Annotated in this window: 90 protein-coding genes and 1 pseudogene (2 of these 91 cut by a window edge); 30 read left to right on the forward strand and 61 right to left on the reverse strand. The window is 47.7% G+C overall.

All coding sequences use genetic code 11. The annotated features are described in order from the left end of the window. Both D0B88_RS13705 and D0B88_RS13710 read right to left on the reverse strand, forming a co-directional pair. Positions 1–495: the start of an alpha/beta fold hydrolase gene (locus D0B88_RS13705; protein ID WP_151057837.1), read on the reverse strand. 1,020 nt of this gene lie to the left of the window's left edge; 495 of the gene's 1,515 nt are visible here — the first part of the coding sequence; it begins with the start codon at positions 493–495; its stop codon lies beyond the left edge, outside the window. Next, positions 492–1,187 carry a TIGR01621 family pseudouridine synthase gene (locus D0B88_RS13710; RefSeq protein WP_151057839.1) on the reverse strand — a complete coding sequence of 232 codons (696 nt, stop codon included), beginning with the start codon at positions 1,185–1,187 and terminating at the stop codon, positions 492–494. Before D0B88_RS13710 ends, D0B88_RS13705 begins: the two co-directional genes overlap by 4 nt. Before the next feature lie 466 nt (positions 1,188–1,653). Between D0B88_RS13710 and D0B88_RS13715 the strand changes: the two genes are divergently transcribed. From D0B88_RS13715 to D0B88_RS13730, 4 genes are all read left to right on the forward strand, one after another. Next, positions 1,654–2,277: a DapH/DapD/GlmU-related protein gene (locus D0B88_RS13715; RefSeq protein WP_151057841.1), complete on the forward strand. Its 624-nt coding sequence runs from the start codon at positions 1,654–1,656 to the stop codon at positions 2,275–2,277. 85 nt (positions 2,278–2,362) lie between these two features. Then, the gene (locus D0B88_RS13720; protein WP_151057843.1) at positions 2,363–3,904 is read left to right on the forward strand and encodes an FMN-binding glutamate synthase family protein; all 1,542 of its coding nucleotides are present in this window, start codon (positions 2,363–2,365) and stop codon (positions 3,902–3,904) included. Positions 3,905–3,931: 27 nt separating this feature from the next. Then, entirely contained in the window at positions 3,932–4,519 is a 588-nt protein-coding gene (locus D0B88_RS13725; RefSeq protein ID WP_225318372.1) for a DUF3806 domain-containing protein, read from the forward strand. A 299-nt stretch (positions 4,520–4,818) separates the two neighbouring features. Continuing rightward, positions 4,819–5,388 (forward strand): TMEM165/GDT1 family protein, encoded by a 570-nt coding sequence (locus D0B88_RS13730; RefSeq protein ID WP_040391752.1) that lies wholly within the window; start codon positions 4,819–4,821, stop codon positions 5,386–5,388. 58 nt (positions 5,389–5,446) lie between these two features. Here D0B88_RS13730 and D0B88_RS13735 read toward each other — a convergent pair whose 3' ends face one another. Genes D0B88_RS13735 through D0B88_RS13745 form a run of 3 tightly spaced genes read right to left on the reverse strand, consistent with a single transcriptional unit; the run spans position 5,447 to position 7,480 of the window. Continuing rightward, positions 5,447–6,154, reverse strand: coding sequence for a hypothetical protein (locus D0B88_RS13735; RefSeq protein WP_151057847.1), 708 nt, complete (start codon positions 6,152–6,154; stop codon positions 5,447–5,449). Positions 6,155–6,173: 19 nt separating this feature from the next. Further along, on the reverse strand, positions 6,174–6,593 hold the full coding sequence (locus D0B88_RS13740; RefSeq protein ID WP_151057849.1) for an HIT family protein: 420 nt from the start codon (positions 6,591–6,593) through the stop codon (positions 6,174–6,176). Between the two features lie 44 nt (positions 6,594–6,637). Continuing rightward, on the reverse strand, positions 6,638–7,480 hold the full coding sequence (locus tag D0B88_RS13745; protein ID WP_151057851.1) for a 4-alpha-glucanotransferase: 843 nt from the start codon (positions 7,478–7,480) through the stop codon (positions 6,638–6,640). A 734-nt stretch (positions 7,481–8,214) separates the two neighbouring features. Between D0B88_RS13745 and D0B88_RS13750 the strand changes: the two genes are divergently transcribed. After that, the gene (locus D0B88_RS13750; protein ID WP_007641436.1) at positions 8,215–10,044 is read left to right on the forward strand and encodes a DEAD/DEAH box helicase; all 1,830 of its coding nucleotides are present in this window, start codon (positions 8,215–8,217) and stop codon (positions 10,042–10,044) included. A gap of 92 nt (positions 10,045–10,136) precedes the next feature. Here D0B88_RS13750 and D0B88_RS13755 read toward each other — a convergent pair whose 3' ends face one another. From D0B88_RS13755 to rapA, 3 genes are all read right to left on the reverse strand, one after another. Beyond that, on the reverse strand, positions 10,137–10,883 hold the full coding sequence (locus D0B88_RS13755; RefSeq protein ID WP_151057853.1) for a hypothetical protein: 747 nt from the start codon (positions 10,881–10,883) through the stop codon (positions 10,137–10,139). Between the two features lie 99 nt (positions 10,884–10,982). Next, positions 10,983–11,264, reverse strand: coding sequence for a hypothetical protein (locus D0B88_RS13760; RefSeq protein WP_151057855.1), 282 nt, complete (start codon positions 11,262–11,264; stop codon positions 10,983–10,985). Between the two features lie 24 nt (positions 11,265–11,288). After that, entirely contained in the window at positions 11,289–14,270 is a 2,982-nt protein-coding gene (gene rapA, locus D0B88_RS13765; protein ID WP_151057857.1) for an RNA polymerase-associated protein RapA, read from the reverse strand. A gap of 143 nt (positions 14,271–14,413) precedes the next feature. Between rapA and D0B88_RS13770 the strand changes: the two genes are divergently transcribed. Beyond that, positions 14,414–15,343 (forward strand): D-hexose-6-phosphate mutarotase, encoded by a 930-nt coding sequence (locus D0B88_RS13770; protein WP_225318373.1) that lies wholly within the window; start codon positions 14,414–14,416, stop codon positions 15,341–15,343. Between the two features lie 70 nt (positions 15,344–15,413). Here the strand turns inward: D0B88_RS13770 and D0B88_RS13775 are convergent, their stop codons facing one another. Both D0B88_RS13775 and D0B88_RS13780 read right to left on the reverse strand, forming a co-directional pair. Beyond that, positions 15,414–16,397 (reverse strand): malate dehydrogenase, encoded by a 984-nt coding sequence (locus tag D0B88_RS13775; RefSeq protein WP_007641441.1) that lies wholly within the window; start codon positions 16,395–16,397, stop codon positions 15,414–15,416. A 181-nt stretch (positions 16,398–16,578) separates the two neighbouring features. Then, positions 16,579–18,045, reverse strand: a complete 1,467-nt coding sequence (locus D0B88_RS13780) for a dihydrolipoyl dehydrogenase (protein ID WP_151057861.1) — start codon at positions 18,043–18,045, stop codon at positions 16,579–16,581. A 261-nt stretch (positions 18,046–18,306) separates the two neighbouring features. On the opposite strand from D0B88_RS13780, the gene D0B88_RS13785 reads away from it, so the two are divergent. Further along, positions 18,307–18,696 carry a YkgJ family cysteine cluster protein gene (locus tag D0B88_RS13785; protein WP_151057863.1) on the forward strand — a complete coding sequence of 130 codons (390 nt, stop codon included), beginning with the start codon at positions 18,307–18,309 and terminating at the stop codon, positions 18,694–18,696. On the opposite strand, the gene D0B88_RS13790 is transcribed toward D0B88_RS13785, so the two are convergent. The 4 genes from D0B88_RS13790 to D0B88_RS13805 form a co-directional block, all read right to left on the reverse strand. Continuing rightward, positions 18,650–19,267, reverse strand: a complete 618-nt coding sequence (locus D0B88_RS13790) for a dUTP diphosphatase (protein WP_151057865.1) — start codon at positions 19,265–19,267, stop codon at positions 18,650–18,652. The two genes, D0B88_RS13785 and D0B88_RS13790, sit on opposite strands and share 47 nt — an antisense overlap. A gap of 55 nt (positions 19,268–19,322) precedes the next feature. Next, complete coding sequence (locus tag D0B88_RS13795; protein WP_151057867.1) at positions 19,323–20,114, reverse strand: TatD family hydrolase; 792 nt, start codon at positions 20,112–20,114, stop codon at positions 19,323–19,325. Between the two features lie 80 nt (positions 20,115–20,194). Beyond that, positions 20,195–20,548 carry a PilZ domain-containing protein gene (locus D0B88_RS13800; protein ID WP_007641447.1) on the reverse strand — a complete coding sequence of 118 codons (354 nt, stop codon included), beginning with the start codon at positions 20,546–20,548 and terminating at the stop codon, positions 20,195–20,197. 70 nt (positions 20,549–20,618) lie between these two features. Beyond that, a complete protein-coding gene (locus tag D0B88_RS13805; protein WP_151057869.1) occupies positions 20,619–21,644 on the reverse strand; it encodes a DNA polymerase III subunit delta' in 1,026 nt (341 codons plus the stop codon). 96 nt (positions 21,645–21,740) lie between these two features. Here D0B88_RS13805 and D0B88_RS13810 point away from each other — a divergent pair, with 96 nt between their 5' ends. Continuing rightward, the gene (locus D0B88_RS13810) at positions 21,741–22,379 is read left to right on the forward strand and encodes a pseudouridine synthase (protein WP_151057871.1); all 639 of its coding nucleotides are present in this window, start codon (positions 21,741–21,743) and stop codon (positions 22,377–22,379) included. Positions 22,380–22,407: 28 nt separating this feature from the next. Here the strand turns inward: D0B88_RS13810 and tmk are convergent, their stop codons facing one another. Continuing rightward, entirely contained in the window at positions 22,408–23,031 is a 624-nt protein-coding gene (tmk, locus tag D0B88_RS13815; RefSeq protein ID WP_151057873.1) for a dTMP kinase, read from the reverse strand. 111 nt (positions 23,032–23,142) lie between these two features. On the opposite strand from tmk, the gene D0B88_RS13820 reads away from it, so the two are divergent. After that, positions 23,143–23,637, forward strand: coding sequence for a peptidylprolyl isomerase (locus tag D0B88_RS13820; protein ID WP_007641451.1), 495 nt, complete (start codon positions 23,143–23,145; stop codon positions 23,635–23,637). A 1-nt stretch (position 23,638) separates the two neighbouring features. Then, entirely contained in the window at positions 23,639–24,361 is a 723-nt protein-coding gene (gene lpxH, locus D0B88_RS13825) for a UDP-2,3-diacylglucosamine diphosphatase (protein ID WP_151057875.1), read from the forward strand. Between the two features lie 74 nt (positions 24,362–24,435). Here lpxH and D0B88_RS13830 read toward each other — a convergent pair whose 3' ends face one another. From D0B88_RS13830 to D0B88_RS13855, 6 genes are all read right to left on the reverse strand, one after another. Beyond that, positions 24,436–24,846 (reverse strand): hypothetical protein, encoded by a 411-nt coding sequence (locus D0B88_RS13830; protein WP_191966439.1) that lies wholly within the window; start codon positions 24,844–24,846, stop codon positions 24,436–24,438. A 17-nt stretch (positions 24,847–24,863) separates the two neighbouring features. After that, positions 24,864–26,477, reverse strand: a complete 1,614-nt coding sequence (locus tag D0B88_RS13835) for an ABC transporter ATP-binding protein (RefSeq protein WP_151057877.1) — start codon at positions 26,475–26,477, stop codon at positions 24,864–24,866. A gap of 3 nt (positions 26,478–26,480) precedes the next feature. Further along, positions 26,481–27,371 (reverse strand): ABC transporter permease, encoded by an 891-nt coding sequence (locus D0B88_RS13840; RefSeq protein WP_151057879.1) that lies wholly within the window; start codon positions 27,369–27,371, stop codon positions 26,481–26,483. After that, a complete protein-coding gene (locus D0B88_RS13845) occupies positions 27,371–28,306 on the reverse strand; it encodes an ABC transporter permease (protein WP_007641461.1) in 936 nt (311 codons plus the stop codon). Before D0B88_RS13845 ends, D0B88_RS13840 begins: the two co-directional genes overlap by 1 nt. Beyond that, positions 28,306–29,937 (reverse strand): peptide ABC transporter substrate-binding protein, encoded by a 1,632-nt coding sequence (locus D0B88_RS13850; RefSeq protein WP_151057881.1) that lies wholly within the window; start codon positions 29,935–29,937, stop codon positions 28,306–28,308. Before D0B88_RS13850 ends, D0B88_RS13845 begins: the two co-directional genes overlap by 1 nt. 68 nt (positions 29,938–30,005) lie before the next feature. After that, complete coding sequence (locus D0B88_RS13855; protein ID WP_151057883.1) at positions 30,006–32,072, reverse strand: M3 family metallopeptidase; 2,067 nt, start codon at positions 32,070–32,072, stop codon at positions 30,006–30,008. Positions 32,073–32,377: 305 nt separating this feature from the next. Between D0B88_RS13855 and D0B88_RS13860 the strand changes: the two genes are divergently transcribed. The 3 genes from D0B88_RS13860 to D0B88_RS13870 all read left to right on the forward strand — a co-directional run bounded on the left by D0B88_RS13860 (position 32,378) and on the right by D0B88_RS13870 (position 35,074). Next, positions 32,378–32,995 (forward strand): hypothetical protein, encoded by a 618-nt coding sequence (locus D0B88_RS13860; protein ID WP_007641469.1) that lies wholly within the window; start codon positions 32,378–32,380, stop codon positions 32,993–32,995. Between the two features lie 5 nt (positions 32,996–33,000). Continuing rightward, entirely contained in the window at positions 33,001–33,975 is a 975-nt protein-coding gene (locus D0B88_RS13865; protein ID WP_007641470.1) for a GGDEF domain-containing protein, read from the forward strand. A gap of 133 nt (positions 33,976–34,108) precedes the next feature. Further along, complete coding sequence (locus tag D0B88_RS13870) at positions 34,109–35,074, forward strand: sulfite exporter TauE/SafE family protein (protein WP_007641472.1); 966 nt, start codon at positions 34,109–34,111, stop codon at positions 35,072–35,074. A 27-nt stretch (positions 35,075–35,101) separates the two neighbouring features. On the opposite strand, the gene D0B88_RS13875 is transcribed toward D0B88_RS13870, so the two are convergent. Beyond that, positions 35,102–37,315 carry a TonB-dependent siderophore receptor gene (locus D0B88_RS13875; RefSeq protein WP_151057884.1) on the reverse strand — a complete coding sequence of 738 codons (2,214 nt, stop codon included), beginning with the start codon at positions 37,313–37,315 and terminating at the stop codon, positions 35,102–35,104. A 148-nt stretch (positions 37,316–37,463) separates the two neighbouring features. Here D0B88_RS13875 and D0B88_RS13880 point away from each other — a divergent pair, with 148 nt between their 5' ends. Next, entirely contained in the window at positions 37,464–39,674 is a 2,211-nt protein-coding gene (locus D0B88_RS13880) for a TonB-dependent siderophore receptor (RefSeq protein ID WP_225318374.1), read from the forward strand. 172 nt (positions 39,675–39,846) lie between these two features. Here D0B88_RS13880 and D0B88_RS13885 read toward each other — a convergent pair whose 3' ends face one another. From D0B88_RS13885 to D0B88_RS13895, 3 genes are read right to left on the reverse strand one after another with little or no spacing between them, the layout of a single operon-like run. Next, positions 39,847–40,161 (reverse strand): DUF3325 domain-containing protein, encoded by a 315-nt coding sequence (locus D0B88_RS13885; protein ID WP_151057886.1) that lies wholly within the window; start codon positions 40,159–40,161, stop codon positions 39,847–39,849. After that, the gene (locus tag D0B88_RS13890; RefSeq protein WP_151057888.1) at positions 40,154–41,860 is read right to left on the reverse strand and encodes a PepSY domain-containing protein; all 1,707 of its coding nucleotides are present in this window, start codon (positions 41,858–41,860) and stop codon (positions 40,154–40,156) included. Before D0B88_RS13890 ends, D0B88_RS13885 begins: the two co-directional genes overlap by 8 nt. 23 nt (positions 41,861–41,883) lie before the next feature. Continuing rightward, positions 41,884–42,171 carry a hypothetical protein gene (locus D0B88_RS13895; RefSeq protein ID WP_007641482.1) on the reverse strand — a complete coding sequence of 96 codons (288 nt, stop codon included), beginning with the start codon at positions 42,169–42,171 and terminating at the stop codon, positions 41,884–41,886. Positions 42,172–42,382: 211 nt separating this feature from the next. Between D0B88_RS13895 and D0B88_RS13900 the strand changes: the two genes are divergently transcribed. Together D0B88_RS13900 and D0B88_RS13905 are read left to right on the forward strand one after the other, a co-directional pair. Beyond that, positions 42,383–43,474, forward strand: a complete 1,092-nt coding sequence (locus tag D0B88_RS13900; protein WP_151057890.1) for an efflux RND transporter periplasmic adaptor subunit — start codon at positions 42,383–42,385, stop codon at positions 43,472–43,474. Further along, complete coding sequence (locus D0B88_RS13905; RefSeq protein ID WP_151057892.1) at positions 43,467–46,625, forward strand: efflux RND transporter permease subunit; 3,159 nt, start codon at positions 43,467–43,469, stop codon at positions 46,623–46,625. Before D0B88_RS13900 ends, D0B88_RS13905 begins: the two co-directional genes overlap by 8 nt. A gap of 94 nt (positions 46,626–46,719) precedes the next feature. Here D0B88_RS13905 and D0B88_RS13910 read toward each other — a convergent pair whose 3' ends face one another. The 11 genes from D0B88_RS13910 to D0B88_RS13960 form a co-directional block, all read right to left on the reverse strand. After that, complete coding sequence (locus tag D0B88_RS13910; RefSeq protein WP_151057894.1) at positions 46,720–47,478, reverse strand: HpcH/HpaI aldolase/citrate lyase family protein; 759 nt, start codon at positions 47,476–47,478, stop codon at positions 46,720–46,722. After that, complete coding sequence (locus tag D0B88_RS13915) at positions 47,471–49,279, reverse strand: IucA/IucC family siderophore biosynthesis protein (protein ID WP_191966440.1); 1,809 nt, start codon at positions 49,277–49,279, stop codon at positions 47,471–47,473. The genes D0B88_RS13910 and D0B88_RS13915 overlap by 8 nt, the downstream gene beginning before the upstream one ends. Next, complete coding sequence (locus tag D0B88_RS13920; RefSeq protein WP_151057898.1) at positions 49,272–51,152, reverse strand: IucA/IucC family siderophore biosynthesis protein; 1,881 nt, start codon at positions 51,150–51,152, stop codon at positions 49,272–49,274. Before D0B88_RS13920 ends, D0B88_RS13915 begins: the two co-directional genes overlap by 8 nt. After that, positions 51,152–53,023 carry an IucA/IucC family protein gene (locus D0B88_RS13925; protein WP_191966441.1) on the reverse strand — a complete coding sequence of 624 codons (1,872 nt, stop codon included), beginning with the start codon at positions 53,021–53,023 and terminating at the stop codon, positions 51,152–51,154. The genes D0B88_RS13920 and D0B88_RS13925 overlap by 1 nt, the downstream gene beginning before the upstream one ends. A gap of 17 nt (positions 53,024–53,040) precedes the next feature. Next, complete coding sequence (gene sbnA, locus D0B88_RS13930; protein WP_151057902.1) at positions 53,041–54,072, reverse strand: 2,3-diaminopropionate biosynthesis protein SbnA; 1,032 nt, start codon at positions 54,070–54,072, stop codon at positions 53,041–53,043. 169 nt (positions 54,073–54,241) lie between these two features. After that, a complete protein-coding gene (locus tag D0B88_RS13935; RefSeq protein WP_151057904.1) occupies positions 54,242–55,486 on the reverse strand; it encodes an MFS transporter in 1,245 nt (414 codons plus the stop codon). Positions 55,487–55,496: 10 nt separating this feature from the next. Then, the gene (gene sbnB / locus D0B88_RS13940; protein WP_151057906.1) at positions 55,497–56,549 is read right to left on the reverse strand and encodes a 2,3-diaminopropionate biosynthesis protein SbnB; all 1,053 of its coding nucleotides are present in this window, start codon (positions 56,547–56,549) and stop codon (positions 55,497–55,499) included. Between the two features lie 506 nt (positions 56,550–57,055). Further along, the gene (locus D0B88_RS13945) at positions 57,056–59,536 is read right to left on the reverse strand and encodes a TonB-dependent receptor (RefSeq protein WP_151057908.1); all 2,481 of its coding nucleotides are present in this window, start codon (positions 59,534–59,536) and stop codon (positions 57,056–57,058) included. Between the two features lie 97 nt (positions 59,537–59,633). Continuing rightward, entirely contained in the window at positions 59,634–60,608 is a 975-nt protein-coding gene (locus D0B88_RS13950; protein ID WP_151057909.1) for a FecR domain-containing protein, read from the reverse strand. Positions 60,609–60,611: 3 nt separating this feature from the next. After that, positions 60,612–61,133: a sigma-70 family RNA polymerase sigma factor gene (locus tag D0B88_RS13955; RefSeq protein WP_151057911.1), complete on the reverse strand. Its 522-nt coding sequence runs from the start codon at positions 61,131–61,133 to the stop codon at positions 60,612–60,614. Between the two features lie 203 nt (positions 61,134–61,336). Next, entirely contained in the window at positions 61,337–63,016 is a 1,680-nt protein-coding gene (locus tag D0B88_RS13960) for a tannase/feruloyl esterase family alpha/beta hydrolase (protein ID WP_151057913.1), read from the reverse strand. A gap of 168 nt (positions 63,017–63,184) precedes the next feature. On the opposite strand from D0B88_RS13960, the gene D0B88_RS13965 reads away from it, so the two are divergent. Continuing rightward, positions 63,185–63,481 (forward strand): Dabb family protein, encoded by a 297-nt coding sequence (locus D0B88_RS13965; RefSeq protein ID WP_007641522.1) that lies wholly within the window; start codon positions 63,185–63,187, stop codon positions 63,479–63,481. 71 nt (positions 63,482–63,552) lie between these two features. Here D0B88_RS13965 and D0B88_RS13970 read toward each other — a convergent pair whose 3' ends face one another. Genes D0B88_RS13970 through D0B88_RS13980 form a run of 3 tightly spaced genes read right to left on the reverse strand, consistent with a single transcriptional unit; the run spans position 63,553 to position 69,157 of the window. Beyond that, positions 63,553–67,077 carry a PVC-type heme-binding CxxCH protein gene (locus tag D0B88_RS13970; RefSeq protein WP_151057915.1) on the reverse strand — a complete coding sequence of 1,175 codons (3,525 nt, stop codon included), beginning with the start codon at positions 67,075–67,077 and terminating at the stop codon, positions 63,553–63,555. 35 nt (positions 67,078–67,112) lie between these two features. Next, entirely contained in the window at positions 67,113–68,258 is a 1,146-nt protein-coding gene (locus tag D0B88_RS13975; protein WP_151057917.1) for a Gfo/Idh/MocA family protein, read from the reverse strand. 47 nt (positions 68,259–68,305) lie between these two features. After that, positions 68,306–69,157, reverse strand: coding sequence for a sugar phosphate isomerase/epimerase (locus tag D0B88_RS13980; protein ID WP_151057920.1), 852 nt, complete (start codon positions 69,155–69,157; stop codon positions 68,306–68,308). 109 nt (positions 69,158–69,266) lie between these two features. Here D0B88_RS13980 and D0B88_RS13985 point away from each other — a divergent pair, with 109 nt between their 5' ends. The 6 genes and pseudogenes from D0B88_RS13985 to D0B88_RS14010 all read left to right on the forward strand — a co-directional run bounded on the left by D0B88_RS13985 (position 69,267) and on the right by D0B88_RS14010 (position 76,189). Beyond that, positions 69,267–70,001: an AraC family transcriptional regulator gene (locus D0B88_RS13985; RefSeq protein WP_151057922.1), complete on the forward strand. Its 735-nt coding sequence runs from the start codon at positions 69,267–69,269 to the stop codon at positions 69,999–70,001. Between the two features lie 756 nt (positions 70,002–70,757). After that, positions 70,758–71,382, forward strand: a pseudogene (gene istB / locus D0B88_RS13990) (IS21-like element helper ATPase IstB); the annotation flags it as partial. Positions 71,383–71,921: 539 nt separating this feature from the next. Continuing rightward, positions 71,922–72,701 (forward strand): hypothetical protein, encoded by a 780-nt coding sequence (locus D0B88_RS13995; RefSeq protein ID WP_151057924.1) that lies wholly within the window; start codon positions 71,922–71,924, stop codon positions 72,699–72,701. A 50-nt stretch (positions 72,702–72,751) separates the two neighbouring features. After that, on the forward strand, positions 72,752–73,930 hold the full coding sequence (locus D0B88_RS14000) for a metallohydrolase (protein WP_151057926.1): 1,179 nt from the start codon (positions 72,752–72,754) through the stop codon (positions 73,928–73,930). Continuing rightward, a complete protein-coding gene (locus D0B88_RS14005) occupies positions 73,923–75,710 on the forward strand; it encodes a ThiF family adenylyltransferase (protein ID WP_151057928.1) in 1,788 nt (595 codons plus the stop codon). The genes D0B88_RS14000 and D0B88_RS14005 overlap by 8 nt, the downstream gene beginning before the upstream one ends. Beyond that, positions 75,707–76,189 carry a Mov34/MPN/PAD-1 family protein gene (locus tag D0B88_RS14010; protein ID WP_225318375.1) on the forward strand — a complete coding sequence of 161 codons (483 nt, stop codon included), beginning with the start codon at positions 75,707–75,709 and terminating at the stop codon, positions 76,187–76,189. Before D0B88_RS14005 ends, D0B88_RS14010 begins: the two co-directional genes overlap by 4 nt. Before the next feature lie 316 nt (positions 76,190–76,505). On the opposite strand, the gene mobF is transcribed toward D0B88_RS14010, so the two are convergent. The 4 genes from mobF to D0B88_RS19290 all read right to left on the reverse strand — a co-directional run bounded on the left by mobF (position 76,506) and on the right by D0B88_RS19290 (position 81,972). After that, positions 76,506–79,280 carry a MobF family relaxase gene (gene mobF, locus D0B88_RS14015; protein WP_151057930.1) on the reverse strand — a complete coding sequence of 925 codons (2,775 nt, stop codon included), beginning with the start codon at positions 79,278–79,280 and terminating at the stop codon, positions 76,506–76,508. Next, on the reverse strand, positions 79,277–79,612 hold the full coding sequence (locus D0B88_RS14020) for a hypothetical protein (protein ID WP_151057932.1): 336 nt from the start codon (positions 79,610–79,612) through the stop codon (positions 79,277–79,279). Before D0B88_RS14020 ends, mobF begins: the two co-directional genes overlap by 4 nt. 441 nt (positions 79,613–80,053) lie before the next feature. After that, positions 80,054–81,712 (reverse strand): type IV secretion system DNA-binding domain-containing protein, encoded by a 1,659-nt coding sequence (locus tag D0B88_RS14025; RefSeq protein ID WP_151057934.1) that lies wholly within the window; start codon positions 81,710–81,712, stop codon positions 80,054–80,056. After that, entirely contained in the window at positions 81,709–81,972 is a 264-nt protein-coding gene (locus D0B88_RS19290; protein ID WP_151057936.1) for an AlpA family transcriptional regulator, read from the reverse strand. Before D0B88_RS19290 ends, D0B88_RS14025 begins: the two co-directional genes overlap by 4 nt. A 63-nt stretch (positions 81,973–82,035) precedes the next feature. Here D0B88_RS19290 and D0B88_RS14035 point away from each other — a divergent pair, with 63 nt between their 5' ends. Next, positions 82,036–83,676 carry a hypothetical protein gene (locus D0B88_RS14035; protein WP_151057938.1) on the forward strand — a complete coding sequence of 547 codons (1,641 nt, stop codon included), beginning with the start codon at positions 82,036–82,038 and terminating at the stop codon, positions 83,674–83,676. Here the strand turns inward: D0B88_RS14035 and D0B88_RS14040 are convergent. After that, on the reverse strand, positions 83,640–84,920 hold the full coding sequence (locus tag D0B88_RS14040; protein WP_151057940.1) for a site-specific integrase: 1,281 nt from the start codon (positions 84,918–84,920) through the stop codon (positions 83,640–83,642). The two genes, D0B88_RS14035 and D0B88_RS14040, sit on opposite strands and share 37 nt — an antisense overlap. Before the next feature lie 249 nt (positions 84,921–85,169). Between D0B88_RS14040 and mutS the strand changes: the two genes are divergently transcribed. The 3 genes from mutS (at position 85,170) to D0B88_RS14055 (ending at position 88,793) form a co-directional block, all read left to right on the forward strand. Next, entirely contained in the window at positions 85,170–87,815 is a 2,646-nt protein-coding gene (gene mutS, locus D0B88_RS14045; protein ID WP_370452448.1) for a DNA mismatch repair protein MutS, read from the forward strand. Positions 87,816–87,997: 182 nt separating this feature from the next. Then, positions 87,998–88,321, forward strand: a complete 324-nt coding sequence (gene fdxA, locus D0B88_RS14050; RefSeq protein WP_040391760.1) for a ferredoxin FdxA — start codon at positions 87,998–88,000, stop codon at positions 88,319–88,321. Positions 88,322–88,484: 163 nt separating this feature from the next. Next, positions 88,485–88,793, forward strand: coding sequence for a PilZ domain-containing protein (locus tag D0B88_RS14055; RefSeq protein ID WP_007641530.1), 309 nt, complete (start codon positions 88,485–88,487; stop codon positions 88,791–88,793). A gap of 96 nt (positions 88,794–88,889) precedes the next feature. On the opposite strand, the gene D0B88_RS14060 is transcribed toward D0B88_RS14055, so the two are convergent. After that, the gene (locus tag D0B88_RS14060; RefSeq protein WP_225318376.1) at positions 88,890–89,624 is read right to left on the reverse strand and encodes a VacJ family lipoprotein; all 735 of its coding nucleotides are present in this window, start codon (positions 89,622–89,624) and stop codon (positions 88,890–88,892) included. A gap of 430 nt (positions 89,625–90,054) precedes the next feature. On the opposite strand from D0B88_RS14060, the gene D0B88_RS14065 reads away from it, so the two are divergent. The 3 genes from D0B88_RS14065 (at position 90,055) to D0B88_RS14075 (ending at position 95,510) form a co-directional block, all read left to right on the forward strand. Further along, positions 90,055–91,734, forward strand: a complete 1,680-nt coding sequence (locus D0B88_RS14065) for a hypothetical protein (RefSeq protein WP_151057944.1) — start codon at positions 90,055–90,057, stop codon at positions 91,732–91,734. A gap of 128 nt (positions 91,735–91,862) precedes the next feature. Then, entirely contained in the window at positions 91,863–94,550 is a 2,688-nt protein-coding gene (locus D0B88_RS14070) for a TonB-dependent receptor domain-containing protein (protein ID WP_151057945.1), read from the forward strand. A 234-nt stretch (positions 94,551–94,784) separates the two neighbouring features. After that, positions 94,785–95,510: an energy transducer TonB gene (locus tag D0B88_RS14075; RefSeq protein ID WP_040391763.1), complete on the forward strand. Its 726-nt coding sequence runs from the start codon at positions 94,785–94,787 to the stop codon at positions 95,508–95,510. 89 nt (positions 95,511–95,599) lie between these two features. On the opposite strand, the gene D0B88_RS14080 is transcribed toward D0B88_RS14075, so the two are convergent. From D0B88_RS14080 to D0B88_RS14155, 16 genes are all read right to left on the reverse strand, one after another. Beyond that, positions 95,600–96,055 (reverse strand): hypothetical protein, encoded by a 456-nt coding sequence (locus D0B88_RS14080; RefSeq protein WP_151057947.1) that lies wholly within the window; start codon positions 96,053–96,055, stop codon positions 95,600–95,602. Positions 96,056–96,134: 79 nt separating this feature from the next. Next, the gene (locus D0B88_RS14085) at positions 96,135–97,067 is read right to left on the reverse strand and encodes a porin (protein ID WP_151057949.1); all 933 of its coding nucleotides are present in this window, start codon (positions 97,065–97,067) and stop codon (positions 96,135–96,137) included. Between the two features lie 139 nt (positions 97,068–97,206). Next, the gene (locus tag D0B88_RS14090; RefSeq protein WP_151057951.1) at positions 97,207–97,947 is read right to left on the reverse strand and encodes a DUF2063 domain-containing protein; all 741 of its coding nucleotides are present in this window, start codon (positions 97,945–97,947) and stop codon (positions 97,207–97,209) included. Position 97,948: 1 nt separating this feature from the next. Beyond that, positions 97,949–98,791 (reverse strand): DUF692 domain-containing protein, encoded by an 843-nt coding sequence (locus tag D0B88_RS14095; protein WP_151057954.1) that lies wholly within the window; start codon positions 98,789–98,791, stop codon positions 97,949–97,951. Beyond that, on the reverse strand, positions 98,791–99,174 hold the full coding sequence (locus D0B88_RS14100) for a hypothetical protein (protein WP_191966443.1): 384 nt from the start codon (positions 99,172–99,174) through the stop codon (positions 98,791–98,793). The genes D0B88_RS14095 and D0B88_RS14100 overlap by 1 nt, the downstream gene beginning before the upstream one ends. 166 nt (positions 99,175–99,340) lie before the next feature. Next, positions 99,341–103,303: an ATP-dependent RNA helicase HrpA gene (hrpA, locus tag D0B88_RS14105; RefSeq protein ID WP_151057956.1), complete on the reverse strand. Its 3,963-nt coding sequence runs from the start codon at positions 103,301–103,303 to the stop codon at positions 99,341–99,343. A 90-nt stretch (positions 103,304–103,393) separates the two neighbouring features. After that, a complete protein-coding gene (locus D0B88_RS14110; RefSeq protein ID WP_151057958.1) occupies positions 103,394–104,410 on the reverse strand; it encodes a cupin-like domain-containing protein in 1,017 nt (338 codons plus the stop codon). 156 nt (positions 104,411–104,566) lie between these two features. After that, the gene (locus D0B88_RS14115; RefSeq protein WP_151057960.1) at positions 104,567–105,277 is read right to left on the reverse strand and encodes a DUF6445 family protein; all 711 of its coding nucleotides are present in this window, start codon (positions 105,275–105,277) and stop codon (positions 104,567–104,569) included. Positions 105,278–105,301: 24 nt separating this feature from the next. Continuing rightward, positions 105,302–106,810, reverse strand: coding sequence for a tryptophan halogenase family protein (locus D0B88_RS14120; protein ID WP_191966444.1), 1,509 nt, complete (start codon positions 106,808–106,810; stop codon positions 105,302–105,304). 22 nt (positions 106,811–106,832) lie between these two features. Further along, positions 106,833–107,567 (reverse strand): SapC family protein, encoded by a 735-nt coding sequence (locus D0B88_RS14125; RefSeq protein ID WP_151057964.1) that lies wholly within the window; start codon positions 107,565–107,567, stop codon positions 106,833–106,835. A 100-nt stretch (positions 107,568–107,667) separates the two neighbouring features. Continuing rightward, positions 107,668–110,553 (reverse strand): TonB-dependent receptor, encoded by a 2,886-nt coding sequence (locus D0B88_RS14130; RefSeq protein ID WP_191966445.1) that lies wholly within the window; start codon positions 110,551–110,553, stop codon positions 107,668–107,670. A gap of 459 nt (positions 110,554–111,012) precedes the next feature. Further along, positions 111,013–111,480, reverse strand: a complete 468-nt coding sequence (locus D0B88_RS14135) for a Dps family protein (protein ID WP_151057968.1) — start codon at positions 111,478–111,480, stop codon at positions 111,013–111,015. Between the two features lie 143 nt (positions 111,481–111,623). Continuing rightward, positions 111,624–112,121, reverse strand: coding sequence for a GNAT family N-acetyltransferase (locus tag D0B88_RS14140; RefSeq protein WP_151057970.1), 498 nt, complete (start codon positions 112,119–112,121; stop codon positions 111,624–111,626). Further along, entirely contained in the window at positions 112,121–114,103 is a 1,983-nt protein-coding gene (locus tag D0B88_RS14145) for a vWA domain-containing protein (RefSeq protein WP_225318377.1), read from the reverse strand. The genes D0B88_RS14140 and D0B88_RS14145 overlap by 1 nt, the downstream gene beginning before the upstream one ends. Positions 114,104–114,337: 234 nt before the next feature. Continuing rightward, a complete protein-coding gene (locus tag D0B88_RS14150; RefSeq protein WP_225318646.1) occupies positions 114,338–114,859 on the reverse strand; it encodes a hypothetical protein in 522 nt (173 codons plus the stop codon). A gap of 51 nt (positions 114,860–114,910) precedes the next feature. Next, positions 114,911–115,343, reverse strand: the 3' portion of a protein-coding gene (locus tag D0B88_RS14155; protein ID WP_007641574.1) for a YcgN family cysteine cluster protein. It continues 11 nt past the right edge of the window; 433 of the gene's 444 nt are visible here — the last part of the coding sequence; its start codon lies off the right edge, out of view; it ends in the stop codon at positions 114,911–114,913.

Raw genomic sequence — 115,343 nt, forward strand, 5'->3', positions numbered from 1 at the left:
ACCCGACGCCAATTCCTCTGCCAATGAAGCATGTTCACGCAGCATTTGCTGATTACTGCGATTGTATTCAGCACATACCAGTGCAGGACTACTGCGCCCGGTACCGCGGGTATCGATAAGAATAATATCGCGTCCAAGGGCTGCATAGCGCATCCAGTTTAGCCAGCTTTTTATACCATCACTGTGCAAGCGCGCTCCTGCCCCCGGCCCTCCCTGCAAATAAACAATAGGGTCCTTACGTCGTGTGGCAGTCTCATCCTTCAGTATCACAACCGGCAAATGAAATGCGCCGGAGGCGCTTGGCGTATGCAACTCACCGCAGCGTATTTCCGCCGTCCAATCCGCATCAAACCAACAAGGTGTCGTGAGGAATTTATAAGCCTGCGGTGAAGTTGATAATTCGCTGGCACCCGCGCGAGTATAAAAATGATGCGCAACAAAAAGTAGCGCCGTTAAAGCCATACAGGCAGAAAACCAGTAGCGATGTTTGCTCATTTTTCTACAACCTTAGGCCAAGACAGTAACCAAGGATCACGCCACTCCATAATGGCTGCAGAAAAAAAATCATCACAGAAATACTCGCCCTCACGAGGTAATACGGTATAGCGGTATTGTTTTTCAGCCAATGCAAAGCCCAAGCTATAGGCGTGTAAATAGGTGCGATCTATGGCGCTATTTGATGCAGCATCCGCATAAAGCACATCACCCATAATCGGTGCGCCGATACTTTTTAAGGCAACACGAATCTGATGAGTTTTGCCGGTGTGAGGTTTGATCATAAATAACCGGCGCCCAGGTGCAACGCTCTTACTAAAAAATTGTGTGATAGCGGGGTTTTCTTGTGTCGCCAATAATTTAAATGCGCCGCGCCGTGCGGTAGTCATATCACCCTTAATCAAGCCTTGTTTTTTTGTAGGCTTTTTTGCACTGAGGGCGAGATAATATTTTTCTATGTGGCGTGCACGAAATGCCGCAGTAAGTTGGTTGTTAATTTCAGCGGTTTTTGCCATAAGCAATAAGCCAGAGGTAACCTTATCCAAACGATGCACAGGGTAAAGCTCAGATAGCCCTTGCTGCTGCTTACAATATTCAAATAATCCCATTTCACCGGAGTCACTGTGAAAACTGGTGTTCGGTTTTTTATAGATCACCAAAAAATCGGCATTCTCGTCGATCAACTCATACATTCAGTTATCTCTGTCAGATCAAACCACGACAAACTTTGTCGCAATAAAGTCATAGAATATTTCTGCTATAAAAGTAGAAACGTTGTGACTTAAAAAACTAAGCCAAGGCTAGCGTCATAAGTGCAGCTGACTATAATCAACACAGGTGTCCGCTCAGCTGTCGTAATGACGGGTTAACCCTAAGAGTGTCTATCTCGGCACTCCATGTTTCGAATTGTGTCCAGCTTGCTGCATTTGCAGTAGCGCCAGCGACCAAGCGAACAAACCAATCACCTACAGCTGGCGGGCACCTTTTTATATTTAACGTGTTAGCAACACTATTCGCCTCACTCTGGCTATTTTCCTTTATTCTGCGCTACTTTTGTTGTTTGAAGCGACGAACCTTGTGCTTATAATCCCAATCAACGCTTCTTGCCAATTAAATTGGCACCAGTTCACTCATTCCTCTCTATTTAACCAAGCCTCTATGATTACGGCTCCATCAACTACCGATCGTTATCGCACCCAGCATAAACTGCGCTTGAGCTATATGCCGTGGCTTTATGCGCGCCTGAAACCTGCCCAGCGCGAATGGGCGCAGCAATGGCAAGAAGAATGGCAGGCTTATCTCTGCGATATGGAAACAATTATGCTCGGCAAGAATTGTTTTATCGCCCCGGAAGCCAGACTTTTTGCTGAACCCGGACGTCCAATCATTATTGGTGATAACTCCTATATTGCCGCCGATTGTGTGATTCACGGCCCCGTAACGATTGGTCAAGGGGTATCTATCAATCACCACGTCAGTTTGGATGGCGGCAGCAAAGGTATCACCATTGGGGATAACTCGCGTATTGCAGCCTATACCTCTGCTTATGCGTTTAATCATGGCATGGCGCCAGAGAGGTTAATCAACGAGCAACCCGTCAACTCCAAAGGCATCAGTATTGGTTGTGATGTCTGGATTGGCGCCAATGTGGGCATAGTGGATGGCGTGCACATCGGCGATCATGCGGTGATTGGCATGGGCAGCCTGGTAACAAAATCGGTGGCAGACTACAGCAAAGTTGCTGGAAACCCCGCCCAAGTCATTGGGTCTCGCCAAAAATAACAAACTCATTACGTTAATTGACGCGATTAATCGTTTCGCACCCCTTAAACTAGGGGCATTCATTCAGCGCAGGACTCAATGACAAATGGTAGATATGCACTGGGCACTCAAGCTACTCACTTGGCTTGAAGTAACGTTTATCACAGTTATCGGTTTAATCTTGTTGTCACTGGCAATTATGTACATTGCCGATATCACACAAAATACACATACCATTCGCAAAAACTATCCACTTATTGGACGTTTTCGCTATTTTTTCGAGCATTTAGGCGAGTTTTTTCGTCAATATTTTTTTGCCCAAGATCGCGAGGAATTGCCATTTAATCGCGCAGACCGCTCCTGGGTTTATCGCGCCGCAAAAAATATTGACAGCAATGTGGGTTTTGGGTCCACCCTCAACCTGAACCAGCCCGGCACCCTGCTGTTTTTGAACTCTGCATTTCCCGTTCAGGAAGAGGAGGCTCTGATCGCCGCCCCAGTCACTCTCGGCCCCTTCTGCAAAACTCCCTACACCACCAATTCTATTTTTAATGTTTCCGGCATGAGTTACGGCGCCATTTCCCGTCCGGCAATTCTAGCCTTATCGCGCGGTGCGGCCAAAGCGGGCTGCTGGCTCAATACCGGTGAGGGTGGCTTGTCGCCCTATCACCTCGAAGGCAACTGCGATTTGGTTTTTCAAATAGGCACAGCGAAATACGGCGTGCGTGATTTACATGGCAACCTCAACGATGAGCGTTTGGCGGAACTTGCAACCCTCCCGCAAATCAAGATGTTCGAGATTAAATTGAGCCAAGGTGCCAAGCCCGGTAAAGGCGGCATATTGCCCGCGGAAAAAGTGTCGGCGGAGGTCGCTTATATCCGTGGAATTGCCCAAGGCCAAGCATCCATCAGCCCTAATGGCCACACTGACATTCACTCGGTGATTGATTTGTTGGCAATGGTCAACCATATTCGCAAAGTAACAGGCAAACCCGTCGGCTTTAAAGCGGTGCTCGGCGAAAAAACCTGGTTGGTTGACTTGATCAATGAAATACGCGTGCAAGGCATTGAATCCGCGCCGGATTTCATCACCCTGGATAGCGCCGATGGTGGCAGCGGCGCAGCACCACAACCATTGTTGGACCATGTCGGCTTGCCGATTAAAGAGAGCTTGCCGTGGCTGGCAGCACTTCTGGAGCAAGCAGGCTTGAAAGAGCGTATTAAAATCATTGTGGCGGGCAAGTTGATTACCCCCCATATGGTGGCTTGGGCGCTGGCCTGTGGTGCTGATTTCGTGAATAGCGCGCGTGGCTTTATGTTTGCGCTGGGCTGTATTCAGGCAATGCAATGCCATAAAAATACCTGCCCCACCGGGATTACCACCCACAACACCAAATTGCAAAAAGGCCTGGACCCAACTGATAAAGCCGAGCGAGTGGCTTCTTATCAGCGCAACCTGAGTAAAAGTGTTGCGATGATTGCTCATTCCTGCGGGCTCGCTGAGCCGCGACAATTAAAAATGCGTCACCTTCATATCATCACTAACAATGGCTTCTCAGCCCCTTGGGAAAGCGTAAATCCACAGCCCTTAATTTTTACTGCAGCAGAGAACCGCACCAGTAGCGATGAAGCATCGACCAAGCATTAAATATAGTTTTTCTTGCAAGAGGTATTTATGAAAAAAAGTAAACTTATTATTGCATTCGCAATACTTTTCACTGCAAATATTTGTGTTGCCCAGTACACACCATTAAATGTCGTTTCCGAAAACAATAAAAAACCACTTTCCGAAGAAAAAGAAATTAGCATCAAAGAATTGGGTTGGATGGATCACAACAAAATGGAACAGGAAATAACATCAGTCAATGAATTGGCCCAAACTAAAATAGGCAGCACCATCCGTCGCGATCTCTCTGATTTACAATTATTACAGCGCCTTGTAGATGGTGCCTGGGTGGCTCGCGATGATTATGCAACCCAGCAAGCAATGGGAGTTGTGCTCGGCAACGTGATGCTGGCTGATTTTCCAAATACTTTTGCATGGAAAGTGTACGAGGATGAAGTTGGTAGGAGCCGCGCGCTCTGCGTTAAAAATACCAATGAGTGTTTGTTTCCGGTCACTATGTTGTCACGCCGCATGGAAATTGGCTCAGCGCCAAACGTGAAAAAAATCTACGATAATGCAATTTTATTGATGGAAAAGCACCTACCCAAACTCCCCTATGATGGCGGGATAATGTACCGCTTACCTCGCACAAATTAGGTGCTTGCCGAGTGCGTAGCGCATCACTATAATTCGCAGCTCCTCTCGGGGGAGTAATCTGCTCCAGTAAATTTGATAATCATTATCAAAAAACCACTGAGCGCTTTTGTCAACAAACTTGCCGCACTCTTTATCAAAATTGTTTTCTTGATTAAGAGCGCACCTACGGCATGGCAAAAGCGTCCTTTGTAGTGCTGCACCAGCAGCACACTTCGGATTGATGAGACCTGAGATACAGCTACAGCCCCGGGCGGGATGTGGCCGTATCTCATGTATTTCATCCCGCCCTGGAAAATCTAATGGAAGCTTTTCTCAGCTCAACCCTCGCTGTCGCTATTGCAGAAATTGGCGATAAAACCCAGTTACTCGCACTTTTTCTTGCTGCCCGTTACGGCCGCCCTTATATCATTAGCTTGGGCGTATTAATTGCGACATTGATAAATCATGCACTTTCCGCTTGGCTTGGTACCGTGCTCGCCGATGTTATCCCCACCGAATGGATTCGCTGGATTATCGCCGGCAGTTTTTTTGTCATCGGCCTCTGGTTATTAATTCCCGACAAAGAAGATGACAATATGGGCCGCCTCGCCAACTACGGTCCATTTGTAGCAACACTGGTATTATTTTTTCTGGCAGAGATTGGCGATAAAACCCAAATTGCCACCGTGATATTGGCTGCAAAATTCAATGCAGATATGTGGATGACCTGCGCCGTTATTGCCGGTACAACCTTAGGCATGCTGTTAGCTAACGTGCCAGTCATTTTTGCAGGAAAATGGCTGATGGATAAATTGCCGCTCGGCTTTGCCCACAAAGCGGCTTGTGTGCTGTTTATTTTATTGGGAATTGCGACCTTGCTTGGAACTTGATTTGATTAAATTTTTGTTTATGAAGCTGTAATCTAGTTCGGCGCGCGATGACTGGGGATCAATCTTTCAGGTACCAGTCATCGCGATAGGTTTTAACCAAATCCGGATAAAGTACCGTCATCACGGTTGCAATTAATCCGTTAATAAAACCTTCAGGAAACATCATTAATAAAAAAACAAAAAAGTGTTCGCGTGTACTGTTCAAATGCACATCACTAGCGGCTAATGCAAACAATGTTAGTGCCGCCGCTCCCACTAGCAGGCAACTAAGCATGGCGCCAAAAAAGCCAACACCCCAGAAATAGGTAAATGGATTTTTAAACTTCCAGCGATCAACCAGCCATAACACACACCAGGCCCAACTCGCTGGCACTAGAACACTCAAACAAAAATCTACCGGCAATGCGCTTAAATCAAACTGGGCTAAAGCCACATCCCAATCCATATGTACTGCACGCAGCGGTAGTTGATAGCACTCCAATACCACCAGCGCACAAACACCAATAAGTAGTGCAAAGCTCCACCCAAATACCATTGCGGTAACTGTTATGAGTAAAGGGTGAATAGCCAGCGTTGCACGCACTTCCACTTGCAACAACCACAACAACGCCAGTGCCAATATAGTCGCGAATAAAATATGTTGTCGTGTCTGATTAATAAACAGTTGTGTCCATGGCGCATAGCGGACTGCCAGCAGCAGCGTCGGCAAACTGATCGCTGTAGCCAACCAAAACAATGCGCCATTAGGTGGTAAAAGTAAGTTCATGGTCGGCAACTACCAAGCCTTACACTTTGGATTCACTGTGCCCTTGCTTATGCAAAACCTCGCGAATTTTTTCCGCTGTTTGTTTTAGTGCTTCCCCATCCGCATTTTTTGCAAACGCAAAACTTAGATCATCCATTGAATCCATTGGCACCAAATGAATGTGAGTATGAGGAACTTCAAGACCGGCGATCATAAAACCCACACGCGTGGCAGGATAAGCGACCTTTAATGCATTGGCGATTTTGTGACTCACTTGCATCAAGTGCGCAGCGAGATCCAATGGCAGATCACTCCACTGATCAATTTCTTCCCGTGGAATTACCAGGACATGACCTTGGCGAATAGGTTGAATCGTCAAAATCGCAACGGCTTTGTCGTCCTTCCATACAAAATTGCCGGGGATTTTTCCTTCCATAATCAAACTAAATACACTGGCCATTAATAGTTCCTCTTTAAACTTTTACCATTAATTGAACGATAGGATTAATAAATAGCAACGCCGCGACGCAACATCTCGCGCGCTAGGATTTCATCGACTTGATGAATGTTTTCATCACGAAACTCTATATAAGCGACTTTATATTTTTTATAGAGCTGGTGTTTTTCCAATTCATCGCCAATAACCGCCGCGCGGTTTTGCTCTTGACCCAATTGATCGGCCCAACATTCGACGCACAACCCCAGCTCTGGAATATAAAAATCGGCGATCGCGTACTCCACACCCCACTGCAAACGGTAATCCCGTGCATGACTGGTGCGCGTTAGATACAACCAATTGTCAATGCGGCGCTGCATCGCATTGTTGACGCTGTGGCCATCCATGGTTGGATGAGTATCAACACGATCATCGCCCACAATTTGCAGCAGTGCAGCAATCAGCTCAGGATCATCCAGAATCGTTTCAGGCCAGGTTACAAACGGCACCCCCGAGTCGGCCTCATGTTGCTGCCCCCCCAGTTTTTTGCCGCGCTCAGTCAACTGCCAACCGCGCACGTAGCGCGAAATCAAACCCTTTTCCGCAAGCAGTAAATTCACCAGGCGTGCAGGAATATCCCACTTGTGCGCGAGATTGGTTGCGCTAAGCGGCGCTTCTGGCAACAGCGTTAATAAGTGGTGATGCTGAATAGCTTCAGGCCACGCAATGTACTCGCCGTATTTGGGGTGATTAACGTAAATCCCGCCCTCAAATTTGCCCTTCTCGGTCAATTGCCAGTGGTTATCAACTTTAACGATCCAACCACCGGTGGTGAGCAGCACAAATAGCTCCTTACTCTCTTTGCCGATGAGGCGCGCCAGTGCCGTCGTTGAAATATGCCGTTCAGCCATAATCTGTCCTGTAAAACGAGCCAACTTCTGTCATTTAAGGTCGCTGAGTGTAACGCCCGGTGCCGCGACAATACAGTCGGGCCCTCGCTATTTAGCGATTCCTGATTAGAACTACTCAGTAGTTTTTTGCGACGCGCATCAAATTTAACTGGCCTTGGGACGGCTAAGTCCCTATAATTCGCGCACTTTCAGTGACCCCCTTCCTTGATCGTGAATGTCTTGCCGGGGTAATGCTGATACAGACGGATGTCTGAGGGCTGCCGGTTTACCATCTTGGTAACTATTCACGCTGATCGATTCTGCTCCACAATCTATTCAGCCTGCCCCAAAGTATACAATCGGTTTTGCAATATGGATGTTGTGGATTGTAGCTGTGTCTGCTTGCAGACTACGCGGGAATTTGTTGATTAAATCGCTTTTTATGATTGCCCTTGTGCCCTGACTCACACGAGTTATTTTCACAGGCATTTTCACAGGCACTTAACGCCTGGTATGTAGTTCATACGCATAGCGATCCAATCATCGCTCCCACTTTATTGTGTTTGCCCATTCACTATCGCCTTACTTTTTGCGTTGCGCTTTTTATGTTATGTGCTCGTTAATTGGCGATGACTTTTGCAAACACCCTTTAGAACTTATAAGAATCAAACCGTAAATCGCTGGTACAGTTTTTGAGCTGTTTCGCTGGCATGGTTTGCGCTTGATTATCATGTTTACTCAAAACAGGTTATTACATGTCTGAAACTATTATGTTTGCCGATTTAGCCCTTTCTGAACCCGTAATGCGCGCCATTCAAAAGGTGGGCTACGAACAACCATCCCCAATTCAAGCTGCTGCTATCCCTGTATTACTTGCGGGCGGCGACATTTTAGGTATGGCTCAGACTGGCACCGGTAAAACAGCGGCATTTGCCTTGCCTTTGTTGTCACGTATCGACACCAAACAAGCAGAGCCACAAATTTTGGTATTGGCACCAACGCGTGAACTCGCGATTCAGGTTGCTGAAGCTTTCCAAAAATACGCCAGTGAAATTCCTGGCTTCCATGTGCTGCCGATTTACGGGGGCCAGGAAATGACTACCCAGTTGCGCTCATTAAAGCGTGGCGCCCACGTGGTGGTGGGTACACCGGGCCGCGTGATGGATCACTTGCGTCGCGGCAGCTTGAACCTCAACAACCTGAAAGCGTTGGTGCTCGACGAAGCCGACGAAATGTTGCGCATGGGTTTTATCGATGATGTTGAATGGATTTTGGAACACACCCCAAAAACCCGTCAAACCGCATTGTTCTCTGCCACCATGCCGAAAGAAATTCGCCATGTATGCAACAACTATTTGAATAACGCTACCGAAATTAAAATCGCTAGCAGCCAATCAACCGATGCCAATATCGAACAAGTGTATTGGATGGTAAGTGGCACCAACAAACTTGATGCGCTTACACGTATTCTGGAAGTTGAGCCTTTCGACGGCATGATTATTTTTGTGCGCACCAAAACTGCCACTGTTGAACTGGCTGAAAAATTGGAAGCGCGCGGTTACTCTGCAGCTGCATTAAATGGTGACATGAACCAACAATTGCGTGAGCGCACTATCGAGCGGTTGAAAACCAACAAGCTTGATATCGTTATCGCGACCGACGTTGCCGCACGCGGTATCGACGTTGAACGTGTGAGCCACGTGGTGAACTACGATATCCCTTACGATAGCGAAGCTTACGTTCACCGCATTGGTCGTACCGGTCGTGCCGGCCGTAGCGGTAAAGCAATTCTGTTTGTTGCTCCACGTGAAAAACGCCTGCTCTACACCATCGAAAAGGCCACTAAAAAGCCAATTACACTGATGGAATTGCCTAGCGGCGCAACTGTTACCAAACATCGTATCGATCAATTTACCCAACAAATTACCGATACCTTGCAAGCCCAAGGCGATCTGACCTTCTTCAATGATTTGTTGGCCGAATACAGCCACAAAAATGATGTATCGCCAGAGCAAATTGCCTCGGCCCTCGCCTACTTATTACAGCGCGAGCGCCCGCTGCAAGTGAAATTTACCGACATTAAACCTGAGCGTGAGCGCAGCAGCCGTGACGAACGCGGTGGTCGCGATGAACGCAGTAGCCGGGACAGTGGACGCGATCGCGGCCCCCGTGAAGATCGCCCACGTCGCGAACGCAATGACGAGAACATGGATCGCTACCGCATTGAAGTAGGTCGCAATCACGAAGCTCGCCCTGGCGACATCGTTGGCGCTATTGCTAATGAAGCGGGTATCGAGAGTCGGTTTATCGGTCACATCAAACTGCACGATGAGTTTTCAACGGTAGATTTACCAACCGGCATGTCAAAAGACATTTTGGCAAAACTGAAAAAAGTGCGAGTGCGTAATCGTCCATTGGAAATTTCATTAGACACCGGCCCACGCGGTGGCGATGACTTTAGCCGCAAGCCGAAGCGTGACTTTGGCCCCCGAGATGGCGCTCCACGTGAAGGCGGCCGTGACAAGCCTCGCTTTGGTGAGCGCGACGGCAAAAAAACCAGCTTTCGCCCAAAAAAATCTGACTAAATAAACAGTAATTCCGTAAGGGCGCAATAAATTGCGCCCTTTTTTAATTGCAAAAAATGAAATGTTAGGGTTGGGTTCAATAAATTGAATTCCTACTCCTCAAACTGCAATTTCCCATTTACCCGCTCGTTTATCCGCTCCATTATTCGTTCGGATTCAGATTTCCCCCCACAGCCTGTCATATACCAATTTTGTACCTCACCCACTCTGCTCACCACAGATGAACGCAAACATTTACCATTTCCCAAATCAACGATTGTTGCACCAGACGGATCGCTGTAGGTTTTTAGTTCCGCATCAGCGCGCTGCAAATCAGGTTTATTTTCTTCGGCAATCAAACGTTCACGCAATGCAGGGTTAAATACGTTCTCGGCAATACTACCCTTCAATTGTGGAGCTATTGTTGATGTGCGCTCAGGGTAGATTTCCTGCATTTCATCGCGTGATAAGGTGGTGATAATTCGCGTTTGCTCTAATTCGCTGCTGCTGATTGCAGTTTCAGGAAGGGGGGCGGGCGGCACGGATACCGGTGCAAGATCGCTGGTAGTTACAGGTTTTTCTGGTTGAGCTGACAATAAAATATCTTCTTTCGGTTTAACGTCAATTGGGTTCAGTGTGAGATAAATACGCGGAGCAGATTTGGGTAGCACAGAGCTATCGATCACAGGACTATCGATTTTCCAAAAAAATAAGAAAACATGCAGCAATGCAGAAAAAAACAGGCCAACCAATAAATAGCGGGGGGACGGATAGGAACAAGGGTGGGCATCTAACTCTGCAATGGAGTTTGCGAAGCGGGAAAGATCAACTTCCCTGACATAAGTGGGATCAGCCAACATACTTGTGAGCCTGGATTCGATAGAACAAGATCGAATCTAGACTCACCGGTCAATCTAAAGTTCAACTATTAACCATTCCAACACAAACAGCGAGCCAAGTTACTCGTCAAACATTTGAATCATATAGCCATCTTTTAGCGCTTCAGCCATTGCCTTGTCGGCCGCAATGACACGTGGATCACTAGTCAAATTACTCGGCACTAGCTTGCGGTTTTCGATTTGGATTTCCATAAAACCTGCACGCATCAAATACAGTTTGCATAAGTGTTCAGCACCGAATAAATCCTTAAAGTTGATGTATACAATAAAAGGGACCATCTGCCCTTCTTTGATATCGTCAAATGCACGCTTGGCGCGGCCATTAGCGGAGAAGATATACATAATTTTTATCCTGTTTTTATAAAATCAAATCGTCATGACCACACGCAGTGCATCCAGGCGGATTTTCGCCTGCGCCAAAAAGTGTTGGCTGGCCGCTAAGCGCTGCGCCAAATAATCAATCTCTTCCTGACGAACATTTGGGTTCACCGCTTTAAGCGCTTTCATCCGCGCCAGCTCACCATTTAATTGCTCACTGACTTTTGCTTGCGCTTCTGCAATCAACTCAGCCTGTTTGGCATGAGTAATTTCTTCCGCCTTTTGCACCATGGTCGTCAAGGTTGGGCGGGCGTGACGCACCAGATCTTGCGCATTATTCCGTGGCACTTTTTGCAGGAGCTTACTCAATTGGGTAATGCCCAGCACATTCGATAAGTCCTTGCCCTTATCATCCAGCAATACCCGTAATAAGGATTGTGGCATATAGCGGAATAACTGCAATTCAGCAGGCGCTGGGCAATGCAATACAAACAAGGCTTCCAGCATCAGTGTACCGGGCTTTAACGGCGGCAACTTCAGGGTACAAAACGCGGTATTACCAAATTCACTGAGCGATACCAGATCCTGAGCGCCGCGCACCAAGGGGTGCTCCCAAGTCAAGAACTGCATGTCCTCGCGCGACAGCGCCTGCTGGCGGTCGTAAGTAACGGTCAGACCACCCTCGGGTAAACCCGGGAATTGCTCAATACGCATGTGATCGCTAGGATGCAATACCAAACTTTTTTCACTGTGTTTTTCATAGTCGATACCAAAACTATCAAACACCTGTTCCATATAAATCGGCAGCGCGGCATTCACATCGTTTTCAGCCAAAGCAGCGACCAATTCAGCGGCTTGCGCAGGTTTGCAGGAATTTAACTCCAGTAAACGATCGCGCCCTTGCTGCAGTTGCGCAACCAAGGCAGCGGAAAAAATGCGAGTTTCTTCAACTAGCTGTGCGAAAGTATTTTCATCTTTATTCACTAGCGCGGGCAAAAGGACATCAACAAATTGCACATAGGCCGCCTGCCCTATGGCGCAGGTTTTTTCAAAGGCATTTAAACCTTGATGATACCAATCGAGTAATTTTTCTTGCGCCGAGTGTTGGTAGTAAGGCACATGAATATTGACGGTGGCGGTTTGGCCGATACGATCCAAACGACCAATACGCTGCTCCAATAAATCGGGGTTGGTAGGTAAATCAAACAGCACCAGGTCTTGAGCGAATTGGAAATTACGCCCTTCACTCCCAATCTCCGAACAAATCAGTACCTGAGCGCCATCTTCCGCTTCCGCAAAATAAGCCGCGGCACGGTCGCGCTCAATCAGGTTCAAACCTTCATGGAACACGGCGGTAGTGAGACCTTTGCGCAAGCGCAAATATTCTTCGATAGACTGAGCGGAATCCGCGTTGGCGCAAATCACCAATACTTTTTTGCGGCGATTTTGGCGCAACCATTCCGCCAACCAAATTACGCGTGGGTCTTGCACCCACCAATCAGCTTCGGTTTTTTGTTGCCAATATTGCTCAGCACAAATTTGCACAGCTAATGGTTGGGCTTGCACGGCAAACAAGTCATCCTCAGTCAAGGTTAAAGCGTGCGCATGTAATTGGCGTTCGGGGAAACCGGTGACTGAGTTACGCGTATTACGGAATAGTACGCGGCCGGTGCCATGGCGATCCAACAAATAGTGGATCGCGGTGTCAATCGCCGCACCAAGAGTTTGGCTTTCCGCCTGAGCTTGCAACTCTACAATCGTCTCGGCAGGTAAATAATCACCAAGTGATTTTACTAAACTGGCAGGGATTTTTTGCGCGCTATCGCTCTGTGCTTTTAATAACTCCTGCACCAAGTCATTCAGTGGTTGATAAGCTTTTTGTTCGGCAATAAATTTTCCCAAATCGTAATAGCGATCAGGGTCAAGTAAACGCAAACGGGCGAAATGGCTTTCCAGGCCCAATTGTTCCGGTGTTGCTGTGAGCAGCAATAAACCTTTGGATTTTTGCGCCAAGCCTTCAATACAGGTATAAGCCTTGCTTGGTTTCTTTTCGCTCCATTGCAAGTGATGCGCCTCATCCACCAACAACAAATCCCATTCGGCGGCTACAGCCTGCTCGTAGCGATAATTATTTTTGGTAAGGAAATCGAGCGAGCAAATCACCAGCTGGGCTGTTTCAAATGGATTGCTAATATCGGCTTGCTGCTCGAAGTTCTCTTTGCCATCACCTTTAAAATCAGCATCGACAAAGTCATCGATATAATCCACTGACTCTTCCACGCTATCCAAACCAACCAGTGCATTGCAACGCGCTTCGTCCAAGAGCGTGAACGCAAAATTAAAGCGACGCAGCATTTCCACCAGCCACTGGTGTTGCAAGCTCGCGGGCACCACAATCAAGGCACGCTGTACGCGACCACTCATGATTTGTTGATGCAAAATCAAGCCTGCTTCAATAGTTTTACCCAAGCCCACTTCATCGGCCAACAATACCCGCGGCGCATGACGCTGGGAAACTTCACTGGCGATATATAACTGATGCGGCAACAGTTGCACACGCGGCCCTGCCAAGCCAAACATAGGTGATTGGCGATGCTGGTTTTGGTAGTGAAGTGTTTGGTAGCGCAATGTAAAGTGGGTGTGTTTATCGATTTGACCGGCAAATAAACGATCACGTGGCGTGCTGAACTGAACAAAACTATCCAATTCAAATTCGGGAATAGCAAACTCTTCGTCGTCTTTGGTGAGCCCGATATACATCAAGCAACCGGCCTGCTCCACGATGCGGGTGATCTGAATTTTAGTGCCGTCCTGATGGCGAACTTTTTCACCCACTTCATACTTAACCCGGCTTACCGGTGCATTGTCCATCGCATAGGTGCGACGCTCGCCCGCAGCGGGGAAACTCAAGGTTAAACGACGATTGGCCACGTCCAGGACTATGCCCAACCCCAAATCTGCCTCTGACTCACTTATCCAGCGTTGGCCTATTACAAAAGCCGCTTCACCCGTAAACCTGGTTCTACTCACGCAAATACCTACTTACAAAATCAGAATTATCGAAAAGGCGCGCATCATACTGTTTTAAAGGCCACAAAACCAAAAAATTTGGCTGTGAGCTGGCGCAGTTTTCTATAGAATCCAAGCCACTCGTCACCTGAATGGTAGCCTCCATGCACATTAATACACCCGATGCCGCAAGCACCCAGCGCCTTGAACAACTCGTTGCCAAAACCGACTTTTTACGTCTCACCACTAGCAATGCGCACTACCCCAATGCCATGGGCGCAGGCTTGCCACTTCTCATCGTGGAAACCGCCCTGTGCAGTGCAGTTATCTCCCTGCAAGGTGCCCATTTACTCGAATTTAAAACCACCGAGGGCGACCCTCTACTCTGGCTGAGCCCCAATTGCGACTTTACCCCCGGCGTCGCTCTGCGCGGCGGTGTTCCACTGTGCTTGCCTTGGTTTGGGGTCAATCAAGCCTACCCGGACAAACCCAAACATGGATTTGCCCGCAATAATTTTTGGGAATTGGGGGAAGCGCATCTGTTGAGTGATGGCGCTGTTGAGCTGGAATTTTTATTCCTGAGCGACGCGAATGAATTGTTCCCTTACGATTTTTCCGCCGAATTGCGTATCACACTGGGGACCAGCGCCAAACTTGAATTAACTATCAACAATACCGACACCGAAGACTTTGACTGCAGCTGGGCCATGCACAACTACCATCGCATCAGCTCGCTAACTGATGTGCAGGTGCTCGGCTTGGCTGAGCGCACTTATTTAGACAACTTTGAAAACTACGCAGCAAAACATCAATCTGGTGATGTCAGTTTTACTGGACCCGTAGATCGCGTTTATCCCGCTATCGATAACAGCGTTCGCATCAGTGGCTCGCCTTCCATTGAAATCACTCACAGCGATTGCCCCAGCGTTGTAGTGTGGAATCCTGGTCAGGAAGCCGCCGCGAAAATTGCCGATATTGGCGAAGCTCAGGAGCAGTTTTATATCTGCGTTGAGCGCGGCGCTGTGCTCAGTGAAAAATGGCACTTAACCGCTGGCACCACCAAAAGTGCGTGGATGGAATTCAAACAAGTTTAATTATTAAGTGCCCATAAAAAAATGCCGCTGTTTTTCGCAAAACAGCGGCATTTTTTTAGTTAATTGCTAATTACGCAGGCAGCAATTCTTTTACTGCATCGCGCTCTTCTTGCAATTCTTTCTCGGTAGCGGTCATGCGAGCACGCGAGAATTCATTGATATCTAAACCTTGTACGATTTCCCAGTCACCGTTTTTGCACACAACGGGGAATGAGTAGATCAGGCCTTTTTCAATGCCGTAAGAGCCGTCGCTGTATACACCCATGCTGGTCCAATCGTTTGCTGGAGTACCCAACGCCCAATCGCGGATGTGGTTGATTGCTGCGTTAGCAGCAGAAGCAGCCGACGAAGCACCGCGCGCAGCAATAATGGCAGCACCACGTTGTTGTACGGTTGGGATGTAATCTGCTTCGTACCAAGCTTGATCTACCAAGCTCAGTGCTGGTTTGCCATCAACCAAAGTGTTGTGCAGGTCTGGGTATTGGGTAGATGAGTGGTTGCCCCAGATCAATGCCTTGGTAATGTTGTTGATGCTGGTGCCGGTTTTGGTCGCCAACTGTGACAGTGCACGGTTGTGATCCAAACGGGTCATTGCAGTAAATTGACGTGGGTTAATGTCCGGTGCGTTGCGCTGGGCGATCAGGGCATTGGTGTTTGCGGGGTTGCCAACTACCAATACTTTGATGTTGCGTGAGGCATGGTCATTGATTGCCTTGCCTTGCACCGAGAAGATTGCGGCGTTAGCAGCCAGCAAATCTTTACGCTCCATACCTGGGCCGCGTGGACGTGCCCCTACCAACAGCGCGTAATCAGTATCTTTGAAAGCTACAGTTGGATCATCAGTGGTCACAATGCCAGCCAACAATGGGAATGCACAGTCGTCCAATTCCATGGCTACACCTTGCAGCGCTTTCAGTGCCGGGGTGATTTCCAGCAATTGCAGGATAACGGGTTGATCTTTACCTAACATGTCGCCAGCGGCAATGCGGAACAACAATGAGTAGCTGATTTGGCCTGCGGCGCCAGTGACGGTAACTCTTACAGGTGCTTTCACGATGAGACTCCATTTATTCGGGTGATATTGGAAGGAAACGAAAGTTCGGCATTGTGTGCCTGGGTTTTACTGATAAGACGGGCGAGCATTATAGGCATTTGGGTGAAAAATTCACCCCAAGAATCACACTAAATGAGAGAGATTCGCGAGATTAACTGGATATTTACACCCTGCCCCCCACTCAAGCACCGGGCCCACAATCCAGACAGGAATTCCCCGTTGCACTACCCATGTGCAATTTTTGATGTAAATCGCGTAACGCTGTTCGCACCCCCTCCTCAAGAACGGGATGATAAAACGGCAACTCTAACACCTCCTGCACGGTTAACCGCAACTGGATAAACCATGCCAGTTGGTGAGCAATATGCTCTGCCGCCGGACCAAACATTTCAGCCCCCAGCAGTAACCCACTCCCCTGCTCGCCATACACACGCAATAACCCGCGGTTTTTATTGATGACGGTGGCTCGTCCCTGATTCTCAAAACTGACTTCACCGATGGCATAACAATTACTACAATTTTTCCTCACGGATTCCAGATTCTGCCCAACACTGGCGATTTGCGGATCCGTAAACACAATACTCAACGGCGTGCGGCGAGTACCAGCGCGAATGTCATCCGGGTTGCGTAAAGAGCGGCCTGCATTCCCACCGGCGATGCGCCCTTCATCCGCCGCCTCATGCAACAAAGGAACATCGCTAGAGGCATCACCGGCAATATAAATGGAAGAGTTTCCACATTGGCCGGTATAGCGGTTATAAAGAGGAGTCCCCTTGCCATCCAATTCCAGGCCCGAATTTTCCAGTGCCAGCCCTTCGATATTCGGACGACGACCTGTTGCTGCCAATACATAATTAAACGTTTCTTCAATCATGCCTTTTTCGCGATGGCGATACTCAATCGCTATGGCATTTTTTTCTTCCCGAACAGTTTTAATTTCCGCATTCAGGTCCAAATAAAACTCGCGATTAAATTCTATATCGGCATAGTGACTGATAGCCGCATCCTGAATTACTGCAAGCTCACCACTCCGACCAAAAAGTACTACCCTGACACCTAATCGACTTAATGCTTGACCAAGCTCCAAACCAATGACGCCCGGGCCAAAAATTGCAATTGATGATGGCAAATCCTGCCATTCAAAAAGATCGTCACTTGTTACTACGCGTTTCCCGGCAGTTGTTAGAAAATTGGGAATGAATGGCGAAGAACCCGTCGCGATAATAATGCGCGCTGCATCTACTTTTATGCTGTTGCCACCTGCTTGTGTTACCTCTAATTCTGTTGGCGAGACAAATTTTGCATAACCATTAAGTTTGTGGTTGTCAGGAAACTCATCAACGGATTCAATTACAGAATTTACAAATCTATCACGCTCCCTACGCACTCGCTGCATTACCGCCGCGCCATTAATAACCGGAGGCGCATAACTCACACCAAAAATATCGCCTTGCTGACCATGATGGGCATACTCAGCAGCTGCAATCAGCAATTTACTTGGCATACACCCGACTCGAGCGCAGGTGGTTCCATGTTGGGCCGCCTCAATAAGCACAAGGTTATCGGTGTATTTTTTGGCGGCGCGATAAGCACTTAACCCTGCTGTACCTGCGCCAATAATTGCAATATCAACTTTACGTGCAGTCATACCCTTTACTCCTTTTTTACAAACTGTATGGATCTGACGGATCAAACGAGATTTGGTTTCAATCGTTAACCAATCATGTGATTCACTCCCTATTTAACAGCGACAAAAACGCCAAGTGCCGGATGGTGATTCAATGAGCAAAAATAAAGCTTCCTTAACCACTTGAAAATTTCAACCGATGCAGCACAATCAGCACCCATCAAGAGTTCTCTTGAGCAGTCAGGGATTCTCCCTACCTAAAAACCCTTTGTGTGAATTTAAATGAGTCAGGAATCGCCGTGCCTTAGCTGTGGGGCTTGCTGTGCCCACTTTCGCGTGTCTTTTTATTGGGGTGAATGTCAGAGTACTGGCGGTCTGGTCCCTGATGAACTGACAGTACAGATCAGTCCGCACCATGCCTGTATGAAGGGAACAGAAACCAATCCAGCTCGCTGTACTGCATTGACAGGGGATGTGGGTTCAGCGGTTAGCTGTAGCATCTATGAAAATCGCTCAAGCACTTGCCGCGAATTTAATATTTTGGATGAAGAAGGCAAACCAAACGAAGCCTGCACGCGTGCGCGTGCGCGTCATGGATTGCCTCCAGTGCATCCTTCATCAAGTTTTACTCTTGATAGCGCAGAGCCAATGCTTTATATAACTCGTCTTTGAACTCAACTTTGGTCACGTCTAAACTGAGCACAGCTTCGACCAAATGCTCATTATCTTCCCGGCCATCATGCCAGTGCTTGCGGTAGCTGCCGTCTTTATAACCGTGATCCTGACGGAAGAAATTGAGTACATTTTTACCAACGTAACCGCGATAGAGCTGCTCAAAACTCATATCCACACCTGCCATTAAGCGTGCGAATAAACCGATGTGAAATTGGCGATCGGCTAAAGTAGCAGCGACAAACTTTTCCAAATCAAGACGGAAATCTTGTTCATCTGTCGCAATAACTAACTCGCCTTGCAGGCGCGCAACAATGTCGTCTACAGCGGCGCCGGACTGCAGCAAAATACTCAGACCAAAGTGCCAGATATCAATCAGCTCTAATGCCACTTGCTCGGTATCGGGCGATTGTTTTTTCCACCATTTCCAACCGTAATGATCCATCAACTCGGCACACTCCACCCATATGGCGCGATACCATTCATAGCCTTGTTGTTTCCAATTGGCATTCACCTTGGTATTCATTGCATCTTGCAGTTCGAGCATGATTTTAATTTGTTGGGCGTTCATGTTGTTTCTCTTTTAAAAGCTGGATCCCCGCTACGCGAGGATGACGACGGAGTTTTTAAGCTGGCAAATACTGTTTCGCTTTACTAAACAAACGATAAAAATTTTCGGTCGTTTTTTCCGCAAGTTCTTGCAGCGGAATTCCGCGTACATCTGCCACAAACTGCGCAACTTCGCGCACGTATTTCGGCTCGTTAGGTTTGCCGCGATAAGGAATTGGAGCGAGGTACGGCGAATCCGTTTCCACCAACAACCGATCGATTGGCATATTGCGCACCACATCACGGATTTGTTCAGCCGTTTTGAACGTGACAATACCGGAAATCGAAATATAGTAATTCAGATCCAGCGCGGCTTTGGCCATATCCCAATCTTCGGTGAAACAATGCAGCACACCGCTGTGTTCAAGGCTGCCGTGCGTTTTAATCAAGGCAAGGGTATCGGCTTTGGCTTCGCGGGTATGCACCACAATGGGCAGACCAATTTGTTTACCAACGCTCAAATGCAACGCAAAACTTTCGTGCTGGATATCTTTACTTTCGGTTTCGTAGTGATAGTCCAAACCCGTTTCACCTAGCGCAACCACTTTGGGTTGTGATGCCCAATTGATTAATTGCTCTGCAGTTGCCGCCCCTTCTTTCACATCACAGGGATGAACACCAACTGACGCGACTACACGTGGATGCGCCTGAGCAATATCAATCACCGTTTGGATGTTCGCCAAACTAATACCGATACATAACATTTGTTGAATACCGCGCTCATGGGCGGAGGCAATAGCAGCACTTAAATCGCCGCCATAGGGATCAAGCTTTAGGCGATCAAGGTGGCAGTGGGAATCAATTAACATGGCAACTCACAGAAGTACGGGCGATAAAAATAGCAAAGCCAGGCATGACCTGGCTTTGCGCATATCAAGAGTAAAGAATTTTACATGGTATGCGTAGGTTTGTCTGAACTGAGCATGCCAGCGAGGTAATTTTCGATTTTGTTGATAGCAGTATTATCCTGATCGCTAAACTGCACACCGATTCCCGCCGCCCGGTTTCCCTGGGCACCTTTTGGTGTTACCCAGACGACTTTGCCGGCAACCGGAATCTTCTCCGGCTCATCCATTAAACTCAGCAACATAAATACTTCGTCGCCCAATTTATAGGTCTTGTTAGTCGGGATAAACATGCCGCCATTTTTTACGAATGGCATGTATGCGGCATAAAGTACGGCCTTGTCTTTGATCGTTAACGAAAGTATGCCGTTGCGGGCACCACCACCAATCGGTTGCATAACTGATCCTGTTTGTCGTTTTTTTAACTACACGAGCGCCAATGAGATCGAACACTAATAGATTAGCTGACTAGTGTCCAGACGCCATTGCGCGATTCGTGCTGGCGCGCAATAAGGCACCCCAATCGAGCAATAATTCCTCCAATAACAATTGCTTATTGGGATTTGCACCGCTGAGAAGTTGCTTTTTGGAGAGCATCAATTTTTCAACATAGCGATGCAACAGCGGTAAATTCAGATGGTTTAATCGTTCGCGCAGCTCTACTGGTGTGTGCTGCATTTGCGCATCATCAGCTCCAGCTTTCCAGCGAGCTATGCTATGCAGCAAACTGAGCAACCATTCCACCAGCCCTTGTACATCACCGCCGTGCCATTGAGCAGCCACCTCTATCGCCGACACCTGCCCTAAACTTAAGCGGGTAAATAATTGTAGTGTCTGTTCACGCTGCTCCAGTGCATCCCCCTGCAGCAACGCCAGCGCAGTTAAAGGCGACCCACGCGCCGCAGCCAAAAGGCTTTCTGGTGTGGCATTGCTGCCGACCAACAACGGTGATAACCAACGAATAACCTGCTCGCTGCGCGGCATGGGAAATTTACGCAATTGGCAGCGACTGCGGATGGTGGGCAGCACTGCGCTGGGGCTGTGCGCAATTAATACCAGCAAGGTATTTGCTGCCGGCTCTTCCAAAGATTTCAATAGCGCGTTAGCCGCATTGCCATTCATCGCCTCAGCAGGTTCGATAATGACCACTTTATAACCGCCCTGCTGGGCAGTTTTACTGAGCGATTCGGTTAACTCACGCACCTGATCAACCTTGATTGCCTTCCCCGCTTCTTCTGGCTCCAACCAAACCAGATCCGGATGGGTATGGGCTTTATTCAATTCACAGCCGCGGCATTTACCACAAGCAGTGCCTTCAATGGGCGCATCGCACAACAAAAGCTGCGCCAAGGCATCGGCCAAATGACGCTTACCAATGCCGCGCGGCCCGGCAAACATCATGGCATGGGGCAGCTTTTGGGCGGCATGTTGCTGCACTAACTGCTGCCACTCAGGTAATTGCCAAGGGTAAGGATGAATCGGGAAATCACTCATGAAACTACTCGAAAATAGCAAAACGAATAAAAGATTGGGCAAGCTTAGCAAATTTGCGATAATCCGCGCCCGCTTAATTCAGCCTCAGGCCAGCCAATGACCGATTCCCAGCTCGACATTCTCTACCTTGACGAGGATTTGCTCATTGCGAACAAGCCGGCAGGGCTGCTCTGCGTACCCGGTAAAGGCCCTGATAAGCAAGACTGCCTTTACAATCGCGCACTGAAATTCAACCCTAACGCCCGCGTGGTGCATAGGTTGGACCAAGGTACATCCGGTATTGTGATGTTCCCCCTCAATTACCTCACGTTGAAAAACCTTACCCATAAGTTTGAGGCACGCGATATTCACAAGCGTTATGTGGCAGTAGTCGAGGGACTGGTGGCGGAGGATGAGGGCGAGATAACGCTGCCGCTGATTTGCGATTGGCCCAATCGCCCGTTGCAAAAAGTGTGTTTTGAAAGTGGCAAATCAGCCCATACCCGTTACAAAGTATTAGAGCGCCATAGCGACACCAATACCACCCGCGTTCTGCTTGAACCAGTTAGTGGACGAACCCATCAGTTGCGCGTGCACATGCTGAGCCTTGGGCACCCAATGCTGGGCGATGGACTTTATGCACCCGCCGATGTACTGGCCAAATCTCCGCGCCTGTTACTTCACGCCCAGGAGCTATGGTTTGACCACCCTATCACTGGCAATCCATTACGAATGGAAGCTCCGGCTGCGTTTTAGTTTCTTGTTAATGCAGCGGGGCAAGCAGTTAATTCAGCAGCGCCGATAGCACTTTATCTATATCAGTTTGAACTTCACTCAGGGGTTGTCCCGCATCCACCAAGGTGTAGCGCCCTGGTGCCGCCAAAGCGCGCTGGCGATAAGCGGCGCGAACCCGCTCAAAAAAGACGATAGTTTCGCTCTCAAATCGATCCAACTCACCGCGCTGACGAGCGCGATCCAGCCCAAGCTGAACGTCTATATCCAGAATTAAGGTTAAATCAGGCCGTAAATCTCCCTGCACCAGTTGCTCAAGCTGCTCGATGGTTGATTTACTCAAACCGCGCCCACCGCCCTGATAAGCGTAGGTCGCATCGGTAAAACGATCACTCAATACCCATGCACCGCGCGCAAGCGCCGGCTTAATCACCTGTGCCAAATGCTGGGCACGGGCGGCAAATACCAGCAAGAGTTCTGCCGTCTCATCCACTGGCTCATCACGTTTGCTAAGCAATAGGTGGCGAATCTGTTCTGCCAAAGGCGTACCGCCGGGTTCGCGGGTAACAATTACCTCAATACCCTTGGCCTCCAACCAATCGCGCACAAAGGCCAGGTTGGTACTCTTCCCGACACCTTCGGTGCCTTCTATAGTAAGAAATTTGCCGCGTTGCATAACTCTCTCTGATCTTAAATTTAATAACTTACGCATTCCTTCCCCTTGGGGGAGCGCGTATCATACCGGCTTTTTCCAGCACCACCCTCTAAATCTCAAGGGAGATTCACCATGATCACATTACACACTAACTACGGCGATATCGTTATTGAACTGGATTTTGATAAAGCGCCCAAGACCGCAGCCAACTTTAAACAATATGTAGAAGAAGGCTTTTATAACGGCACTATTTTTCATCGTGTCATTGATGGCTTTATGATCCAAGGTGGCGGTTTTACGGAAGATTTTCAACAAAAAGAAACCCGTGAAATGATTCAGAACGAAGCTGACAATGGCCTGCAAAACCTGACCGGCACTTTGGCTATGGCGCGCACCAATGATCCGCACAGCGCCACCGCGCAATTCTTTATTAACGTAAAAGACAACAGCTTCCTCAATCACTCAGGCAAAAATGCATCCGGTTGGGGCTACTGTGTGTTTGGTAAAGTTGTTAATGGCATGGACGTGGTAAACAAAATCAAAGGTGTAAAAACTGGCAGCAAAGGTTTCCATCAAGACGTACCTAAAGAAGCCGTTATTATTCAAAGCGCCACTATCGCTGAATAATATGTACACACTGTTTATTTCAGATTTACATCTCCACGAATCACGCCCGCAGATCACGCGGGCGTTTTTTCATTTTTTGCATACGCAAGCAATTAACGCCGAATCACTTTATATCCTTGGTGATTTTTTTGACGCCTGGATTGGCGACGATGATGACGCTGAGCTTCCGCAACAAGTAGCGAATGAATTACTTGCACTTACCCGGAATGGCGTCACGATTTATTTTATGCATGGCAACCGGGATTTTTTATTAGGCGATAGCTACGCCAAAAAATCGGGCATGATAATTATCCCCGAAGGCACCGTTATTGATTTATATGGCACAGCAACGCTACTGGTTCATGGCGATGCGCTCTGCACCGACGATAAAGATTACCAAGCATTTCGAGCAATGGTTCGCAGCGCACAATGGCAACAACAAGTGCTTGCGCAGCCACTTGCCGCACGCCGTGCGTTAGCAGCGCAACTGCGTGATAAAAGTCAAAGTATGAATAGCCTGAAAGCGGCAGATATAATGGATGTAACACCGGCCGAAGTAGTTAAACAGATGGAAGAGGCAAAAGTACAAGTTATGATTCACGGCCACACTCACCGCCCTGCACGCCATAAGCTGTTGGCTAACAACCGTCCTGCAGAGCGCATTGTGCTGGGCGATTGGCATGATTTTGCCTGGTGCATCAGGGCCGACAGCAATGGTATGGAATTAAAAAGCTGGGAGATTTAAAAAACTAATTTATTGTAGCTTTAAATAACCAAGCCTTTTAAGCAAAAGGTCACACAACCACTCTGGTTGAAAGTTTAACGGCTGCGACTTGTCATCATGTAAAGCCCAGCAACAATTACAAACAGCGGCCACCAAGTCCAAAATGAAAGATCCAGCAAAAACATCAGCGCGACAAACACAATTGTTCCCGCTGACACTAGTGAGTTGGCTACAGCAACGCCCAGCCCCTCTTTGCGATAAAAACTGAATGCCTGCTGTAGTGGCCCAATGGCAGCAAGCAAAATAAAAAATGCCCACCAGTTGTGAAAATCCAAAAAGAATAATTCATAGCCCAGGTTGCGCGCCAACAACAAGCCACCAATCACAACAATAGCCAAACCGAGCGGCCAATTAACAGAGCGTGATGCAGTTTTTGGTGTATTCACATTCTGTGGACTATTCGTTTGTGGAGCGGGAACTTGGGGTTTATCGTCTGGCTGATTCATAAAAAATCCTTTCAGGTCTATAACGTTGGAATCGCTGCTAGTAAGTGACGGGTGTATTCTTGCTGTGGCGATGCAAACAATTGCTCTGTTTCACCTTCCTCTATCAACTTACCTTTCTGCATTACAACTACCCTGTCACACAAGTAACGTACTACCGACATGTCGTGGGAAATAAACAACATGGTTAAATTGTGTTTTTGAGTTAGCTCCAATAACAGGGCGAGAATTTGTGCACGAATAGTCACGTCGAGTGCCGAGACTGGCTCATCGGCAATAATCAATCGCGGTTTTAATGCAATAGCACGAGCAATAGCGATACGCTGACGCTGACCGCCGGAAAACTCATGGGGATATTTGCGAATAAACCGACGATCCAGCCCGACGTCATCCATTAGCTCTTTTGCTTTTTCAAGCACGGTGGCCTGAGTGGCCAGCTTATGCACTAACAGTGGTTCAGCTAAAGTATCAAATACTGTCATACGCGGATTAAGCGATGCATAGGGGTCTTGAAAGATCATTTGAATTTGCGGGCGGACACTACTGAAATCCGCTTCAGTTGCAGCAAGAAGATTTTTACCGTTAAACACAATCTCCCCGGACTGCGCATCCACCAAGCGAACAATACTGCGCCCCAAGGTTGATTTCCCTGAGCCGGATTCACCCACCAAACCCAAAATTTCTCCACGGCGAATAGTAATGCTCACATCATCCACACCGCGCGCAAAGCGAGTTACTCTTCTGAAAATAGCACCAACTCTGTGAGGAAATCCAACCTGTAATTTTTTAACTTCCAGCAGTGGCGCTTCATTCGGTTGCACAGCACTTGGAACCGGTTTGGCGGTAGTCAGCACCGCACTCAATAATTTGCGCGTATATTCCTGTGTAGGATTTTTAAAGATTCCCACTGCAGTACCCTGCTCTACCAGCTTACCCTTTTCCATCACCAATACATGATCAGCCATTTGCGCAGCCACGCCCAAATCATGGGTGATAAAAATAACTGCCAACTTGCGTGTTTGTTGCAGTTGTTTTATGAGGGTGAGAATTTGTGCTTGTACCGTAACATCCAGTGCCGTGGTTGGTTCATCGGCAATTAACAACTCCGGCTCAGCCAATAACGCCATCGCAATCATGACGCGTTGGCGCATACCGCCGGAAAATTGGTGCGGATATTCGTGTATACGTTTGGCTGCATCTTGAATACCTACTTCATGCAGCGTAGCAATCGCCTTTTCAAGCGCCTGCTGTTTACTTACCCCTTTATGTTGTAATAACACTTCGGTTAGTTGATCCGCAATGCGCATGTTTGGATTAAGACAGGTCATTGGATCTTGAAAAATCATGGCGATTTTATTGCCGCGAACCTGACGCAACTCGGCTTCGCTCATTTGCAACAGATCTTGTCCATGAAATAACGCACGACCAGATTCAATTTTTCCCGGTGGCATAGGAATGAGCCCTAGCAAGCTATAACAGGCTACAGATTTACCTGAACCCGACTCGCCCACTATACCAAGCACCTCACTGGCCTTGAGTGAGAAGTGTAGATTTTCAACCGCTACTGTTTGCCCATTGCGGGTATTAAATACCACGCGCAAATTTTCAACCGCTAATAATGTTTCTTGGCTCATGACTTAATCCTTGGAGGCTCGTGGGTCAAGCGCATCACGCAAACCATCACCGAGGAAGTTGAGAGAAAATAGCGTGATAGTTAGCACTAAACCGGGAAAGATAAGTAACCATGGATATTCCTCCATAGTCTCCACACCGCCAGAAATTAATGACCCCCAGGAACTGGCTGGTGGCTGAATACCGAGACCTAAAAAGCTAAGAAATGATTCCAACAAAATCACACTGGGAATAGTCAGCGTGGTGTATACGATGACTGGCCCGAGCACATTGGGAATTAAGTGGCGAGTGATAATCCGCCATGGCGATAAACCCATGGAGATTGCCGCCTCAACAAATTCTTGTCGCTTAATGCTAAGCACTTGCCCGCGCACAATACGCGCCATGGTCAACCACTCAACAGCACCAATCGCCAAAAACAATAGCAACATACTGCTACCAAAAATAACGGTAAGTAAAATAATAAAAATGGTAAACGGCAAAGCATAAAGTGCATCGACAATACGCATCATCACGGCATCAACACGGCCACCAATAAAACCGGCGATTGCGCCCCAGAGCACACCAATCGTAAGTGCGACTGCCGTTGCAATAAAGCCCACCATCAATGAAATGCGGCTGCCGTACATAATGCGCGTGAGTTGATCGCGCCCAAGTGTATCCGTACCCAACCAATGCGCCGCGGATGGAGCAGAAGCACCGAGGTCCAAATTTTGCTCTTCGTAACTGTAAGGCGCGATCCACGGCGTAAGTAGTGCGATGATAACCATAAACAAAATGATAAACAGACCAATCATTGCCATTTTATTTTTTTTGAGCCGGGCGATTGCATCCTGGGTGAGAGAGCGCCCTTTTTCTGACTCCAGTAATTCAACTGGCAAGCTATTAACCGACATTATTGTTTACCCCCAAGATCCTGACGCACTTTTGGGTTTAACCAGACCAACGCAATATCGGCCAGCAAATTAAACAGCACAATAAGAAAAGCGAAGAAAATGGTTAGGCCGAGAATTAGCGTGTAATCGCGATTAAATGCCGCCATGACATAAAAACGCCCAAGCCCCGGAATTTGAAAAATAGACTCAACCACAAATGACCCAGCGAGCAAACCCGCAATGGCTGGCCCAAGAAATGAAATAACCGGTGTAATGCCCCCGCGCAGCGCATGTACAAATACGATACGCGCCGTCGATAAACCCTTGGCTTTTGCGGTGCGAATATAATCCTGCGACAACACATCCAGCATGCCACCACGACTGATACGCGCTATATAAGCTGCATAAGCAAAACCCAACGTGATGGAGGGAAGAATTTTATCCCCCGCAATTTGCCCCCAACCGGCTACTGGCAACCATCCCAACCAGATTCCAAATACCAATAAAAGTATTGGCCCGAGCACAAAAGTCGGCATACAAATACCAATCATTGCAGCAGACATGGGAATGTAATCTTGCAGCGTATTGCTTTTTAAGGACGCAAAAATACCGGCTGCAAGCCCCACCACTAGTGCAAATAAAATTGCATAAAGCGATAGCTCCGCCGTGGCGGGAAAACCCGCTGCAATTAAGTCATTTACGGTATGGGTTGGATATTTAAAAGAAGGGCCAAAATCCCCCTGCAGTAAATTACCCATGTAATCTAAATACTGCTTCCATAAGGGATCATCAAGGTGATAGCGCTCGTTTAAATGTTTAAGTACTTCTGGAGGTACTGCGCGCTCTGCATCAAAAGGGCCTCCGGGAGCCATTCTGATCATAAAAAAAGTGACTGTTGCCACCAGCAACAAAACGGGAATGGCTTGTAGGCTGCGCTGAATAATAAATCGCAACATTATTCGCCCCCCTTATTGCTGGCTTCCAAATACATATATTTGTAGGGGTGATAATCCATAGTATTGGGGAAATAACCTTTTACATCTTCCGAGAGTAAATAATTAGTGGTGTAGTTGTAGATGGGAAGAATTGGCGCTTCATCCACAAGAATTTGTTCGGCTTCTTGGAAATAGGCATAACGCTCATCGCGAGATTTAGCGGATGTTGAAAGGCGCATGAGCTCATCGTAGCGTGCATTACCCCATCCAGTATTGTTATTCCCACCGCCAGTCATAAACAGCTCAAGAAAGGTGTACGGGTCTATGTAATCACCGATCCAACCTCGTCGTCCAATTTGAAAATTGAGCAATTGTTGATTGCTCAAAAAAACCTTCCACTCCTGATTTTGCAACGAGACATCAATATTCAACGCTTTCTTCCACATTTGTTGAATGGCAACTGCAATTTTCTGGTGATCCTGACTGGTGTTATAAACCAATTCTAATTTAGGGAAACCTTTTCCATCGGGATAGCCTGCCTCAGCCAGTAGCTTGCGCGCCAATTCAATGTCATAGGTCATTTTAGCATTAGGTGTATAGCCCAATGTATCAGGCGGTGTGAGTGCATACGTAGGCAACTGCCCGCCGCGAGTAACATTTTTAGTTATAGCCTCGCGATCAACTGTGTAAGCAAGTGCCTTGCGCACACGCACGTCATTTAGAGGCTTTTGTGTCACGTTAAACGCATAATAATATGTACCGAAATATAAATTCCCTTTGTATTGAGCAGAATTTTTCTCGCGATAGCGCTCAATTTTAGTACTGGGCATAGTTTCAGTTTTATGCAACTGCCCTGCTTTGAACATTCGCTCCTCAACCAATGCTTGATCGATAGGATAGAAATTAATTTTATTTAGCTTAACGGTAGAAGAATCCCAATAATTATTGTTACGTACAACGGAAAACACTTTTCCCGGAGTCCATTCTTCGATAATAAAAGGACCATTACCTACAAAATTTTCGGGGCGCGTCCAGCGTGTAGCGGCTTCATCCATGCGACCATATTTGCGCAGCGTAGGCACATGGACAGGATAAGCACTATGGTGGTCCAATATTTGTAAAAAGTAGGGTGTTGGGTTTTCCAAAATGACCTGCAATGTATGTTCATCAATTGCCTTCACCCCAACCTCAGAAAAATTTGTAATCTTTCCTGAATGGTAGGCTTCAGCATTTTTAATGCAGTAAAGCATACTGGCGTACTGATTACCCAAAGCCACTGAAAGCGCGCGCTGCCAGGACAAAACAAAATCCTCAGCAACTAATGCCTCACCATTTGACCATTTTGCAGTTGGGCGAATATGAAAGGTATACACCAAACCATCTTCAGAAATGCTCCATCGTTCGGCAACCGCAGGCACAATTTCCAATGTTTCAGGATGTTTAGAAACCAAGCCTTCAAATAAGGCCATTTGCAAATGGTATTCAGGCATACCTGTCGTTGTATGGGGGTCAATTTCGGCGGGCTCAGTGCCATTCCCTATGTGAAGTATTTGTTGTTCCGTACCAATATCAACCAACGTTTTCCGATCACCGCATGACAATAAAGAAAGACTCAAGGCGATCACAAGATAAACTTTTAATGCAGATTTCATAAGAAAACCAATGTCAAGTAAGGCATGAACCACAAAGCCCGCACTGGGGTTGCAGTGCGGGCTTCTCTTTACTCAGTCGCTAAATCTTTCGCAAACGCATCAAAACTATAAGGGCGCCCCAAGAAATCCTGCACCAATTCAGCTGCATCTTTGCTTCCACCGGGTTCGAGTACTGTTTTACGGAAATGGTTTGCCAGTTCAGGGTTGCGCAAGCCTTTCTTCACAAATTCGCTGTGCATGTCAGCAGCGATCACCAGCGACCACATGTAGGTGTAATAAATTGAGGAGTAGCCATTGAGATGACCGAAGCTGGCGTAAAAGTAGGTATCTTCTACATAACCAAATGGAGAATAAGTTGATTGGATTGTTTTCATCGCCTCATTCAAATCCAGCGCCGCCGGATCATTGTTGTAGAGGCCCAATGACAGGGCTGCATAAAACAGTTGATGCTTGGTCCACATGGCGCGGCCAAAATCCCTTGCAGCGATCATTTTTTCTACCAGTGCCGGCGGAATAACTTCACCTTTGTCGTTTTGTGCAAAGCTAGCAAGTGTTTCAGCATCCCACACCCACTCTTCCAACATTTGCGAAGGTGCTTCCACAAAATCCCACTCAGTTTTAATGCCGGAAAAATACATCCAACGCTGGTTGGTACCCGCAAAAATGCCGTGTAACAAATGACCAAACTCGTGCAGAAAAGTTTCTACGTCAGCATGTTCCATTAGGCCTGAACTGCCATCCCCACCGGGGAAATTACACACTAAGGCAGCAACAGGTAATTGAACACCTTCAATACCGTTTACAACAGAAAAGGCGGCGGCATGTTTATATTTGCCTGTACGTGGGTGCATATCCAGATAAAAACGCCCGATAACGTTATCACCCTCCACTATTTCAAACGCGTTTACCGATTCATGCCACACGTCCGTTTGCCACGGGCGGATGGTCACCCCAAACATTGCTTGTACAAGGTCAAAAATACCCTGTTTAACCTTGTCGTAATGAAAATACTGACGTACTTCTTGTGCGTTAACTTGGTATTGTTCTTTTTTTACCAGATCTTCTACGTACATTTTTTGCCAGTCAGCAACACGGGTCGCCGTAGGATCTATTTTTTGCAGGCGAGCTAATAGTTGTTGATATTCCTGCTCTGCACGCGGAGTTGCAACGCCAGACACTTTATCGATAAAAGTTTGCGCGTTAGCGGGCGAACCAATCATTTTATCTTCTGTGACAAACGCCGAGAAATTTTCATAGCCGAGAACTTTTGCCAGTTCATGGCGTTTTTCAATCAGGTTTTGTAAGACTGCTTTGTTTTCAGGGTAGGCTTGCTGGCGGAAAATAATGTAGAACTGTTTGCGCAGCTCGTCGCTTTCAGCGTATTGCATGAAGGGAACATAATCAGGATAAGCCGTTGTGAGAACAATTTTGCCTTCATCATTCGGTTTGTGAGCGTCGATATAATCCTGCGGCAAACCTTTTAAGTCATCGACAGAATCCAATACCAGCTGGCGCGCGCCATCGCGAATGTTTTTATCAAAACTCTGACCAATTAAATTGATTTCTTCATTCAGTTTTTTAATGCGGTTACGGGTTGCTTCATCTTTATCAACACCGGCGCGTTTAAAGTCGCGCAATAAATGTTCGAGAAAACGTTTATCCAGCGCATCCAACCCTTGGTTATCTACCGCCACCAAATGATTGTAAAGTGGGCGCGACAAACTAATTTCGCTAATCAGTTCTACAAATTTTTGCTCACATTCTTCAGCGCTAACACGCACGGCTTCGTTGGGGTGCACATTGGCGTAGAGGCTCGCCAAACTCATTTGTTTATCTAATAGCAGGTCTATATTGTTAATTGCCGAGAGCAATTCTTTTGCTTCATAGCGTTTTGATTCAACAGAAAACGCCTTCATTTGCTCCAGGATTTGACTGTGATCAGCTTGGCAATTTTCAAGGTAGTCTGCGGCAACTTTATCGGTTGGCTGCTGCCATGCGATAGGCGCAGTAGAGGAAGAGGATGAACTATTTTCTGTTGGGCTTGGACTGCAACCAGTTAGGAACCCCAGCCCCAGTGCCAGAACAGAAACCGGCTTGAGAAAGCCAAGCGGATTAAATGCACAGATGTTCGTCAAGATAACCTTGCATCGACTCATAATTGCCTCTATTAACTATTATTCAAGAAAGCGCACGATCGACAATACCATCGACAACGCCAGCCAACCTACCTTCAGGGCATGGTAGTACACTTTCCACCACAAACAAAGAGCCTAAAAAACCATAGCCGATAGACACTTAGAGTATAAAAAATCAGCCTGGTTCAGGCTTGGCAAGAAGCCGAAAACCTTTGCTTTTCACTGCCGGGATCTTTTGCAACAAAGCTACAGATTGCTGCTAAGCTTGAATTAATCCTCCAGATGCGTATAACAAGATCGAAACTATGCCTGAATACCTGCTTACTGAAGACCAGCGCGACTGTTTGCAAGAGATTACCAACGTCGCCATGGGCCAAGCCGGCTCCCATTTGGCTCGCCTGCTGGATGTATTTGTGGTGCTGTCCATTCCTCACGTCAGCGTATTAAACCCAACCGATATCGCCATGGCGCTTCAATCACTCAACCGCGAAAATCACAACGATGTAGTTCATGGTGTATGCCAGGGATTTATTGGCGGTGGAATCGCAGGTGAAGCCATGTTGATCTTTCACGGTACCGACTTCAACGACCTGGCGCGATTGCTGAAATACGACAAAGTACCGGATGAACAAGCGCAATACGAATTACTGATGGATACCGCTAATGTGCTTAACGGAGCCTGCCTGCGCGGACTTGCCGAACAGTTGGATACCCATTTCAGTTTTGGCCCACCCATGCTACTGGGGCAACACTGCAACATTACCGACTTGTTACAAAATAATAATATGAAATGGAAACAGGCATTGGTGGTAGAGATAAATTACGCCATTGAAGATCACAAAATTAATTGCGACTTATTGTTAGTGGTTGCCGAGCACTCAATCTCGGGCTTAACCGAAAAACTCGACTACCTACTTGATTAGGTTGAATGACACCGATGGCGAAAAATAAAGATTCAAACAAGCTGTTCGACGATGTTCATTGGCAAATGGACATTTTGCAAAATATTGATGTCGGGCTCGTTGTAATGGACGAAAACTATACCATCGATGTGTGGAATAGTTTTATGCAAAACCACAGCGGTAAAGCCCCAGAGAAAGTATTGGGTAAGAGCTTATTTGAAGCATTTCCTGAACTCCCGGAAGCTTGGTTCAAACATAAAGCCCAATCCGTTTTTGTACTTCAAAATACTGCGTTTACTACTTGGGAGCAGCGACCTTATTTATTTCGCTTTCCGCATTATCGCCCTATTACCGGCACCGCTGAATTTATGTACCAAAATAGCAGCATTATCCCGCTACTGGATACCAATGGAGTCGCGCGTCACATCTGCCTGATTATTTATGATGTCACCGACACCGCCGTCAATAAACTCGCACAACAACAAGCTAACAAACAACTGCAAAACCTCAGCCGCACTGATCACCTGACCGGTTTATTTAATCGTGGCTACTGGGAGTTGAGATTAATTCAAGAGTTCAAACGTTTTGACCGGTATGAACAACCTTCCAGCCTGATTATGCTGGATATCGATCACTTCAAAAAAATTAACGACACCTACGGCCACACAGTAGGCGATGAAGCTATTCGCGCCGTCAGTAGAACCATCCGGGAGCACACCCGCGATCTGGATATTCCCGGTAGATACGGCGGCGAAGAATTTGGCATTATCCTGACCAACACCAATGGCGATGGTGCCTGTGTATTTGCCGAACGCCTGCGAAAAACCATCGAAGAATCTACCATTTACGCGGAGGGACACGTAATTCAGTTTACCGTTAGCATGGGCGTGGCAGAGCTGAATCAGGACTTGCACGATCATCGTCACTGGATCGAAAAAGCAGACCAAGGCCTTTACCGCTCCAAAGAGGGAGGGAGAAACCGGGTTACCCTGCTCCCCTGAGTTTTCCTGGCAAGGGGCAATAACCTTATTCCCTGGACCAGATGTTATAAGCTGATAACAAGTCGATATTTCTCAAACCGGTGGCATCTCAATAGGATGCGCTCACCCAACACTGGAATGGAAATACGCTTGAATGAAAATTCGTGACCTCGACCTATCCGATAACGCCATCAACCAGGAACATGAAGCACTCGGCATTCCTCCTGTAGAACAAATTCCCCTCCACCCAATTATCCGCACCGCAGTATGGTTTGCGATACTGACACTTATTGGCCTTGTCGCTTTGGGCGCAGCACAGGTATTTGGCAGCAGCTGGGATGAAGGCGTTACTACCATCAAAACCACACTCAATGACTCCATGTTTTGGAATGCTTTACTGGTGGGGTTGTTGGCGCAAATAGTCGATGGCGCATTGGGTATGGCTTATGGCCTCACCTCAACCAGCTTTCTGCTCGCGACCGGCGCATCACCGGCATTGGCGAGCGCCTCGGTGCATATGGCAGAAGTTTTTACCACCGGCATATCAGGTATAAGCCACGCCAAATTCGGCAATGTTGATAAGAAATTATTTTTACGTTTATTGATTCCCGGCATTGTCGGCGGCCTGCTCGGTGCACTGCTCGTCACTCAAATTGACGGCGACACCTTGAAACCCTTTATCACCGTGTATTTATTGTTGATGGGTATGTACGTGCTGAGCAAAGCGTTTCGCAAACATATTGCCACGCGCAAAGGTGAACCCAAGCATGTTGCCAAACTCGCGTTATTGGGCGGTTTTGTGGATACCTCAGGCGGTGGCGGTTGGGGGCCGGTAGTGACTACTACATTGGTCGGTACCGGCCATGATCCACGCACCACAATTGGCTCGGTTAACTTCGCTGAATTTTTTCTGACGCTCACCAGCGCCGCATCACTGTTTATTCTCGTTGATGAAACCATCTGGCATGTGGTCGCGGGGTTGATTGTAGGCGGATTATTCGCCGCCCCCTTCGCCGCCTATGCGTGCAAAAAGTTCTCGACCAGGACTTTACTGATTTTGGTGGGATTACTGATTAGCGGGATATCGGTGTTTAATCTTTATAAGGCACTTATCGGCTAATAAGTGCGCTCACAAAAACCAACTGCTTTAAAACCTATATTTCATGCCCAATGTTGCGCTGCGCGGCTCACCAAAATCGGCATAACCCCACATGGAGCGATTGTAGAATTCGTCGAACAGGTTATCGATATTGAGTGAGACCGATAGCGACTCATTCAATGCATAACGCGCCATAACATCGACCAACCAATAGGACGGCTGTTCCTGTCTGACATCAATAGGTTCACCCGTTGTACTGACGCTGGCAGCGATGCTGGAGTTGTAATAGGAATCGCTCTGCCACCGCGCACTGGCGCCCAAGGTTAGGCCATCCCAAGTATCCGTAAAGGTATAGCTGTGGGTAATCTTGAACATTTCATTCGGGATGTACGTCTGACGCGGGTTGCCCTCCTTATCTTCTGCTTCGTTATGGGTATAGCCACCGCTGATCTTCCATTGTTCACTCAAGGCGCCGGCAATCTCAATCTCATAACCGTCGGTCTTAATACCATCGATACTTTCGTAGATATAACTGCCATTGGGTAGTTGCCCCAAGTTGGCATATTCAGAAACATTGTCTTTATTGGCGCGATACGCCGCCGCAGAAATATTTAAATCATTGTCGAAAAACGCCAGCTTGATACCGACTTCAGTATTAGTACCCTCGGTAGGTTCCAATATGTTTCCATCCGCACCGTATTGACTGACCGGTAAGAAAATACCGGTGTAGCTAGTGTAAACCGACATAACATCACTCAAGTCATACACTAGTCCGGCATAGGGCGTGACAACATTATTTTCAGAACTACGCTTGGTCGCAGCACCGCCAATCAGATCGGTGTTTTTATAACTCCAGTCGCTTACACGACCACCCACCATTACCTTCAAGGGGTCGGCAAGGTTAAAGCGCACAGTCCCAAAGGTGCCCGATTGAGTGCCCTCTTCAAGGTTGCCGTAACGACGGTGTGATTGTGAGTAATCAGGTGCTGGTGGCGTACTTTCAACATAAAAATTGAGCGACTCGACGTAAGTCGTCGACATATACATAGTGAATTCATTACTGCTGTAGCTGTGCCCTAAAACCACATCGTGATCGCGTTCAAAAAGGACAAAATCACCGTTGACCATCAGATTAAAACTCTGGGTATCGGATTCGCGATCCGATTGCAGTGATGTCGGCCGGGGCGACCAGGGATCAACAAAGGCGCCAGTAACCTTATCGACAAAGGAACCGAAGTTTGCGTTGCTTACGTCTTGCGATGCAGTCGCGTAGCGATAGTTACTTTTGACTGTCCAGCCGTTGCCAAAATCGTGCCTTAGCTCTGGCATCACGCTGCTTTGTTTGATGTTGCGGTGCGCCCATGGCTGGCCAGTGGAGTAAGAAACCTCGTGGTCGATCAGCGTGCCGTCAGTATAAAACGCCGGATTGGAGCTCCAGTTATAAACACCACTGGCGTTGACTTCTGTGTTATCGGCCAATAGCGCGACGGTGGTTTGCTCTGAAAGATCGGCTTCGATAACGCCGTAAATCACCGATTTATCGCGCGTGTAACGGTCAATATAGGAATCGCCATCGAGATAAGCGCCTACAATACGGCCACGCACACTGCCGGACTCGTTTAAAGCGCCCGATATATCGCCCTCGGTGCGATAGTTATCCCAACTTCCGCCCGATACAGAAACAGAGGATTTGAAGTCGCTCGTCGGGCGCTTGCGGATCATATTCACCGTCGCTGACGGCTCACCCTGCCCACCTAAAATACCGGCTGCACCTTTTAAGACCTCAATACGCTCAGCAATCACCGGATCAATACTCTGGCTCAGGTCGCCGGAATAAGTTGAATTGGCGGGGGTGGTGATCATGCCATCCACTTGCACGCCGGTATCCAACTGGAAACCGCGCACGAATACCATGCTGTACTCAGAGGCATCACCCACTTTGCTAACACCGGGAACATGGTCAAGCACCTGCTCCATGTCCACCAACGCTTTGTCTTCAATCATCTGGCTGGTCATGATGGTGACAGTTTGGGGGGTCTCACGCAGGCTCATCTCAAGCCCGGTTGCACCGTTCATAGAGCGCGTGGTGTAACTACCGGTCACCATCACCTCTTCAATTGATACGTTACCAGTGCCAGATTTTTTGCTGCCTTTAAGCAACGGTTCGGCTTGCACGTCTGCATCAGCCGCAAGACCCGTGAAGCTAAAACCCAAGCCGAACAGCGTAGCTACTGCCTGCGCCAGTATGCGTTTCGTAAACATTAATGGAGATCCTTATAGCGGGGGGAGAGAAGTTTGTTGGCACGTTTTTCCTTGACGGGGGAAAATCTCGCAACCTAAAATGCGAATGCTAATTATTATCATTATGGTTAACAAAAATATCAACTTCTCTCTCAGGCTCTAAAACCCCATGAATAAGATTCACTTTCCGTTTTCATTACGAGTAAATACTGTCGCCAAGCATCCATCCAACCGCCATCTGGCAATGACCACTCTCGCATTAACCTTGGGTTTGCCCGCCGGAGCACTTGGGGCTGAAGCTCAGGCTACCGACTTGCCGATGCAACTGGCAGCCGCCAGCCCGGATGTCGAGGAGGTTCAAGTTGACGGCCGCAACCCGGAACGAAAAACCGCTACTCGCCTACCCTTTACCCTGCGCGAACTACCGCAATCAATCAGTGAAATATCACAAGAAATGATTGAGCTGACCTCCATGACCGACATGAATGACCTGATGATGAATGTCACCGGTGTCAACGTCACACTCTACGACACCCAGCGCCCGCTCTACTTTGCGCGCGGTTTCCAAATCACTGACTTTCAGGTCGATGGCATCCCCACCTACAGCGGTTCTACCAACCAGGAATACGACACGGCACTTTATGAGCGAGTGGAAGTAATTCGCGGTGCCAATGGCCTGCTCTCAGGGGTTGGCACGCCCTCGGCCACCGTCAATCTGGTGCGCAAACGTCCGGGTAAAACGCTGGATGCATCAGTATCTGCCAGTGTGGGCTCATGGGATCGCCAGCGCGGCGTTGTGGATGTCTCAACGCCACTGACCAGCGACGGAAAATTGCGCAGCCGGGTTGTTGTCGCCTATCAGGATTCCGACAGTTTTCGCGACCGCTATCGCGAAGACAAAACTGCGGTATTGGGTATTGTAGAGGGCGATATTGGTGAAAAAACCACGGTTGCTGTGGGCTATCAAAATCAGGACAACAACCCCGAAGGCACTATTTGGGGAACCATCCCACTGTTCGCGGCTGACGGCTCCGAAGCCAAGCTGCCCGTATCGACCAGTTTTGCCCCCGAGTGGACAACCTGGCAGCGTGAATCCAGCACCTTGTTTGCCGATGTAGAGCACAATTTCAATGAGGACTGGAAGCTGCGCTTTGCAGTAAACCGCACTGAAGGCGACGTATTTAGCTTGCGGGTTTATGCCCAAGGTTTCCCTGACCGTGAAACTGGAGAAGGCGTGCGACTGTTAGCCGGTGTTGGCGCCGGTGACGACACCCGTGACAGCATCGATCTTTACCTCACCGGTGATTACCACTGGCTGGGGCGCGAGCACACCTTGATCGTTGGCGCCAATAGTTATGAGATGGAATCCAATACACCCGGTTATACGTCAGTTGCCTCCTGGAGTTATCTGGTACCCGATGCCTGGAACTACGATGGCAAGGCTCCGCAGCCCACCTATTCCCGCACAGGCGCATTCCGTATCGCTACAACGGAACAAATGGGTGTTTATACCGCCAACCGTTTTAGCCTTACGGATTCACTCTCTGCCGTAATCGGCGCCCGTGTCACCTCCTGGGAGACAGGAACAGACAACTACAACACCACCGGTGCTTATGTGAACAAGACCGGCACATTTGAGGTCGACAATGAACTGACATCTTATGCAGGGCTGGTGTATGACTTGAGCAAACAATTTTCGCTCTACACCAGCTACACCGATATTTTTAATCCGCAAAACTACAAGGATAAGGACAACAATTTGCTTGAGCCGGTGCTTGGCAGCAACGCCGAACTGGGTGTGAAAGGTGAGTTTTTTGATGGCAAGCTGCTCGCATCTACCGCAGTGTTCAAAACCAAACAGGACAACTACGCCGTGCGCGATATGACCCAGCCGGAAAATTCACTGCCGGATGGCAGCTCAGCCTATGTGGGGGTTGATGGCACCGAAAGCGAAGGCATTGAACTGAGCCTGAGCGGGAACCTCAGCGCACAGTGGGTGATTAACGCTGGCTATACCTACGTAGATACCAAGCGCCACACCAATGATCGCATCTGGACCAACCTGCCTGAACACTCGGTGCAATTGTCCAGCCACTACCATTTCTCGGGCGCATTGGCACCGCTGGTTTTGGGTGGCGGCGTTAACTGGCAAAGCGAAACCATCGGCTACGGTGTAACTCATCCGACTCGCACGGATGCAACATTCACCCAGGATTCCTACTTACTTACCAACCTCTATGCCACGTGGAATTTCAACGAAAGCTGGACGGCCTCACTGAGCGCAACTAACGTCTTCGACGAAATCTATTGGGCAAATATTGATTACGCAAACTACGGCGAGCCGAGAAATGTGTCACTCACCGTGAAGTGGAAGTTGTGATTCTTTGAGGTTTAAACCGCTAAACACTTAATCAGTAAAAACATCGCTCACTTAAACATCAGCCACACAAAACACCACCCTCACAAAACCAAAAGGCCCGTAATGGGCCTTTTGGTTTAAGCCAATCATATGGCTCATCTTCAATCCGGATGTTGTGCACACGCAAAAGTGTTTAACGGCTCGGCCACACCATCCGCAACAACTGTGGGCGCCAGCTCAACAACATACCAACCGACGGCGCCGCTGCCGCCAAGAACATAATCCAAACCAATACCGCCATAGATGGACGGTCGGCGATAAAACACAGCACGGCCGACAGCAAAAGGCCGAGACTCCCCAACAACCTGAGCTTAATTCGCACCTGGGTGCTGGGTGCGCTTGTTCCCATCACTTGTTGCCAGTGGGCGTTCATCGCCAACGCCAGCCAGGCAAAACCAACAAGGCAACTGATGCCTGCCAATATCAATACAATCCAGGGTTCAAACATGTTTCATATCCCCAACAAGTTCCAGATCAGCCTCTTGCGCAGCAATGTTAGCGACGGGTTGCTCACGTAATTTCAACTTGCGCGCGGCGAACACCGAGAGCGCCGCGGTAGCCAGCAAACTGAGATCCACTCCTGCAACCGGCCAATAGGTTTGGGTAAACACAGTTTTGACCAAATGATCGCCCGTGGTGAGCCAGTTAAGTACAACGGCTGCAACTGCTAATAAGGCAGCGATCCAACACTGCTCGCGCCAAGCGGGGTTGCGGGCGGCGCGGGCAACTGGTGCACTGCGCCATGCCGCATGTAAAAAGGCCAGTAACCAGGCGAACCAAAAGGCATTGATCTCCCAATCGCCTTTTCCAGCCAGGTCGGCGGGTAATAGGCGATTCGCAACCAGCATGGCGAAACTGGCAATCAACATTCCTGTCACCGTAGTAACCGCCAAAGCATCCACGATACGGCTGCCCTGGCTTTGAGTTTTGGCGTGTTGCTGCTTGCGCTTCTCGACGAAGAAAATAAAACCTGTTGCGATACAAATGCACCCCAGCAATCCACCGATGACATAAAGCCAGCGCAATAACCAATGCTCAAAGTGCTGCAAGTGCAAACCAGTTAAAAACTCATTAATTTCAGACACCACAGTGCGCGGCGGGTCCTCACGCAACACTTCGCCGGTACTAGCTTTAAAGTGAATGCCCTCACCTACCAAGGCAACCCGGTCGCTGCCCGCGCGATAAATACTGACGTAGCCATTTTGGTCGCCCAAATGATCGGCAAACAGGTAGCCCACCTCGCCTGCCATATCGCGCGCCGCCCAGCGGCGTTTCGCTTCGGCCACCATGGCATCCACCGATGCCATGGGCGCAGCAATACCCGCTGCTTCATGCGGCAACCCCGTGCGCTCCGCCTCCAATACCTCGTGCTGGTCATGCAAGGGTTTGAGCATGGTGTGCGACACGGGAAAGTAAAAGAAGCTGGCAAAAATTACCAAACCGGTAAACGCAAAAAAGAAGTGGAAAGGCAAGGCCACCACACCGGTCATATTGTGCAAATCCAGAGCGCTGCGCTGGGTGCGCTTTTTAGGGCGGAAGGTAAACAACTCACGGAAAATTTTGCGATGCATAATCACCCCGGTCACCAGCGCCGCCAGCATCACAAAAGCCGCCAGCCCGACTATGTAGTAACCAATATTTTTCCAATGCCAGTTGAGGCTGTAATGCATAGGGTAAAACCAGCGGCTGCCAATTTTTAAGGCATCGTCGGGAATGGCCTCGCCAGTGCGCGGATCGATGGTCGCCCAACCATGGACGTGCAGGTGATCGTCGGCTGGATTCAGGGGTTTATTGGGGATACTGAACTCGGCACCAATGGACAATACCGGGTCGCGGTGTGTGGTGTAGGCATAGAGCGATGCCATGGGCATAGTGTCTGGATGGGGCAAATCGCCCACTACCCGCGCTGCGGTTGCGGCCATGTCGTCTGGATGTGCACGCAGTTTTTCAAACACCGGTTTAAGCAAATGATCAAACGACGGCATGGGCTGGGGTTCGAAACGGGTGTCAGGAATCGCCCAGCGGTCAATCTCACGATCAAAGACTGAGAGCGCGCCAAAGAAGAAACAAATCATGAGCACAAAGCCCAGCACCAGGCCAAACCAGGTGTGTACCCATGTCATTGATAGACGAAAATTGTTAAACATTAAAATCTCCCACCATGAAAACCTCAGCCCAATAAGGTGCGTTGCAGCGCCCAAGCGGCCGAGGTCATTAATACTGCCCCACTACCCAACAAGACCCATACCCGCAGCATACTGGCGGCGGCAAACGCCCAGAGGAATAACCCCAAAAACACCAGAAACGAGAGTAGTAAAACCCCGGTCTCGGCCTCGTGAAAATCCACACCCAGAGCCACCAACCCGGCCATGCCGAGTGCGGTAAAACCCCAGGTAAATGCGTAACCGCCCAAAAGCGCCGCCGCGATACGGTTGATGGTGACCCAATACGTCGTCATAAGAAGTCTCGTCGTATAACACTGAGGTACAACATTCTGTCGCCTCACATTTCTGAAAAGTCACACATGCTTTCACAAATGATACTTATTCGCAATAAGAACCAGCAAAGAAGAAGTGTTAAGACGTGAAAGCATTAATCAAATGAGATTGATTCCCAACTTAAACCCATTAAGATGGCCTCCCTGACACCCACCCTAATGATGAGGACTTATGCAGCGCCTGCTCTTAACCACCTGTCTGTTTCTACCATTGTTGGCCACATCCCATTCGATTAACGCTCAGCCCAACGAGCTGCAAGTTGTTACCCATCGCTTGGAAACCACGGCGCTGGGCAGTGAGTTGGAGCTGAGTGGCACGCTGCGTGCCCTGCGCGATTCCACCTTGTCGGTTTCCGTTAATGCGCTAGTCAAGCGCCTGCATGTAGACCTTGGCAGCCGCGTTAAACAGGGTGATCTGCTGCTGGAGTTGGACGACAGCATCGCCAAACAGGAGCACCAGCGCGCTCTGGCGCAGCTGTCTGCCGCTGAAACTGCCGCCACTGAAGCCGCTCGCCTGCGCGATGAAGCACTGCGCTTAAAACAGCAAAGTCATATTGCCCAGAGCGAAGTGAGCGCCCGTGAAAGCGCAGCCAAACTGGCAATGGCACGCTTGCAGGAAGCCCGCGCCGACGCGCGTATCGCCGCCGAACATTTAGCCAAACATCAGCTCAAAGCGCCATTTGATGGGGTGATCAGTGTGCGCTGGACTGATCTGGGGCAATGGTTAAACCCGGGCGATCAAGTTTTTACCCTCGTCTCAATGGATTTATTGCGCCTGGATGTCCAGCTGCCGCAGGAACACTTGCCCAGCATCGAGCATATTCAAACCGTGCAGATCCGCCCTGATTCCCAACCCGGCCTGCAGATTCCAGCGCGGATCGACACGCTAGTGCCGGTGGGTGACGCATCGCGCAGCTTCCTGCTGCGCCTCGCGGCAACGGAGGCTTCGCCCGCACTGGTACCGGGTGCCTCTGCCCGTGCACATTTAGTGTTCAAGCAAGCGAAGACTGCTGTGTTATTGCCGCGCGATGCGGTGCTGCGCAATGCCGACGGTAACTTCAGTGTCTTTGTGGTGGAAAACGGTAAAGCCAAGCGCCGCCAGATTGCGCTGGGCAACAGCGGGCGCGACGGTTATTTAGTCGAACAAGGGTTAAAAGCCGGAGAGCAGGTGGTAATTCGCGGCAACGAGCTGTTAAGTGATGGGCAATCAGTGACCATTACCGCCGCCTCAACATCCAGCGCGCAGGGCCAAAACGATGATTGAAAAACTGGTTCTTCAAGGGCGCTTGCTGAGCGTTATAGTGCTGATTGTGTGTGTACTCGGCCTGGCAGCAGCCCTGCGCATGCCGGTGCAGATGATTCCCAACCTGGATACCCGCATCATCACCGTTGAAACCGGCTGGCCGGGGGCGACACCGCAAGATATCGAAAAAGAAATCCTGCTGGAACAGGAGCGCTACCTGCGTTCGCTGCCCAACCTCAGCCGCATGGAATCCTTCGCCGAGATGGGCACAGCCGTGATCGAGTTGGAATTCCCCATCGGAGTCGAGGCCAATGAAGCGCTTATCCGGGTTTCCAATGCCCTGAGCCAGGTGCCCAACTACCCCGAAAACGTCGATCAACCGCGCCTGTACAGCGAATCCTTTTCCGAAAATGCGTTCATGTATTTCGCCGTGCTGCCGCAAGTGGGCAACCCACGCGATTTGGATATGGACATGATCAGCGATTTTATCGATGACAACCTGCGCCCGCGCATGGAGCGGGTTGCCGGAGTATCGCAAGTCGAGATGAGCAACACCCTGCGCCAGATCCAGATCCAGGTCGACCCAGCACGGCTCGCCCAGCGCAACCTGAGCCTGGAGGACGTAAGCAACGCCATTCGCGCCCGTAACCGCGATGTATCCGCCGGCGACATCAACGAAGGCAAACGCCGTTACTTGCTGCGCACTACCAGCCGCTTCGATGATATTAACGACCTGCAAAACCTGATTATCACCCACAGCGATGGCAGCCATATCCGTTTGGGGGACGTCGCCGAAGTCCGCCTTGATCACTATGAGAAACGCGGCTACTCCATCGTTAACGGCGAGGAAGCACTGACCCTGGCCGTCAAACGCCAGCAGGGTTCCAACGTTATCGATATCAAACGCGCCATGCTCGCGGAGATCGACAAATTGCGCGTTGACCTGCTGGAGCCCAACGGCCTGCGCATTTTGATGATTGGCGACGATGTGCGCTACGTTGAGAGCTCCATCAGCAATGTTTTCTCCAACCTTTGCCTCGGCGCCCTGCTCGCCACTCTGGTGATGTACCTATTCCTGCGTTCGGGCCGCGCTACGCTCATCTGCTTGATGGGGATTCCGGTGTGCACTATCGCCTCCTTCATTGGGCTGGCCGCCTTTGATCGCACCATCAACGTGATCTCCCTCGCCGGTATTGCCTTTGCGATTGGTATGACGGTGGATAACAGCATTGTGGTGCTGGAAAGCATTGAGCAGGCGCGGCGACGCGGGTTGGATCGTATCGAAGCCGCCGTCACCGGCGTGCGCGAGGTATGGAGCGCGGTGATTGCATCCAGCGCTACCACCATTTTGGTATTTGCGCCGGTGCTATTTGTTACCGACGAAGCGGGACAACTCTATTCCGATATCGCACTGGCTATCTCTGCCTCTATTTTTGCCTCAATGCTGTTTGCACTGTTTGTGGTGCCCGCCGCCAGTGCCGCCATCGGTGGGCGAATGGACATGGGCGAAGGTTCCAAACGCGAAGCAGCTATCCTGAAAATAACTGACTGGCTCTGCTGCACCCTCAAGCGCCGCTACCTGACGATGGCTCTGACGCTGGTCGGTAGCCTTGGTTTGGCACTGGTATTTATGCCCGCCGCCGAATACCTGCCTGAGGGCGAAGAGCCAAAAGCCTTTAGCAGTATGTTTGCGCCGCCCGGCTACAACATCGAGGAAATGCACAAGATCGGCACTGAAATTCAAACCGAATTGAATCAGGCAACTGCAGAGGACTACACCGCTGAAAACGCTGGTATTCCGCCGCTGAAATACTACTTTCTGCGGATCAGTGCCGGGCAACTCTGGCTGATGAGCGAACCGCGCGACCCCGCCGATATCGATGTCATGATGACAGCACTGGTGACCCGCTTTGAGACCTACCCCGGCATGCGCGCCTTTTCGGCCCGTGGTTCGATCATCTCCAGCAATCAGGGCGGCACCCGCGCGGTGGAGTTAAACATCACCGGCCCTGACCTGGGCGAACTCTACGACACAGCGCGCCACGTGATGCGCCGCGCGGAAGACGTATTTGAAGAACCGCGTATTGATTCATCGCCCTCATCGCTCTCACTCGACCAACCGCTGATTGAAATCCGCCCGCGCTGGGAGCGTTTGGCTGAACTCGGTTTTAGCCCGGAGGAATTCGGCTTTATTGTTGCCGCTTATAGCGATGGCGCTTTTGTGGGTGAATTTATCGATGGCGACGACAAGATCGATATGTTTTTGTTCAGCACCGCAGGCAATCGCCAACAGCTCAGCGAGCTGGCGCAAGTCCCCATCAGCACACCCAACGGGCAAGTCATGCCGCTCTCTGCACTCGCCGAGCTGCGCGAAACAGTCGATAGCGAAGAGTTGCGCCGCGTGAATGGTCAGCGCACCGTATCGGTTTATATCATTCCTGCCGATGATGTCGCGCTGGAAACGGCGGTGGATAAAATGCGCACCGAATTAATTCCGGCCATGAAACGCGCTGGCGAATTACCCAGCCGCGTCGCGCTCAGTATTACCGGCGCCGCGGACGATCTCGCCTCCACCCGCGCCTCATTACTGAATAACTTCGCCGTCGCCCTGGTGTTGATTTACCTATTGTTAGTGGCAATATTTTCGCACTGGGGATACCCGCTCCTGATTATGACGACAGTACCCTTGGGAATCGCCGGTGGTCTGGTGGGCTTGGTAGCAACCAATGCTCTGAGCGCACTGCTGGCAACTATCGGCCTGGGCGGCAGCCATCAGGCGTTCGACATGATTACCATGCTGGGTTTTGTGATTTTGTTGGGGACAGTCGTCAACAACCCCATCCTGATTGTGGAGCAAACCCGCCGCAATCTGGATGAGCGCCAACTGCCTATCGCAGAGGCAGTGCGCGAAGCCGTCGCCAGCCGCCTGCGCCCCATCCTCATGTCCACCGCCACCACCATCTTCGGGCTATTGCCACTGGTACTTATTCCCGGTGCTGGCACGGAGTTGTATCGCGGTGTCGGCATAGTTGTGCTCTGCGGCCTCACCGCTTCCATGCTGCTGACGCTGAGCTTCTTGCCGTGCTTGTTGATAGAAGTATTAAACCCGGAGGCAAGTTGGCGAGATAAATTAACTCGACTTGTGCCGCGTAAAAATGTGACAAGCAAATAAAAAAACGGGCAGAAATTTTTAAAATCTCTGCCCGTTTTTATTGGCAATTAATATGCGCGCTTCAAGCTCACAGGAATTAGTCTTCAAATACAGGTCACGCACTAAACCTGTTTTTATTGGCCTGCAATGCCTGCCTTATCACCCCGCGATCCGTCCCAAGAACAAACATAGATACCCCCTGCTCCAACCAGGCTTGGTAGTCTTCAGTGGCTCGGGGAATTGCACAAAATTGTGCTGGGCTTGATGCAACAGCCATTGCAATCTTTTTTAATGAATCTTTCACCAAGGGATGTTGTGTTTGCCAGGGCACACCGAGAGATGCTGATAAATCTGCTGCGCCCTCCAGAATCACATCAACGCCATCCACACGGGCTAACTCCTGACAATTTTCAACACCGTTTTTATCTTCAATCATTAACACCACACAAACACTATCGTTTACATTCTGATTGCGCATGGCGAGTTCATCAGATTGAAAATTCAAATGGCGGTGCACACTTAGCCCCCGATCACCTTCCGGCGCATAGCGACATAAGCGCACGGCCATTCGTGCCTGCTCTGCCGATTGAATACGCGGAAACACTATGCCACTGGCTCCCGCATCGAGTATGGGCAATACCAAATGGGATCGCGCCAATGGAACCCTGACCAATACAGCCAATCCGTGGCTGCGAGCGGTCACAATCATATGATCCAAGGTTTGCATATCCGTGAGGCTATGTTCCAGATCAATGATTACAAAGTCGTAGTTTGCAACAGCAATAAACTCCACTAGCAATGGTGATGGAGTAAAACAAAAAATCCCCGACAGCGGCTCTTTGTTATGAACGCGCGCGCGCAACCCACTATACATACTCCATTACCTCTTCCACTGAAATAACCATGGGATTGGGCAGCAATACATAACTCGCATCACTATCGGCATGTTGAAAAAATCGTGTTATCAGGTTGGCTTTGGCAATTAAGGCATCCCCTTTTAATAATCCCCCAATACGCCGTTCAACTAATTCTAAATCAACCAGCTCCGAATTAACGCTAGTGGAAAAACGCTCCAAGGTTTTTCGCACCATTTCCCATAACTGCTGTTCATTGAGGCCAAATCGGCAAATCTGATAAATCACTTGCCCGAGATGATTCACAAATAAACAATAATTGAGCCGCTGCCAGGTTTTATTTTCATCGTGTAACACACTGGTCAGGGCTTTTCCTTGCATTCCATGCAGCAGGCTTTGGTCCCACATCCCTTTAATTAATTTTGTACCTTCCAAATCCCGCAATATGACACCAACAGGCCATCCACTTTCCAATTTTACAACCACATTTTGTAGATGCGGCTCGCACACAACGCCCTGCTCGAAATAGGCAGATAATAGCGGCTGCACAAGATGACTGAGATATAGCGAAAACCATTCAAGGGCAACCTGGTTGCCTTGCGAGGTACCCTTGATTGCGCCCAGGGAGTTAAAACATTTTTCTAACCAGGATTCCCCTTTATGGTTATCTCCAAATAAAGTTGCACTCAACACATTCTGAATGTTTTGTGAAAATTGAAATGGTTTGGCATCACGAAAGATGACACCGAAATGGCTACGCAAATCCGCCTGAACATTTTCATCCGCATGCGGAATATCAGCGGATAACGCAAAAGGCTCCAGTACAAATTCAAAACCCGGAAACTGCTTTTTCATACCAACCACAATAGGCGAAAGAATGTTTGTCAACTTGACCGCTGCATCAAGTTCATAATAAGCGTTCTTTCTCACACTATTGGTGATTCGCATACTCAGTGAACATTTTAAAAAATAGGGGAAATCAGCATTATACAAGGTGCGGACGGATATGGTGGGCTTAAAATAAATACCCGAAGCGCCAAGGTATTTTACTACTCCCTCTTCAATACTTTTATGAATGGGGGCATGCTGCAATAAGTAGTTGGCTTGCCAGGGGTGGCAAGGCACAAGGCTCCATCCAGCGGGAATATCATGACGGGACACCTGCGCCATTTGCTCAACTAAAGGTTGTATTTCAAGCTCACTGCTGTTTGCCACCCACTGAACCTGGGGAGACAACGCAAAATAATGCAATTGGAACGCGCTGCCAAATTCCGGGCTATAACGTAAAGATTCTGTTGCAGAGAATCCTTGCCGACATTTAGGCGCAGGATGAAAGCTATGACCATAAATAAGCGCAGATTCTGACTCGATATAATCGCTGTAGTGTTCTGCGCCGACATCAAAACAACGGGCGACACTTTGTTGAATAAACTCCGTGCTATTTTGTATTTGATCAAGCATTTCCTGCTTTACCTTAGCATTCTGGTAACGCAGGCAAAGCTCCTCCACTATCAATGTGGATAGGCTTTTCCATGGCAATAATTCAAAAACCGAACCGGCATTAAAATCGGCAATAGACAACGCAGAGGTATAAATATAATTTCCAATTGCAGAGCGATTCGCAACCTTAACTGACAAGCGCTTTCCGAGCTGTGGAAACTTGACAAGCAACATTCCTGCAGGGCCTTTCTCAATTTTATTCGGGATAAATTCCAACAAATCATTTGGTATCGCAATTTCTCTGACATAACAATTGAGTAGCGCTAATGCCGAATAGCGGTAAGCAATCAGGTCAATGGATTCAGGGGCAAATTTATTCATGATGTGAAACTTCCATGATGGGCTGCGAAGAACTAGAGAATGGCTGGGAAAACAAGGGGTTTTTAACCCGATTAATGCGAATAGAGGATTCATTTTGCAGTCGCCGCTTGGTGTGGGCTTCTACAATCACGTACTCAGACTGGAGATTAAATAGTTGGAATTGTTTATGTTGCTCAGGAAAATCGCGCTGATAACCCATAATGCAATCGTTGACTAAACGCCAAAATGTTGATTCAGCAACCTGGTAGTGAAGGTCAAAAAACAATGCAACCTCTGAAAGGTTCATTGAAAAAAAAGCGCTATACAAAAAGTTTTTCACATCTTCGGGTTCGCTGGCACTAATGTAAGAACTGCTATTGCGCGCAAGGTGCTGCCGGGGTGTCGCACGCAAAATAGTTAAGCATTCACTGTGGGTTACCTGGTCTTGAATAAAACGCACACCATCATGAAAATCCTTAAAGGCTACGCGGATGGGCCAGCCATCTTTATGAATAAGAATCATATTTTGGGCGTGGGACTCCAAGGCAACACCGTGGGCATAAAGCAGCCTAATCAGCGGCAGCACACTCACTGTTAATAGCTGCACCAACCACTCGTAAACCCCATAGCGGGCAACCCAATTTTGAATTACCGGTAGTGCATCACGATCCATTTCCGTCAAACCGCTGAATGGGATAGCTCGCTCATCGGCTGTTAAATAGGGGTAAAGACTTTCTCGCCACAGACATGCGATTTGCCCGGAGGCAATAGCCTCACACGCGGATGAAAAGCTAATTGCCTTAACCTCCCTGAGAATAATTGGATTGAGTTCCTTCGCTAAATAACTATCCTCAGCAACCAAGCGATGCAGCCAGTCACTAATAACCGGTGCATTAGCAATTGTATGTTCCGCTAAACCTCTCGCGGTGGAGGTATTGACAATATTCAACGCGAGCTTTGCGTAATGCACCTCAGGGCGAACAGCATTAGCGAGCGTACGGATAGATTGTTGCGGGCGATATGTTTCAACTCCCTCCCCCAACAAAATAATATTTTTCTGATGAATATCGGCCGTATAAAGCGGCAACAATTGGTTTAACCACTGCCAGGGGTGCACCGGCATAAACACATAGTCGTCAGGGTTGCATCCATACCCCCTGAGCAAAGTATTAAATTCTATTAATTGATCACCTAACTGCTGCTGGTAAAAATCCAATTCGTTTAGTGAAGGCGAAGCAATCGACAAACAATTTAACTTTCTAAGGGCAAGCCAAACCAACTTAATATCCGGTGAAAACTCCGGGCCATAATGAAGATTATCGACAGCATCAAAACCAATACGCGATTTATAACAAGGATGATATGGATGTGCCCTGAGCAAACCGCTTTCGATATCGTCATAGGGCATATTCCTCAGCAATCGAATAGCTTGATTATCGGCACCATATGTATATTGCTGATTGGCATAAAACAAAGCAGCCGTATCATTTGCGAGTGTATGATCTAGCTCTTGAATAAAGCGCTCCATAAACTCTGCAGCTATAGTAAAACTGGCTGCTATTTCACTGAGAAACTCACGCACGGATACAGCTTCACTAACCTGACCGGAGCATGTGCGCAATACTGGTTCAGCACTGAGCTCAACCCGCCCAAAGCTTGCCCTACGGTAGCCTTTGCAGCTATAAATCACTGGCTGTCCATTTTTGGCAACACCCTGCACGCTGAACTCAATAAGGCTGGTTGATAGTTTTTTTTCTGCATACTTAATTGTGTCTTCGTACACCAGCGCCTGTATTAATTGCTTAAACAAACGTCGCCTGCTCTGGATATATTCTTCTGTGTGAAAAAGATGGGCACTGCTTGCATCAATCAAGATTTTGGTTAAAAAATTCATTAATTACCTCTCTCTTCCACACAATGAAAAGGATTTGTCACACTTCCTGTTGCACTTGGCATCCCCATCATACGGGTTCGCTTAATCAAACAAGGCAATAAGATTTGTCGCGATGGCCACAAGTGACTATCTATAATCTCCTTGCGCAGAATGGCTTTTGACATAACCGGCAAATTCATTTCATTGAGAAGGTTTTCAATCACAAACTTTAGTTGCCGCCAAAATTCAGCCATAGGTATGCCGTAGGCCTGTGACAAAGCATCTGCAATTGCGCGCAAATTCACTTGAACGCCCAAGGTTAAAAAATAACTGAGCAATTGCTGTGGTGATAAACAAATCAAGGAGTTCGGTGTTGACCAATCCATCTGGTAATCAAGCAGGGGAATTTGTTGTTGCTGCAACCACGGAGGAAAGATGCGTAAGGTATCGTGGTCACGTAAGGTTAATTGTTCCACGGCGATGGAATTAAATGTAACCAGAATATTTTGCCCGTGAACTTCAGGCATCACGCCATGACTAAAGCAATGGAATGAAAACTCACAAAACAATCTGGCAATTGCGGTAAATGTTTGCAGGGAAAATTCAGCTATTGAATGGTCTGTAACATACTGATGATACAACCACTCAATGGCAGGCACCTTGCCTTTGGTTGCTACCGCAAGAGCCGACATGGGAATTAAAGTTTTACCATCAGCTTCCGGGTAACTCCGCAACAGACAAGATAGGAATCCGGATCGGTTAGATAGCTCAGACGTATTCTCTGGTAAGAAAGCCAGCCATTGGCTTTCATCACACAAATTTATTTTTCCCCTCTCCGGCATTCGCGCAATTATCGCCGCCAACATTTGCTGCGCTTGATAACCGTTAAATAAATAGCGGGACGGCAGGATACGCAATGCGCCCAAACACAATAGCGCCAAGGGCAATTTGGCGTGCACTGCCGTTTGGTGATTGGGAATTAGTGATCTACCGGATGCAGTGGGCAAGAAGCTTCCCAGGGATTCTGTCACCAATATTATCTGACCATCATTAATTTCGGGATCAAACTCCTTTTTTAAATGCATTTTAAAATGCCAGGGGTGAACCGGAATAAGCGTATATTGTGTACAGTCCAGAGCAATGTTTCTGCATGTATTAGATAAAGCGTTTTGTTCTGTTTCGTTAAGCAACTGCTCTGCAATTACCATTCCTTGGAGTTGGGCATTACCTACAAGATAATTATTGTTCACTGCAACCCAGGTTAAACCAAACCCTTCACTGGTTTCCGTAGAGTATTGCCGGAAATTCTCTGCACTCCACCCCTTTTTTGACTTTGCCAAGGGATGGAATGGGCGATCACGCAGAGCCGATAACTGTTCCCAATGATGCAAGGCAACATGGTGCTGCCAGCAATTTTCAATGATGATGTCGAGATATTCTGACGACCATGTCGATTGCGCCTGAGCTAAGGCCAAATTTTGCATGAAATCATCCAGCCCACTCAGGTCCGGCAAGGAATCTTCCGTGGCGTATTGCACCAGACATTTCATCAAGGCCAGTGCGTCATTAATTCCGGTTATTGTGCGCGCACCCTGCGCACAAAAAATAATTGGCCCCCGGCTTAAACGGCAGACTTGAACATCAACCTCTGTGGTTACACGTGCGACAAGGCATGCCCCGCTTTGCAGTTCATACGAATAATAATGCTCATTCTCCTGCAGCAAAAAATCAGGTAGCTCTATCGAAAAATTGAGCGTTCGGCTGATTGTGAAGCGTTCCTGCAGAGCAAAAATATTTTCCATTACCAAACCGTCAAAAAGCTCCTTTAGCTTCGCTTCTGCAACGAAACTTTCTTTGCGATTTTCAACCGGATTTTCCATATGAATATTCATTGTCATTTCCATCTCATTTAAACTGCCAAGGATACATCGTACTCAGGAGTACAAACTGCAGGCGTTTTTTTGCGGATAAACTGGGGAATAAACTGCGCATCACCCTGTTGCAGAGTTGCTCGCCACTCTGCGTTATAAACCAGATCCATATAGCGATCACCGCGATCAGGAAAAAGAGTAGCAATACAACTGTCTTTAGGAATATGAGGAATTAATTTCTTGATTGCAGCCACCACAGAACCTGATGAACCACCGGCAAAAATACCTTCATCCTTAACCAAATCCAGGCAACTTTCACATGACTCCAAATCACTGGCATAAATCACATCATCAATTTCTTCTTTAGCCAGCAATTCAGGCACACGACTCGCACCAATACCCGGTAAAAACCGTTTACCAGGCTTATTACCAAACAACATTGAACCCAGTGCATCCACACCAATCACTTTTAATTCCGGATAGGCTTCACGCAATCGCCGTGCAATTCCCAATATGGTGCCGGACGTGCTGACCCCCATTACCAAGTAATCCGGGCGCTCAGGCAATTGCTTTAGCAATTCTTCGCCTTCACCGTGGTAATGGCTTTGCCAGTTACGTACATTCGCGTACTGATTGATCCACACACCGTTTTGCTTTTCTTGTAATAGTGATTTAACACGGGCAATCCGCGTTTCCAGATATCCACCACAAGCATCACGCTCAGTCACCATTTCAATATGCGCCCCATAGAGCTTCATAATTTCCAAATTGGTTTTGGAAATATTAGGGTCAACCACACAAGTGAGTTGTAAGTCGTGCACACGAGACATCATCGCCAATGCCACACCCAAATTCCCCGAGGTGCTTTCAATTAAGTGCGCCCCCTTGGGAATACTGCCGTCACGCAAACCTTGCTCAATAATAAATTTGGCTGGCCGATCCTTTACGCTGCCGCCGGGATTTAACAATTCCAGCTTGGCGTAAACACGGACATCCTGGTTACCGAAAATGCGACTCAATCGGACTATAGGGGTATTTCCGATGCAATTAGCGATGGACAATGAGTTCATTATTTTATCTCCCTGGTTCGTGGGTTATTGGTTCGTAGGTTATTGGTTTGTGGGTTATTGGCTCGTGGATTAATTGTTACTGGTGATTACAAACAGCATGAAACCGTAACCCTATGATTGGCTCTGCGTTATGGAGAACCTATTGCACAATGACTTAATTCGCAGCTGATTAGTTTTTTTCTTGTAAGGTCAACTGTGTCGCCCCGGAAAGTAATGTGCTTTTTGTTTGCTTCTCAGTCACACAGAAAGCAACAAACGCAGAAAGTAAAAATAAACCTGAAACCCAGTACAAAATATAAGTCACTGATACCCAGGGAATTAGTATTGCCACTAATAGCGGGCCAACAATTTGCCCAGCCAGCAAATACTGTTTTGCAAGCCCAACGCCCGCCCCCGGCAAGGCATTATTTTTATCGAGTGTCAGCGCATAAAATATGGTTTGTGCGAGCGCGGAAAAACATGCACCTTGAAAAAAACGTAATGCAACAATTAACCAAAGGTCGTGGATAAATGGCAGTACACCGATTGAGATTGCACAACCTAAAGCGGCCAGAAAAAAATTGCGCCGTGGCGAGTAGCGATCATTGGCCCTACCCCACCAGGGACCAAAAAGCATGGTGGCCGCCCAAGCCCCCGCATGGATCACTCCCGCCGATGTTGCCAAGGGCAAACCCTGCACTCGACCTTCCAGAAAAAGCACAAATACATTAACCAATGCAAAAGCCGCTGCTTGCGATAAACAGGCAGCAATTGCCCAATATTTCAAGGCGGTATTTTTTTGTACGATTTGACCGCTGTTATTGTCGGTCAACAATTGAGAAGCACCGGATACTGGGGGTTGTTTTATTTTTATCGGCTCTTCCAGTAGCCAAGGCGCTACGATTGCAGCCATGCCAGCAAAGCTAGCGATTAGAACTAAAAATAAAGGCAGCGACCAAAAATCCATCATGGCACCACCAATTGCCGGCCCGGCCAAAGAGCCTAGTGCTGCAGCACTTTGCAATAAGCCCAGCGATTGCCCCCGCTGTGACGCCAAGCTTGCCGCACAGGAAAATGCCGTTAGCGTTAAGCTCAAACCCGCCGCGCCTAACAATAAACGCCCCATTAAAAAACCGATCATGGACTCACTCAGCGCCATTAAAAACATACTCACTGAAAACCCCGCCAGAGCCATAACCACCATAAAGCGATAGCCATACCTATCGCAGGCTGCGCCCATTTTTTTTGAAAATAATATTCCGGTAATGGCTGGCGCTGCGAGTGCAACACTGGACCAATAAGGTTCGTAACCTTTACCTATGGTTTCCAAATATAAGGGCATAATCGGTACCATCGCCATAAGCCCCAATGTCGCTAGACATTGACAACTACAAATGAAGAAAAAATGGCGATGGTAATCCGACCAGAAGCGCATAATTAAATCCTTAGAATAACGACAAAGCAGTGCCGGCTGATTGACTTCTTGCTAATTCGTAAAAATGGCGCGCACACGCAATATCATCTACTGCCATACCCATTGCATTTAATAAAATAATTTCTTCATTATTTTCACGCCCCACTTTTCTATTGGTGACTAACTCCCCCAACTCAGCGTGTAATTGCTCTTTGGAAAAACGCCCTTCAAGCACTAACTGGTTAATAATTTTCTTTTCGCGATTACACTGCTCCCAATCGTCAACCACAACTTTATCGGCGCGCTCATAAACCTCTTTATGAACATCCATAATGGATACATTACTGATGAATGCCCCTGGCTTTATCCAGTCGTATTCAATGTATGGAGAATCGGTCACCGTACAGGTTACAACCACATCGCCTTGCTTTACGGCGTGTTTGGCGGAATCCATTGCATGGAAATGAATGTGCGGATAATTTTCACCAAACTGACGGGTAAAAATTTCAGCGGCATGAGGGTTAATATCAAATAGATAAATATTTTCGATAGCAGGAAATTGTTCGATCAGCGTAACAATCTGCATTTTAGCTATGGGGCCGCAACCAACACAGGCCACGGATTTGAATCCGGTTTTTGCCAGATACCTGGCTGCGATTGCAGTGACCGCCGCGGTGCGCATACCGCTTATCAAACTCCCTTCTAAAATCGCGATGGGATAATTTGTATTTACATCATTAAGAATGATGACAGCACTTGCACGGGGCAATCCAAATTTACGGCCATTTGCCTCCCGGCTACCCACCCATTTAATTCCCGCCGCCGGCGTATTGCCGCCAAGATAGCAAGGCATAGCAATAATGCGATCTGCAATATGATTTGCCTCAGGCCAACGCAAATAAGGTTTAATCGGCTGAACCACCTGCCCTTCAGCGTGCTGAATTAAACCCTGGGTAACGGCAGTAATGTAATGATGGCTGGATGCTGCCCCCAGCCCCACCAAATCACTTTGACTTAAATACAAAAGCGGTTCAGGTGAAATTGAAGAAGCGGAAAGTAACAAGGCATTATTTTGAGCGGACATTGTTTGTCATCCTTTGGGATATTCACTTTAAACAAATGATAAGTATTTTCATTTGAGAATCTATACCCAACAAAATAATATATCAATGTGTTTTTGCGATTGAAGTGAATTTTGTCGCCCAAAAACAGATTAAAAACAAAAAAATATTTTTAATAAATAAAAATTAAATTAATTTAAACCAGCACAAGATTAATCACCGCTTCTACAACACATAGAGCGACACCGCTAATTTAATTTATGGATTTTTTAGGGCTTCACATTCGTGAGCATAGGAAATAAGAACTCACATTCGCGAGTGTAAGGAAAAGTGTATTTATGGCGCTTCGTGAAATGAAAGTAACTTACTTATTATTTTTATCATTACATAAAAAATATAAACGGCTTAACGAATTGAAGGTTTCAATTCGTTGCGTTTACTGCAGAAACATTTTCAGCTTGTATTGACGATAAGTTTGTTTTATTGAAAGGCGTAGCCAATTAAGGCTGCGCCTTTCTTGTAAAATCCATTACCAGTTATGGGTAAAGCTTAGCTTCAACACCGTTCCACTTGCAGGCAAATGACTGGTATTGCTATCGCTACGCAAAAGTTGGCTGTAGAGAGGATAGTAATAGTGGTTAAGAAGGTTTTCCACACCCATCGCAACACTGCTTTCGTCATCGATTTTCCAGCGGGAAATTAAATCGACTGTGGCATAGCCATTCGTATCCCTGCGGCTGAAACTTGCAACGCCGTTAAGTCGGTAATCTTTTCCTTGAAATGCCGTTGTTTGGAGTTTATGGCTCCAATTTTCTGAAGGCCGATACTCGACATAAGCAGTAAACTTTAACGGCGGAATACGGTTGCCTGGCATGTCCTGATACTGGCTGGAATTTTGTGGCAATTCCTCACCTTTCATCCAGGTAATAGTTGAACCAACACTCCAGCGCTCGTCATCGGTAAAATAATCAATGCCGCCCTCAACACCAAAGATTCGCTCTTTGGTGCGGATCAGCCGAAGACCATTATTAAAACTTTGCACGCCGCCTAAATCTGATCGGGACTCAAATACACTCAAGGTTGCCAGCGAATTATCCCAGCGCCCCCGCCAACCCAATTCGGTAGTATCCGTTTTTACCGCCTGCAAATTTGAACTATTGATATTAAATGCAGGTGTTGCATTGCGAACCTGCAAACCAATATCTGGCAATTGAAAACCCTGGCTAAACGACGCATAAATTTCATGCGCCTTGGTCAAAGAAAACACCGTGCCGGCATTATATGTCCATGCATCGTAATCGACTGAGCCGCCCGCAACCGTTCCGGGATTGGCTAATTTGGATTGTGATAAGGGGATGAAGTCGTCGAAGCTTGCCTTGGCACGGTCGTATCTTGTTCCTGCTTCGATTGACCAGCGCTTATTAACGCGATGCTCCAATTGTGCAAACGCACCTGATGCATCTGTTGTCACTTCCGGCATATAAATAAGTTTGCCTGTTTTTTTGAAAACCAAGCCGCCACTTGCGTCGTAAATCACCGGATCAAAAATATCCAACGGCATATCAGTGACTTCATTGTGAAAATCGCCACCCCACACCAGTTGGGTAGTTTTGCTCTCACCAAACGGTGATTTGATCGTCAAACGCCCGCCATAGACTTCAGAGTTTTGCATTGACTGATCAACATTACCGCCGCGCACAGCAACTCTGCGTGCATCAAATGGCGCAAAGCGGGTGAAAAAATCCCGATAATAAAGTTGTGCCGCAAGCGTATTACCCGCGATATTGCGGTGTTCGTAATCGACACCAAAAAGTGTATTCTGGACGCGATTTTGCTCTTTCAGATCAAGCCCTTTTATCGAGCGAGCGGGAACACTATTTGGTGGCAGTGAAGCAACAGATGGATCAGTGGCATAGTCAGTATCTTGTTGCACATCGTAATAACTGGCCGACAATTGCAAACGCTGATCTGCATTTATTTTAAAACCGAGTTTTGTCGCGGCACTGTAAATATTTGAATCAAACATATCGCCCTGGCTTGGCTCGGGTGCAATGCGATTTCCTTTTGCATCAAATGATCCACCCACATGACGGGCACCAAGGCTCAGGGTGTAATCCACCGCTTCACTTGCTGCTGAAATGTAATGCTGGACTTCACCACCCAATCCGGAAGTGCCAATTTTTGATAAAGGTACAACACCGGTAATTGTTGTTCGCGCCTGGGTTTCGCCTTCGGGTTTACGCGTGCGAATTGAAATAATCCCACCCGCCGCTCCACTGCCATAAATGGCGCTACTACCACGCAACACTTCTATTTGCTCCACATCGGCAAGGTTGATGTTGGCCAGGTTGCGTGAAGAACCGCGGTTAGTATTCAGCGGCACGCCATCCACTAGCACCAATGTCTCCCTGCCTCGCAATGTCTGCCCATACTCGGTGATGGTGTGGGTCGAATCGCCCATTCCTGCGATTGCTTTTCCAAGCAAGGTGGCAAGACTGTCCGAACCTTGACGTAAAGTGTCCAGCTCTTCCTTTTCAATAAGCGTCACTGAGCGGGATGGTTCTACAACATTACTGTCGGTACGCGCGGTAACTATTACCGGAGGCAGGGCTTTCACTGCTGGCAGCGCAGGTTTAGTTTCAATGGTGTAATTGCCTTCCTCCAGTTTAACAACGCGCAAATTGGTCTCACTCAATAAGTGCGAGAACCCCTCCTCTACTGAAAATGCGCCCACCAACCCAGCGCTGTTCAAGCCCTGCAAATGATCGCTATTGAGACTTAAATTAACGCCAGACTGACCGGCAAATGCCAGCAAAGCGGATTCCAATGACCCCGCGTCAATGCGATAGGTTTTTACTTCCTGAGCAGAAATATTTTCTTGTGCCCATGCGCTGGGAACCATGGTGACATTGGCGATAGCCAAGCCAGTACAAATAACCAGGGCGGTATGGATCGCTGTATTGCGCGGAGTTAATCGGCGAGCAGGAAAAAGGGTACGGTATTCAAACATCGGTTATATCCAAGTCAAAAGTCAGTGAACGAAGTTTTCAAAAGACATGACAGGCGAAACGCAAAAACCGGACACCCAAAATGGAATTTTTTAAAATTTATTGGCGAGGGTTGATTGTCACCCAGTAACGGGTGCGCGCATCAATGGTCACAGGCAAGGTATCGGCGAGCAAGCGGAGAACAGTGTCAGTATCCGTGAGCCGGAAAACACCTGTTACTCGCAATTCACCAACAGCGGGATTGCAATGCAGCAAGCCGGGCCGGTATCTGGCCAGCTCTTTAGTGAAATCCGCAAGGCGCATTCCTTGAGCGTAGAGAACGCCATTTCGCCAAGCACCCGCACCGGATTGAATGGGGGTTATTGCATCGATAGACCGGGCTGTGAAGTTCACTTCTTGCCCTGACTCAACAATTATTCTGGATTGACTATGGCGGGTTGTGATCTCGACCGCCCCTTCAAAGACGGACAAGCGCGTGCCTGTCTCGCCGTGCCTGACCACAAACTCCGTACCAAGAGCGCGCATTCGACCATTATCGGTTTCAACCAGAAATGGTCGGCTTGATGCGTGAGTATCAGGTGCTGTTCGCACAAAAATTTCGCCGGTTTTATGCTCCAGCAGGCGCTGCAAATTATCAAAATTTACATTCAGCGCCGTGGCGGTATTCAATACAACGACACTGCGATCCGCCAAGATAATTTCGCGGCGCTCACCGGTAGCCGTGCGATAAAAGTTCGTTTGATTAGCCTGGTAATATTGGACGCCAAACCATGTAGCGGCAGGAATAAACAACGATGTGGCAACTGCGCGAAGGAACCTGCGACGGGATGCCAGCTCACGCGGTCGATCAAGCACAGACATCCCTAATTTAGGCTCAAGGCGATTAAATTGGTCGGCAAGCAACTCAGCGTTTTTCCACACGCGCTGATGCTCGGCACTCTGTATCAACCATTGCTCCCATGCATTTTTCTCAGCATCCGACAGGTTTTTGCTGTGCATGCGCGCCAACCAATCGGCGGCTTCATCAATCACCCGGGAGGTAAGCTGTTCATCGCTGTGATTATCCACTTTCATTGGTCAGTCACTGGCCAACATTAAACGCAAACATTGGCGGAACCCCTGCGCCATATAACGGGTAACGGTGCGCACGTTCACGTGCAAACGGGCAGCAATCTCCTCATAAGTAACCCCTTCCAATTGGGACATAAGAAAGGCGGAGCGAACTCTGGATGGAAGCTCGGCTAGCAGCACATCCAATTCGTGCAACGTCTCTAAAACAATAACCTGCTCTTCAACAGATGGAACCAAGGGTTCCGGTAATTGCTCAAGCGTCACCATAAACGCCCGCTCGAGCGATTGGCGCTCGTAATAATTGATCATCAATCGCTTGGCGATAGTAGTGAGATAAGCTCGTGGTTCATTGACTTCAGGGGGCTTGTTGGATTGGGATTTAACCCACACCCGGAGAAAAGTGTCATGGGCTAGATCGGCCGCCGTAGCATGATCGCCCAAACGGCGCCGAAGCCACCCTTGCAGCCAGTCATTGTGCGTTGAATACCATGCATCGAATTGCTGGTTTGATACAGCGTCAGGCGGCACTGAGGTTCTCCCATACTAACCAACAATTAAGCAGGGCAATTGTTGATAATGATTATTGTTTAGCATCTTAATTAATTATCAAGACGACAACAACCACCTGTTAGCAGGGATTACTTGTCTAATCCAACGACAGGTACTAGTAGAGGCCGATCGGTGTCACCCGAAAGAACAGAGCAGCACCCTTCACCTAAATGAGCTGAAGCTTAGTGAACCTCACAAGCAAAACTGCTCGCCACCTCAATATCACCTGCTTTGTAGATAGCAACACTCGGCCAAGGACATAACGGCCTTGAACGGGTTTTGCTCCAGTCGGCAGGGAGGGATTTATTCTCAGGGTTCACTGTGGCGATAAGGGTTGCAGGTGCCTCGCCTTTTTCCACCCATGCCACCAGTGCACCAAAGGCGTCGAACTGATCTGTCGCCGGGCCGCCACTGCAATGGTTCATACCGGGCACGACAAACAAGCGTGCAAAATCTTGTGCTTGGCCCGCATAATTTTTATTGAGCTTTTCATACCATTCCACAATATCCACCGTGGTAAATACCGGGTCGCTTTGGCCGTGGTAAATAATTAGCTTGCCGTCGTTTTTGTAGAATTTTGTAAGCCGTGGATTATCCACATCGGGCGGGGTCATATATTCCATGGCAGACTTTTTAAATTTGCCGTGAGTCGCGTAAATTTTTGGAGCATCGCGGTCAAAATCAAATTCGCTTAAAAACTGCAGCAACTTCTCGGGCGTACCTTCCACTTCGGTGGCGGGTGTCGTGAACAAATAAGCGAGTGAGCCCGCGCCCATGGTGGCAATTAATGGATGGTTATTCCACGCGGGAATGGGGCTTTCAAATTTCCAAAAACGCCAATCATCATCCGCGATACCTGCGTCATACCACCAATGATTGTAAAGCGATTGGCCTTTGCTGTTCTTCGGGCCACTCATCATGCGGGCGAAGGATTTTATTTGTACATCAGTCAAACAGCTGGCCGTTTTTTGTTTATCACAGCGCAGGCTATTGATATCAAAAACATCCTGACAGTGGCGAACTTTATTGACTAAACCATCTTTGATACCATCCAAACCATCGCACATTTCAATGACTCTATTTGCCAACAATTTCATATCACTACGACTAAACGCGTTGCGCAATTGTGGATCAACTTGCTGGGTACTTTGTATATCCCACGCATGTTGCACCGCCGATTTTGGCAAATTAAACCCGGGGGCGCCCACCAAAATCCCATCAAACATATCACCGTAACGGCTGGCCGCAACCATGCCGTGACGGCCACCGTTAGAACAGCCCGCCAGATAAGTATAAGCGGCTGATTTGCCATAAAGAGCCTTGATAAGGTGATGGGCAATAGGTGTCATGGTTGCAGTTGCGGCGTAACCATAATCATCCCGCGCTTGCGGATCCAAACCAAAACGATTACCCGCCGCCAAACCATATTGCTGATTTTCTGCAGCGTTGCCCGAGTGGCCCGCATTGGTACTTAACACCGCATAACCCTGCGCGCGCGCCGAACCACCCTCTGCGGGAACCACAGTGCCGTCATTTCCGCCATTCATTTGATACACAAAACGGCCGTTCCACGACAAAGGTAAACGCATTTCAAATTCAATGCCGTAATGTTTACCGTCGATACCAGTACGTGAATTGACAATACCATTCAGCTGACAAAAAGCGTCTGCTTCATTCACTTTTGCATTCTGCACAACCAAGTGCAAAGACGATGGAAACTTATACTCCATTAAAGCAGTACAATTTTTTGCAGATGTAGCAGGTGCGGCCCATGCAGGTGAAATAGATGTTGCAAACAATAAACTGACTAAGATTGCATTGCGATTAAAAGCAAAAAAGCGATGACAAAAAGAATGCTGCATGTAGATCTTCCTTTATAACTTTATAACTTTATAAGAATGCAAAAAATATAATTATTCATTTATATACCCATGAAAAGTAGTATAACCAATCCTGTAGAATCAATGATGTAAAAATTGCACGCGACAAAACACAATTAGATTTCTTATCACCTATCAATGGAGCAATAAATGATTCGACATATTCTGTTAATAAAATTTAAAGCCTCAGTACAATCGTCACAAATAACTGCCGTCAAAACGCTGTTTGAAACCATGCCAGATAAAATTGAAGGTGTTGTGGATGTGGAGTGGGGCCTGAACGATAGCCCTGAAGGAATGAATAAAAACTTCACCCATGCAGTATTAATGACATTTGCCGATGAAGCTGCCCGCGCGCGCTATTTACCGCACCCGCAGCACGAAGCTTTAAAGGAGGAATTTGTACCACTGCTGGACGATATTATTGTATTTGATTATCCGGTGTAACCCGCAACACCAACGACATGGCACCGGGAAGGCGCGCCATGTCGTGGTTGTCTTGAGCCTTCAAAAGCACACTATTGAGCAGATGCATCCAGCGAGTGGATGTAAGCTACAACATCTTTCAGTGCCTGCTCATCCGCCAGAGTTTTGGCAATTGCCGCCATCTGTTGACCAGCAACATCGCGTGGATCTGCACCGCGCGCTCCCGCCCGATATTTTTGCAATTGTTTTAGCAAGTACCAATCCGCCTGCCCCGCAATACGCGGCGCTCCCAGATCGGCATTACCTTTGCCATCAGCTCCATGACAGGCTACACAGGTTGCAAAATACTGGGCCCCGCGCTGTATATCACCTTTGACCGTCGCTGGTTGTTTCACGCTAGGCAACTTCGCTACATGATGGGACAGGTGCGAAATATTGCGCATACGCTCTAGCTCCGGCTGGAGGAAATCAACAGCGGCGCGCATGGAAATGCCATCCACATCCTTAAAGTGCGTGCCACGCAACCCCACCAGAAATTTCTGCAATTGCGTTTGTACATAGGCGTGGTCCAGCCCCGCTAGCGCAGGTGCGCCCAATGCAGCATCGCCACCTGCATCACCGCCGTGACAACTGGCGCAATGCTGGCGATAAAGCACAACGCCACTCTCCGGTGATGCCCACTGCCACACTTGCGGCTTGAATGCATACTGCTCGTAGTACTTGGCGTAGGTCGCCTCATCCACATTATTGTATTTAAGGGCAAGCCCTGAAGCCCGGAGCTTAAATACCATTTGCGATTCGCTATCAAACTGATCAAGTAAGCCCTGCAAAGCCTTTAGCTCTGATGCACTTGGCTCCCGGCGCAGGTCGCGCCAAACTTCCAATAACGCCGTGGCCATTAACGGCAAACGCTGATCTGGCAGGCGCTGCCAGCTCGCGATGGTTTTTGTGAGATCGCCCGATTCGCCCGCAAGCATCTTCCGGGTAAGCATGTATTCCGGCGTTTGTTCCAGTGTGTCGAAGTGTTGGAAAAAACTGCCTTTGACAGCAACATCCGCGCGATTTAGCGCCGCCCAATAATGGTCGCCATGGCGCAAGGTTGCCAGGGTAAAGGCTTGTGCCAGCCATGAGTCGGATGGCAGCTGCGTGCGTAAACGCAATAATTCTTGCGCCGCCACTTTGGATGGTTTTTGTTGTGCGACTGCAATAAGCGCCCAAAGTCGGGTTTTAGCATCTGCATCATCGAGGCTGGCAGCTGCCGCCACCAAGTCAGCGGGAGAACCGCTTTCCAACAAGGCTTTCACCGCATTTTTGCGTGTTGCAGGTGATGGGTGTTGCAATGCGCGCTTGATGGCCGCGACATTTGTTTTGTCCGCCATGGTGAACTGCCCTAAGCCTTGCAAGGTCCAGATAGCATGAATGGATTGCACATCCAAACCGATGGCATCGATTTTGGGTTCAGCCAACAAAATTTTGCGCAGCGCAGACACTGAATCAAACCGCTTTTCTTGTACCAACTTGCGCTGGGCAGTCATCCGCCAAAATAAATTGTCATTCGCCAGGGTTGCAACCAGCCCGGCGGTATCTGCCTTGCTTAAATCCAGTGGCTTATAGGCAGGCGCGCCCTTGGCCACAAGGCGATAAATGCGCCCGTGTTTGCCGTCGCGTAGCGGGTTTTCGTGCGCATTGCCTTTGCCGACTACCGCATCAAAACCGGCAGATTCTTTAGTAGGAATAGGATTATGCTGAATAATAAAGTTGTACCAGTCAGCAACCCATAGCTGGCCATCCGGCCCTACATCGGAATAAACCGGTGACAACCATTCATCGGTGCTGGTTAATAGGGAACCCTGATTGCTCGCGCGGTAGCTACTACCGTTTTCCTCCAGAAAAAACTGCCCTAACAAATGGGCGGTAGGTTCGCCAATAAACGCACTGCGGTTCCAGAAACGCTCGGGAAACGCGCGAGCTGTATAAAGGTTAAAGCCGGAACCGGCGGTGTAACGACCGTGCGAATCCACCTGCAAAAAATTGTGGGTGATTGGGAAAATTTGGGGAAAGTTATCGATTTTAGCGGCCATGCCTGGCGCCAGCTGCTCGTGCTGACCATAGACATATTTCCGCCACAGCGGCGCATGCCATGCAGGTGCATTGTTGGCAGTGGAACCAAACACTTCAAAATCCTCGCTCAACCCCAAGCCCCAGGTATTGTTATTGAGCTGGGCGATAGGTTCGATGTTGCGGCCATCCACATCCATGCGATAAAGCATGTTTTGAAACTCACCTTGGGTCTCGCTGCGCCCGCCCGAGTAACCCACCGCGCCCCAGATACGATTGTCGTGACCGTAACGGAGGTTCGACGGACCAGCATGGGTATCTTCTATGCCCCAGACACTGTTTAGCACCTGACGTACATCGGCTTTGCCATCGTCATTGGTATCTTTTAAAAACAGAAAATGCGGCGCCTGGGCAACGATAAAGCCACCATTGACCGCGACTATGCCCGTGGGAATATTCAAACCATCGGCGAATACCGAACAGCGATTAGCGCGACCATCACCATCCGTGTCTTCACACATACTGATGCGATCAGAACCCTTGCCATCGGCACGTAATTCATTGGGGTAATCCAGTGATTCCACCACAAACAGGCGGCCGCGCTCATCCCAGGCAAAGGCCACAGGGTTGGCGATATCTGGCTCAGCCACAAACAGCTGCAGCTCAAAATCCTTTTCAACCATGCTCAAGGCCATGGTTTCCTGCGGTTTGAGTGGATGTTGATATTGTGGCGGCGGAGCCACTTTACGGTAGTTGGGAATAGTGCCTCTGTCCTCATACTTGGCCGTTGGCAGGGATTTGGCGAGCGCGCGATTCGCCTTGCGTTTCTCGTCGCCTACGCTCCACAAAATGCCGCGAATCAGCAGATCGTGAAATTCCAACTGTCCCCAAGTCGCTTCGTCGTGACCATAGGCGGTGTAAAACACGCGACCTTTGCCCTGCTCGCGCACCCAGGTCCAGGGCTCCTGGTCGCGCAGCATCAATACGGTACGTCCGTCCTCGTTGTGGTCGCGGTGTACATAGGTTTCATCCTTGGTTTCAAAGCCTTTGTAACCACGGAGCACCGGGTGATTTTCTTGCCCCGGCGCAATACGGGTAGTGAAGGTTTCCAAACCGTGGCTGTGGAAACGACCGCCCACCAACTTCACGTAAGCGTCTGATTTGCTAAAACAGGCGCTGGCGCTGTGTATGGGCAAAAAGGCACCGCCCTGCTCCACAAAGCGCAGCAGGCTGGCCTCTTGTGCAGGCGTAATTTGATCGTAATTGGCGTAGAGCATTACCGCATCAAATTGCGCCAAACCCTCAGCGGTCAGCTGGCTTAAATCCTCATGGTACTCCATGCGAATTTTTTCGCGCCCGAGCGATTGGTTCAACAAGGGAGCATATAAATACGACAGGTGATAGCCCGAGCCTTCACGCTTGTCATGGCCAATAAACAGTAAGTTGATGATGCCTTTTTCGCTGTTTGCCAGAGCGCTATTAAGGGGAAATACGGCGCTGGTAAGCAACAGAATCAAGGTAAACAGTCGTTGGATGGTGTAGTTATTTATAGTTTTCATAGTTATGTCTTTCAGAAAAATAGCGATTACACGATTTACTGCACGAGCGTGAATGCAGGCATGGTCATTAATGTGCCACCCGCAAGCGCAGACTCATGTGCAAGGATTCCCACACAACTGATATTGGCGGACTCTACCGCGTTGGGATAAGCGTTATGCCCTTCCAATACCGCGCGAATAAACTGATGCACCAAATGCGGATGTGAACCACCGTGTCCGCCCCCTTGGGTAAAGCTCAGGTGCTGATTGCTGTCGGCGTCGTACACACCACGTCCGGTGAAGTGACGGATGGACTCAGGCAACAAATGGGCATAATCGGGCACATCTACCCATGCCGGAATTTCTGGCTCGGGTTTGCCCAGGGTATGAATAACTGGTTCTTCGCCCTCGACCAAGGGCCACTCGTAGGACTTCAGCGATCCGTAAACGTTGAAACTCTCACGATACTGGCGCGCCGTATCAAACAGCGAGCGATGGATTTGTGCCGCCACATCGGAATCCTGCAACTGGATATGGCAAGACTCTACCGCAAACGGCGAACCATAGACTTGCGCCAACTCATCGCGGATACGACCCGAACCCACACAGGAGACTGCTTTGGCCAACTTGCGCTCTAGCCCCAACACCGGGCCGACACAGTGAGTGGCGTAATGCATGGGCGGCATGCCTTCCCAGTAGCTTGGCCAGCCGTTCATATCCTGCTGGTGACTTGCCTGTAAAAACTGGATTTTGCCCAGCTCGCCGCGCTCATATAGCTCTTTGACAAACAGGAATTCGCGGCTGTAAACCACGGTTTCCATCATCATGTACACCTTGCCGCTATCGCGCGACGCCTGCACGATACGCTCGCAGTCCTCCACCGAGGTAGCCATGGGCACAGTGCAGGCAACGTGTTTGCCCGCCGCCAATGCCATCAAGGTGTGGCGCGCGTGATCGCCAATGGGGGTATTGATGTGTACTGCATCGACATCAGGGTCGGCGAGCATCTCTTCGTAGTTGGTATAACACTTGGCCGCTATCCCAAACTGCTGTACCAGAGCCTCCATCTTTTGTTGGTTGCGCTGGCAAATAGCCACCACCTCCGCCTGCGGATGAGCCTGATAAATAGGGATAAATTCCGCCCCAAACCCCAACCCGACAAGACCAACTCTCAATTTTTTAGCCGTTAACGTCGCAGACATAGTTCGAATCTCCTGTGATACCTGTTATAGGTTTTTTAAAAGTAGCGTTAAGCGCCTGCCCACCACTGGCGCAAAAACGCCAGGCCATCGCGCGCAAAGTCATCCTGCGTGTTGGCAAAGCGGCGCCAAATACACACCGCCTCTGCCAAACTGGAGGCATCCGGTGAAAAACTTTCAATGCCGATAGTGCCGTCATAACCGATCTCGATCAGCCCTGCGCGCAACCCAGCCCAGTCACTATTGCCCTCACCCGGCACACCGCGATGGCTGTCTGATACTTGCAAATGAATCAGTTTTTCACCCGCCAGAGTGATAGCGCGATGGAAATCAGTCTCCTCGATATTCATATGAAAACTATCCAGTGAAATACCCAGATAGCGGCTGTCCGCCTGCTGCAGAAAACGTTGCGCATCCGCAACGGTATTGATCATGTCGGTTTCAAAGCGGTTGAGCGGCTCCAGCCCCAAATGCACACCACAATTGCCGGCGGTTTGCGCCAATTGTGCAAGGCTCGCGACGGATCTATCCCACTCCGCAGAGCGCAGGGATTCCGTTGCCAGGCGCGCTTTAGCGACCGGCGCGTACAGCGGGCCCACCACACAAGGCGACCCCAGCCCTTCTGCTAGCACAAGACAAGACTCAAAGTAATGAAACGCCTGTTTGCGCGTGGCGAGACTCCCTGCACTCAGGTCGCGCTCTTTGGTAACGGCGGCGCAAATCACCGCCGTTAGGCCCAAGTCCGTTAAGACCGGCTTTAGTTTTTCTACCGAGAAGTGGCTCGGGTCCTCCACCGGCAGTTCGACAAAATCGAAGCCTAGTCCTGCAATTTTTTCGAGCAGTGTGATTTGCTGGTCGGTAAAGGGAGAGGTCCAGAGCCAGGTACTAGCGCCAAATTTCATGGGATCAACGAACTCCTGCTTCAACAATTATTATGATGTGGTGCCATGCTAGCCTGCCCGCTCCGGCTGGCGCTTGTACCCTACCGTAATAAAATTGTACGATTCCGACATGAACCATTTTGATGATTGGCTAACCCAGCTAGATCCACGACACTCGCCAGCACAGCTTTTCGACTACATGCCCAACGTGATGTATTTTGTGAAAGACTGCGAAGGCCGCATCATGACTGGTAATCAGGCGTTTGCGGAACGCTGTGGTTGCCGCTCGCCGGATGAGCTTTTTGGTAAACGTGATGAGGAGCTTTTTCCGCTCTACATGGCAGAGAAATTTCGCCGCGATGACGAACTTTTACTAAAAAATGGCACATCTTTACTAAATTTAATTGAACTGTTTCCGACCCGCGAAGGACTACCGGAATGGTTTATTACGCAAAAACTTCCGCTCTTTGAACGCAGCGGAAAAATTCATGGACTTTGCGGCATAGTGCAAAGTTATGAGCGAATGTTGGACTACTCGCAAAATCCGCTATTTCAAGTGGTTCAATATATTCGCTCACATTATGCGGAGCATTTGAGCGTCCCCGATATTGCCAAACAATTTGGTTTTTCCGAACGACAACTTGAACGTCGTTTCGCCGACACCTTTCGTATTAGCCCATCGCAATATTTAATTCGCTTGCGCGTGCTAATTGCCAGTGATCGTCTGAAATACACCATCGAACCTATTGCCGATATCGCCATCGACTGTGGCTTTTACGATCACAGCAATTTCATTCACCACTTCAAACGCATTTTGGGAATGACGCCGCTGGTGTATCGCAAGCGTTACCGCACTACTGGGTGATCACATCGATCTCTGCATAACCCACACTGTTATTTGCGGAAGTATTTTGCAGAGCACGTAACAGCCCCAAGTGTAAAACTTGCGTTCTAATCCAGATTATTTCTGGGTTTGAGCCAGCTCAAAATCATGACATAACATTGAAAATCGAGGGGCGCCGCCAAGCACCAGACTGTGGGATAATGCCCAACTCTTATTTGGGCCAAGTCATCAGCGCAGCGAAACCAGCACCTTGCAGCCCGCCAACAATAGAATTATTTATATATAAATCAATTACTTAAAAGACATTTACACAATGAATGCAATAGAGCCAACAGATCAGCACACACCGATGATGCAAAGGTGTTTACCATTTATATTTCAACAACTTATAGAATAAATACGAAAAACCCACACAAAAACCTACACTTAAAAATTTGAAAGTCATTGTAATCTCATAGGCTTTCATGAAATTTCATTTGTCATGTATCTTTGTGCTCGTATTACTTCACGATGAGCAGTATGGTCTCACCGCTGTAGAGTTCGCATTGGAAACCGATTCCACCTCCAAACAAATCGTGATCCATCTCCTGAGTCGATTAGCAGAGGGAACACACATCCCGCCGATTGAAGTACCGCCTGCATTGGCGCTGAGAGTTGAACCACTCGCTAGCGTCAATCGCTACGACAACCTGCGAGCACAAATCATAGGTACACACGGAGGGCACCATGCACACTAATCCCATGATCCCCGCACTGAAATAACTCACACTCTATAACATGACCCAAGCACTGAACGATCTTGCTGAACAGGATGCACTGGCATTCCAGAAGAGCACTGGCATCCTTGATCATTTACTCAAAGCAGAGCTGGCCGAGCGCGAGGTGCGTTCGGTAGCCTATCAACTGAAGACCGCTAAATTCCCCCACCTATCGTGATATCAGTGGTTTTGATTTTACGAGCAGCATGGCCAATGAGACATTGATCCGGCAATTGTGTGCAGGTGACTTTATGGATAGCGCACAGAATGTTGTACTTGTCGGTGGCCCCGGTACGGGTAAAACCCATCTCGCCAGTGCCATCGGCATTCAAGTGATTGAACAGCTGCATCGCCGTGTCCGGTTCTTCTCGACAATTGAATGAGTGAATGCGTTGGAGAAAGAAAAGCAACAAGGTAAAGCTGGGCAAATTGCGTCGCGCTTGATGCATACCGACTTGGTGATTCTGGATGAGATGGGTCATTTACCCTTCAGTCAAACCGGTGGTGCGCTGTTGTTTCACTTGATGGGCAATTTGTACGAATGCACCAGCATGATCATCACCACCAATCTCAGCTTTGCCGAATGGTCGAAGGTATTTGGTGATACAAAGATGACAACGGCATTGTTGGATCGAGTTACCCACACCCCAAACCCGTAAAATAAACCATCCAGGGTGGGTCAGTTTTAAATGCAAATCAACAGACTGCTCGTAGATCGTAGCGAATTGGCAAGTTAGATGCGGTAGAGGGTTGTTTTTCTGAGTTGCGCGCAATCCGCTCAGAGCCGTCGTTTGGCCCTGACGTCTGAAAAGTTTGCGGTGAGCCAGCCTATTTCAGGGGGATATTCGAAAGTTGGGATTGGATTCGCTCAATAAGCTTAGCGACAGGACTGAATTGGCGATGGCTCGAGATTTGATTACGACCTAACTAGCTCGTCTAACTCAGGGGAGGAACATTTTGAAATAGGAAATTAAGTCTAGACCTAAATTCCTGTGCAATGCCCTACTTTTTTGTAGACGTTGCACCGGCCGAGGCGCCCTCTTCCTTCGCGCCAATCTTAATCGTTATCGAGTCTTTCGTTGTAGGGTGAATATTTAATCAATTGGCGCTTGAATTATGAAAAGCCCGCCTCATATACTCCATTTAAAGATTAATTTCTGAGACATGGAGTTGATAATAACAAATGAATAATTTGGGAAGACTATTTGATGGGTATGCTCGCACCGCCCGGCTATATCCTGCGCTGCTCACTTTCGCTCCATTGGTTTGGACATTGGGTTTTCTACATCCACAACTGATCACCGGAAGTAATTCAAAGATGGTGGCGGGCCTCATTGGAGCTTTTGGCGGATTATTCCTGTTATCCAGCATCGCTCGGCATTGTGGAAAGCGGGCTGAACTTCGGCTTTTCCGCCAATGGGAAGGGGCAAGAACTACAACGTTACTTCGTCATCGAGATGACTCCATTGACCCCTTTACTAAAGCAAGGTATCACTCTGCCCTTCAAAAATTGTGTGGAAAATTGCTCACACTACCGACTGAGCAGCAAGAGTTTGCGTCTCCTGCGGAAGCTGATCTCAAGTACGAGTCGGCAACTAAGTGCCTAATTGAAAATAGAAGGACGAAAGAGTATTGGCTGGTTCACCACGAGCTCGCCTCTTACGGATTTCGACGAAATCTTTTGGGTTTAAAACCCATCGGTCTAATCATTCTTACGATTGCAATCGCAGTGAATTTGATTAGCTGGTATCACGCTCTCCATCCGATTGATGAAGGTTTAAACCAAATTTTAGAAGACGTGATGATCAGATGGCAGCTGTATGCGTTGTTTCTCGCGAATCTTGGATATTTTGCCGTCTGGCTCTTCATTATCAACGACCGCTTTGTTTTGCACTCGGCAGATGAATATGCGGTCGCGCTTTTCAGGTCTCTGGAGAGCTCTAATCATAAGAAAGTATCGTAGGTTCATTTTGCACAAAAGGGTTTCAATATTTTCAACTAGTGAGGAAGGTTATGGGTGCAAGAATAGAGTTTTTCCCTGTAGACAATGGCGATATGACTTTGCTTACATTAAATGGTGGGCGTCGAATACTGATAGATATCAATATTCGGAAAGCTGCGGATGACGAGAATGATTCGACTACTATCGATGTTGCCTCATTACTCCGATCAAGATTAGATCGCGATGAAGATGGACGGTTGTATGTTGATGTATTTCTACTGACTCACCCGGATAAGGATCACTGCTCTGGATTGGAGCGACACTTTCATTTAGGCCAACCTGATGAATGGAATGAGTCCGAAGATAAAATTTTAATTAAAGAAATGTGGTCATCTCCCATTATTTTCCGGCGTCAAAAAGAGGTTGAAGGAGGTCTTTGTCCAGACGCGGACGCTTGGTGGAAAGAGGCTCGTCGGAGGGCTCGCCTGTATAAATCGGCGACGAGGAAGGAAATCATAGGGAGCGGAAATTTAATTCAAATCTTGGGCGAGGACAAGGATAATAAAACTGACGACTTAACTGAAATCCTTGTTAAGACCAATACTGAAATCGTTAAGATTTGCGGGGTGGAAGAGGGCGATTTTCGTGCGTGGTTACTTGCCCCCCAATTGGTATGTGATGATGAACTTGAGCAACTAACAGGAAAAAACCATTCTAGCACTGTGATTCGTTTTGCGATTCATGCTGATGGTATGGACGGTGCAGGGTTATTCCTGACTGGCGGCGACGCGCAAGTGGAAAATTGGGAGCGCGTTTGGAAGCGAAACAGCGATCATCCAGATAGATTGACTTACAACGTTTTGCAAGCTCCGCACCATTGTTCCTGGCGATCTCTTTCTTACGACAGTTGGAGCGATAAAGGAGATTCTGTGAAAGTCAGTCAAGATGCGCGAGAAGCCTTGGCTCAAGCAGCAGAAAAATCTTTCATCGTCGCAAGCTGCAAGGAAATCAAAGATGACAAAGATCCTCCTTGCATCCGCGCGAAGCAGGAGTACATTGACATTCTTTCTGCTCGTAGTGGCGAATTTCTGTGTACAGCATCTGAGTGCGAAAATGATGTGCTCACACTAGAGATAGATCGCAACGGCCCTTCAAGACCATCAAAGAAAAATAAAGGCGGGCTCTTAAGTGGCTTGGCAGCAGCGATGCCTCGAAAAGTCGAAAAGGACGGTGGCGGGCGCTATGCCTAATACGCTGCTTGCCGCTCATAGCAATTTCGATAGATCGAAGGGACTGCTATCTTCTTGGTTGCGACAAAATCTTTCGTCGGTGGTGGCACTGACGAAGGATTCACTAAACCTTTACAGAGAAGGAAGATTTATCGCGGGCTGGAGCGGCAATGTTGTTGTAGATGAAAAGGTACTTGCCTTCCATATATTAATTGATTCAAAATTTCCCTATAGCGCCATAAGGCTTGCTTATAAATCTGAAAATGTATACACGAAGTGGCCTCATGTTGATGACGTAACAGGGCTACTATGCTTGCCAAAAAAAAATGCTCCAAATGGAGATGTTCACGCTGCAATTTATTCATCGTTTTTCGAAGCGATGGTTCTTATTGAGAAGTGTCAGAATCCAGATTTTTTAAAAGAAGAGTTCAGGCGAGAGTTTTTGTCCTATTGGGAGCGTCGAGAAAACATAGCTGAAGATTCCATTCCAATCCGCTCTCTTCTTGACTTGAACAACACTAATTCTAGAACTATACAAGTTTGGCGAGGAGCTAAATACACGCTGGTTGGTGAAACTAAGGAGCAGGTTTGCTCCTGGCTTCAAAATATTGGGTTTAAAGGCGAGCCCACGTTGGAGCGAGGAATCTTTGGTTTTTTAGCGGAAGCTCCTTATCCTCCGTTTCCGCAAAATCCAAACCAACTCTTCTCGTTATTAAGCCGCTGCACAAAGAGTATTGATGCTTTACTATCCGGGTGCCAACATACAACACGCTCACTATTCGTTTTAGCTGCAAACTCTCCTACTGGTGTGGGTGTCATTGCTATGCAGTTGAGCGCAGTCACTAAATCCAAGCTAAAAGGCTTTCGAAAAAAAACTAAGTTAAGTTCGGCATCTAAGAAGATAATCTGGAATAAATACAGTGAGCTCAAATGTCTTGCTGTAGAACGATATGAAGCAAAATGGGTTCATGGCCGAGATTTAGATCCACACCACAAACTTGTGCAGCAAGCACATATCCTAGTTCTAGGATGTGGATCTTTAGGATCACAAGTTGCAATACGCTTAGCTCAAGCAGGTGTAGGTAATTTGACATTAGTCGACCCAGAACTGTTGGTTCCCGCAAACGTCGGTCGCCACGCATTAGGCATTGACTCAGTTAATAAGTCGAAGGCTCACGAACTTGCTAAACATATTCGGTCGCGTTTTCCGCACGTAAGCCATGCCCAAGGGTTTCGCATGCCGTGGCAGACTTATTTTGAGAGAACCGTCGGATTTGACAGTGATGTAAATGTATTGGTCTCGTGTTTAGGGGAATGGCCCGCAGATGGGCAATTAGCGGAGTGGTATGCACGAACAAAACCCACATACCCTATAGCCTTCGGCTGGCTTGATGAGCACGGAACAGCGGCTCATGCGATTGCGCTGAATAATTCCACCCCTTCATTATTTTGTATTTTGAATGAGAATGGCAACCTGAGAATTCCCGAGACGCTTTGGAAATCAGATAGAGAGAAACAAGCTGAACCTGCGTGCGGCACTCTTTTTCAACCTTATGGGCCATTGGATCTTGCTAACGCGGAGATTCTGGTTGCTCGACTATGCTTGGATATATTAAAAGGAAGTGCCAGTTTTCCGTCTCATCGAATATACGCAGGTTCGACGGAGGATATTCAGCAAGCTGGAGGAGAATGGTCAGCAACGCATTTACAAAACCGCCCGGCTGAATATCAAGGTCCTTTTGAATATTCTAGATCAGTTCCCTACTGCGGTCAGTGCCCTGTCTGCGCGGAGAAATCATGACCTTACGATATGAGCTTCCTCTTCAGTGGGGGATCGTTGAGTTTTCTTCTGAAGTGTTGGAGCATTTTGAAAAATTTAAGCAGCGTCATTTTTGCTCTCTTGAAGCGGGAGGACAACTTTTCTTTACTTTGAGCAAGGACAGTACTGTCACCAAGATAACCGACGTTACCGGACCTCGAGACACTGATAAAAGAGGGCGAAATAAATACGTTCCTGATCGTGCGGCTGAAAAAGTGGAAATTTCGGAGAGGTATGAGCGTAATTTACATTTTATCGGAGATTGGCATACGCACCGCGAAAAGTCACCACGCCCATCTCCTACTGATACGACTAATATCTACGATTTGGTTCGATTAAGTGATCATGACTTACCCGGATTCCTAATGGTAATTGTTGGATTGTCAGACTTTCCGTTCGGTCTTCATGTATCGTTCCATTCTGCAACGATGTCATATATTTTATCTCCGCTGTCCGACTAATCTCTAGAACAGTTGTAATGAGTAATTTGACTAAGCATAAAAGTTACTGAAGGAGCGCAACTTGGCATTCTGCTCCTTATCCATTACGAAATCATAATTTAACCATTGCTCTAACTTTCATCTACATTTTCTTTGCAGAAAGCACTATCGTTTTATTTGTCAGCAGCTCAATCAATTTAAGCAATCCGATCAGCTTTTTTACCTCCCGCATGTGATATAGCCAATCCGTAAGCTATCAATTATTTTGAAATACTCTAACTGGACTTCCCAGACTCTAGTTGACACACCTAAGCTACTTCAACTTATGATTACCCCCCTACATTACTTGACAATAGAATTGCTCAATTGCATTTTGTTTTTCACCAATGTGCTCAGAAATCTGTTGTTCTAGTGCCGCACGGTCATCAGTTATAATCAAAGTTTGATGCTTGGCCCTACTGATAGAGACGTAGAAAGATTTCTGTGATGCAAGATTACGGCGAAAGCTTTCAGCATGATAAATCACTCTATCTGCTGTCTGCCCTTGGGCAGCATGTGCTGTCGTAACGTAATCATGAGACCAGTGCAGGCTAGCAGTTTCAGTGAGGTCAACCGTGACAAACTTACTCCTTGAAAAAGAGATGCGAGCAGTTTTCGCATTTTGATCAATTGAATCCACTACGCCTTTCATTCCGTTAATTAAACCATTTCGGCGATCATTTAAAGTCCAAATAATTTTGTCACTTATTGCAAGCTCCGCCTCGACAGGTCGATACGCTTGGCTGCTTGCCCCCCATATACCTCTAGGGTTCCAAACCAGCTGGCGGCCCGATTTATCTGCAATTGTTAATGTGTTTTTTCTTGGATTTCGCTCCACGATACGCCAATAGGAATGTTTAGTGATTCCCTGCCTTTTGTAATCTTTTCCGAACAGGAGGCAATCACCAACTTGGTAATTGAAAACATCTGTACGGGAAGAGCGAGTGTGATCAACACGTTCAACTTGTGCAGTATTTAAAAATTTTTCACCGATAATACCTTCTTGTTTTAGAGCCTCTCGGATTTCACTGGTAAGTTCCCGCCGTCCAGCACGACTTGGATCTATTATCAGGGTTTTATCGCGCTCATCTAAGGTTAACGAAACCCATGACTCGACGATTTTTTTATACCGACTTGTTTTATCACCATCAACTTGAGTAACACTTCCTCCCTCGCCTTCCAATAATTGAAGCGCTTTTCTGGCGTCACCTTCTATACCGGCATACACAGCTGATAATGCGCTCTCATTTTGTTGACGAACAATTTCATCAAGTTTAAATGTTTCAATTCCAAATTCTTGTAATTGTCGAAAAGCTGCGCCCGCCTCAACTGAGCCAAGTTGCTGAACATCACCCACCAACACTACACGGGCAGCCCGCTTTTCAGCCAACATGACCAACCGGTGCATATCCCGTGTGCTCAGAAGTGAAGCCTCATCCACAATCCACACTTGCTGTTTTTTTGAATTCTTAGCATAAGACACGCGCAAAAGATGGCTAGCGACGGTTACAGCTGAGTTCAGTCCCGCGCCTTCCAAAAGTGATTTACAAGCTGATGATGAAGGAGCCATTCCAACAACTTCATAACCTTTGCTCACACAAATCTCAGAGAATTCGCGCAAAACAGTACTGGTTTTTGCCGTTCCGGCATAGCCTTGCAATGCAACGAAAGAAGCATGAGTTTGTAACAATCCGCGCAAAGCAGTTTGCTGGCTCAAATTCCATTCGTCGTAACCATTTGCTTGGCTTTTTAGGTTTGCCTGAGAAATATAGGTTTCAACAATGTTCGAAGCCACTAAACTTTTAACAGCTCCATTACCACGACCAATACAATCAAGCAGGGAGTTTTCACGGGCAACAATTTCAGGAGTCGTATAACCCACAACTTCTCGCCAATTTTTAAACTGGCTCGAATATTCATGCAAGGAGCGCTTAAGGAGACTGCCATTTGCCTCCGCAATAGAAATCCATCGTTGAATCGCCTCAGATGAAACGCCGCAACCAACAGCCTTTTGATTAATCTGGTCAACAAGCCTCAACCGGGACACAATTGAATCCCTCTCAAACAGATCATCAACACAATCTTCGTAAATATCCTTAAGCCGACTAAAGCATTCATCACTGACGCGCTCCAAATGATTAACTTCGGAGGCGCGGCAGACCGCCTCTCGTACTACGTCACGACTATCAAACCGGAATTCATCTTCTAATTTTTGCCAGCTATTAAGTAAGTCCATTTTTTCGACGAATTCCTTTTTATCACGCAACCGGCGTGCGAGTTTCTCCTTTAACGCTGCTGGCGCTGACTCTCGTGTAAGACCTTGTTCATCGAGAGCCGCATCAATGGCATCACGTCTGCTACTAAATGCATTAATAATATCCTCAGAAAACCCTTCAATTTCAAAACTAGAATTTTGGGTTCTTCGTATGCCATAGCCTAATTTCCTGAGGTTTGCTGCTAATTCTTGACGATAATGCAATCCCACTTTCATCTGTACACAATACAGATGGCGAGATTCAATGCTACGCCAAACACCCAACTCTTTTTCTGTAGCGTTTATCACTACTATGTGCGAGTGTAACTGGGGCTGTAAGCTTCTCGATGTATCGTGGCGGAACACCCCGCACAGCAGGTTACTGGTAGCTACGTGATCAAACTGATCACGGCCGTATTCATCTAGAGTGTGCTCACGAATAAATGCTGCATGCTTTTCCATCATTCTAATTGCGGCATCAACAGCAGCTTCATGGGCATGAATAACTCTCTCATCACCACCAACCAAAGCAGCCAAACTAACGCTTTTGGGTGGGGAAAGAACGCAATCAATGCCAGGCTTTCTCTCATTCTCACCATTCCTGAAAGCCCCGAGTTTTTGCCCTGCAATATCGCCCCTAAGGTAACAACTGAATAGATCGCGGCTCACGGGCTTCATATCTATGCCCAAGCTCTGCGCTCCTTTACCAGCCCATCTTGAGACACACGTTTCACCTGCGGCATAGTAGTCAGCATGGTCGCTATGCTCGTAATATGTTATCGCATGTTCAACACTTCGAATCGGAGATAGGGTCATCATAAGCTCACCCGCTCCTGGTGCTGATATCGGAGGAGCATCTTGTCAGCGCGGGATTTCAATTCGTCACCAGAAAGGTCTGAGCCTGATTGCTTTGCCGCTTCAGACGCCATGATTCTTGCTACGACTGATGCATGCAAAATCGCTGACGACACACGACTCAAATTATCAATTTGATTAGAAATATCATCAGAATTTTTTGAAAGCCCACGGTCTATAAGTAACCTAGCAGCTGCACTTTGGCTTAAACCACGTTCTTCGGCAAAAATTTTTATTTGTTGATTCATTTTTTTACAGCAATGAAGCTGAATACGATAAGGATGTGATGCGCTCATTTTTCTTATACTCACTATTGGGTCACTTTATTATTGGTTTTTTAGCCGCTTGAGTCATCAATGACTCATACTAACTTTTTCTCTTTGAGTCACCATTACTCTAGCTTTTCCGCAGGAAAACACATCTGCACAAGTGTGCGTGAGGTGTCCGTTATATTTGTAGCGTTAGCTACAGATATAACGTTTACCTTTCTAATCCCACTGCTTAAGCAGTGGGATGTTTTTTTAAAAATACACATCACGTGCACGTTATGAAAGAAATCCACATCTATTTCAAAATAGAGATTATTCACGGTTCCTATATTTTGGTTCAATAATAATTTATTAGTCACAACTAACTCCTGACTACCGATGATCACTCACGAAACAGATTACCTTCAAAATCATGGCCGGCATCACAAAAAGGAGAACAAAACCAAACCATTTAAAATTTTAAAGGAGTTATATTTCATCTAGATCGGCATCCAGCTTATTTTTAATTTTAGACAATGGAGCTAACTGACTCCGTTGCAAGCGATTAACAACAGGCAAGTCAATGAGGGGGACTCGTAGGCGGGACCAACCAATGCCTGCGATTTTTATGTAGCCCCGGAGGTCGTCCAGCTGCATAATTTCCGACGCCAATACCGCCCGACGTGACTCAATTTTTGTTGTGGTGGATACACTTCCTTTTCCGCTGTGAGTTTTGCTTTCTGCCAAAATTTCACCATCACCAATCGAGCGACTTAGATATTCCGCGGTGTCTGCATCTGGAGTTCGCAAAATCACGCTGTGACCGACACTACCTATAATCGATTTGGTTTCATCCGCACCGTAAATAGAATAGAGTTGATTAATATTTTGAAATGCTAATGTTAGATTAACTCCATATTTACGCAGCTTTGACACGGCCTGCGAAAGACCTCCAATCCGTCCATTTGATGATAATTCATCCAAAAACATCCAAATTCTGCGCTTAGTACTGGGCACGAGACTAAATCCTTCGGCAATCATAAGGTTGATCCACATTCCTCTAAGTATTGAAGTAGAAGCCGCAGTGGCATCATCGTAAATAATCCAAAGATTCCCTTTTTTATGGTCACTTGACATCCAATTTCTCACACTAAAAGATTTGTGATCCGCGTCCGGGTTTAAAAGCTCAAGCGACTTAATCGCCTCGCTAACAATTCCAAGCACATCGTCAATTTTTTTCTCGTTCGAGCTATCAAATACTCTATGCGCCGTCGTTCCTTTTACCAACTCTCGTAGCTCTTCACGGCTTGCATATGAAGCATAATAAATAAGATCGCGATTTGTGGTTTTACCTCGCTCCAAACACTTTTCAAAGATCACAGTCATTACACCTCTCGCAGATTCGAACCATGCCTTTGATTCGCCAACACCTTCAGCAATAAGAGAATTAGCAATCAAACGACAATCCGTTTTCACTTTTATGTCAGCAAAAGGTGATGTGTCGATTCCGTTCACATGTACCGGGGATAAAACTATGTCGTTAACTCGTCCCAACCTGCGGTATATATCGCCATTAATATCCACACATGCATAGGAGTCGCCACGCCGGAGTATCGAAAGTATCATCTTTAGTATGAGCTGCGTCTTTCCAGTACCAGGTTCTCCGCACAATAAAAAACATCGCATTTCTAGCTCTGTGGGAATTGCATACCCTCCAATTGAGATCGGAACTTTTGACACGCCCTTTCTCTTAATCGCTTTTATCATTTTTTCTCGAGGCATCAATTTTGCACCCCGAATGATTTTTTCCGACCCAGTCATTAGTATCATTATGATGAGCAGTGTCCATGCCACTAAGGCTCCGACAACTAAACTTACCCAGCTAGCGAGCTCTACCCATGTAGTGATTAGGCGGGGAAATGACTGTGCAGTGCCAAGAACCATCCGTTCGAAAATAGCTGACTCTTGATATAGGTTTCTAAGTAGATCCGCAAAGGTGAACCAGCCATATGTAGATGCACCCATAAACGCAATGAAGATTAGAGAGCCACTAGCTTTACCTCGTGCAAAACCGATAAGTAGTGCTAACATTGCCGCAGCGAGTGCCGATATTTGTGTTGTTAAAACTGGGGGCATATCGAAGTTCATAGCTCACCCCCCTTTACGCCGAAGTTTTGCGAGATCCAATTATCAACTGTTGATTCGGCCCACCCCTGAATAGATGAACCTGGTAGACTTTTCGCATCTGGAAAGTGTCCTGCCTTGCGCCATCGCCATAATGTTGTCGCTGATATATTTAACCTGTCACATACCTGTTGAGTTCTAAGAAATGTTTCACGCATGGGGTACCTCCAGAGGTGTAATGTTATTGCGTGAAAACAGAATAATACGGCTGAAATTTCGCACATCCCAAAAAAGGGAACCGTTTCCCACTTTTATTTCCAACCCATTTCCGGGCAACAGAATAGAAAATGAACAGAAAAGTAAATTTTTCCATCTACAGCGGGCTTCCAGATGACTACCTGGAGTATTTTGAAAAGAACCTTATTCCCCTTAGTCAAAATAATTACTCGGATAACATGCTGAAGGCATTGATGTCACTTCATGAGGCTATAACTGAACGAAAGTCTATCGGAGCCGGTATTTGTGAGGGGATGAAATTAAAGACGGGAAAAAATATTGCCTTTTGGCATTTTCTAACGGGTTTGCCTATTTCTACGAATGGTGGCGATTTTCTGAATTCACTTGGTTACACCAATGACCTCGCGCACTTTTGCTCAATAGACTGCAATGGAATTTTAAATATTGCGATTAGCGGGATAGACACTCTCACACGACTCTCTATCGCAAACGAAGACCAAGTATTACTATCCCTAGCCACTTATGAAGCTCTAATCTTCAGTGAAGTCAACGAACTTATTGAAAAAAAACAGTTTTATTGGCCATCAGAAATCCACAATTTTCCACTTGAAGATCAGGCAGCAAATCAAAAACTAGTAAGCTGTTTGATTTCTCAAAACCTGCTCACTGAACCAATCAATGAATACCTATTAGCTAGAAACAGCACGATTGTCACTGAAGAATTGCAAGAAACCGGATCATTTATTCGAGATGTATACGCACTTGTAAGCCGAAGTAAAGGGGATGATCAGCGCGCACATGAGCGCCGCAAGAATCTTCAAGATCAAAAGCCACTTAGACCAATCGCGGAATTGAACGATTTTTTTGAAACTGAGGCGACTAGAGTTTTAACTAAGGTTCTAAAAAGTGACGTATCAAAAAAAAATCTACAAAGGATGCTTAAACCTCTTTATCCAAAGAGAAAAAATTCGCCTCAATATGTGTTAGCCGGTTTTTGTCTGATGTGTCACAGGAAAGCTGATAGAGATGAATACTATTGCCCCACTCACACAAAACCAACAAAAAAACCAGAAGATATTGGAAAGCAAGATCGAAATAAATCACTAAAGAAAAGAATTCACCAAGCCTTCGATAACCTTGGCTATCTGCTACTTCATGAGAAGGCGGCACTCATAAAATACCCGAGAATATTAAAAAAATACAATATCATCACTGAACCACACAAAGAAATTAGAAACCGCATCCAAAATAATTACAAAGAAATTTTCATCAATTATTTAAAAAGATTGGGATTGACAGAGAAAGAAATTTTAATCGAAAAAGCCTATTTTTTATCCGGCTGGGGCATGCATCACCCTCTTCATAAAAAATTCTATAAAAAACTTCGAGCAATAGAGAAAGCATATATAAAGTCAGATAATTGTTGGTCGATATCCTCTCTTAGCATGCTAAATGACATACTGCATATGAGCAAGGACCAGAACCAGGACCACCCGCATACGAGAGACCTCTTTCCAGCCACTCTAGGACTGTTTCAATGTAATGAAAAAGAGCTTGGCTCACTTCTAGCGATTCAAAACTCAATGTTAGATGGAGATATCACTGAGCTGCTATCTCCATCTGAATTTATTGAGTGCATTAATCGGCTCAGCATTTTTAAACTAATCGAAATTGCATCCAGCAAACGAAAATATACCTCTGTAATTAATAAAGATTATCTGCCTGCCAATTTAATCAAGTCATCTATATGATCAGCCCACTTTTGCAACCACACCCGACACTCAGCCTCATATTTATGCAAATCATATGTCCCCTCTATACCCTTCCGAGAATGCCCTAAAATAGCCTCACCGACTTCGCTCGGGCACCCCAAGCGAGACAGCCCTGTTCGTACGGTTCGCCTTAAATCATGCGGAGACCAGTGGGCAATATCAAGCATCCGTTTAGTTTCTCTTAATTTCCAAGCCTGTTCTGTGATGCTCTTTTGCTGAATTTGAATGCCTGTTTTTTGGCTTGGGAAAGGAAAATCACCAGTAATTAATTTTAACTGCTTGAGAAAATCCACCGCTTGTGTCGGTAGCTGGACGTACCGCTCAGTTTCTGTTTTAGTTTTTACATGCCAATAACGCTTTTCAAGATCAATGTCAGCCCATCGGGCATCGCATACTTCACCAGTTCTACATCCAGTCCATAATGTGAAGCGAAGAATATTTTTTTGTGTTGGTGTGAATACCGAGCCGGGTAACCATGTTAGAAATTGAACTAATTCTGAGTCGTTGAGCACCCTCTTTCCTTTCTGCGAGGTCAGCCTAACTTTAGCTCTACGTAAACTGTTTTTGGCTTGCAATGCAGGGTTTGCAAAAGTATCGTCAAATTTCTCTAACCCTATCGAAAATTCATACGCTGCTGACAGCTCACGCACCACGTTACCTGCTTGAACATTAGCTCCACGATCAACAATTTCAATTATCATTTTCACAATATCTTTACGTGTAACCTCTACTGCTTGACGATCCCCCAGAACCCGCACGGCATCGCTATAGAGTGTTCGGCGGACCTCTTTTTGCCCCTTTTCTTTTCTGGCCCCACCTATGACGCGCCCGTCAACCTGCCTACCCTCTATGTAATATTCAAGATAAAAATCGATCATCTGCTTAACTGAGTAGGATTTAAGCTCAATAGTTTGTGAAGCCAGCCTCCCTTCTTGCTTTGATGCTTTTTGATCCGAAGCTGGGCAGCGCCCCATTTTTCGAAGCTGCTTCAATTCCCCCAAACGAACACGTGCCTTGGCAAGAGTAGTTTCTGGAAATCTTCCTATGTGCATTTGCACCAACTTGCCAGTAACCGGGCTCGTATATCGATAGTAAAATGACTTTGCCCCCGCTGCTGCACAGCTGACTCTTAACCCCCGATTTTCCCCACTATCAGCCAAATCAGCACAACCCGGTTTCATTGCACTGATGCTATTGCTGTTCAACTGAGCTTTCTTAGTCATATTTCTAGCTCTCCTAGAAGCGGGGAAGTATCATAAACAAAAATATTGAGGCTAAGGCTGTGAGCATTTTTCTATAGGTTTCAGAATCTTGAACACTTTATATGACTAGCTATATGCTTAAACCTACACTTAAACCTACATTTTTCTGTGCAAACCTATGAAATTTCAAGAACTCTCACGTCCTTACACAAACTCGACATTACTAGTAATATCTATATAAATCAATTAATAAACAAGTAGTTAACCTTAATGATGGCTGAAGAATTCACGCAACACACCCCGATGATGCAGCAGTACTTGCGCATCAAAGCCCAACATAAAGACGAGATAGTGTTTTATCGCATGGGGGATTTTTACGAGCTGTTTTTTGATGATGCAAAGCGCGCATCCCAAATTTTGGACATCACCCTCACCGCGCGCGGCAAGTCCAATGGCGAGCCGATTCCCATGGCGGGCATTCCGTTTCATTCCGCTGATGGCTATCTCGCCAAATTGGTGAAAGAGGGAATTTCGGTCGCCGTGTGCGAACAAATTGGCGACCCGGCAACCAGCAAAGGGCCGGTTGAACGCAAGGTGATGCGCATTGTGACGCCGGGTACTGTGAGCGATGAAGCATTGCTGGATTCGCGCCGCGATAATTTATTGGTGGCATTGCATCAATCCGGCGAGACGTTTGGGATCGCCTCACTGGATATGGCCAGCGGTCGCTTTCTGGTTTTGGAAGTGGAAGGCTTGGAATCGGCGCTTGGAGAACTGCAGCGCTTGAGTCCCGCCGAATTATTGATCAGCGATCACATCACCACCCCAGCATTGGTGGAGAATCGCAAAGGCTTGCGCCGCCGCGGCCCCTGGGAATTTGATTTGGAAACCGCCGAGCGGTTGTTAATTCAACAATTTTCCACCAAAGATTTAGCGGGGTTTGGTTGCGACCATTTAAAAACTGCACTCTGTGCTGCCGGTTGTTTATTAAGTTACGCGCGCGAAACCCAGCGCACTGCCCTGCCCCATGTGCGCAGCCTTGCGCATGAGAACCGCGATGAAGCGGTCATTATGGATGCAGCAACTCGTCGCAATTTGGAGCTCGATATCAATTTAACGGGCGGCGATGAACACACGTTATTTTCGGTGTTGAATCGCGCAGCCACCAGTATGGGCAGCCGATTATTGCGCCGCTGGTTGAATCGCCCACTGCGCGATTTGGATTTATTGATCGGCCGACAAGATGCAATTGCCGAGTTACAACACAATTATGCGTTTGAAATTTTTAATGGCATTTTAAAACGTGTCGGCGATATGGAGCGCATCCTTGGTCGCCTTGCATTGCGCTCAGCGCGCCCGCGCGATTTATCGCGGTTATTGATGTCGATTGGTACTTACCCTGAATTACAAAACGACCTTGTACAAAAAAAATCTCCACAATTAAAAAAACTTGCGCAACAAATTTCCACATTTCCTGATTTAGTGGAATTGTTATCGCGCGCGATTATTGAAAACCCACCGGTGGTGATTCGCGACGGCGGTGTTATCGCTGAAGGTTACGATGCCGAGCTGGATGATCTGCGCAATATCAGCACGAATGCTGGCCAGTATTTATTGGATTTGGAAACACGTGAACGCGAGCGCACGGGTATCCCGACATTAAAAGTCGGCTACAACCGTGTGCACGGTTATTTTATTGAGTTGACCACGGCGCAATCGGAAAAAGCACCTGCGGATTATATTCGTCGCCAAACCTTAAAAAATGCCGAGCGTTACATCACCCCCGAACTAAAAGAATTTGAAGATAAAGCACTATCGGCACAGAGCCGTGCGCTTGCGCGCGAAAAAGCTCTCTATGAAGAATTGATTGATATTTTGAACGTGCAATTAATTCCATTGCAGGATTCAGCGGCTGCCGTTGCCGAATTGGATGTGCTCGCCACACTCGCCGAACGCGCCGATGCACTCGGATTTTGTAAGCCGGAATTATCTTTGCGCGCGGGCATTAATATTGTTGGCGGCCGCCACCCGGTGGTTGAGCAAGTGACATCAGCGCCCTTTGTGCCGAACGATCTGGAATTTAATCCGCAGCGCCATATGCTTATCATCACCGGCCCGAATATGGGCGGTAAATCGACTTATATGCGGCAGGCAGCGTTGATCACATTGCTCGCGCACATTGGCAGCTTTGTGCCAGCGCAAAAAGCGACGATTGGTATTGTTGACCGCATCTTTACCCGTATTGGTTCAGCGGATGATTTAGCCGGTGGCCGCTCAACCTTTATGGTGGAGATGACGGAGACTGCGAATATTTTGCATAACGCTACCGAGCGCAGTTTGGTATTGATGGATGAAATCGGGCGCGGCACGAGCACCTTCGATGGTTTGTCGCTTGCGTGGGCCTGCGCAAAACATCTCGCCGAAAAAGTGCGCGCGTTTACTTTGTTCGCCACTCACTATTTTGAAATTACGACACTGCCGGAAACCGTGACAGGCATCGCCAACGTGCATTTGAATGCAACCGAGCACAAAGACAATATTGTGTTCCTGCACAAAGTACAGGAAGGGCCTGCCAGCAAAAGTTATGGTTTGCAGGTGGCAAAACTTGCAGGTATTCCCGCGCAAGTATTGGCGGAAGCGCAGCAACAGTTGCATCTGCTGGAGAATGGCGAACATCCGCATTCGATTAAATCATCTCCTTCGGTAGCAGCCCCAAGTATTACAGTGGCAGAGGCTGTACAACAAACTAATGATTTAGTTACTACACTTGTGTCGCCGTTGCAGTCAGGTCTGTTCGATGCATTGCCCAATCCGGCGCTGGCGGCACTGCATAAAATCAATCCCGATAACCTCAGCCCGCGTGAAGCGCTGGAGCAGTTGTATCGCCTGAAAGAACTCTACGCCAAGGGAAAATAGCTGTTAAAAGGAACTATTCTCAACTATCGCTTTTTGCCGCTGTTTTCGCGGCTTTTCTGCTGATTTTCGCCGGCAAAAGCCTACCCAAACCGGTGGATGCTGTTTAGAATGCGCGCTCTTGTTTGAGCGCCATTTTGTTGCGCGCATTAACTATCGAATTCTGTTACCTGTGGGAGTCTCCTATGACGTTTGTAGTTGGGGAAAATTGCATTAAATGTAAGCACACTGACTGTGTGGAAGTATGCCCGGTAGATTGCTTCTACGAAGGCCCCAATTTTTTGGTGATTCACCCGGACGAGTGTATTGACTGCGCATTGTGTGAGCCTGAGTGCCCGGTTGGCGCCATCTTCTCAGAAGACGAATTGCCGGAAGATCAGGCGGTATTCCTGGAGTTGAACGCCGAGTTGGCGCAGGTATGGCCAAATATCACCGAGATCAAAGACTCTCCCGCTGATGCAGAAGAATGGGATGGTGTTCCCGGTAAGTTGCAATATCTGGAGCGTTAATTGGCTTTTGCTGATACACGACTTCAAAAAAACCGCGCCAGTCGCGGTTTTTTTTCGCCCGGCAAAACTGGCTATTTAAGCGCCTGTGCTACACTCAATTTGACTTTTTAGACCAAGCAAAACCCAAGTCCAATATGAAGTAACCAATAACGAGGAACATGCTATGGGGATTAATGACAAGGCTTACAGCGAAAAGCGCGATTTTATCCGGATGAAAATCGGTGCTCCACTAAACGCTAAAATTGCCGCCGAATCAGAGGTTATTGACGGCCTGTGTCTGGATTTAAGTGGCGGCGGTCTGCAAGTAGAAGCACAACAGGCGCTCGCAATAGGCACCCAGGTAGAAGTAGAAGTCTCCTCAGATCATGGCCATAACCCTACACTGAAAGCCAATGCCAAAGTGGTTCGCTCTGTGCCGTCAGACAATGGCGGGCATTTGTTGGGGTTGGAAATTATTAATATTTTGCCTTGAACGGCTTCACTGAATAAGGGTTAGATACACTCCATAAAAAAACGGCTACCAAGTAGCCGTTTTTTTATTGCGAATCAACAGGTTATAAAGCGATAGCTAGAAATCACCTTCAAAGTCTTCCTCGCTAAAATCCTCATCACCAAAGTCGTCTGTCACCTCGCCATTATTTATCAGATAGGCGCGACGCTGCAGGTATACATCACGAATAAATACGTAGCGATCTCCGGTGATATTTTTTTCAAGCTCCAACAGGCCAGCGCGTGCGTCAAGAATCGACAATGCTTTCACACTGATTTCGGTGCGCTCGTGGGAAATATAAGTAGTGGGGTCGGTATACCAATTGACGGGCATGCCAGCCGTATCGCGCACTGTACTTGGACCAAGCAGGGGCAATACCAGATATGGTCCCTGCCCTACACCCCAAGTGGCCAAGGTTTGACCAAAATCTTCCGGGGTATCGGCTGGCAGGTTCATATGCTTGGCAACATCCAGCAAACCACCCAGACCCAAGGTGCTATTCACTAAAAAGCGGCCTGTATCATACCCGGCACCCTTGAGGTCGCCCTGGAGCGCGCCGTTAATAACGTTGGGTACCTCACCTATATTGGAAAATATATTGCTTACGCCCACTTCAATCGGATCGGGAGTAACGGCTTTATACCCTTTAGCCAGCGGTTTCAGGAACCAGCGATCAACGCGGTCGTTAAAATTGAAAACCGCACGATTCCACCCCTGCCAAGGGTCTGGATTTTTTTCATCCTGCGCATAACAAACGGCTGAAGGTAAAAGTGTTAACAGCACAAGAGCGATTGGTTTACGGATAGGCGTCATAAAATCCCTGAGTGTCGCCACAGCGACAAAGTCAAAACAGAATTGGAGGGAAGCAGGCTGGAAACTGCTATCGAGGCGCGCCACTTTAGCGAATCGCCGGAAAGCGCTCAACTCAATTAACACTCAAGACCTACCACCCGACCTGTTGGACAACGATTACTGACAAGTGTCACGAGCAACTGCAAAAGATTAAGTGATCCCTGTTAGGTGCATTTAGCGATGCTGCCTATATTCGCCTTGGCACCACAAACAGTTCACTCCCGCGCCACCAATGAAATATTTCTGCCATGTTTTCGCAACAAAAGCTTCATCGTTTTGTCGCCCAAGTTTCACATTTGTCATCAAAGATAGCGTCACCTAAGCGCTAGGGACCAAAACAGCGCAACGATTTTCCATACACCCTTGTGACAACTGAGAAGAGAGTGAACTCATGAAACTGAAGAATATTTTTGCACTGAATGTAATGGCGGCAACCTTGGCAGCCTGTGGCGGTGGCGATATTAATTTGAACCCGAGCAACACGGTGATCGACTCTAACAACACCGTTGTTGAAGGTGGCCCAGTTGCTGAAGTTAACCCTTGCGCAAAATACACCGCTGCCGGTCAAGTGTTCCAAGGTATTTTTGCTTCAGGCAACTGTACTTATGCAGCAAGCTTTGTGAGCGACTCTCGCCCTTTGACCGAAGACTTATTTATTCCAGAGTTGGCAAACAACGGCCTGCACATTTTTGAAGATAGCCTCTTTGTTGGTGAAGATGTTAACGCCAGTGCCGCCGCTTCTGGCATCCGCGTACCACAAGACGGTGAAGGCCCAACCCTCACTATTGCGGCTGGAGCCAAACTGGCGTTCTCTGCATCGGAAGATTACGTGCGTATTGCCCGTGGCTCACGCATTGTTGCAGAAGGTACCGCAGCCAATCCTATCGTATTCAGCTCAGTAACTGACCTGCGCGACAATGCGGGCACCGAAGCCGACCGCGGTCTGTGGGGCGGTGTACAAATTAACGGTAACGGCCTCACTAATAAATGTTCAGACGCAGAACGTCAGCCAAGCGGTGCAAACCCTCACAACTGTCACGCCACAGCAGAAGGTCGCCCGGCCGCTTACGGTGGTAACAACAATGCTGAAAACTCTGGCAGCTTGCGTTATGTCGTTATCAAACACGCTGGTTACGAAGTTGTGGAAGGCAGCGAGTTGAATGGTTTGACTCTGAATGCTGTTGGTTCAGGCACCCGTATCGAATACGTTCAAACCTACACCACGCAAGATGATGGCTTTGAAATGTTTGGCGGTGCGGTAGACCTGAAACACGTTGTTGGCGTTAACGTGGGTGATGACACTTTTGACTTCTCTGAAGGCTGGACTGGCAATATCCAATTTGCACTTTCAGTAGCAACTTCTGGCGGAAATACCTGTGTGGAAGCCGACAACACCGGTTCAGGCCGTGGTGATGGTATAGCGCCGCTGACCAAAGGTCGTATCTCTAACCTGACCTGCTTAACCTCCAACGTAGATGCTGGCCAAGGTGATCAACCTTCATCTAAAGGCGACTCTGAAGGCCCCGTGTTCCGTGAAGGCGCTTTCTTTGAGATGTACAACTCTATCGTGACCTCAAGTGCTGATGGCATGAGCTCTAACGAGTGCCTGGAAATTATCGACTCTGAAGGCCCAGAGACCATCGCTGGCGCCAAAGCAGGCTGGTCTGTTGCTGCAAGCAACTTCATTGCCTGTACCGAAGCACTGAAACAAGGTGTCAATCCAGCCAATAGTGACTTCTCTTTAGCTACTTGGCTGAACACAGCACCTAACGCTAACAACGTAGTAGTTAACGGTTCGGTTGCTGGTACCTTGCCCGTCACCATCCTCGCAGACCTTGCTACCAACAACCGTGCTTACATTACAGCTGCAGCCTTTGCTGACGGTAATGCCGCTGGAATCAGCATTCCTGCCTACGATGTGACCCGTTTGGAAGACGAGTTTGAGGCTGGCGCAGCGCCTGCTCTGGGCAGCGCCGGTAGCAGCAGCTTCTTCACCGCTGTTGATTTCATCGGTGCCGTGAAAGCCGGTAGCGACTGGACCGAAGGTTGGACTGTAGGCCTGAGCGAATAATTCAGGGGAATTGAACCGCTAGGTTGCTGGCAGTGACGAGAGGCGCCTAAGGGCGCCTCTCTTCTTGAAGCCACAGGCGTTTAGCGCCGCTCTCGTTCAGATGAACTGCATTGAAAAAGGTCAGGATCATGCAAACAAATAGTTTACGCAAACACACTTTATTTTTAGCGATTGCTGCTGCCTCTGGCTCTGCTGGCAGCCTTGCGCAGGATAACGAAAACACCGGCATGTCAGCTCCCATGCCCGCAATTGAAGCGCCGGTATTGGAAGAGATGCTAGTGACTGGGCGACTGATGAGCGGTGCCCAATCAGTGGTTGATCAACGCCTGCAAGAACCCTTCGCTGCTGACATTCTTGGCAGTGAACAAATCTCCCGCGTTGGCGATTCAAATGTTGCAACCGCCCTGCTGCGTGTACCCGGTATTACGCTGATCGACAATCAATATGTGTATGTTCGCGGTTTGGGTGAACGCTACTCCAGCGTGCTGCTAAATGGCGCTGCTGTGCCCTCCCCAGAATTAACGCGCAATGTGTTGCCCTTGGATGGCATTCCCGCATCCATCGTGCGCACCCTCAAAGTACAAAAATCCTACTCACCCGACCTACCCGCGCATTTTGGCGGTGGTAATGTGGATATCCGCACCAAAAGCATTCCCGATGAGCTGGTCTTTGAACTCTCCGTCGGTACCGGCATGAACAGCGAAAGCAGCGATGACGGTCTTTCTTACCGCAGCGGTGGATCAACCAGCGGTTTACCAAAAGCAATTGATCAAGCACTCGATCTCTATCAGGGTAAAGTCAACGTCAACGGTATTGTCGACATCATCGACACCAACGGCGGCTCACCGACTGCAGAACAATTGACCCAAGCGCGCACTATTAACCGCGAATTAATGCTCAACCTCGATCGCAATATCGAAATCGAAAAGAAATCTATCCCCGTCGACGTCAGCACCAGTGTTGCCTTGGGCAACGCGTGGGACATCAACGATGACTGGAGTATCGGCGCGATGCTGAACGCCAGTTACGATAATGAAACCCGTAATAAAAACCAGCGCCGCCAAGCTATCGGCGACCCGGACCAAATCTATTCCGAAACAGAGCGTACCGTTGAAGAACGCAGTGACCTGGTAGCAGTTAACTTGGGTATCGACTACCAGGGTATGCACAATCTGGAAATGAATGGCTACAAGATTGATAACCGCGAAGATGAAGCGCAGATTGAAACCGGTCACGATGCCAGCAACCGCGCGCAAGACGGTCGTCAAACCGTTGATTACATCACTCGCTATGAGGAGCGCTCACTGGAAGTGTTGCAGTTCCTGGGTGAACACAAACTGGATCAACTCAGCGGCGGCCTGCTGGGTGACGTAATGGTTGATTGGGTGTATTCAGATTCCAGCGCAGAAACCGACATCCCAGGTAAGGCTGCCGTCAAGGGCCTCAATAACATTGACGCGCTCACCGGCGAAGTGACCAATACCCAAATACTGGCTACCTCATCTGCTGCCACCTATTCATTCTTATCACTGGCTGACGATGTAGAAAACTATGGTTTTGATGTTGCTGTGCCGCTGTTGTTCGACAATACCGAAATCACGTTTTCAGGTGGTTACAACTACAACGACAAAGTGCGCGAATACTACGGCTACACCGCTAACATCAACGCCATCGGTGTTTCCTCCAACGTATTGCAAGGCACACCGGGCAACGTGCTAACCGACTCCAAGCTCACTGATTTGAATTCACCGTTTGAATTTACGGTAGGCGGTGGCTTGGGTACCGAAAGTTATATCGCCGCACAAATGACTGACGCGGCTTACGGTATGTTTGACTTGAAATGGAATGAAACCATTCGTGTCACCGGTGGTGCGCGTTACGAGGATTTCCGTCAAGCCTTGTTGCCGGTTGATTTGCTCGATTACAGCGGCGAGAGCATCGACAAAATCATCGATGAAATTCAGGAAGACGACCAGAAGTTTGCCCTGCGCGATGATGGTTGGTATCCATCATTGGCTGTTACCTACATGAATTCCGGTTTTATGGGTGCGCAGGACTTTCAAGTTCGCGCCAGCTTTGCTCAAACACTGGTTCGCCCGGATTTACGTGAAGTCTCAGATGTTTACTACATAGACCCGGAACTGGGCATTCAAGTACAAGGTAATTCGCGCCTGCAAACATCAGATATAGATCATTTTGATTTACGCAGCGAATGGGTGTACGACAATGGCGATAACTTTACCTTGTCGCTGTTTTACAAAGACATCACCAATCCGATTGAACAAAGCCGCGTTCCCGGTTCGGACGATTCAATTTTGCTGACCTTTTACAACGCCGTCTCCGGTGAAATCACCGGCCTGGAATTTGAAGGCTTGAAAGAATTAGGCGCGGGCTTTTTTGTGACCGGTAACCTGACCTTGACCGATTCGGAAATTATTTCACCAGAAGGTGGTGGTTTCACCAATATCAAACGTCAAATGACCGGCCAATCTGATTATATGTTTAACGGTCAGCTGGGTTTTGATTCGGATGACGGCATGCACACAGTCGCCCTGGCCTACAACCTCTTTGGCGAGCGTGTTTACTACGCCTCCAACAACAATGGTCACGACGATGCGTTTGAACAACCGTTTAATTCACTCAATATTGTCTACTCGTTTTATCCCACAGAGTTGTTCACTACCAAGTTGAAAATCGACAATATTCTCGATGAAAAACGTACTTTTGAACAAACCAACTCAAATGGCAACACCGTTACCATTTTGGAACAAGACGTAGGCACCAGTGTCAGTCTGGAAGTGAAATACACTTTTTAAAACAAACGGGTGATTTTACAGGGTACAACAAAGCCACTTGCGAGTGGCTTTGTTGTTTTTAAACATCCCGCTCCAAATAACTAAAAATTTTTATATTTTTTCTGTTTACACCCAAAATTGTCACAAACTATTCACATTGGTGTGCTAGGTGCGGTGCTAATCTAACCATGAAGACGGCGATCTTGACCCACAAGGGTGCAGATAACCGCATTAATGATTCACGAGGAGCACACTATGACCAACACTATTCTTAAAAAAATGATTCGCTCACTGGTAATGTTAGCGGCGATTGCCCCATTAGCGAGCTACGCAGCTGCTTATACTCCCGCAAAATTTGGCAACGCAGAAGAAACCCTGAGCAAACAAATCACATTACCCACCTCCTTTGGTGAAGGTGTACGTACAGTTGCGGTTTACTGCCAGGCAGATGTGCTCACCAGTGGTTTAATTAACAACGTAAATTGTTATGAAAGCAGCCCTAAAGTTTCAATGCAGAAAGTAACAGAGTCAGCACTGAAATCATCAACCTTTGAACCGGCAACTATTGATGGCAAAGCGGTGCCTGTAAGAATGCAGATGCGGGTAGTTTATTCACTGGGCGGAACCCAAGCTCCTATAGTGTTGCTACCTAACCTGGGAACACTGCAAGCCAAATACGGTACCCACTACTACGCTCCGCAAGAAAGGCTCGACACTAGCGACTGGTATGCCCATTACAGTACTAAAGAGCGCGGTGATGGAAAGTTATTTTTTGCTGACGGGAAGATGACACGTGTTATGGCAAATATCGAAGCAGATGGCAAAGTGGAAACCGTAAGCACGCTGGAAGCCGCCATGCGCAAACAATCCGATGCGGCAAATATTGAAAGTGCGCTGAAAAAGTCGAAGTTTATCCCAGGCTTTGTACAAGACACTCCCACCGCTATGCACTACATCGCAGTGGTGAATTACAAAAAATAAGCAACAATCAATGCTCAACAAAAAGGCCGCACTTGTTGCGGCCTTTTTCATTTAAAAATTAATCATTAATCTAAAATCAGATTAAGAATTTACAAACAATGGTATTCCAAGCTCAATTCTATACGCCCCATGGGTAACGGACGATAGGTTTCTCCCTGCACATTAAAACCCTTGCTACAACGCTCCATAACCTTTTGTAATAATTGATTTTTAGCCAGCCCAACATTCGCCCACTGCTCTACTTCAACATTCAATACTGTTTTTTCGCTAGGCGCAGAAATATTTTCTTCAGCTGCAACCTTACTAGCCGCTTGCTCACCGTTCACTTCAGTGGATGTGTTGAGTACCGCACCCTCGCTGCCTTTTTTAAAGGCTTTTTGCAAAAAGCCATTTAATCCTTTATCACTATAATCACAGTCTTTTTGATTTACATTCATTGAATCGGCGGCATCAACGGCATTCGCACATTCCTCTTCAGCAAATGCCGCTGATATGCCACCAGTAGCCAGCCAGATTACTAACAGGGAGCAGCATAATTTTTTCATTGTTTAACCTCGATTTTGTATATCTTTCAAAAACAACAAAGGGTGCCGAAGCACCCTTTGTGATCAGCAAACCACAGGATTAAAATTTAAAATCCATACCTACACCCACATAGGTGTCATCACGGGTTTCTGCTTCATTTTCTACTGTGGTGAGATAAGAGTAGAGAGTAGCTGCTTTTGTCATTTTATAATCAACGCCAATACTTGCAGTTTCACCATCGGCCATTTTAACGTCTGACTGACCATATTGAGCTTTTGCTGCCCACTTATCAGTCAGGTTCCACAAGGCTGAAACCAATGCACCATCTTCATCGGCAACGCCGTTATCATAGTTTTCTGCCAATAAGCCGAACTGGAAAGCGCCAACGTTCAAGCGACCAACCAAACGAACCAAGTCAGTATCTTCAGCTTCCACGTCTTGATCCATAGCAACACCAACGTAAAACACGGGTGAATTATAACCAAAAGATGCGGAAACACCTGCGCTATCACCAATTCTTGGCGTAGTGCCATTGTTCTCTTCAGTTACATAGGCAACCGAACCAGCAAAACCGCCACCAAAGGTTGGGGTGGTGTATTGCACGATATTACTTGCGCGAATTTCACCTTTGAAAATTTGGGTGATATCACCTTCAAGGTCATTGAACAGGTCAACTTTCTCTTGCGCGACTTTGGTAGGCGTATCGAAATGACCACCAATAAAAGTACCCGCAGTGCCTTGCAAACCCAGGTAAATATTACGCTGACCAAAAGTTTGGGTACCGTTAGTACCATCGTCCACTTCAGTTTGATATTCGAACTGATAAATCACTTTGAGGCTGGAGTTAATGTCTTCGCCACCTTTCAGACCGATACGCGAAGCATTGCTAACCAATTCAATTTGGCTAACATCTGTTGCTTGCTCATCAGCGTGCTGAATAGAAACATTCGCCTTACCGTAAACAATAACGTCGGCAACTGCAGCCATTGGGAAAAGAGAGGCCACTGCAAAGGCCAGTAATGATTTTTTCATGGAGTCGTCTCCTAGAGATGATGATGTGTTCAAATCCTGAACACTGGTCGTTAGTCAAAAATGACACTTGTGTGTCACTGTTGTTGCCATTATGTGAATCTAAGATTACAGAATTATGACAGCGCGCAATAATAGCCGATTACACCACTGGGTGAACTACGCCCAGTTCGCATAACTCTTTCACAAGCGACCCAGCATCAGACGTAAATTGCTCCGGATGAGGATGAGATAACTCACCGGCAATTATTGTCAATAGTTCGCTCAAAGAAGAGCCTTGGTTAACCTGCATTAGATAAAGTAAACGCAAAGTCATGGGATTAACAGCCATAAAGCAAACTTTATCGCTGCTGTTACGGTAGACAACCAAATCTACCGGTTCAGGTAGTATCGGTTTAAAACGCGGGGAAATTTTATGGACGGGGTACTGATAATGCAATGCAATCGCCAAGGGAGACACACAAAAACTGGCAGCAAAAATATCATTTGTAGCTAATTTGTACTCTGGCAGTTGCGCTTCACTGATATCCAGTGCCAATTCAACCCATTCGTAATGCGCCAATTCACATATAAAAGGCAATTCAGGCAATAAATGCGCAGACTGGGTAAGGAACTGTAAAAACTCTTCACTGATTTCCAAAAAATAAGGGGTTTGGCAGCGGTGATGTTGGATAAATTGCCGTACCAAGCCATGCCATTGCTCATCATTCAGCAATGAGCGCAATACCGGAAATACGCCGGCGACTAAATTTTCAATATTGTTGTAAATCAGATCGCGATAAATTTCCATGCGTCGCGCTTCCATCGCGGCGGGTATTGCGTATTCATCCGGTGCGCGCAAATAGCGGGCGAAATCCATTTGAGTTTGCTGAAAGGATTTCATGTTACAAACATTGTGACTGGCGCTGTTTGATGAAGTCCAATTCACTCATCAATTCAGGCAAAGGTGGAATATTAAAATCGCGTTCGAGCAGGGTCGGCTTTACGCCAAAGAGCGCATAACTTTTTTCAAGCAGCGCCCATACAGAGTCAATGATTGCTGTACCGTGTGTATCTACCCGTAAATCGTCAGCCTCTTCATAATGCCCTGCGATATGAATATACGCTGTGCGCTCACCAGGCAAACTGGCCAAAAACTCAAAGGGATCATAGCGATGATTGATACTGTTCACGTAGATATTATTAACATCCAGCAACAGCGCACAATCCGCTTTTTTAATTACCGCATTAATAAATTCACTCTCACTCATCTCTTGTTGCGGCGCGCAATAATAGGATGAATTTTCTATCGCGATACGTTGCCCCAAAATATCCTGCGCTTGCTGAATGCGTGCAGCAACATAATCGACAGCCTCTTCCGTAAATGGAATAGGCAACAAATCGTATAGCTGACCATCGTCAGAGCAATAACTTAAATGTTCGCTGTAATAACGAATACCATGTTCTTGCATCAACTTTTTTATAGCGTGCAATAGTTCGGTATTTAGCGGTGCAGGTGAACCAATAGAAAGCGATAAGCCATGGCACACAAACGGAAAACGTTCAGTATAACGGCGGAATTTTTTACCCAGACGCCCACCAAGATTAATCCAATTTTCCGGTGCAACTTCCATAAATTGGATGTCATCAGGCGTGGATTGCTCAAGGGCATCAAGCAAACTCCGGCGCAGGCCCAAACCTGCACCGGAGATGGGAGCCACATAATTTGTGGGTAACAACTGGCTCATTACTCTGCTTTTTTATCCGCGCCGCATTTGCCTTCGCCACACTTGCCTTCACCTGCAGCTTTTTTATCGGCACCGCACTTACCTTCGCCGCACTTACCTTCGCCACATTTGCCTTCACCGTCTGCTTTTTTATGCTCGGCGCCGCACTTGCCCTCACCGCATTTGCCTTCACCATCGGCTTTTTTATGCTCAGCACCACACTTTGCTTCGCCGCACTTGTGCTCACCCTCGGTTTTACCCGCATGGTTATCAGCCAAGGTATAACCGGTATTGAGTGAAGTGGCGGTAAAGCTGGTATCCGCAGAAGCCAGGGGTGAAAGCGTGGCAGAAGCAGCAAATGCAACACCCATTAATGCAGACATAGAAGATATTTTGTTATTCATAAAAAGACTCCGTTGTATTAATACCTGATGTGGAAGTGGCAATAACCGGAATGGACAATCACCGGAATAGACAATCAACAAATGAACTAACCAACTCTAGCGACTGGTTGCACTATAGAATCCGCTACCGCGAATTTGTTACAGATTTTTTTGGTGCCCCCCTTGGTTAGCCCTGAGCCACAAGCATAGCCTGCTCCCACTGTTTATCCAAACGCTTATCTGAGACCGGTACCTGGGTTTTCAGGGTCTGTGCAAAAAGCGAAATACGCAGCTCCTCGATCCACCAGCGGTACTCCAGAAGCTCGCTATTCTGCGCAAGGCGATAATCCCCCTCCTTAGCTAAATAATCCACCAGCCGCTGCCAATGGGGCGCCACCTCGGCCAATTGCAGTTTGTCTTTTTGCGGGTTGAGTGCCGCCTTTTCCAACCGCTGCTGGATCCCCCGCATATATTTGGGGTATTGGTGCAGCCACAGTGCCGGGGTTTTATATACCAAACCGGGATAAAACAACTGGGTTAATTGGTGATTGATATCGCTGATGGTGAATGCCAGCATCAGCATATTTTTTTGCTGTTTAAGCTGCTTTTTAATTTCTACCAATAACTTCAAACTGGCGATTAATTGGCTGGCGAGTTCTTGTGCTTGCAGGATGAGCTTGTCCTTGACGAGATTTACCGCCACCTCAAACGCCGCGTGACTACGGGGCAATTGTTGTTGATCGGCGAGCGCTAGTTGTTTAATTGCCGCCATGATTAAATCATCCGCTACCTGATCGCGATTACCAATGCCCGCTAGCGTGAGCGCAACCTCTTGCCCTTTTAATAATTCTTTCTGCAAGTATTTAACAGTTTGGTTCAGCGCTAAAAAAATCAACCGCGTTATGCCGCGCTGGGTTAAATCCAGTGCTTGCAAAGGGTTATCCAGTACCTGCAACGCCACCGAAGTTTGTTTATCGACCAATGCAGGATAAGCACGGATACTAATGCCACCGCGCGGCAGCTGAATAGCCTGCGGTAGTTCAGCGAAATCCCACGCCGTAATTCCATCGCGTTCGATATCGGTGGCGGCCGATTGAATATTTTGTTGCACTCGCTCGCGGTATTTATCGCGCAGCGGTGTCAAGTCACGCCCACTGGCAATAATTTTTCCCTTGTCGTCCACCACGTGGATATTAAAGCGGTAGTAATCGTCCACACTGGTTTCTAACCAAGCGTCTTTGGGTATATCAACACCGGTTAGCCGTTTTAACTGCTGTGTGAGTGCTTCGCTGAGTGGTTTGTTATCGGGCGCAAGTGTGGCAAGAATTTTATCCACCACATCGGGTACCGGTACAAAATGTTTACGCAGGTTTTTGGGCAGTGATTTAATCAAACCAATACATTTTTCACGCAACATACCCGGCACTAACCACTCCAAGCGCTGCTCTGGAACTTGATGCAAAACACTCATCGGCACATGAATGCTTACACCATCAAACGCATGATTAGGTTCAAAGTGATAGCTCAACGGAAATACCATGCCACGCCATTCTAATTCATTGGGAAATTGGGCTTGGGTGATATCGCTCGCGCCGTGGCGCATGAGTATTTCGCGGGTGAGAAATAATAGCTTGGGTTTTTCTTGCTCCGCTTTTTTGCGCCATGCCTCAAACCCAGCAAGGTTAACTACATGAACAGGAATTCGCTCATTGTAAAAATCAAAAATCACCTGCTCATCTACCACAATATCGCGACGACGCGCTTTGGATTCCAGCTCTTCCAATTCGACCAGTAATTGTAATTGATGCGCAAAAAAATCGGCTTCAGGATTTTTATTGCGCAAGCTTTTGCGTTTGGGGTGTTGATCGTACTGCCCTTCCACCAGCGCGGCACGAATAAACACCTCGCGGCATTGCGCAGGGTCTATATGGCTATAGCTGACGGACTTTTTCTCCACAATGGTTAAACCATAGAGCGTGATTTTTTCAAACACCATCACCTGCCCGCTACGGCTGTCGTAGTGCGGTTCAAAATGTTGGCGTTTGATTAAATGCTCGGCCGCCGCCGTGATCCACTCCGGCTCTATTTTGGCAACCGTATGTGCGAACAACTTGGAGGTTTCAATCAGTTCCGCAGCCATAATCCATTTGGGCGTTTTTTTCACTAAGGACGAACCGGGGAAAATAGAAAACTTGCGATTGCGCGCGCCTAAATATTCGCGCTCTTCGTGATTAAAACCAAGGTTGCCAAGCAAACCCGTTAACAACGCTTTATGGATGGACTCGTAGTTTGCTGGCTCGCTATTCACACGAATACCCAAGTCTTTAACGGCCACGCACAACTGGTGATGCACATCGCGCCATTCACGCAAACGTAAGTAAGAAAGGAATTCTTTCTTACACAGTTTGCGCAACTGGTTTTGTGAGAGTTCCTGCCGCTGGGTTTCAAAATAGTCCCACAAGCCAACAAACCCAAGGAAATCCGAATGTTCAGCCCAAAACCGGCGATGCATTTGATCCGCCGCTTGCTGTTTTTCTGATGGGCGCTCGCGCGGATCTTGCACGGAAAGCGCACTGGCGATAATCAATAACTCACGCACACAGGACTGCTCCTGTGCGGATAACAGCATGCGCGCCAAGCGTGGATCAAGCGGCAATTTGCTCAGCTGTTGCCCTACGGGTGTTAATTGATTTTTAGTGTTTACCGCATGCAATTCTTCCAGCAGTTTAAAACCATCGCTAATCAAACGATGATCCGGCGCATCAATAAAGGGGAACTTATGAATATCGCCCATGCGTAATTGCAGCATTTGCAAAATAACCGCGGCAAGGTTGGTGCGCAGAATTTCAGCATCGGTAAACGCCGGGCGTGAATTGAAATCCTCTTCGCTGTACAGGCGAATACAAATACCTTCTGCGACACGACCACAGCGGCCTTTGCGTTGATTGGCGCTCGCTTGGGAGACGGGCTCAATCGGTAATCGCTGTACTTTAGTACGATACGAATAGCGGCTGATGCGTGCAAAACCCGGGTCAATTACGTAGCGAATTCCCGGCACAGTGATCGAGGTTTCCGCCACGTTAGTCGCCAACACAATTCGGCGCCCAGTATGCGGCGCAAATACTTTTTGCTGCTCGGCCAAACTTAAACGCGCATAAAAGGGAATCACTTCCATATGCGCAAATTGCGCTTTGCGCAACGCTTCCGCCGCTTCGCGAATTTCACGTTCACCGCTCAAAAATATCAGTATGTCGCCACCACGAGCGCCTGATCCGGTTTTTTCATGCAATTCAATTTCGTGCACCGCGTCCACAATCGCGGCGTATTGATCCGGTTCGTTTTCACTCTCATCGCTACCCTCAAATTCATAGAGTGGGCGATACCAGACTTCAACCGGATAAGTGCGGCCAGAAACTTCAATGATGGGGGCATTGTTGAAATGTTGCGAGAAGCGTTCGAGATCGATAGTCGCCGAGGTAATAATTAATTTTAAATCGGGGCGTTTCGGTAGTAGTTGTTTTAAATAGCCGAGCAGAAAGTCGATATTCAAACTGCGCTCATGGGCTTCGTCGATAATGAGCGTGTCGTATTTATTGAGAAAGGGATCGTGCTGGATTTCGGCCAACAAAATTCCGTCCGTCATGACTTTGATCAGGGTATTTTCATTGGACTGATCGCTGAAGCGAACCTGATAGCCCACCTTCTCACCGAGGGTGGTTTTTAGTTCTTCCGCAATGCGATTTGCAACCGTATTCGCCGCAATGCGGCGCGGCTGGGTGTGACCAATCAAGCCTTTTACACCGCGCCCAATAGTCAAACAAATTTTGGGGATTTGGGTGGTTTTGCCCGAACCGGTTTCACCAGCGAGCACTACCACCTGATTATTGGCAATAATCTGCGCAATTTCCTCGCGTTTTTCACAAACCGGTAAATTGGGAAACTCAATTTGTTCAGGCACCAGCGTTTTGCGGCGCTGCACAGTGGCTTGCGAACGGGCTAATTGAGCCTGCCATTTCTCCAGCGATTCGGCGTAAGGTTTTTCCGCGCGGGCGAGTTTTTCAATTTCATTGAGGCGACGAACCAGTTTGTACTGGTCCGGCCCCATGACATCAACAATAGACTGTTTATAACTTGACCAAATATTCGACATATCAACTCAGCGCGCTGCACTTCCTGCTAGCTGACGCGACGTGGATTCAGCGCGTCAGTAAATAAGCAGTGGATAATACAGCGCTGCTGGTTAACGATTCAAACGATTGATCAGCCAGGCGCGCAATTGGCGGGATTTGAGATCATCCACCGGGGCCAACAACCCTTGTACAGCAGGTGGAATATTTTCGCGCGGGCGGTCGTTATCGCCAAAAATATAAAAATCGAACAGTGCTTTCCACGCCGCTTTTTCGCGCTCGGGCAAATCGCGAATGCTCAAAATAGCATGTTTTAACACGTTGACGGCAGGGCCAACAAAGTCTGGCGCGGTTCGCCACCAGTAATTCACCAGCACATTCAGCGAGCTCTGCCCTTCTATATGGTGCCACCACATACTGGGAAGGTAGAGCGCATCACCCGGTTCAAGTTCCGCCACCTGCCCGGCCGCCATGGCGTCGCGAAAGCGCGGAAACTTCTCAAAGTCGGGGTTTACAAAATCTACCAGGCTAATTTGCTGCCCAGCGGGATTAAAATCCAACGGGCCCGGGTAAAGATTCTCCACTTGCTCCGGCGGAAAAACAGTAAACCGACGCTTGCCCACCACATTACAGGCCAGATTATCGGGTGCATCAAAATGGCAGGAAATACGCGATTTATTGCCAATCCAGATACTGACGAGTGGATTATCTTCCTGCGGGATCTTTAAATCGTTTTGCGCACGAAAACCCGGTAAACAGACATCCACCGTAGTTGACCCCACATAAAATGTCGGCGGCAAAGCGTCGTCTTTGTGGGCGAGAATATTGTCGAGCACAGTATCCAGCCGCACGCGGTCAGCCACATAATTCAGCGCCGTCATATCCTGATTGTAAAAATAATGGCCTTGAATTTCCGGCGGACCAAAAAATGCGCCTACAGTTTTACCGCTGTAAAACGGGCGCAGATAGGCGTCAGCCGCCTCGTGGGACTTCAAACCAGCCTGCACCAGAGGCCAGTCGCGCGCAATGCCCTTGAGAACAAGGGGCTGGTTACCGCTGAGCAACTCTGCAGGTATATTGTTTGGGTCTATACCCTGAACTTCTTTTACTGTCGTTGGGATGTCGAGCATGGTCAATTCTTCTTGTTAGTTACAACTGGCGAATAGGTTTGATAAGCCGTTTTATCAACCGCGGTTATTGTAATAGCACAGCGAATTTGACCATTAATAGTCGCCAAACACAATTGATATGGATCATGGGCGCCCCTCGACATTAAGGGATGAGCACTATTTGCAGTAGATGAAACTGGTAAGGGTCAAACGCCCGGCAAGGGGATTAGCCGTAAAATTGAAATTAGGTGCTATGGAGGCGGAATGTAAAACATCGCCAGAATAGATAATCAGGCGATTAAAATTCGCCTCGTAGTAGGCAATCTCTTCGTAGTAGTCATTAGTCCCGCAGATGTATCGCTTTTGCCAAACGGGATCTTGTTCTTCCTTCGCCAAAAAATCGCTGTAGAGCGGCATTCGCGTTTCATCCAAGCGCTCAAAACCGGTGGCTTTGTGGCGATATAACGAGGTTCCACCCTTGTCCGGAGTACACAAGTAATGCACAGCAGCGAGTTTAGTGGACTTGATACTATCCACATGCGGGCGCGCTTGCGGTACGCTCAGGTGCTCCGGTGGCGTCATCACCATGGAATAAATAGATTGGGAATATTCGATTTGTTCCGGCGAGAGGTTAAAGCAATCACTAATAATATCGCGCAAATGTGTGGCAAGCGCGGCAGCATAAAATTCCGGCACCTTTGACTGAATACCGGGATAAAAATCAACACCGGGGCGAAATTGGCCGTATTTCACCGCAAAACCCACCAAGGCTTCTGCTTGGTGTAAAAAATTATCCACAACCAATACCGGGCGCTTTTCATTGCCAACATGATCAAAGAGATAACGGAAATTAGCGTGCAACGGCGGTAAAAAATTATCGGTCGTCATAGTATTCCGTATTGTTTCGCCTCATTATTCACACGCATCACCCCACGCAGTAGCTTTACAGTAATACTGCAAATAATCATGGTGCCCTGGCATTTTTTGAACGCTGTGTTTTACCTGACTTCTGATATCACTTAAAAACGTTTTCAGCTCAGCGTCTGTCATCTCATTTGCCACCACATGATAGCGCTCCGGCACCAACCCCTGACCCACCATTACTTGCAACCAGGATGACTCCGCAAAAAGTTTATAGGGTGATTCAACAAATAATTTCCCGGTTTCTCTAAACAAACGTATGCGATGCTCAAGCGATTCCGGGATAGGCATATTTTTACAGTAACGCCAGAATCCACTGTCTTCGCGCTCGGTTAAATGGTAATGCATTATCACAAAATCCCTGATTGTTAATATTTCTGTTTTCATCTGGTTATTATATTCATCCATATCACACGCACGAATACCATCATGCGGAAACATTTGAATGAGACGGGTAATACCACGCTGGATAAGATGAATACTTGTGGACTCCAGCGGCTCGATAAAACCACTCGCCAACCCCAAGGCCACACAATTTTTATTCCAGTGTTTGAGGCGTTGGCCCGTTTTAAATTTTATGACTCGCGGCTCTGATATCAATTGTCCATCAATTTTTTCCAGCAACAGAGTTCTGGCGTCTTCATCACTCATATATTGACTGCAATAAACCAAACCATTGCCAACGCGATGCTGCAACGGAATTTGCCACTGCCAGCCGGCGTGATGCGCAATCGCACGTGTATAGGGAACCGGTTCGCGCACTGATTCGGTTTGCACAGCTATCGCGCTATCGCAGGGCAACCAATGCGACCAATCTTCATAACCCGTATGCAATGCCTCTTCAATCAATAAACCACGAAAGCCAGAACAGTCGATAAAAAAATCACCTTCAACGACAGTACCGGATGCGAGGCGAATATTCTTAATGTACCCGGAATCGTCCAAAACCACGTTTTCTACTTTGCCTTCAATGCGGAGAGCGCCCGCATTTTCAGCGATACGACGCAAAAATTTAGCGTAAAAACCGGCATCAATATGGTAGGCATAGGTCAACGGCGGGTTCGACATATGGGCAAATTTATTGTGCAATGCCGCTGCATATTCCAGGGAATAATCACCCAATGGATCATCCACGCCAATATCCAATCCTCTGAGCCAGAAATGCTGAAAGCTCGCAGCCCACGTATCTTTGCCGGTATGACCAAAGGAGTGAATATAGCAGTCGTTTATGTTTTTCCAATTTTCAAATGAGATGCCTAACTTGATCGTACCTTTAACGAAGGTCAACAATTCCTGTTCATTTATACCCAGATAACGATTCAATAAAATCAGCGGAGGTACCGTAGCTTCTCCCACGCCGACGGTGGAGATCTCATCGGATTCAACCAATATAACCGCGACACTTTTCCCGAGCAGCTTGGCAAAGGATGCAGCAGCCATCCAGCCCGCTGTACCACCACCGACAATAACTACTTTTTTTACTTTTGTTAGATAATTCATCGCGTGTACCACAGTGCATCGATTATTGATTCTGAAGCCGGGTTTCAAGACGTGCGATTAACTTCACCACGTTGGAATGGGAAGCCAATAGCATATAGATAAACTCCAGATAACCTTTACTGTGTAACTCAGCCACAACACTCCCGTTCAATGCGCTCAACTTTTCTTCATTAATTGTATACAGGCCAGTCAAATTATTACGCTCACCGTTTTTTAGAGTGATATCAAGAGTCACCACTTCAAGCAAATCGTAATTCAATAATTCAGTGATAAAAAGTTCACTCAAATCTGTGCCATATTGAATGTATTCCAACGCAGCAACCATTTTTTCCAAAAAAAGTGAGTAGCCACCGTGTGGTAAAAAAACCCGCTCACCCTGGGCTTCACTGACCCGCGGGCTATCCATATCTACATACACCATCCGGTTTGGCTGGTTAGCATCTTGATCTGGCCTGGGAGGCTGTATTCCAATCAGAAATGGCCGTCTTTTTACCGATGCCGGAATATATTGTGCATCCCATCCACTATCAGACAAAAAAAGATTTTCATTTTGGCGCAAGCCAAGCAATGCCACGGTGAGAAACTTTCCAGTCTCGGGATTTTTCCGGAAGAAAATGGGATATTCATTTTGAATGGCGCGAAACTCCTGCGGAAAAGTGACTGCGGACATTTCGTTGTCGCCATAGTGCGGAGCATAGTCTCGAATAACACAGAGATTTTTATGGGCGACATTATTAAGCAATACAAAATTAGGCATACGTAATCCCCGTCATTATTTTTTCCAGTGACTCGATAAATCCAGTAAAAAAAGCCGCTGTTACCAGCGGCTTTTTTGGTTGCTTTACAGCAGCTAATAATTAGAAGCTGTAACGAGCACCCAGGTTGTAACGAGCACCGGTTTCAATATAGTTAAACGTCATATTCTCATGACGGCCATATTGACGCGTGGTTTCGTTGGTAATGTTTAGACCTTCAAGTGACAAAGTCAGGTTGTCAGTAAGCTCGTAACTCACGCTCGCATCCACCTGACCATAGGCTTCAGTGTAGCGTGGGTTTCCACCGCCACCCGCGAGGAAATCATCACGCCAGTTGTATGCAATACGTACCTGCAGGCCATCCTTATCGTAGAAGCCAATCAGGTTGGCTGAATCGCTCAAACCATAAATCGCAAACTGACTAGCCTTGGATACATTGTTGTATTCGGTATCGGAATCCACTTTGGTAACGTTAGCCTGGAAACCATAACCCGACTCACCAAAACTATGTTGCACAGCGATCTCAATACCATCAATGGCTACATCTTCATTGTTGATTGGGCGAGTCACTTCAAAAGGCAGAATTGGATCTTCGGGCAATGCAAATACATGGTTATTTGCCGCATCCACGCTACCGGGATAGTTAGCAACAATATATTCGTTAATTGCCGTCAGGTTATTACCCACCGCTGCAACCGCCGCGTTCCAGCGTGGCCCACCGACTGGAGTATGGAAGCCGCTGTCTGTGATAGTGACAGGCGCACTGCTACCAATGAAATCCACAACGTCTTTCTTGAAGAATCCAAGAGATACATAGCTTGAATCAGCGTAGTACCATTCAGCAGACAGATCGAAATTGGTTGACTCCATTGGGTTCAGGTCAGGATCGCCAGCGGAGGCAGAACCCATGCTGACGCGCGGCGCTGTACCCCACACAAATCCACCCTTGAGATCATTGTAGTTTGGACGAGAAATCGTTTTGCTAAATGATGCGCGCGCTTTGATGTCATCGGTCAGCGCTATATCAAAATCCAAATTAGGCAAGGTTTTTGAGTAGCTACCGGTGGTGACACCGTACTCACTACCATTGGCTATCAGGGAGTACTCGTTACCACTGTTCCAGCGAATGTAGGGAGTATAGGCAGACACGTAAGCGGTTGATTCGACGTCCGTAGTCTCATGGCGAACACCTACCGCCAAATTAGCAGGCATACCGGCAATCTCAGGTTTGAAACCAAACTGTAAGTAGGCAAAATCTGACGTTTCTACCGTGGTTTGATCGTCCAACCCGTCATTCGCTAAGGCAGGGTCCCGAGTGGTGCAATAGGCTCTGATGCAGTGACCGGTATCTGAACCATAAAGGTCTGCGCCGACGGCCAACAGCTCGTCCCATTTACCGCGGACAAAACTGTTTTGGAAGTTAGCGCCATTCGTGGCATCGTGATCAAAATAGTTAGATAGCTTATCTACAATCCAGTAGGAGCGAGGAATATCGCCAACACCGTTTTCACCCTGTACACCACTCCAACTACCCTGGTTTTGCGCTTGGTAGCCAAGGAAGAAATATTTGTTGGTGATTTCGTTAGTACCTACACCGGCTTTGATGTTGTCGATAAAGCTATCATCAAAGTTATAGGTTCCTTTTAATTGATACTCATCAACCGAGGAATCCTGCTCTTGAATGCGGAAGATGTTGTTGGTCAATTGCATCAGAGAGATATCCGGCGCCACGTTAGTGCGGCCATCCTCATGGCCAATTCTATTCATGACCGGGAACTTGCCGGAGAAATCCATAGACACTCGGTAGTTATCGATAGAACCAAAGTTAAATTGGTTGTTACCACCCCACTTGCCGTTTGGACCTGACAACGACGTTGAGTTGTGTGCGTCAAACTCCAGTTCCAGATTATCAGTTGCATCCCACTTAACATTTAAACCGGATGACTTGAGGTTGGATTTGGTCTTGTTGAACTTAACAATACTATTGATTTCATGACGACCCGAGTTTTCCGTGTAAGACAGCGGATACGCAGGGTTGGTATCACTCCACTCAATGTCCAAATCGTTATCGCGGGTAAACCAAAAGCCGGTACCAAAATTGTTAACTTCGTTTTGCTGGGTTACATAGAGGTAATCCGCCGTCACGGTTAGCTGCTCTATCGGTTGGTATTGCAGGGTCAACTGGCTATTCAAGCGCTTACGGTTTACTTCATTGACCGAATACATCACCTCAGAAGGAATGGCGTAGGTTCTGCCATCTCCCGGCTGATGTTCGGCAGGAATTCCAGCCCAGTCGCCACCGTCTGTTGCATGCACAAACCAGTCACTGACGCTGGCATTGCGATCGCCGCTGTTACGCTCTTGATAACTACCTGTCAGCGCAACACCGATGGTGTCGTCCGCAAAGGTATTACTGAACAAGCCGGAGACTTCCGGAGTCAGGTCATCCTTCATCACCGAAGAATCGTCATATACCGCTTTGCCACCGAGCACGGCTTTCAAACCAGGGCTGCTGAGCGGACGCGGGGTGACAATGTTGATCAATGCACCCATACCGCCAGATTGCACATCAGCACGGCCGCTTTTATACACCTGAACCCCGGAAACACCTTCAGAGGCCAGGTTCGCGAAGTCAAAAGAACGGCTGGTACCGAATGATGATGCAGGCATTTGACGGCTGTTTAAGGTCACCAAATTGTAATCGCCTGACAAACCACGCACGGTTACCTTGCTACCTTCACCGTTTACACGGTCGATCGACACACCGGGGATACGTTGCAGGGATTCGGCAAGGTTGGTATCAGGCATTTTGCCGATATCTTCCGCCGAAATGGCATCAACCACACCCACTGCTTCGCGTTTTACATCCATAGAGGCCTGCAGCGACGCTTTAATACCGGTAACAATGACCTCTTCCAAAGCATTGTCTTGCGCCATTGTCACTGAACTGAAACCAGCCGCCATCACCGATGCCACTGCCGTAGCCATGATCTTTCTTTTAAAGTTGATTGGGTTTTGCATGAGCATAATCCTCGAACCGTTATTGTTATCGTAACTTGCCTCTCGTTGGGGCCTGTGCAAAAACACAGAACCTTGTGCCAGTTACTCACTAGTCTTATTTTTTCCTACGCTAGCCACCCATGAGGTGGCATTCACGCGAGCCTATAGTTGCGCGTTGGAAAGGTTCGGGCGTCCGAGTTAGTTAATTAGGGTTAAGGTGGGAAGTTCGAGTTGAGTGTTTTTAAGCGAACACTGAAAATAATCTTTTATTATCAAATAGTTAATAAACAACTTTAACGTTAGATTAGCAGTATTTTTTTGCTAAAAATTGGCACCCTATTCCACAAAAAATACTTTCTGAAGGCCAGTTTTAAGGTGCGCGCAGTGAATTTGGGGCAATAAAAAACCCGGCAAGCCGGGTTTTAGGAGCGCAAAAATGGAGAATGATCACTCCAGTAAGCTGCGTAGCATCCAAGCAGTTTTTTCGTGTAACTGAATGCGCTGGGTTAGCAAGTCTGCGGTCGCTTCATCGCTCGCAGCTTCCACCGAGGGGTAAAGTGAACGCGCGGTGCGCACCACTGCCTCCTGTCCTTCAACCAATAAACGAATCATGTCTTTGGCCGCGGGGATGCCCTCTTCCTCTTTGATGCTACTCAACTCTGCATACTGCTTGTAAGTGCCGGGAGCCGGGAAACCCAGGGAACGAATACGTTCAGCAATAAGGTCAACAGCCAAGGCCAGCTCGTTGTATTGGGTTTCAAACATTAAGTGCAAGGTTTGAAACATTGGCCCGGTGACGTTCCAGTGAAAGTTGTGGGTTTTCAAGTAGAGCGTGTAGGTGTCGGCTAATACTCTGGACAGACCGTGGGCGATGTCTTCGCGGTGCTCTTGGGAAATTCCGATATCTATATTCATAGTGACTCCTTTAAATCGCTGTTTGAATCGTTTTTCTAAAAAATCGCTCAAATGAGCATGTGGGTGTTTATAAGATAAATCTCCATGATTCGCATCACCAGTTGCTTTTGCCTATGGCTGGTATTGCCAAATGGCGATGCATGTCAGGTTTGACCATGATTTGAGGCTAAATATCCCATTAATAACCAATCACGGCCACGTGCACGGTATTGCTGGTATTTTTGTTGGATATCTGTAGGGCAATGATTAGGCTCTAATTCATAACCCAAACGGTCATAAAACCCCTTCAAATGCGGCAATGCAAAACAGTAACAACCTTTTGGGTAAATAAGCGGCAAGGAGTATTGCAGCAGCGCACTCGCCAACCCCTGCCCGCGCCGCTCTTTGGCAACCAGCAAATTGCGCAGCCAAAAGTGCCCCGAGTTTTGGGGGACATAACGTGCCGCTGCAATGATTTCAGTGGGGCCGCCCGTTCCCCCAACCCCGTAAATAACATACACGGATTCAGTAGCAGCCGTTTTTACCTTGTAACCCTGAGCGCGGTAAAAACGATCGACCACTGCGTAACGCTCAGGTTGCTCTGCGCAAAAAACTATTTCGGAGTGTGGCGAGGGTGTTTGTAATAATTCGGACACGGGCATCAAGTTTTATCTTTGTTACTATCGTCTTCCATATTATCCAATGGAAACAGGTTGTCGGCCATCAGGTCATCGGGCATGGATAAATCCATTCCCCCGCCACTATCCATCGCCATCTCACCCGCACTATTACCGCCGGAATCCATTGCTGCCGGGGTGTCTTTTGCGGTGGCTTTTTTAAGGCTATCGGGTGACATATTCAAGGTCTTTTCCATCTCTTCCAGCTCTGCTTTGTGGCTCTTGCCGGCGATAACCCTGTAGGCGACAAACCCCATTACCAGCACCAAGAAATTGGCTGCAACAATCGCAATATATACCCAGGTATTGGATGAGTCCGCGGCGGCGGGTGTATCAGTGGTTACTGGCGCTGCCTCGCTGCTAGCAGAAGACGACTCTGCACTCGCCTCACTGGCAGGCACTTGACCAGCCAGGACGGCGGCCTCATCCGGGTAGGCAAAATCATCCAGCGCAATCGTCTCGCTCAATGGGCTGCCATCGATCTGGGCACCCGTTACCTGCATGGCGATTGTGTAACGCGCAGTTTCCGCTGGCGCGAAGGAAAATTCCCATTGGGATTGTTCAATCGCATTCAGTTCACGCTCCAGATTATTACCTTTGGAGTTTTTAATCGTTGCCATTACCTTGGTGCTTGCCACATCAACAATCTCAAGATCTGCAATCAACTTATACACATAGGTTTTTTTATCGCCCTGCTCATCAATACGCTTTTCAACGCGGAACGCAGAATCACTCACATTGACCCGATGGATAAACTCACGCTTGAAGGTTTTACCATCAATCAGAATCTTAATATCGTGGGCACCTTGGGTAGTGAAACCCTTCAGCTGATCAGAGAAGACACCATTGGCCGCAGCCGGTTTGTTCAAGGTATGGGTTTTGGTTTCCTTGCTTGCTGCGGGAGTCACGAACGCCTCACCGGTCAACAAACTCAAAAAATCGGTATTAGTGAGCGTTTCATTATTGGCAATAAACGAATAGGCGATATCAATAGTTTCATTGAGTTTGATATTGCTTTTAAGCGGCTGCACCACCAACTGTAAATTACTCACCACAGTCACGCGGCTCCCCGGTGCCATGTCAGTTTTTACTTTCCATTGGCCAGCCACAGGTTGCTGCACAGTGATAAGGTCATATTTGTCGGTGCGATACCAATTAACATTGTTAGCAGGGTCAGTCGCGGAATACTCTTTACCGTCAGGCGCAATAATCACCGTAGCGGGAACTTCGGCGCGCCGAAAAATCAGCGCGGTAAACTCTTGAATGCTGTTATCGACTAAAAAACCATTTTCATCCAACGGAACCCGTTCGGCAGGCACGGCCTGATCAAAAATACGCAGGAAGGTCGCCATCAACTCATCGGCGGTATCGGCCACCTCAAAAATGCCGTCGGTGGCGATGGACAGTTTCTTCATCAGCTCTTGATCAGCATCAGCAGAAAGCGCAATGGTATGGATACGGTAATCAGAAGCTTTTAAGCGCGGCAATAATTCGGTGAGGATGCGTTTGCGCTCGTTGAGATTAACCACCGCCTCTTTGCTGATATCGACAACACCGTCGGTAAGCAAAATAACGTTGCGCTGGTAAGCGCTGGATTCCGTTGCGTGATCTGCTGCCGCTGCCTCCAAGGCACCACCGATATTGGTAAACATCGCCACCGAGTTAATTGAGTTCGCTTTTTTTGCTCCCTCTTCGCGCCATTGGGAGTCAACTACACGGTGCGGCACCAACATATTGACCGACTGTCCAAAGGTCCAAAGCCCTGCTTTACTTTGATCCGGTAACAAACGCACGATCAAATCCACGGCGGGTTTACGTAAATTGTTGGGGTCAGTCTTTTTCATACTGCCCGATATATCAATCACCACCCGCACATCGGCCGGTTTAGGGGCAGTAATTTCACTGGCGTCACACACTGCAGAGAACAGTGTGCAACCGAGCAATAAATAATGAAGAACCTGTCGCATGGGTATTTCCACCAAAACAAAAAGCTAAGAGCGCCGATATTGAGAATGCCAAGATAAAGTGCCGTTTACTGGCCATATTGCCATTAGTTATAGCAGCTCCACCCCGATTCGCCATTTATGAAAAAATCCATTCACTGAAAACATTCAAAAAATGCAAACAACAGAATGCAAAAAGCCAGCACTCAGGCTGGCTTTTAAACAACGATTGCTAGCGAAAAGCTAATATATGATCAATTAGCGAATAGCTCTGATGGGCTCTTCGTTTAATAACTCATCCCGTGCGATGCGCTCCTCACGGCTCAAACCGCGACTACTATTGGCACGGCGCGCCTGGGGGCTGTAATCAAAATCAGGTTCATCGTCCTCAACATAGGCCTGATTGCGATTTTGCCGGGTTGACTGACGGCGACGCGGTTCAGGGATCTCGTGAGTAGCCCCGCCTCTATGGCGGGTCAGCAATTGATAGATCAGGGACAGAATAAGGGCACAGCCCCATAGCCCTAACATAAGCTTCAAGACTGGTTTAACGCTGGCAAAGCCTCCATCCAGGAACCCGAAAAGTAGCGTATAAACTGCAGGCGCCATGGTCATTTTCTCTGCATCAATCGCATAGGGTGTGAACAGCACAACCGTCACGGTGATGACAAAAAAATGTGTAACAGCGCGACCAAAACGGCGGAACATTAGCCATGCCGCAAGCACACAACCTGTTGCACCTGTCAGGTACAGCATCCACGCATATTGATAGTCAGTCATATTTTCCACAGCAAATTCTCCTTCCGGTTCGCCAGCACTGGTTTCAGCCGCTCAATTAACCCAGCGAATAACATAATCTTCATAATCCTCAGGATCGACATCCTGCTCATGCACTACACGCCCCGCCACCGAAATACCGGCTTTATGCACCGAGTCAGGGTCGCCTGAAACCAGTGGATGCCAATCAAACAGCGGAATACCATCAGCCACTAGCCTATAAGCACAGGTCTCCGGTAACCAATAGGTTTCCTTAACACTGTCCGGCGTTAATACGGCACAGGCTTCTACTAATTGTTGACGATCAGTGTATTCCTGACAACGACAGGTGTCATGATCCAAATAACGACAGGCAACCTTGGTGTAATACACATCACCCGAATCTTCATCTTCCAATTTGTGCAGACAGCACTTGCCGCAACCATCGCAGAGGGATTCAAACTCCTCCGGCGACATTTCCTGAAATGTTTTACGTTGCCAAAAAACT

The organism is Cellvibrio sp. KY-YJ-3, from assembly GCF_008806955.1.
GTDB lineage: Bacteria > Pseudomonadota > Gammaproteobacteria > Pseudomonadales > Cellvibrionaceae > Cellvibrio.

Bases quoted from the DNA above. Each gene is read 5' to 3' on its own strand.
- D0B88_RS14150 (WP_225318646.1), bottom strand. From the start codon at position 114,859: ATGACTGACTATCAATATGCGTGGATGCTGTACCTGACAGGTGCAACA.
- D0B88_RS13865 (WP_007641470.1), top strand. From the start codon at position 33,001: ATGACACCGATGGCGAAAAATAAAGATTCAAACAAGCTGTTCGACGAT.
- D0B88_RS14115 (WP_151057960.1), bottom strand. From the start codon at position 105,277: ATGACGACCGATAATTTTTTACCGCCGTTGCACGCTAATTTCCGTTAT.
- D0B88_RS13975 (WP_151057917.1), bottom strand. From the start codon at position 68,258: ATGTCTGCGACGTTAACGGCTAAAAAATTGAGAGTTGGTCTTGTCGGG.
- D0B88_RS13740 (WP_151057849.1), bottom strand. From the start codon at position 6,593: ATGGCCAGTGTATTTAGTTTGATTATGGAAGGAAAAATCCCCGGCAAT.
- D0B88_RS13935 (WP_151057904.1), bottom strand. From the start codon at position 55,486: ATGCGCTTCTGGTCGGATTACCATCGCCATTTTTTCTTCATTTGTAGT.
- D0B88_RS14130 (WP_191966445.1), bottom strand. From the start codon at position 110,553: ATGGCTACGGCAGTGGCATCGGTGATGGCGGCTGGTTTCAGTTCAGTG.
- D0B88_RS13810 (WP_151057871.1), top strand. From the start codon at position 21,741: ATGACCGATTCCCAGCTCGACATTCTCTACCTTGACGAGGATTTGCTC.
- D0B88_RS14135 (WP_151057968.1), bottom strand. From the start codon at position 111,480: ATGAATATAGATATCGGAATTTCCCAAGAGCACCGCGAAGACATCGCC.
- D0B88_RS13800 (WP_007641447.1), bottom strand. From the start codon at position 20,548: ATGCAACCGATTGGTGGTGGTGCCCGCAACGGCATACTTTCGTTAACG.
- D0B88_RS13835 (WP_151057877.1), bottom strand. From the start codon at position 26,477: ATGAGCCAAGAAACATTATTAGCGGTTGAAAATTTGCGCGTGGTATTT.
- D0B88_RS14080 (WP_151057947.1), bottom strand. From the start codon at position 96,055: ATGAAAAAATTATGCTGCTCCCTGTTAGTAATCTGGCTGGCTACTGGT.
- D0B88_RS13965 (WP_007641522.1), top strand. From the start codon at position 63,185: ATGATTCGACATATTCTGTTAATAAAATTTAAAGCCTCAGTACAATCG.
- D0B88_RS13925 (WP_191966441.1), bottom strand. From the start codon at position 53,023: ATGAATATTCATATGGAAAATCCGGTTGAAAATCGCAAAGAAAGTTTC.
- D0B88_RS13890 (WP_151057888.1), bottom strand. From the start codon at position 41,860: ATGTTTAACAATTTTCGTCTATCAATGACATGGGTACACACCTGGTTT.
- D0B88_RS13885 (WP_151057886.1), bottom strand. From the start codon at position 40,161: ATGTTTGAACCCTGGATTGTATTGATATTGGCAGGCATCAGTTGCCTT.
- D0B88_RS13900 (WP_151057890.1), top strand. From the start codon at position 42,383: ATGCAGCGCCTGCTCTTAACCACCTGTCTGTTTCTACCATTGTTGGCC.
- D0B88_RS13905 (WP_151057892.1), top strand. From the start codon at position 43,467: ATGATTGAAAAACTGGTTCTTCAAGGGCGCTTGCTGAGCGTTATAGTG.
- fdxA (WP_040391760.1), top strand. From the start codon at position 87,998: ATGACGTTTGTAGTTGGGGAAAATTGCATTAAATGTAAGCACACTGAC.
- D0B88_RS13745 (WP_151057851.1), bottom strand. From the start codon at position 7,480: ATGGCTGAACGGCATATTTCAACGACGGCACTGGCGCGCCTCATCGGC.
- D0B88_RS14065 (WP_151057944.1), top strand. From the start codon at position 90,055: ATGAAACTGAAGAATATTTTTGCACTGAATGTAATGGCGGCAACCTTG.
- D0B88_RS13910 (WP_151057894.1), bottom strand. From the start codon at position 47,478: ATGTATAGTGGGTTGCGCGCGCGCGTTCATAACAAAGAGCCGCTGTCG.
- D0B88_RS13830 (WP_191966439.1), bottom strand. From the start codon at position 24,846: ATGAATCAGCCAGACGATAAACCCCAAGTTCCCGCTCCACAAACGAAT.
- D0B88_RS13785 (WP_151057863.1), top strand. From the start codon at position 18,307: ATGAGTCAGGAATCGCCGTGCCTTAGCTGTGGGGCTTGCTGTGCCCAC.
- D0B88_RS13715 (WP_151057841.1), top strand. From the start codon at position 1,654: ATGATTACGGCTCCATCAACTACCGATCGTTATCGCACCCAGCATAAA.
- D0B88_RS19290 (WP_151057936.1), bottom strand. From the start codon at position 81,972: ATGTGCGAAATTTCAGCCGTATTATTCTGTTTTCACGCAATAACATTA.
- D0B88_RS13850 (WP_151057881.1), bottom strand. From the start codon at position 29,937: ATGAAATCTGCATTAAAAGTTTATCTTGTGATCGCCTTGAGTCTTTCT.
- D0B88_RS14010 (WP_225318375.1), top strand. From the start codon at position 75,707: ATGACCTTACGATATGAGCTTCCTCTTCAGTGGGGGATCGTTGAGTTT.
- D0B88_RS13780 (WP_151057861.1), bottom strand. From the start codon at position 18,045: ATGACTGCACGTAAAGTTGATATTGCAATTATTGGCGCAGGTACAGCA.
- D0B88_RS13895 (WP_007641482.1), bottom strand. From the start codon at position 42,171: ATGACGACGTATTGGGTCACCATCAACCGTATCGCGGCGGCGCTTTTG.
- D0B88_RS14100 (WP_191966443.1), bottom strand. From the start codon at position 99,174: ATGAATAACAAAATATCTTCTATGTCTGCATTAATGGGTGTTGCATTT.
- D0B88_RS13970 (WP_151057915.1), bottom strand. From the start codon at position 67,077: ATGAAAACTATAAATAACTACACCATCCAACGACTGTTTACCTTGATT.
- D0B88_RS13760 (WP_151057855.1), bottom strand. From the start codon at position 11,264: ATGTATATCTTCTCCGCTAATGGCCGCGCCAAGCGTGCATTTGACGAT.
- D0B88_RS13805 (WP_151057869.1), bottom strand. From the start codon at position 21,644: ATGAGTGATTTCCCGATTCATCCTTACCCTTGGCAATTACCTGAGTGG.
- D0B88_RS13860 (WP_007641469.1), top strand. From the start codon at position 32,378: ATGCCTGAATACCTGCTTACTGAAGACCAGCGCGACTGTTTGCAAGAG.
- D0B88_RS14005 (WP_151057928.1), top strand. From the start codon at position 73,923: ATGCCTAATACGCTGCTTGCCGCTCATAGCAATTTCGATAGATCGAAG.
- D0B88_RS13755 (WP_151057853.1), bottom strand. From the start codon at position 10,883: ATGTTGGCTGATCCCACTTATGTCAGGGAAGTTGATCTTTCCCGCTTC.
- D0B88_RS13820 (WP_007641451.1), top strand. From the start codon at position 23,143: ATGATCACATTACACACTAACTACGGCGATATCGTTATTGAACTGGAT.
- D0B88_RS14110 (WP_151057958.1), bottom strand. From the start codon at position 104,410: ATGCTCGACATCCCAACGACAGTAAAAGAAGTTCAGGGTATAGACCCA.
- mobF (WP_151057930.1), bottom strand. From the start codon at position 79,280: ATGATGACCCTATCTCCGATTCGAAGTGTTGAACATGCGATAACATAT.
- sbnA (WP_151057902.1), bottom strand. From the start codon at position 54,072: ATGAACTCATTGTCCATCGCTAATTGCATCGGAAATACCCCTATAGTC.
- D0B88_RS13845 (WP_007641461.1), bottom strand. From the start codon at position 28,306: ATGTTGCGATTTATTATTCAGCGCAGCCTACAAGCCATTCCCGTTTTG.
- D0B88_RS13985 (WP_151057922.1), top strand. From the start codon at position 69,267: ATGAACCATTTTGATGATTGGCTAACCCAGCTAGATCCACGACACTCG.
- D0B88_RS13720 (WP_151057843.1), top strand. From the start codon at position 2,363: ATGGTAGATATGCACTGGGCACTCAAGCTACTCACTTGGCTTGAAGTA.
- D0B88_RS14120 (WP_191966444.1), bottom strand. From the start codon at position 106,810: ATGAATTATCTAACAAAAGTAAAAAAAGTAGTTATTGTCGGTGGTGGT.
- D0B88_RS14090 (WP_151057951.1), bottom strand. From the start codon at position 97,947: ATGAAATCCTTTCAGCAAACTCAAATGGATTTCGCCCGCTATTTGCGC.
- D0B88_RS14140 (WP_151057970.1), bottom strand. From the start codon at position 112,121: ATGCCCGTGTCCGAATTATTACAAACACCCTCGCCACACTCCGAAATA.
- D0B88_RS13950 (WP_151057909.1), bottom strand. From the start codon at position 60,608: ATGAAAGTGGATAATCACAGCGATGAACAGCTTACCTCCCGGGTGATT.
- D0B88_RS14000 (WP_151057926.1), top strand. From the start codon at position 72,752: ATGGGTGCAAGAATAGAGTTTTTCCCTGTAGACAATGGCGATATGACT.
- D0B88_RS14060 (WP_225318376.1), bottom strand. From the start codon at position 89,624: ATGACGCCTATCCGTAAACCAATCGCTCTTGTGCTGTTAACACTTTTA.
- D0B88_RS13870 (WP_007641472.1), top strand. From the start codon at position 34,109: ATGAAAATTCGTGACCTCGACCTATCCGATAACGCCATCAACCAGGAA.
- D0B88_RS13960 (WP_151057913.1), bottom strand. From the start codon at position 63,016: ATGCAGCATTCTTTTTGTCATCGCTTTTTTGCTTTTAATCGCAATGCA.
- D0B88_RS13945 (WP_151057908.1), bottom strand. From the start codon at position 59,536: ATGTTTGAATACCGTACCCTTTTTCCTGCTCGCCGATTAACTCCGCGC.
- D0B88_RS14125 (WP_151057964.1), bottom strand. From the start codon at position 107,567: ATGCCTAATTTTGTATTGCTTAATAATGTCGCCCATAAAAATCTCTGT.
- D0B88_RS13710 (WP_151057839.1), bottom strand. From the start codon at position 1,187: ATGTATGAGTTGATCGACGAGAATGCCGATTTTTTGGTGATCTATAAA.
- D0B88_RS14075 (WP_040391763.1), top strand. From the start codon at position 94,785: ATGACCAACACTATTCTTAAAAAAATGATTCGCTCACTGGTAATGTTA.
- D0B88_RS14085 (WP_151057949.1), bottom strand. From the start codon at position 97,067: ATGAAAAAATCATTACTGGCCTTTGCAGTGGCCTCTCTTTTCCCAATG.
- D0B88_RS13790 (WP_151057865.1), bottom strand. From the start codon at position 19,267: ATGAACGCCCAACAAATTAAAATCATGCTCGAACTGCAAGATGCAATG.
- D0B88_RS13840 (WP_151057879.1), bottom strand. From the start codon at position 27,371: ATGTCGGTTAATAGCTTGCCAGTTGAATTACTGGAGTCAGAAAAAGGG.
- D0B88_RS14095 (WP_151057954.1), bottom strand. From the start codon at position 98,791: ATGAGCCAGTTGTTACCCACAAATTATGTGGCTCCCATCTCCGGTGCA.
- D0B88_RS14035 (WP_151057938.1), top strand. From the start codon at position 82,036: ATGAACAGAAAAGTAAATTTTTCCATCTACAGCGGGCTTCCAGATGAC.
- sbnB (WP_151057906.1), bottom strand. From the start codon at position 56,549: ATGTCCGCTCAAAATAATGCCTTGTTACTTTCCGCTTCTTCAATTTCA.
- D0B88_RS13875 (WP_151057884.1), bottom strand. From the start codon at position 37,315: ATGTTTACGAAACGCATACTGGCGCAGGCAGTAGCTACGCTGTTCGGC.
- D0B88_RS13770 (WP_225318373.1), top strand. From the start codon at position 14,414: ATGCACATTAATACACCCGATGCCGCAAGCACCCAGCGCCTTGAACAA.
- D0B88_RS13920 (WP_151057898.1), bottom strand. From the start codon at position 51,152: ATGAATTTTTTAACCAAAATCTTGATTGATGCAAGCAGTGCCCATCTT.
- D0B88_RS13980 (WP_151057920.1), bottom strand. From the start codon at position 69,157: ATGAAATTTGGCGCTAGTACCTGGCTCTGGACCTCTCCCTTTACCGAC.
- D0B88_RS13795 (WP_151057867.1), bottom strand. From the start codon at position 20,114: ATGTTAATTGATTCCCACTGCCACCTTGATCGCCTAAAGCTTGATCCC.
- D0B88_RS13995 (WP_151057924.1), top strand. From the start codon at position 71,922: ATGAATAATTTGGGAAGACTATTTGATGGGTATGCTCGCACCGCCCGG.
- D0B88_RS13730 (WP_040391752.1), top strand. From the start codon at position 4,819: ATGGAAGCTTTTCTCAGCTCAACCCTCGCTGTCGCTATTGCAGAAATT.
- D0B88_RS13750 (WP_007641436.1), top strand. From the start codon at position 8,215: ATGTCTGAAACTATTATGTTTGCCGATTTAGCCCTTTCTGAACCCGTA.
- D0B88_RS13880 (WP_225318374.1), top strand. From the start codon at position 37,464: ATGAATAAGATTCACTTTCCGTTTTCATTACGAGTAAATACTGTCGCC.
- D0B88_RS14025 (WP_151057934.1), bottom strand. From the start codon at position 81,712: ATGAACTTCGATATGCCCCCAGTTTTAACAACACAAATATCGGCACTC.
- mutS (WP_370452448.1), top strand. From the start codon at position 85,170: ATGATGGCTGAAGAATTCACGCAACACACCCCGATGATGCAGCAGTAC.
- D0B88_RS14020 (WP_151057932.1), bottom strand. From the start codon at position 79,612: ATGAGCGCATCACATCCTTATCGTATTCAGCTTCATTGCTGTAAAAAA.
- D0B88_RS13915 (WP_191966440.1), bottom strand. From the start codon at position 49,279: ATGAATAAATTTGCCCCTGAATCCATTGACCTGATTGCTTACCGCTAT.
- D0B88_RS14145 (WP_225318377.1), bottom strand. From the start codon at position 114,103: ATGCGACAGGTTCTTCATTATTTATTGCTCGGTTGCACACTGTTCTCT.
- D0B88_RS14070 (WP_151057945.1), top strand. From the start codon at position 91,863: ATGCAAACAAATAGTTTACGCAAACACACTTTATTTTTAGCGATTGCT.
- D0B88_RS14055 (WP_007641530.1), top strand. From the start codon at position 88,485: ATGGGGATTAATGACAAGGCTTACAGCGAAAAGCGCGATTTTATCCGG.
- hrpA (WP_151057956.1), bottom strand. From the start codon at position 103,303: ATGTCGAATATTTGGTCAAGTTATAAACAGTCTATTGTTGATGTCATG.
- D0B88_RS13725 (WP_225318372.1), top strand. From the start codon at position 3,932: ATGAAAAAAAGTAAACTTATTATTGCATTCGCAATACTTTTCACTGCA.
- D0B88_RS14040 (WP_151057940.1), bottom strand. From the start codon at position 84,920: ATGACTAAGAAAGCTCAGTTGAACAGCAATAGCATCAGTGCAATGAAA.
- tmk (WP_151057873.1), bottom strand. From the start codon at position 23,031: ATGCAACGCGGCAAATTTCTTACTATAGAAGGCACCGAAGGTGTCGGG.
- D0B88_RS13735 (WP_151057847.1), bottom strand. From the start codon at position 6,154: ATGAACTTACTTTTACCACCTAATGGCGCATTGTTTTGGTTGGCTACA.
- lpxH (WP_151057875.1), top strand. From the start codon at position 23,639: ATGTACACACTGTTTATTTCAGATTTACATCTCCACGAATCACGCCCG.